This window comes from Micromonospora sp. DT227 (genome assembly GCF_049841835.1).
Taxonomy (GTDB): Bacteria; Actinomycetota; Actinomycetes; order Mycobacteriales; family Micromonosporaceae; genus Micromonospora.
On record NZ_JBNCLA010000005.1, the window covers coordinates 252,540 to 365,860 of the forward strand.

104 protein-coding genes, 1 other RNA gene and 1 pseudogene (2 of these 106 cut by a window edge) are annotated in these 113,321 nt (G+C 73.0%); 61 read left to right on the forward strand and 45 right to left on the reverse strand.

Annotated features, from left to right (window positions below; all coding sequences use genetic code 11):
* The 4 genes in view from ACLQ2W_RS19315 to ACLQ2W_RS19330 are tightly spaced (at most 50 nt apart) and all read left to right on the forward strand, a layout consistent with a single transcriptional unit that may run on beyond the window.
* A protein-coding gene (locus ACLQ2W_RS19315; RefSeq protein WP_425787876.1) for a DUF1501 domain-containing protein crosses the window boundary here: on the forward strand, nt 1-343 show its end. Its footprint begins 1,031 nt before the window's first position; only the last 343 of its 1,374 coding nucleotides appear in the window; the start codon falls outside the window, past its left edge; the stop codon is at nt 341-343.
* The gene (locus ACLQ2W_RS19320) at nt 340-1,755 is read left to right on the forward strand and encodes a ferredoxin reductase family protein (RefSeq protein ID WP_425787627.1); all 1,416 of its coding nucleotides are present in this window, start codon (nt 340-342) and stop codon (nt 1,753-1,755) included. Before ACLQ2W_RS19315 ends, ACLQ2W_RS19320 begins: the two co-directional genes overlap by 4 nt.
* Before the next feature lie 13 nt (nt 1,756-1,768).
* Complete coding sequence (locus ACLQ2W_RS19325) at nt 1,769-2,365, forward strand: FMN-binding protein (protein ID WP_425787628.1); 597 nt, start codon at nt 1,769-1,771, stop codon at nt 2,363-2,365.
* Nucleotides 2,366-2,415: 50 nt separating this feature from the next.
* Nucleotides 2,416-3,141, forward strand: coding sequence for an FAD:protein FMN transferase (locus ACLQ2W_RS19330; RefSeq protein ID WP_425787877.1), 726 nt, complete (start codon nt 2,416-2,418; stop codon nt 3,139-3,141).
* 275 nt (nt 3,142-3,416) lie between these two features.
* On the opposite strand, the gene ACLQ2W_RS19335 is transcribed toward ACLQ2W_RS19330, so the two are convergent.
* A complete protein-coding gene (locus tag ACLQ2W_RS19335) occupies nt 3,417-4,088 on the reverse strand; it encodes a bifunctional DNA primase/polymerase (RefSeq protein WP_425787629.1) in 672 nt (223 codons plus the stop codon).
* Between the two features lie 216 nt (nt 4,089-4,304).
* Between ACLQ2W_RS19335 and ACLQ2W_RS19340 the strand changes: the two genes are divergently transcribed.
* The 7 genes from ACLQ2W_RS19340 (at nt 4,305) to mctP (ending at nt 11,074) form a co-directional block, all read left to right on the forward strand.
* A complete protein-coding gene (locus ACLQ2W_RS19340; protein WP_425787630.1) occupies nt 4,305-5,534 on the forward strand; it encodes a helix-turn-helix domain-containing protein in 1,230 nt (409 codons plus the stop codon).
* 16 nt (nt 5,535-5,550) lie between these two features.
* On the forward strand, nt 5,551-6,126 hold the full coding sequence (locus tag ACLQ2W_RS19345) for a flavoprotein (RefSeq protein WP_425787631.1): 576 nt from the start codon (nt 5,551-5,553) through the stop codon (nt 6,124-6,126).
* A gap of 138 nt (nt 6,127-6,264) precedes the next feature.
* Complete coding sequence (locus tag ACLQ2W_RS19350; RefSeq protein WP_425787878.1) at nt 6,265-7,095, forward strand: Nif3-like dinuclear metal center hexameric protein; 831 nt, start codon at nt 6,265-6,267, stop codon at nt 7,093-7,095.
* Nucleotides 7,092-7,829, forward strand: a complete 738-nt coding sequence (locus tag ACLQ2W_RS19355) for a zinc ribbon domain-containing protein (RefSeq protein ID WP_281936913.1) — start codon at nt 7,092-7,094, stop codon at nt 7,827-7,829. The genes ACLQ2W_RS19350 and ACLQ2W_RS19355 overlap by 4 nt, the downstream gene beginning before the upstream one ends.
* Nucleotides 7,830-7,834: 5 nt before the next feature.
* Nucleotides 7,835-9,046, forward strand: coding sequence for a bifunctional RNase H/acid phosphatase (locus tag ACLQ2W_RS19360; RefSeq protein WP_425787632.1), 1,212 nt, complete (start codon nt 7,835-7,837; stop codon nt 9,044-9,046).
* Between the two features lie 133 nt (nt 9,047-9,179).
* Complete coding sequence (locus ACLQ2W_RS19365) at nt 9,180-9,425, forward strand: DUF3311 domain-containing protein (RefSeq protein ID WP_281936910.1); 246 nt, start codon at nt 9,180-9,182, stop codon at nt 9,423-9,425.
* Nucleotides 9,425-11,074, forward strand: coding sequence for a monocarboxylate uptake permease MctP (mctP, locus tag ACLQ2W_RS19370; protein ID WP_425787633.1), 1,650 nt, complete (start codon nt 9,425-9,427; stop codon nt 11,072-11,074). The genes ACLQ2W_RS19365 and mctP overlap by 1 nt, the downstream gene beginning before the upstream one ends.
* 55 nt (nt 11,075-11,129) lie before the next feature.
* Here mctP and ACLQ2W_RS19375 read toward each other — a convergent pair whose 3' ends face one another.
* Nucleotides 11,130-11,597 (reverse strand): MarR family winged helix-turn-helix transcriptional regulator, encoded by a 468-nt coding sequence (locus ACLQ2W_RS19375; RefSeq protein WP_425787634.1) that lies wholly within the window; start codon nt 11,595-11,597, stop codon nt 11,130-11,132.
* Between the two features lie 56 nt (nt 11,598-11,653).
* Between ACLQ2W_RS19375 and ACLQ2W_RS19380 the strand changes: the two genes are divergently transcribed.
* Nucleotides 11,654-12,877: an MFS transporter gene (locus tag ACLQ2W_RS19380; protein ID WP_425787635.1), complete on the forward strand. Its 1,224-nt coding sequence runs from the start codon at nt 11,654-11,656 to the stop codon at nt 12,875-12,877.
* 7 nt (nt 12,878-12,884) lie between these two features.
* On the opposite strand, the gene ACLQ2W_RS19385 is transcribed toward ACLQ2W_RS19380, so the two are convergent.
* On the reverse strand, nt 12,885-13,646 hold the full coding sequence (locus ACLQ2W_RS19385; protein WP_425787636.1) for a sulfite exporter TauE/SafE family protein: 762 nt from the start codon (nt 13,644-13,646) through the stop codon (nt 12,885-12,887).
* A gap of 113 nt (nt 13,647-13,759) precedes the next feature.
* Between ACLQ2W_RS19385 and ACLQ2W_RS19390 the strand changes: the two genes are divergently transcribed.
* The 5 genes from ACLQ2W_RS19390 to ACLQ2W_RS19410 all read left to right on the forward strand — a co-directional run bounded on the left by ACLQ2W_RS19390 (nt 13,760) and on the right by ACLQ2W_RS19410 (nt 18,402).
* Nucleotides 13,760-14,734, forward strand: coding sequence for a serine hydrolase domain-containing protein (locus ACLQ2W_RS19390; RefSeq protein WP_425787637.1), 975 nt, complete (start codon nt 13,760-13,762; stop codon nt 14,732-14,734).
* Between the two features lie 67 nt (nt 14,735-14,801).
* An RNA gene (gene rnpB, locus ACLQ2W_RS19395) (RNase P RNA component class A) lies at nt 14,802-15,210 on the forward strand.
* Between the two features lie 720 nt (nt 15,211-15,930).
* On the forward strand, nt 15,931-16,605 hold the full coding sequence (locus ACLQ2W_RS19400) for an HAD family hydrolase (protein WP_425787638.1): 675 nt from the start codon (nt 15,931-15,933) through the stop codon (nt 16,603-16,605).
* A gap of 175 nt (nt 16,606-16,780) precedes the next feature.
* Nucleotides 16,781-17,656, forward strand: a complete 876-nt coding sequence (locus ACLQ2W_RS19405) for a GrpB family protein (RefSeq protein ID WP_425787639.1) — start codon at nt 16,781-16,783, stop codon at nt 17,654-17,656.
* A gap of 353 nt (nt 17,657-18,009) precedes the next feature.
* Nucleotides 18,010-18,402: a tautomerase family protein gene (locus ACLQ2W_RS19410; protein ID WP_184689931.1), complete on the forward strand. Its 393-nt coding sequence runs from the start codon at nt 18,010-18,012 to the stop codon at nt 18,400-18,402.
* A 220-nt stretch (nt 18,403-18,622) separates the two neighbouring features.
* Here ACLQ2W_RS19410 and ACLQ2W_RS19415 read toward each other — a convergent pair.
* Nucleotides 18,623-18,857, reverse strand: a pseudogene (locus tag ACLQ2W_RS19415) (GntR family transcriptional regulator); the annotation flags it as partial.
* A gap of 40 nt (nt 18,858-18,897) precedes the next feature.
* Here ACLQ2W_RS19415 and ACLQ2W_RS19420 point away from each other — a divergent pair.
* Both ACLQ2W_RS19420 and ACLQ2W_RS19425 read left to right on the forward strand, forming a co-directional pair.
* Nucleotides 18,898-19,698: a maleylpyruvate isomerase family mycothiol-dependent enzyme gene (locus ACLQ2W_RS19420; protein WP_425787640.1), complete on the forward strand. Its 801-nt coding sequence runs from the start codon at nt 18,898-18,900 to the stop codon at nt 19,696-19,698.
* A gap of 81 nt (nt 19,699-19,779) precedes the next feature.
* The gene (locus tag ACLQ2W_RS19425) at nt 19,780-20,118 is read left to right on the forward strand and encodes an immunity 51 family protein (RefSeq protein WP_425787641.1); all 339 of its coding nucleotides are present in this window, start codon (nt 19,780-19,782) and stop codon (nt 20,116-20,118) included.
* Between the two features lie 10 nt (nt 20,119-20,128).
* Here the strand turns inward: ACLQ2W_RS19425 and ACLQ2W_RS19430 are convergent, their stop codons facing one another.
* The 4 genes from ACLQ2W_RS19430 to ACLQ2W_RS19445 all read right to left on the reverse strand — a co-directional run bounded on the left by ACLQ2W_RS19430 (nt 20,129) and on the right by ACLQ2W_RS19445 (nt 23,077).
* Nucleotides 20,129-20,482, reverse strand: a complete 354-nt coding sequence (locus tag ACLQ2W_RS19430; RefSeq protein WP_425787879.1) for a hypothetical protein — start codon at nt 20,480-20,482, stop codon at nt 20,129-20,131.
* A gap of 129 nt (nt 20,483-20,611) precedes the next feature.
* Complete coding sequence (locus tag ACLQ2W_RS19435; protein WP_425787642.1) at nt 20,612-20,887, reverse strand: hypothetical protein; 276 nt, start codon at nt 20,885-20,887, stop codon at nt 20,612-20,614.
* A gap of 149 nt (nt 20,888-21,036) precedes the next feature.
* Nucleotides 21,037-21,594 (reverse strand): hypothetical protein, encoded by a 558-nt coding sequence (locus tag ACLQ2W_RS19440; RefSeq protein ID WP_405090652.1) that lies wholly within the window; start codon nt 21,592-21,594, stop codon nt 21,037-21,039.
* A gap of 214 nt (nt 21,595-21,808) precedes the next feature.
* The gene (locus tag ACLQ2W_RS19445; protein WP_425787643.1) at nt 21,809-23,077 is read right to left on the reverse strand and encodes a LysR family transcriptional regulator; all 1,269 of its coding nucleotides are present in this window, start codon (nt 23,075-23,077) and stop codon (nt 21,809-21,811) included.
* 184 nt (nt 23,078-23,261) lie between these two features.
* Here ACLQ2W_RS19445 and ACLQ2W_RS19450 point away from each other — a divergent pair, with 184 nt between their 5' ends.
* The gene (locus ACLQ2W_RS19450) at nt 23,262-24,218 is read left to right on the forward strand and encodes a threonine/serine dehydratase (protein WP_425787644.1); all 957 of its coding nucleotides are present in this window, start codon (nt 23,262-23,264) and stop codon (nt 24,216-24,218) included.
* A gap of 11 nt (nt 24,219-24,229) precedes the next feature.
* Here ACLQ2W_RS19450 and ACLQ2W_RS19455 read toward each other — a convergent pair whose 3' ends face one another.
* Nucleotides 24,230-24,691, reverse strand: coding sequence for an Lrp/AsnC family transcriptional regulator (locus tag ACLQ2W_RS19455; protein WP_425787645.1), 462 nt, complete (start codon nt 24,689-24,691; stop codon nt 24,230-24,232).
* Nucleotides 24,692-24,787: 96 nt separating this feature from the next.
* Between ACLQ2W_RS19455 and ACLQ2W_RS19460 the strand changes: the two genes are divergently transcribed.
* Nucleotides 24,788-25,420 (forward strand): LysE family translocator, encoded by a 633-nt coding sequence (locus ACLQ2W_RS19460; RefSeq protein WP_425787646.1) that lies wholly within the window; start codon nt 24,788-24,790, stop codon nt 25,418-25,420.
* Nucleotides 25,421-25,499: 79 nt separating this feature from the next.
* Here ACLQ2W_RS19460 and ACLQ2W_RS19465 read toward each other — a convergent pair whose 3' ends face one another.
* Nucleotides 25,500-25,976, reverse strand: a complete 477-nt coding sequence (locus ACLQ2W_RS19465; RefSeq protein ID WP_233220193.1) for a roadblock/LC7 domain-containing protein — start codon at nt 25,974-25,976, stop codon at nt 25,500-25,502.
* A gap of 5 nt (nt 25,977-25,981) precedes the next feature.
* The gene (locus ACLQ2W_RS19470; RefSeq protein ID WP_107161564.1) at nt 25,982-26,353 is read right to left on the reverse strand and encodes a hypothetical protein; all 372 of its coding nucleotides are present in this window, start codon (nt 26,351-26,353) and stop codon (nt 25,982-25,984) included.
* Between the two features lie 283 nt (nt 26,354-26,636).
* Between ACLQ2W_RS19470 and ACLQ2W_RS19475 the strand changes: the two genes are divergently transcribed.
* The 6 genes from ACLQ2W_RS19475 (at nt 26,637) to npdG (ending at nt 30,927) form a co-directional block, all read left to right on the forward strand.
* Nucleotides 26,637-26,969 carry a PadR family transcriptional regulator gene (locus ACLQ2W_RS19475; protein WP_425787647.1) on the forward strand — a complete coding sequence of 111 codons (333 nt, stop codon included), beginning with the start codon at nt 26,637-26,639 and terminating at the stop codon, nt 26,967-26,969.
* Between the two features lie 237 nt (nt 26,970-27,206).
* The gene (locus ACLQ2W_RS19480) at nt 27,207-27,491 is read left to right on the forward strand and encodes a hypothetical protein (RefSeq protein ID WP_425787648.1); all 285 of its coding nucleotides are present in this window, start codon (nt 27,207-27,209) and stop codon (nt 27,489-27,491) included.
* A 125-nt stretch (nt 27,492-27,616) separates the two neighbouring features.
* Nucleotides 27,617-27,820 carry a hypothetical protein gene (locus ACLQ2W_RS19485; RefSeq protein WP_107161651.1) on the forward strand — a complete coding sequence of 68 codons (204 nt, stop codon included), beginning with the start codon at nt 27,617-27,619 and terminating at the stop codon, nt 27,818-27,820.
* Nucleotides 27,821-27,897: 77 nt separating this feature from the next.
* Nucleotides 27,898-28,599 (forward strand): histone, encoded by a 702-nt coding sequence (locus ACLQ2W_RS19490; RefSeq protein ID WP_425787649.1) that lies wholly within the window; start codon nt 27,898-27,900, stop codon nt 28,597-28,599.
* An 87-nt stretch (nt 28,600-28,686) separates the two neighbouring features.
* On the forward strand, nt 28,687-30,123 hold the full coding sequence (locus ACLQ2W_RS19495; RefSeq protein WP_425787650.1) for an RNB domain-containing ribonuclease: 1,437 nt from the start codon (nt 28,687-28,689) through the stop codon (nt 30,121-30,123).
* A 105-nt stretch (nt 30,124-30,228) separates the two neighbouring features.
* Nucleotides 30,229-30,927, forward strand: coding sequence for an NADPH-dependent F420 reductase (gene npdG, locus ACLQ2W_RS19500; RefSeq protein WP_405090641.1), 699 nt, complete (start codon nt 30,229-30,231; stop codon nt 30,925-30,927).
* 77 nt (nt 30,928-31,004) lie between these two features.
* Here the strand turns inward: npdG and panB are convergent, their stop codons facing one another.
* Both panB and ACLQ2W_RS19510 read right to left on the reverse strand, forming a co-directional pair.
* Nucleotides 31,005-31,850 (reverse strand): 3-methyl-2-oxobutanoate hydroxymethyltransferase, encoded by an 846-nt coding sequence (gene panB / locus ACLQ2W_RS19505; RefSeq protein ID WP_425787651.1) that lies wholly within the window; start codon nt 31,848-31,850, stop codon nt 31,005-31,007.
* 117 nt (nt 31,851-31,967) lie between these two features.
* The gene (locus ACLQ2W_RS19510) at nt 31,968-33,728 is read right to left on the reverse strand and encodes an NAD+ synthase (RefSeq protein ID WP_425787652.1); all 1,761 of its coding nucleotides are present in this window, start codon (nt 33,726-33,728) and stop codon (nt 31,968-31,970) included.
* A 197-nt stretch (nt 33,729-33,925) separates the two neighbouring features.
* Here ACLQ2W_RS19510 and glnA (ACLQ2W_RS19515) point away from each other — a divergent pair, with 197 nt between their 5' ends.
* The 6 genes from glnA (ACLQ2W_RS19515) to ACLQ2W_RS19540 all read left to right on the forward strand — a co-directional run bounded on the left by glnA (ACLQ2W_RS19515) (nt 33,926) and on the right by ACLQ2W_RS19540 (nt 43,534).
* Nucleotides 33,926-35,275 (forward strand): type I glutamate--ammonia ligase, encoded by a 1,350-nt coding sequence (gene glnA, locus ACLQ2W_RS19515; RefSeq protein ID WP_107161577.1) that lies wholly within the window; start codon nt 33,926-33,928, stop codon nt 35,273-35,275.
* An 81-nt stretch (nt 35,276-35,356) separates the two neighbouring features.
* Complete coding sequence (locus ACLQ2W_RS19520) at nt 35,357-35,782, forward strand: DUF350 domain-containing protein (RefSeq protein ID WP_107161579.1); 426 nt, start codon at nt 35,357-35,359, stop codon at nt 35,780-35,782.
* A gap of 34 nt (nt 35,783-35,816) precedes the next feature.
* On the forward strand, nt 35,817-36,509 hold the full coding sequence (locus tag ACLQ2W_RS19525; RefSeq protein ID WP_425787653.1) for a helix-turn-helix transcriptional regulator: 693 nt from the start codon (nt 35,817-35,819) through the stop codon (nt 36,507-36,509).
* A gap of 68 nt (nt 36,510-36,577) precedes the next feature.
* Nucleotides 36,578-39,922, forward strand: a complete 3,345-nt coding sequence (locus ACLQ2W_RS19530; RefSeq protein ID WP_425787654.1) for an NACHT domain-containing protein — start codon at nt 36,578-36,580, stop codon at nt 39,920-39,922.
* A 38-nt stretch (nt 39,923-39,960) separates the two neighbouring features.
* The gene (locus ACLQ2W_RS19535) at nt 39,961-40,332 is read left to right on the forward strand and encodes a VOC family protein (protein WP_281936845.1); all 372 of its coding nucleotides are present in this window, start codon (nt 39,961-39,963) and stop codon (nt 40,330-40,332) included.
* A gap of 181 nt (nt 40,333-40,513) precedes the next feature.
* Nucleotides 40,514-43,534 (forward strand): carbohydrate binding domain-containing protein, encoded by a 3,021-nt coding sequence (locus ACLQ2W_RS19540; RefSeq protein WP_425787655.1) that lies wholly within the window; start codon nt 40,514-40,516, stop codon nt 43,532-43,534.
* Nucleotides 43,535-43,666: 132 nt separating this feature from the next.
* On the opposite strand, the gene ACLQ2W_RS19545 is transcribed toward ACLQ2W_RS19540, so the two are convergent.
* A complete protein-coding gene (locus tag ACLQ2W_RS19545; protein WP_425787656.1) occupies nt 43,667-44,131 on the reverse strand; it encodes a hypothetical protein in 465 nt (154 codons plus the stop codon).
* Between the two features lie 182 nt (nt 44,132-44,313).
* Between ACLQ2W_RS19545 and ACLQ2W_RS19550 the strand changes: the two genes are divergently transcribed.
* Nucleotides 44,314-45,219: a virginiamycin B lyase family protein gene (locus ACLQ2W_RS19550; protein ID WP_425787657.1), complete on the forward strand. Its 906-nt coding sequence runs from the start codon at nt 44,314-44,316 to the stop codon at nt 45,217-45,219.
* Nucleotides 45,220-45,311: 92 nt separating this feature from the next.
* Here ACLQ2W_RS19550 and ACLQ2W_RS19555 read toward each other — a convergent pair whose 3' ends face one another.
* Nucleotides 45,312-46,241: a S66 peptidase family protein gene (locus ACLQ2W_RS19555; RefSeq protein ID WP_425787658.1), complete on the reverse strand. Its 930-nt coding sequence runs from the start codon at nt 46,239-46,241 to the stop codon at nt 45,312-45,314.
* 66 nt (nt 46,242-46,307) lie between these two features.
* Here ACLQ2W_RS19555 and ACLQ2W_RS19560 point away from each other — a divergent pair, with 66 nt between their 5' ends.
* The 3 genes from ACLQ2W_RS19560 to ACLQ2W_RS19570 are packed head-to-tail and all read left to right on the forward strand — an operon-like array spanning nt 46,308 to nt 51,724.
* Nucleotides 46,308-47,075, forward strand: a complete 768-nt coding sequence (locus ACLQ2W_RS19560; RefSeq protein ID WP_425787659.1) for a type 1 glutamine amidotransferase — start codon at nt 46,308-46,310, stop codon at nt 47,073-47,075.
* A gap of 1 nt (nt 47,076) precedes the next feature.
* On the forward strand, nt 47,077-50,103 hold the full coding sequence (locus ACLQ2W_RS19565; protein WP_425787660.1) for a bifunctional [glutamine synthetase] adenylyltransferase/[glutamine synthetase]-adenylyl-L-tyrosine phosphorylase: 3,027 nt from the start codon (nt 47,077-47,079) through the stop codon (nt 50,101-50,103).
* Nucleotides 50,096-51,724: a hypothetical protein gene (locus tag ACLQ2W_RS19570; RefSeq protein WP_425787661.1), complete on the forward strand. Its 1,629-nt coding sequence runs from the start codon at nt 50,096-50,098 to the stop codon at nt 51,722-51,724. Before ACLQ2W_RS19565 ends, ACLQ2W_RS19570 begins: the two co-directional genes overlap by 8 nt.
* Nucleotides 51,725-51,843: 119 nt before the next feature.
* Here ACLQ2W_RS19570 and ACLQ2W_RS19575 read toward each other — a convergent pair whose 3' ends face one another.
* The gene (locus ACLQ2W_RS19575) at nt 51,844-52,203 is read right to left on the reverse strand and encodes a hypothetical protein (RefSeq protein WP_425787662.1); all 360 of its coding nucleotides are present in this window, start codon (nt 52,201-52,203) and stop codon (nt 51,844-51,846) included.
* Nucleotides 52,204-52,433: 230 nt separating this feature from the next.
* Here ACLQ2W_RS19575 and ACLQ2W_RS19580 point away from each other — a divergent pair, with 230 nt between their 5' ends.
* The 3 genes from ACLQ2W_RS19580 to mptB (ACLQ2W_RS19590) all read left to right on the forward strand — a co-directional run bounded on the left by ACLQ2W_RS19580 (nt 52,434) and on the right by mptB (ACLQ2W_RS19590) (nt 55,972).
* A complete protein-coding gene (locus ACLQ2W_RS19580) occupies nt 52,434-53,015 on the forward strand; it encodes a helix-turn-helix domain-containing protein (protein WP_425787663.1) in 582 nt (193 codons plus the stop codon).
* Nucleotides 53,016-53,093: 78 nt separating this feature from the next.
* Nucleotides 53,094-54,497, forward strand: coding sequence for a polyprenol phosphomannose-dependent alpha 1,6 mannosyltransferase MptB (gene mptB / locus ACLQ2W_RS19585; RefSeq protein ID WP_425787664.1), 1,404 nt, complete (start codon nt 53,094-53,096; stop codon nt 54,495-54,497).
* Between the two features lie 11 nt (nt 54,498-54,508).
* On the forward strand, nt 54,509-55,972 hold the full coding sequence (gene mptB, locus ACLQ2W_RS19590) for a polyprenol phosphomannose-dependent alpha 1,6 mannosyltransferase MptB (RefSeq protein ID WP_425787665.1): 1,464 nt from the start codon (nt 54,509-54,511) through the stop codon (nt 55,970-55,972).
* A 78-nt stretch (nt 55,973-56,050) separates the two neighbouring features.
* Here mptB (ACLQ2W_RS19590) and glnA (ACLQ2W_RS19595) read toward each other — a convergent pair whose 3' ends face one another.
* Complete coding sequence (glnA, locus tag ACLQ2W_RS19595) at nt 56,051-57,475, reverse strand: type I glutamate--ammonia ligase (protein WP_107161602.1); 1,425 nt, start codon at nt 57,473-57,475, stop codon at nt 56,051-56,053.
* A 192-nt stretch (nt 57,476-57,667) separates the two neighbouring features.
* Between glnA (ACLQ2W_RS19595) and ACLQ2W_RS19600 the strand changes: the two genes are divergently transcribed.
* Nucleotides 57,668-58,069: an RDD family protein gene (locus ACLQ2W_RS19600; RefSeq protein ID WP_425787666.1), complete on the forward strand. Its 402-nt coding sequence runs from the start codon at nt 57,668-57,670 to the stop codon at nt 58,067-58,069.
* A gap of 62 nt (nt 58,070-58,131) precedes the next feature.
* Here ACLQ2W_RS19600 and ACLQ2W_RS19605 read toward each other — a convergent pair whose 3' ends face one another.
* The 3 genes from ACLQ2W_RS19605 to lipA all read right to left on the reverse strand — a co-directional run bounded on the left by ACLQ2W_RS19605 (nt 58,132) and on the right by lipA (nt 61,748).
* Nucleotides 58,132-58,821, reverse strand: a complete 690-nt coding sequence (locus tag ACLQ2W_RS19605) for a DUF4191 domain-containing protein (protein ID WP_107161604.1) — start codon at nt 58,819-58,821, stop codon at nt 58,132-58,134.
* 89 nt (nt 58,822-58,910) lie between these two features.
* Nucleotides 58,911-60,698, reverse strand: coding sequence for a DUF423 domain-containing protein (locus ACLQ2W_RS19610; protein WP_425787667.1), 1,788 nt, complete (start codon nt 60,696-60,698; stop codon nt 58,911-58,913).
* Between the two features lie 60 nt (nt 60,699-60,758).
* Nucleotides 60,759-61,748, reverse strand: a complete 990-nt coding sequence (gene lipA / locus ACLQ2W_RS19615; protein WP_357302857.1) for a lipoyl synthase — start codon at nt 61,746-61,748, stop codon at nt 60,759-60,761.
* Between the two features lie 471 nt (nt 61,749-62,219).
* Between lipA and aspS the strand changes: the two genes are divergently transcribed.
* Nucleotides 62,220-63,506: an aspartate--tRNA(Asn) ligase gene (aspS, locus tag ACLQ2W_RS19620; RefSeq protein ID WP_425787668.1), complete on the forward strand. Its 1,287-nt coding sequence runs from the start codon at nt 62,220-62,222 to the stop codon at nt 63,504-63,506.
* 58 nt (nt 63,507-63,564) lie between these two features.
* Here aspS and ACLQ2W_RS19625 read toward each other — a convergent pair whose 3' ends face one another.
* From ACLQ2W_RS19625 to ACLQ2W_RS19635, 3 genes are all read right to left on the reverse strand, one after another.
* Nucleotides 63,565-64,170 carry a lytic polysaccharide monooxygenase auxiliary activity family 9 protein gene (locus ACLQ2W_RS19625; protein WP_425787669.1) on the reverse strand — a complete coding sequence of 202 codons (606 nt, stop codon included), beginning with the start codon at nt 64,168-64,170 and terminating at the stop codon, nt 63,565-63,567.
* Nucleotides 64,171-64,357: 187 nt separating this feature from the next.
* Nucleotides 64,358-64,999 (reverse strand): lipoyl(octanoyl) transferase LipB, encoded by a 642-nt coding sequence (gene lipB, locus ACLQ2W_RS19630; RefSeq protein WP_425787670.1) that lies wholly within the window; start codon nt 64,997-64,999, stop codon nt 64,358-64,360.
* Nucleotides 65,000-65,051: 52 nt separating this feature from the next.
* Nucleotides 65,052-66,863, reverse strand: coding sequence for a DUF2079 domain-containing protein (locus ACLQ2W_RS19635; protein ID WP_425787671.1), 1,812 nt, complete (start codon nt 66,861-66,863; stop codon nt 65,052-65,054).
* A 146-nt stretch (nt 66,864-67,009) separates the two neighbouring features.
* Here ACLQ2W_RS19635 and ACLQ2W_RS19640 point away from each other — a divergent pair, with 146 nt between their 5' ends.
* Complete coding sequence (locus ACLQ2W_RS19640; RefSeq protein WP_425787672.1) at nt 67,010-68,254, forward strand: extracellular catalytic domain type 1 short-chain-length polyhydroxyalkanoate depolymerase; 1,245 nt, start codon at nt 67,010-67,012, stop codon at nt 68,252-68,254.
* 34 nt (nt 68,255-68,288) lie between these two features.
* Here ACLQ2W_RS19640 and ACLQ2W_RS19645 read toward each other — a convergent pair whose 3' ends face one another.
* The 7 genes from ACLQ2W_RS19645 to lpdA all read right to left on the reverse strand — a co-directional run bounded on the left by ACLQ2W_RS19645 (nt 68,289) and on the right by lpdA (nt 77,241).
* Nucleotides 68,289-69,188 (reverse strand): TIGR01777 family oxidoreductase, encoded by a 900-nt coding sequence (locus tag ACLQ2W_RS19645; RefSeq protein WP_425787673.1) that lies wholly within the window; start codon nt 69,186-69,188, stop codon nt 68,289-68,291.
* 242 nt (nt 69,189-69,430) lie between these two features.
* Nucleotides 69,431-70,441 (reverse strand): aldo/keto reductase, encoded by a 1,011-nt coding sequence (locus ACLQ2W_RS19650; protein WP_425787674.1) that lies wholly within the window; start codon nt 70,439-70,441, stop codon nt 69,431-69,433.
* Between the two features lie 4 nt (nt 70,442-70,445).
* Complete coding sequence (locus ACLQ2W_RS19655; RefSeq protein ID WP_425787675.1) at nt 70,446-71,399, reverse strand: LLM class flavin-dependent oxidoreductase; 954 nt, start codon at nt 71,397-71,399, stop codon at nt 70,446-70,448.
* 118 nt (nt 71,400-71,517) lie between these two features.
* The gene (locus tag ACLQ2W_RS19660; RefSeq protein ID WP_425787676.1) at nt 71,518-72,396 is read right to left on the reverse strand and encodes an oxidoreductase; all 879 of its coding nucleotides are present in this window, start codon (nt 72,394-72,396) and stop codon (nt 71,518-71,520) included.
* Between the two features lie 73 nt (nt 72,397-72,469).
* Entirely contained in the window at nt 72,470-73,807 is a 1,338-nt protein-coding gene (locus ACLQ2W_RS19665) for a low temperature requirement protein A (protein ID WP_425787677.1), read from the reverse strand.
* 92 nt (nt 73,808-73,899) lie between these two features.
* The gene (gene sucB / locus ACLQ2W_RS19670; RefSeq protein ID WP_425787678.1) at nt 73,900-75,783 is read right to left on the reverse strand and encodes a 2-oxoglutarate dehydrogenase, E2 component, dihydrolipoamide succinyltransferase; all 1,884 of its coding nucleotides are present in this window, start codon (nt 75,781-75,783) and stop codon (nt 73,900-73,902) included.
* 66 nt (nt 75,784-75,849) lie between these two features.
* Nucleotides 75,850-77,241, reverse strand: a complete 1,392-nt coding sequence (gene lpdA, locus ACLQ2W_RS19675) for a dihydrolipoyl dehydrogenase (protein ID WP_396771270.1) — start codon at nt 77,239-77,241, stop codon at nt 75,850-75,852.
* Nucleotides 77,242-77,418: 177 nt separating this feature from the next.
* Here lpdA and ACLQ2W_RS19680 point away from each other — a divergent pair, with 177 nt between their 5' ends.
* Nucleotides 77,419-77,748, forward strand: a complete 330-nt coding sequence (locus ACLQ2W_RS19680) for a hypothetical protein (RefSeq protein ID WP_107161658.1) — start codon at nt 77,419-77,421, stop codon at nt 77,746-77,748.
* Nucleotides 77,749-77,823: 75 nt separating this feature from the next.
* On the opposite strand, the gene ACLQ2W_RS19685 is transcribed toward ACLQ2W_RS19680, so the two are convergent.
* On the reverse strand, nt 77,824-79,392 hold the full coding sequence (locus ACLQ2W_RS19685; protein ID WP_425787679.1) for a leucyl aminopeptidase: 1,569 nt from the start codon (nt 79,390-79,392) through the stop codon (nt 77,824-77,826).
* A 164-nt stretch (nt 79,393-79,556) separates the two neighbouring features.
* Here ACLQ2W_RS19685 and gcvT point away from each other — a divergent pair, with 164 nt between their 5' ends.
* The gene (gene gcvT / locus ACLQ2W_RS19690) at nt 79,557-80,681 is read left to right on the forward strand and encodes a glycine cleavage system aminomethyltransferase GcvT (protein ID WP_425787680.1); all 1,125 of its coding nucleotides are present in this window, start codon (nt 79,557-79,559) and stop codon (nt 80,679-80,681) included.
* 10 nt (nt 80,682-80,691) lie between these two features.
* Here the strand turns inward: gcvT and ACLQ2W_RS19695 are convergent, their stop codons facing one another.
* From ACLQ2W_RS19695 to ACLQ2W_RS19705, 3 genes are all read right to left on the reverse strand, one after another.
* Nucleotides 80,692-81,981 carry a DUF2314 domain-containing protein gene (locus ACLQ2W_RS19695; RefSeq protein ID WP_405090610.1) on the reverse strand — a complete coding sequence of 430 codons (1,290 nt, stop codon included), beginning with the start codon at nt 81,979-81,981 and terminating at the stop codon, nt 80,692-80,694.
* A 62-nt stretch (nt 81,982-82,043) separates the two neighbouring features.
* Nucleotides 82,044-82,817, reverse strand: coding sequence for an adenosylcobinamide-GDP ribazoletransferase (locus tag ACLQ2W_RS19700; protein ID WP_425787681.1), 774 nt, complete (start codon nt 82,815-82,817; stop codon nt 82,044-82,046).
* A complete protein-coding gene (locus ACLQ2W_RS19705) occupies nt 82,807-84,750 on the reverse strand; it encodes a bifunctional adenosylcobinamide kinase/adenosylcobinamide-phosphate guanylyltransferase (protein WP_425787682.1) in 1,944 nt (647 codons plus the stop codon). The genes ACLQ2W_RS19700 and ACLQ2W_RS19705 overlap by 11 nt, the downstream gene beginning before the upstream one ends.
* A gap of 213 nt (nt 84,751-84,963) precedes the next feature.
* Between ACLQ2W_RS19705 and ACLQ2W_RS19710 the strand changes: the two genes are divergently transcribed.
* The gene (locus ACLQ2W_RS19710) at nt 84,964-85,164 is read left to right on the forward strand and encodes a hypothetical protein (RefSeq protein ID WP_107159991.1); all 201 of its coding nucleotides are present in this window, start codon (nt 84,964-84,966) and stop codon (nt 85,162-85,164) included.
* Entirely contained in the window at nt 85,161-85,958 is a 798-nt protein-coding gene (locus ACLQ2W_RS19715; protein ID WP_425787683.1) for a site-2 protease family protein, read from the forward strand. Before ACLQ2W_RS19710 ends, ACLQ2W_RS19715 begins: the two co-directional genes overlap by 4 nt.
* Before the next feature lie 88 nt (nt 85,959-86,046).
* Here the strand turns inward: ACLQ2W_RS19715 and ACLQ2W_RS19720 are convergent, their stop codons facing one another.
* Both ACLQ2W_RS19720 and ACLQ2W_RS19725 read right to left on the reverse strand, forming a co-directional pair.
* Nucleotides 86,047-87,045 carry an aldo/keto reductase family protein gene (locus ACLQ2W_RS19720; RefSeq protein WP_425787684.1) on the reverse strand — a complete coding sequence of 333 codons (999 nt, stop codon included), beginning with the start codon at nt 87,043-87,045 and terminating at the stop codon, nt 86,047-86,049.
* A 37-nt stretch (nt 87,046-87,082) separates the two neighbouring features.
* Nucleotides 87,083-89,767, reverse strand: a complete 2,685-nt coding sequence (locus ACLQ2W_RS19725; protein ID WP_425787685.1) for a WG repeat-containing protein — start codon at nt 89,765-89,767, stop codon at nt 87,083-87,085.
* Nucleotides 89,768-92,541: 2,774 nt separating this feature from the next.
* Between ACLQ2W_RS19725 and ACLQ2W_RS19730 the strand changes: the two genes are divergently transcribed.
* Genes ACLQ2W_RS19730 through ACLQ2W_RS19740 form a run of 3 tightly spaced genes read left to right on the forward strand, consistent with a single transcriptional unit; the run spans nt 92,542 to nt 95,211 of the window.
* Nucleotides 92,542-93,393, forward strand: a complete 852-nt coding sequence (locus tag ACLQ2W_RS19730; RefSeq protein ID WP_405090605.1) for an ABC transporter permease — start codon at nt 92,542-92,544, stop codon at nt 93,391-93,393.
* Nucleotides 93,394-93,412: 19 nt separating this feature from the next.
* Nucleotides 93,413-94,228 carry an ABC transporter permease gene (locus ACLQ2W_RS19735; RefSeq protein WP_425787686.1) on the forward strand — a complete coding sequence of 272 codons (816 nt, stop codon included), beginning with the start codon at nt 93,413-93,415 and terminating at the stop codon, nt 94,226-94,228.
* Entirely contained in the window at nt 94,225-95,211 is a 987-nt protein-coding gene (locus ACLQ2W_RS19740) for an ABC transporter ATP-binding protein (protein ID WP_425787687.1), read from the forward strand. The genes ACLQ2W_RS19735 and ACLQ2W_RS19740 overlap by 4 nt, the downstream gene beginning before the upstream one ends.
* A gap of 25 nt (nt 95,212-95,236) precedes the next feature.
* On the opposite strand, the gene ACLQ2W_RS19745 is transcribed toward ACLQ2W_RS19740, so the two are convergent.
* The 3 genes from ACLQ2W_RS19745 to nadA form a co-directional block, all read right to left on the reverse strand.
* Nucleotides 95,237-95,845, reverse strand: coding sequence for a DUF3043 domain-containing protein (locus tag ACLQ2W_RS19745; RefSeq protein ID WP_425787688.1), 609 nt, complete (start codon nt 95,843-95,845; stop codon nt 95,237-95,239).
* A gap of 69 nt (nt 95,846-95,914) precedes the next feature.
* The gene (murA, locus tag ACLQ2W_RS19750; protein WP_308447822.1) at nt 95,915-97,270 is read right to left on the reverse strand and encodes a UDP-N-acetylglucosamine 1-carboxyvinyltransferase; all 1,356 of its coding nucleotides are present in this window, start codon (nt 97,268-97,270) and stop codon (nt 95,915-95,917) included.
* 214 nt (nt 97,271-97,484) lie between these two features.
* Nucleotides 97,485-98,660, reverse strand: coding sequence for a quinolinate synthase NadA (gene nadA, locus ACLQ2W_RS19755; RefSeq protein WP_425787689.1), 1,176 nt, complete (start codon nt 98,658-98,660; stop codon nt 97,485-97,487).
* Nucleotides 98,661-98,703: 43 nt separating this feature from the next.
* Here nadA and ACLQ2W_RS19760 point away from each other — a divergent pair, with 43 nt between their 5' ends.
* From ACLQ2W_RS19760 to ACLQ2W_RS19775, 4 genes are all read left to right on the forward strand, one after another.
* Nucleotides 98,704-99,864 (forward strand): glycerate kinase, encoded by a 1,161-nt coding sequence (locus ACLQ2W_RS19760; protein ID WP_425787690.1) that lies wholly within the window; start codon nt 98,704-98,706, stop codon nt 99,862-99,864.
* A 136-nt stretch (nt 99,865-100,000) separates the two neighbouring features.
* Nucleotides 100,001-100,372, forward strand: a complete 372-nt coding sequence (gene erpA, locus ACLQ2W_RS19765; RefSeq protein WP_107159973.1) for an iron-sulfur cluster insertion protein ErpA — start codon at nt 100,001-100,003, stop codon at nt 100,370-100,372.
* Between the two features lie 173 nt (nt 100,373-100,545).
* On the forward strand, nt 100,546-101,520 hold the full coding sequence (locus ACLQ2W_RS19770; protein WP_425787691.1) for a carbohydrate kinase family protein: 975 nt from the start codon (nt 100,546-100,548) through the stop codon (nt 101,518-101,520).
* Nucleotides 101,517-102,068, forward strand: coding sequence for an AAA family ATPase (locus ACLQ2W_RS19775; protein ID WP_425787692.1), 552 nt, complete (start codon nt 101,517-101,519; stop codon nt 102,066-102,068). The genes ACLQ2W_RS19770 and ACLQ2W_RS19775 overlap by 4 nt, the downstream gene beginning before the upstream one ends.
* 47 nt (nt 102,069-102,115) lie before the next feature.
* Here the strand turns inward: ACLQ2W_RS19775 and ACLQ2W_RS19780 are convergent, their stop codons facing one another.
* A complete protein-coding gene (locus ACLQ2W_RS19780; protein ID WP_425787693.1) occupies nt 102,116-102,355 on the reverse strand; it encodes a sulfurtransferase TusA family protein in 240 nt (79 codons plus the stop codon).
* Nucleotides 102,352-103,503: a cysteine desulfurase family protein gene (locus ACLQ2W_RS19785; protein WP_425787694.1), complete on the reverse strand. Its 1,152-nt coding sequence runs from the start codon at nt 103,501-103,503 to the stop codon at nt 102,352-102,354. Before ACLQ2W_RS19785 ends, ACLQ2W_RS19780 begins: the two co-directional genes overlap by 4 nt.
* 170 nt (nt 103,504-103,673) lie before the next feature.
* Between ACLQ2W_RS19785 and coxB the strand changes: the two genes are divergently transcribed.
* Complete coding sequence (gene coxB, locus ACLQ2W_RS19790) at nt 103,674-104,645, forward strand: aa3-type cytochrome oxidase subunit II (protein WP_405090595.1); 972 nt, start codon at nt 103,674-103,676, stop codon at nt 104,643-104,645.
* A 10-nt stretch (nt 104,646-104,655) separates the two neighbouring features.
* Nucleotides 104,656-105,084, forward strand: coding sequence for a cytochrome c oxidase subunit 4 (locus tag ACLQ2W_RS19795; RefSeq protein WP_281936746.1), 429 nt, complete (start codon nt 104,656-104,658; stop codon nt 105,082-105,084).
* A gap of 350 nt (nt 105,085-105,434) precedes the next feature.
* On the opposite strand, the gene ACLQ2W_RS19800 is transcribed toward ACLQ2W_RS19795, so the two are convergent.
* The 4 genes from ACLQ2W_RS19800 to ACLQ2W_RS19815 all read right to left on the reverse strand — a co-directional run bounded on the left by ACLQ2W_RS19800 (nt 105,435) and on the right by ACLQ2W_RS19815 (nt 108,318).
* Nucleotides 105,435-105,641, reverse strand: a complete 207-nt coding sequence (locus ACLQ2W_RS19800) for a hypothetical protein (RefSeq protein WP_425787695.1) — start codon at nt 105,639-105,641, stop codon at nt 105,435-105,437.
* A 119-nt stretch (nt 105,642-105,760) separates the two neighbouring features.
* The gene (gene trpD / locus ACLQ2W_RS19805) at nt 105,761-106,807 is read right to left on the reverse strand and encodes an anthranilate phosphoribosyltransferase (protein WP_425787696.1); all 1,047 of its coding nucleotides are present in this window, start codon (nt 106,805-106,807) and stop codon (nt 105,761-105,763) included.
* Between the two features lie 78 nt (nt 106,808-106,885).
* Nucleotides 106,886-107,284 carry a hypothetical protein gene (locus ACLQ2W_RS19810; protein WP_107159954.1) on the reverse strand — a complete coding sequence of 133 codons (399 nt, stop codon included), beginning with the start codon at nt 107,282-107,284 and terminating at the stop codon, nt 106,886-106,888.
* Between the two features lie 47 nt (nt 107,285-107,331).
* Entirely contained in the window at nt 107,332-108,318 is a 987-nt protein-coding gene (locus ACLQ2W_RS19815; RefSeq protein ID WP_425787697.1) for a cytochrome c oxidase assembly protein, read from the reverse strand.
* A 108-nt stretch (nt 108,319-108,426) separates the two neighbouring features.
* Between ACLQ2W_RS19815 and ACLQ2W_RS19820 the strand changes: the two genes are divergently transcribed.
* From ACLQ2W_RS19820 to ACLQ2W_RS19840, 5 genes are all read left to right on the forward strand, one after another.
* Entirely contained in the window at nt 108,427-109,026 is a 600-nt protein-coding gene (locus ACLQ2W_RS19820; protein WP_425787698.1) for a cytochrome c oxidase subunit 3, read from the forward strand.
* Nucleotides 109,027-109,098: 72 nt separating this feature from the next.
* Complete coding sequence (locus ACLQ2W_RS19825) at nt 109,099-109,932, forward strand: cytochrome bc1 complex diheme cytochrome c subunit (RefSeq protein ID WP_107159950.1); 834 nt, start codon at nt 109,099-109,101, stop codon at nt 109,930-109,932.
* A 67-nt stretch (nt 109,933-109,999) separates the two neighbouring features.
* Complete coding sequence (locus ACLQ2W_RS19830; RefSeq protein WP_405090592.1) at nt 110,000-111,088, forward strand: cytochrome bc1 complex Rieske iron-sulfur subunit; 1,089 nt, start codon at nt 110,000-110,002, stop codon at nt 111,086-111,088.
* Nucleotides 111,085-112,716 (forward strand): cytochrome b N-terminal domain-containing protein, encoded by a 1,632-nt coding sequence (locus tag ACLQ2W_RS19835; protein ID WP_425787699.1) that lies wholly within the window; start codon nt 111,085-111,087, stop codon nt 112,714-112,716. The genes ACLQ2W_RS19830 and ACLQ2W_RS19835 overlap by 4 nt, the downstream gene beginning before the upstream one ends.
* Before the next feature lie 168 nt (nt 112,717-112,884).
* Nucleotides 112,885-113,321 carry the 5' portion of a DUF4142 domain-containing protein gene (locus ACLQ2W_RS19840; RefSeq protein ID WP_425787700.1) on the forward strand. The gene runs 238 nt beyond the window's last position, so the window shows 437 of its 675 coding nt (coding positions 1-437); its start codon is at nt 112,885-112,887; its stop codon lies off the right edge, out of view.

Genomic DNA, 113,321 nt, shown 5'->3' on the forward strand with positions numbered 1-113,321 from the left:
GGCCAACGCCATGGCCGCGTTCTTCACCGACCTGGGTGACAAGGCCGCGGACGTGACGGTCATGGTGTCCAGCGAGTTCGGCCGGCGGGTCGCCTCGAACAGCGGCGGAACCGACCACGGGCACGGCGGCGTGGTCACCGTGCTGTCCGGGCGCAAGCTCGCCGGCTCGCTGCTGGGCACCTGGAACGGCCTGGACAAGTTGGACAGCGGCGACGTGCCGGAGTACAACAACATGTTCAACGTCTACGGGTCGGTGGCGCAGGGCCGCTTCGGCCTGACCGCCGCCCAGGTGGACAAGGTCTTCCCCCGGCAGAAGTTCACCCCGATCAAGATGTACGCGTGACGTATCAGCACACCGACGCCGCCGGCCGTCGTACCGGGCACTCCGCCCCGTACGGCGGCCGTCCGGCTGCTCCCGTACCACCGGGCCGGCCGCGTCGCGGGCCCGGCGGCCGGCGGGCGCTCGCGGCGGCGTTCTGGCTCGGTCTGGTCGTCGCGGTCCTGCCGTGGTGGCTGGACACCCCGGCCGGCTCGCTGGCCGACACCGCCGACCTGCTCACCGCCGGTGGCCGGATCACCGGCCTGATCGCCGGTTACCTGCTGCTGGTGCAGGTGCTGGCGATGAGCCGGCTCGGCGTGCTGGAACGGGCGCTGGGCGGCGAGCGGATCTCCCGGCTGCACCGGGACCTCGGCGCGACACTGCTGGTGGCGGTGCTCACGCACATGGCGCTGCTGGTGGTGGGCTACGCCCGGCAGGAGCGCAACTCGGTGTTCGGTGAGGTCGGCGCGCTGCTCACCGACTACGAGGACATGCTCTCCGCGTTCGTGGCCGCCGGGATCATGGTGGTGGTCGGGTTCACCGCGGTCCGCGGCATCCGCCGCCGGCTGCCCTACGAACTCTGGTACGTGCTGCACCTGACCAGCTATCTCACCCTGCTGCTCGGCTACGCGCACCAGTTCAGCAACGGTGCCCAGCTCTACGAGCCGGGGCCGGTGCGCACCGGCTGGATCGCCGCGTACCTGCTGGTGGTGGCCGCGCTGGCGTGGGGCCGGATCATCGCGCCGCTGGTGTTCAACCTCCGGCACCGGCTGCGGGTGGCCGACGTGGTGGCGGAGAGCCCGGACACCGTCTCGGTCTATCTGACCGGGCAGCGGCTCAACCAGATCGACATGCTCGGCGGCCAGTACTTCCGCTGGCGGTTCCTCAACCCCGGCGGCTGGTGGCAGTCGCACCCGTTCTCGGTCTCGGCGGCGGCCAACGGCCGCTGGCTGCGGCTCACCGTGAAGGTGGTCGGCGGGCACACCGCCGACCTGCGTGACCTCACCCCGGGCACCCGGGTGTGGGCGGAGGGCCCGTCCGGCACGTTCACCGCCGCGCACCGCACCCGGGAGCGGGCGCTGCTCATCGCCGGCGGCAGTGGCATCGCGCCGCTGCGGGCCATGCTGGAGGAGCTGCCGCCCGGCGCGGCGCTGATCTACCGCGCGCGTACCCCGGCCGACGTGCTGCTGCACCAGGAGCTGGACTGGCTCGCCCAGGCCCGGCAGACCTCGGTCTGGTACGTCATCGGCCGCCGCGACGACCCCGGGCCCCGCCAGGTGATGAACCCGGAAGGGCTGCGCCGCCTGGTGCCCGACCTGACCCGCCGCGACGTCTACCTGTGCGGGCCGGGCGGCCTGGTCGACGAGACCGTGCGGGCGCTGCGGGCGGCCGGCGTGCCCCGCCGCCAGATCCACCTCACCGCGTTCGAGCTGTAGGAAGGCACCCACCATGCGTCGCGCGCTGATCGCGATCACCGGACTGGCCGCCGGCACCACCGCGCTTGTGGTCCTCAAGGGCGGCCCCGGCGCCGGGCAGGCCACCGCCGGTGACGTGCCGGCCGCGTCGGCCCCGGTCGCGCCGGGCGGCTCACCCGCGCCCGACGCCCCGCCGCCCACCGCGGCCGGCGTGACGCCGTCGGCGGCGCCCAACACCTCGGCGAAGCCGAGCGCGAAGCCCTCCGCCGACCGGACCCCGGCGACCCGGACCAGCACCCGGACCCGGACCGCCCCGGCCGCGCCGAAGACCACCACGAAGGCACCGAAGCCCACCACGCGGACGGTCACCGGGCCGACCGTCACCTACCGGTACGGGTCGCTGCGGGTGCAGATCACGCTGAGCGGCAGCCGCATCGTCGACGCGACCGGGCTGGACATGCCGGTCGGCGGGCAGGAGGGGCAGCGCGCCGACGACGTGCAGGCCCGCTACAGCGGCAGCTCCGGCGAGGTGGTGGCGAAGCAGAGCGCCAACCTGAACACCGTCTCCGGCGCCACGTACACCAGCACCGCGTACAAGCAGTCGTTGCAGTCCGCCCTCGACAAGGCGTGACGCGGTTGGCCGCCGCCGGCCGGCCCGGCCTGCGCCGGGTCGAGCAGATCATGGGTACGGCGATCAGCCTCGACCTGGCCGACGACCTGCCCGCCGCCACGTCGCACGAGCTGGCCGAGCGCACGTTCGACTGGCTGCGCGAGGTGGACGCCCGGTTCAGCACGTACCGGGACGACAGCGAGGTGTGCCGGCTGGACCGGGGCGAGCTGCGGGCGGTCGACGCCTCCGGCGACCTGCGCGCGGTGCTGGCGCGCTGCGCCGACCTGTGGACGGCCACGGACGGCTTCTTCGACGCGTACGCCACCGGGCGGCTGGACCCGTCCGGCTACGTGAAGGGGTGGGCGGCACAGATCGCCTCGGACCGGCTGGCGGCGGCCGGCGCCCCGAACCACTGCGTGAACGCGGGCGGCGACGTCCGGGTCCGGGGGCACAGCCCGACCGGCGAGCCGTGGCGGATCGGGGTGCGGCATCCGTGGGACCCGGCGGCCACCTGTCTGGTGCTGACCGGCACCGACCTGGCGGTCGCCACCTCGGGTGTCTACGAGCGCGGCCACCACGTGGTCGACCCGCGCCGGGGCACGCCGGCGGTCGGCCTGCGTTCGGTCACCGTGGTCGGCCCGGACCTGGGCATGGCGGACGCGTACGCGACGGCGGCGGTGGCCATGGGCGAGCCCGGCATCGCCTGGCTGGACCGGCTTCCCGCGCCCTGGCGGCACGCCGTGGTGACGGACGACGCCCGTCTCCTCCGCTCCCACGCCCTGCCGGTGCTCCCCTGATCCGCCCGGCCGGGGCCGGGTCGGCGGGATCAGCGGAGCGGGCGGTGCAGGATGGCGGGGCGGGAGCCGGTGGGGCGGGGTCGGCCGGGGCGGGCACCGCGCGGGCGGGTGAAGCCCCACGGGTGCGGGCGCCGGCGGTGCCGTGCTGGTTCCGTGCCGCCGGTGTGGCGGGCCGCGTCGTCCCTGGACATCCTCAACCCCCGCTCTGGCGCGTACGCGCTCTCGCCAGGCTCAACGAGCCCGGTGCCGGGGAGTCGCTCTCGGCGACAGTCGGGTCAGCGACCCCGACGGGGCAGCGGGAGGTGACCGGGGAACAGCTCCGGGGTGAGCGTGACGCCGGCTGCCCGCAACGCCGCGATCAGCGCGTTCTGCACCAGGTAGGAGTCGGGGAGCTGCCAGCGGGCCTGTTCCGGGGCGACCGCCCAGCGCACCGCGCCCTCGGGCAGTCGGGTGGGCGGGGCCGGGATCCACGAGCCGGGGCCGTGCCGCACCACGTGGAAGCAGTGTTCCAGCTCCGGTCGCAGCGGGTCGCCGGGGCGGACCAGGAACATCCAGCGGCCGGTCGGGGTGACCAGCACCGGCCCGCGTACGCCGAAGCCGGCCGGGTGGGCGGCGACCGTCTCCAGCACCTGCCGGCCCAGGTGAGCGGCGACCTCCAGCACGTCGAACGCGCGCCCGGTGGGCAGCAGCACCCCGTGTGGGCGGCTGCGCCACCAGGTGGCCACCCGGGCCGGGTCGGCGCTGGCCGCGTCGTCCCACTCCTCCAGCGCGGGGTGGCAGCCCACCGTGGGGCAGCCGGCCCGGCCGCAGACGAAGCGACTGTTGGCGAGGCAGGCGCCGGGCGTGACCGGCCAGCCGTGCAGCGCGTACCGGATCGCGACCCGTCGCAGCCGCACCCGCTCCAGCGGCGACAGGTGAGCGACGCGCGGTCGGACGTTCCCCCACATGTGTGCCATCCCCTCTCGCCCCACCGAATCGTCCACCGCCACGCGTCGAGAACCGTCACTGCCGTAACCCGGGATCGTTGACCTGACGAATGGCCGGTGCAACTTGCACGAAAACTATGAGAACTGGCTGGACGGCTGACGTACAACCTGTGCGACCAGGGCAAATCTGGTGAACGTGCGGTGACCGGCCGGCGCCGACAGGGGGAGGGTGTGGGGATGGACGAACTACCCATAGGCCGGCGGGTGGCGTACTGGCGGAGCCGTCGCAAGATGTCCCAACAGGTCTTCGCCGACCGGCTCGGCAAGTCCAAGAGCTGGGTGGACAAGGTGGAGCGCGGGGTCCGCCGGTTGGACAAGTTCTCCGTGCTCTACGAGATCGCCGACATCCTCCAGATCGACGTGCAACTGCTGCACGGCAAGGACCCGGAGCGCCGCAGCGACGCGCTCAACTGCATCGACCAGGTCGAGGTGGAGGAGATCCGCTCCGCCCTGGAGCGCTACGACTCGATGAGCGCCTACTTCGACGCGGCGCCGTACCCGCCACCGCTCGCCGACATGCGCAAGGCGGTCAACCACGCCTGGCTCACCTACCAGTACGGCCGCTACGGCATGCTCACCCGGGCGCTGCCCAAGCTGCTGCGCGACGCCCAGGCGGCGGACGCCGTCTACGGCGGCGACGACCAGGGTCGGGAGGCCGCCCACCTGCTCGGGCAGGTCTACCAGATCGCCTCCTCGGTGCTGCGCAAGCTGGGCGAGTGCAACCTGGCCTGGCTGGCCGCCGACCGGTCGATGGCGGTGGCCCAGCGGGCCGACGACCCGCTGCTCGCCGGCATCGCCACCACCCGGGTCTGCAACGCGCTCGTCGCGATGGGCCGTCCCCGCCCCGCGCTCGAACTCAACGTGCGGATCGCCAACCGGCTCGCCGCCGGCGGCGACAACGACGCCGACCCCCGGCATCTCTCGGTCTACGGCTCGCTGCTGCTCCAGGGCGCGATGGCCGCCGCCCGCACCGGCGACTCGGCGACCGTGGACGACCTGATCAGCGGCGCCGCCGAGGCGGCCGACCGGCTCGGCGGTGACCACAACCACTACTGGACGTCGTTCGGCCCGACCAACCTGGAGCTGCACCGCGCCGCCGCGGCGGTCGAGCTGGGCGACGGCGGCCGGGCGGTGGAGACCCACAATCGGTTGGACGTCGCCGCGTTCAACGCACTGCTGCCCGAGCGGCGCGCGCACCACCTGCTCGACCTGGCCCGGGGGTACGCCCAGATCGGCGACATCGCCAGCGCCGGCGACATGCTGTTGCAGGGCGACCGACTCGCGCCCTCCGACATCCGGTGCCGGCCGATCGCCCACGAACTGATGTCGAACGTGCTCCGTCGCACACGTGGTGCGCCGCCACCGCCGATTGCCGAGTTGGCTGAGCACATGGGAGTCGGAGTATGAGCGCGGGCCGGGGCCGATGAGCGACCCGCACACCAGCGACGGGCACCGCGGGGTGCTCTACGTCATCGCCTGCGGTTCGCCGCTGGCCCGTCACGTCGGCCGGCTGGTCGACCTCGCCCGGTCCGACGGCTGGACGGTCTGCGTGGTCACCACACCGGACGGCGCGAAGTTCGTCGACCAGGCGGCGTTGGCGCGGCAGACCGGCCACCCGGTCCGTACGCACTACAAGCACCCGGGTGACCCGGACGTGCTGCCCCCGGCGGACGCCATGCTGGTCTGCCCGGCGACGGTCAACACGGTCAACAAGTGGGCGGCGGGCATCACCGACACGCTCGCGCTCGGCCTGCTGATCGAGGCGCAGGGGCTCGGCGTGCCGATCGCGGCGGTCCCGTTCACCAACGTGGCGATGGCCGGGCACCCGGCGTTCCGGGCCAGCCTGAACCGGCTCGCCGAGTGGGGCGTCCGGGTGGTCTTCGGCGACCACGTCGTACGCCTGCACCCGCCCGGGACCGGCGAGCAGCACCTGGACGCGTTCCCCTGGGAGGCCGGCCTGGCCGCCCTGCGCGGCGCGGCCCGCCCGTTGGCCGCCTGAGGTGTAAGCACGGGCCCCTTGTTAACGCATTCGGTGGTGCAGGGGGCCCCGCTTAACGCCGTGGGCGTGGAAACCGCCGGACGGCCGGTAAGCTGGCCGGCCGTGAGCACAACCGGATCGCCGCCCACGGTCGCCGACGTGGTGGCCGCCCTGGACCGCCGCTACCCGCCCGCCTGGGCGGAGGAGTGGGACCGGGTCGGCCTGGTGGTGGGCGAGCCCGACCAGCCGGTCCGCCGGGTCGCCTGCGTGGTCGACGTGGTCCCGGAGACGGTGGACGAGGCGCTCGCCGCCGGCGCCGACATGATCGTCGCGCACCACCCGCTGCTGCTGCGCGGCGTCTCCTCGGTGGCCGCCACCACGTTCAAGGGCCGGATCGTGCACCGGCTGATCAAGGCCGACGTCGCCCTGTACGTGGCGCACACCAACGCCGACGTGGCCGACCCCGGCGTGTCCGACGCGCTCGCCGCCCGGTTCGGGCTGACCGGGTTGCGTCCGCTGCACCGGCCCCGCCCCGGCTCACCGGCCGACGCGCCCGGCCGGGGCATCGGCCGCGTCGGCGAGCTGCCCACGCCGGTCACGCTGGCCGAGCTGACCCGGCTGGCCGCCGACGTGCTTCCGGTCACCGCCTGGGGCGTTCGCGCCGCCGGGGATCCCGGGCGTATGGTTCGTACCCTCGCCGTCAGCGGCGGCTCGGGGGACGCCTTCCTGGCCGAGGCGGCGGCGGCCGGGGTGGACGCGTTCCTCACCGCGGACCTGCGCCACCATCCGGCCGGCGAGCACCTCGCCGCCGGGGGCCCGGCCCTGCTGGACGCCGCCCACTGGGCGACCGAACGGCCCTGGCTGGACGACCTGGCCGCCCACCTGGCCGACGACCTCGGCGTCGAGACCGTGGTGTCCGACCTGGACACCGACCCCTGGACCCTGCACGCCGCCGCGCCCCGACCGGACGACAAGGAGCCCCGACCGTGAAGGCTGACCCGAAGGTGCAGCGTCGCCTGCTCGACCTCCAGGCGATCGACACCACGCTCGCCCAGTTGGCGCACCGTCGCCGCAGCCTGCCGGAACGGGCCGAGCTGGAGGCGCTCGCGCGCGAGCTGTCGGCGCTGGAGGACGAGCGGGTCCGCGCCCAGGTGGCCGTCGACGACCTGGACCGGGACATCGCCCGGCTGGAGAAGGACGTCGACCAGGTACGGGCGCGCAAGAGCAAGGACGAGGCCCGGCTGGCCTCGGGCAGTGGCCCGGCCCGGGAGCTGGAGGCGCTCCAGCACGAGCTGGTCTCGCTGAACCGCCGGCAGAGCGACCTGGAGGACGCCGAGCTGGAGCTGATGGAGCAGCGGGAGACCGCGCAGGGCGTGCTCGACGGCATCGAGAGCCGGATCGCCGAGGCCCGGGAGCGCCGGGCCGCGACCGAGCAGCGCCGCGACGACGCACTCGCCGAGATCGCCAAGGAGGAGGAGTTCAAGCGCACCTCCCGGCAGCCGCTCGCCGGTGACCTGCCGGCGGACCTGGTCACGCTCTACGACAAGATCCGCGAGGACACCGGGATGGGCGCCGCGCTGCTCACCGGCGGTCGCTGCGGCGGCTGCCGGCTGGAGCTGTCCGGCGCCGACCTGGCCCGGATCCGCAAGTCGGACCCGGACGACGTGGTCCGCTGCGAGGAGTGCCGCCGGATCATGGTCCGGACCAACGAGTCGGGGCTGTAGCCGCCGTGGCGGTACGCGCGGTCGTGATCGAGGCCGACGGCGGCTCCCGGGGCAATCCGGGCCCGGCCGGCTACGGCGCGGTGGTCCGGGACCCGGAGACCGGTGAGGTGCTGGCCGAACGCTCGGCGGGAATCGGCACGGCGACGAACAACGTGGCCGAATACCGGGGCCTCATCGCCGGGCTGGAGGCCGCCGCCGAGCTGGGCGCGGCCGAGGTCGAGGCGCGGATGGACTCCAAGCTGGTGGTCGAGCAGATGTGCGGCCGCTGGCAGATCAAGCACCCCGGGCTGCGCCCGCTGGCCGCCCAGGCCGCCGGGCTGGTCGGCCGGTTCACCGCCGTCCGGTTCACCTGGATCCCCCGGGAGCGCAACAAGCACGCCGACGCGCTGGCCAACGCCGCCATGGACGCCGCCGCCGGCCGCGGCCCGACGGCGGCGGCGCCGCGTGCCGCGCAGCCGCCGCGCGAGGTCGCCGGCCCCGACTCGGCGGCCCGGGCCGCCGCCCGCGAGGTGGCCGCCCGCGCCGCCACCGCGAAGGCCACCGGCACCGACCCGGCCACCACGCCGGCCTCCTGGGAGCCGCGCCCGACCGAGGAGGGCACCCGGTTGATCCTGGTGCGGCACGGGGAGACCGACCGCACCGTGCAGAAGCAGTACTCCGGTCGCGGCGACGTGCCGCTGACCGCGCGGGGCCGGGCCCAGGCCCGGGCCACCGCCGCCCGGGTGGCCGCGCTGGCGCCGTCCGTCGCGGCCGTGGTCAGCTCACCGCTGTCCCGGTGTACGGCCACCGCCAGGGCGGTCGCCGCGCTGGTCGGCAACCCGCCGGTACGCACCGACGACGACCTGATCGAGTGCGACTTCGGGGTCTGGGAGGGGCGCACGTTCGCCGAGGTGCGGGACGGCTGGGCGGGCGAGTTGGACGCCTGGCTCGCCTCCACCCGGGTCGCGCCGCCGGAGGGGGAGTCGTTCGCCGCGGTGGCCGAACGCACCGGCCGGGCGGTGGACCGGCTGCGGTCGGCGTACCCGGGGGAGACCGTGGTGGTGGTCTCGCACGTCTCGCCGATCAAGCTGGTGCTGCGCGACGCGCTGGCCGCCGGTGACGCGTTCCTGCACCGGCTCTACCTGGACACCGCCGGCGTCTCGGTGCTCGACCTGTACCCGGACGGCGGCGTCGCGGTCCGCTCGGTCAACGACACCGCCCACCTCACCGACCTCTGACCGGGAGTCGGCCGTTCGGCGCAGCCGGGCGGCCGTTCGGCGCATCGACGTCCGCCTGTCGAATGTGACCGGGTTCACCGGGTCGTAGCCTCCGGCCGTCACCTGGCCCGCTACGACTTCCCGGAGGTTGTCAATGGCCACACCGGAACCGGAGGCGCTGGACACGGCGCGTTCCCGGGCGAAAGACAAGAGCCCCTGGAACTGGCTGCTCTTCATCCCGATCGTGGTGCCGCTGATCCCGGCCTTCTTCAACGCCGACTCGCCCCGGCTGTTCGGGTTCCCGCGCTTCTACTGGCTGCAACTGGCCTGGATCCTGCTGGGCGTCGGCACCACCACGCTGGTCTACCAGATGACCAAGAAGAAGCGGGGTGACCACTGATGTGGCGTGACCACCTCACCGAGATCATCGTCTTCTCCGTGCTGTTCCTGCTGGTCAGCGCCATGGGCTTCGTGGCCGCCCGGTGGCGCCGGCCGCAGGACATGGCCCACCTCGACGAGTGGGGGCTGGGCGGGCGCAGCTTCGGCGGCTGGATCACCTGGTTCCTGGTCGGCGGTGACCTCTACACCGCGTACACGTTCGTGGCGGTGCCGGCGCTGATCTTCGGGGCCGGCGCGGCCGGGTTCTTCGCCGTGCCCTACACGATCGTCATCTATCCGCTGGTGTTCCTGGTGCTGTGCCGGCTCTGGTCGGTCTCGCACCGGCACGGCTTCGTCACCCCGGCCGACTTCGTCCGCAACCGGTTCGGTTCGCCGGTCCTGGCGCTGCTGGTCGCCATCACCGGCATCGTCGCCACCATGCCGTACATCGCGTTGCAGCTCGTCGGCATCGAGGCGGTGCTCAAGACCATGGGCGTCACCGGGGACAGCGCGGTGGCCCGGCACCTGCCGATCATCATCGCGTTCGCGATCCTGGCCGCCTACACCTACCAGTCCGGGCTGCGCGCGCCGGCGCTCATCGCGTTCGTGAAGGACTCGCTGATCTACGTCGTGATCCTGGTGGCGGTGGTCTACCTGCCCTACAAGCTGGGCGGCTGGGGCAGCATCTTCGACGCCGCCGACGCGAAGTTCCAGGCGACGGCCAACAACCCGAACGACGGCATCCTGCTCAACGCCAACAACCAGCTCCAGTACGTGACGCTGGCGTTCGGCTCGGCGCTGGCGCTGTTCCTCTACCCGCACAGCATCACCGGCGTGCTGGCCAGCCGGAACCGGGACGTGATCAAGCGGAACATGTCCGCGCTGCCGGCGTACAGCCTGCTGCTCGGGTTGATCGCGCTGCTCGGCTACATGGCCATCGCGGCGAACGTGAAGCCGCTGCCCGGAGCCAAGGCCGGCAGCGTCGACGGCAACACGGTGGTGCCGCTGCTGTTCGACCAACAGTTCCCGGACTGGTTCGCCGGCGTCGCGTACGCGGCCATCGGCATCGGCGCGCTGGTGCCGGCGGCGATCATGTCGATCGCGGCGGCGAACCTGTTCACCCGCAACATCTACAAGGAGTACCTGAAGCGGGACGCGACGCCGGCGCAGGAGGCGAACGTCTCGAAGATCACCTCGCTGGTGGTGAAGGTCGGCGCGGTGGCCTGCATCGTCTTCCTCGACCCGCAGTTCTCCATCGACCTCCAGCTCATCGGCGGCGTGATCATCCTCCAGACGCTGCCGGCGGTGGCGCTGGGCCTCTACACCCGTTGGTTCCACCGGGGTGCGCTGATCGCCGGCTGGGTGGCCGGCATGGGCCTGGGCATGTGGATGCTCTACCAGATCGGCAACCCGGCGACCGGGAAGAAGCACTTCGCCGGCTCGGCGTTCCCGCTCTCCGAGTTCGGCTTCGACACCAAGAAGACGATCTACGTGGGGATCGTGGCGGTGCTGGTGAACCTGGTGGTGGCCGCGCTGGGCACGCTGGTGCTGCGGGCCGCGAAGGTGGCCGACGGTCCGGACGGCACCACGCCGGACGACTACTTCGCCGACGAGGGCACGCCCCGCGTCTCCGCCGACCGCGCCGACCCCGCCCCCGAACCCGTCGCGTGAAAGGAGGGGGCCCCGCTTAACGCATTCTGCATAAAAAGGGGCCCCTCCTAACACCTCAGCGGCGACGGTTGCGCGCGTCCAGCGCCTCGTTGAGGCGGTGCAGCAGCTCCGCGAGCGTGTCCCGGTCGTCGTCGGACCAGGAGGACAGCATCTCGCCGTAGAGCCGGGTCCGCGCGGCCCGCACGGCCGCCATCCGCTGGAGCCCGGCCGGCGTCGTGGAGATCACCGTGCCGCGCCCGTCGGCCGGGTCGGGAGTACGCGCGATCAGGCCGTCGCGCTGGAGCGCGGAGACCTGCCGGGTGACCGTGGAGCCGTCCAGGTTCAGCCGGGCGGCGAGCGCCGAGACGTTCTGCGGACCGGCCGCGTCGAGGTGCCGCAGGATCACGTACGCCGCGCGGTCGAGCAGCCGGTGCTCCATGGTGCCGGTGCCGCGCCGGGTGGCCTCGCCCAGCCGCATCAGCAGGGCGACCTCGGTCTCGATGCGGCCGAGTGTGACTTCCTTCGCGTGGTCGTCGTCGCTCATAGCTGTATGATACAAGGAAATTATCTGTACGATACAGCTATCTGGGAGGTTGCGGAGTGGATCGGCGATCCGAACCCAACCGCAGTGCCATCTACGCCACCACGCTCGTGGCGTTCCTCGCCATCGCCGGCATCGCGGTGGTGGACCCCATCCTGCCCGCCATCGGCGAAGCCATCGGCGTCACCGCCTGGCAGGTCGAACTGCTCTTCACCGCGTACATCGCGGTGATGGCCGTCGGCATGATCCCGGCCACGCTGGCCAGCGGGAAGTTCGGCTTCAAACCGGTGCTCATCACCGGCGTCTCGGTGGTCGGCCTGGCCGCCATCCTCGCCTCGTTCAGCAACGACATCGTCCAGCTCTCCGTGCTGCGCGGCGTCTGGGGGCTGGGCAACGCGATGTTCTTCGCCACCGCCATGGTGGTGCTGGTCAACCTCGCCAACGACCGGGAATGGGTGGTCGGCCTCTTCGAGACCGCGCTCGGCCTCGGCTTCGCCGTCGGCCCGCTCATCGGCGGCCTGCTCGGCGAGGTGAGCTGGCGGCTGCCGTTCTTCGTCTGCGGCGTGTTCATGGTGCTCGCGCTCGGCGTCGCCGCCCGCAAGCTCCGCGAACCCACGAACAAACAGCCTCCGGTACGCGTCGGCCAGATCTTCGCCACCTACCGCCGGCCGGCGTTCATCACGCTCTGCGTGGTCACCGCCGCGTACAACTTCGTGTTCTTCGTGGTGCTCGGCTACACGCCGCTGTTCCTGCGCCTCGACGTCATCCCGCTGGGCCTCGCGTTCACCGGCTGGGGCCTCGGCCTGGCCGCGGGCATCCTGCTGATCGGCCACCGGCTCGCCCACCGCATCGGCGCGGTGCAGACCGTCGGCGTGGCCATCCTCGGCCTGCTGGTCTGCATGGTGCTGTTCGCCACCTCCACCGGCACCGCCATGTCGCTCGTCGTGCTGGTCATCGCCGGCCTGTTCATGGGCCTGGCCAACGCCAACCTGACCGACCTGGCGCTCGGCCTCGGCTCCGCCGATCGGCGCATTGCCACCGGCGCGTTCAACCTGGTCCGCTGGGGTGCCGCCGCGCCCGCGCCGATCATCTCCGGCAAGCTCGCCGAACACGGCCTGGCGCTGCCGTTCTGGGTCGGCTTCGGGGTGCTCGCCGTCGGCGTGCTGGTCTACCTCGCGTTCGGTCACCTGATGGCCGCCGGCTACGGCGAACGGGTGATCTGGAACCGGGCCGCCCGCGCCGCCGAACACGCCCCGGAGGAGCCGGTGGGGGAGGCGTACTGACCGATCGTCAGGTCAGCGCGCGCCACAGCAGGTAGAGGCCGATCGTGGTGCCGAACAGCACGATGACCGTCTTCAACACCACCGCCGGGAGCCGGCGGGCCAGCCGGGCGCCCGCGTACCCCCCGACGACGGTGGCCGGCGCGACCACCGCGACGGCCACCCACTGCACCGGGCCGAACAACGCGAAGATCACCAGCGTGGTCAGCCCCACCACGGCCGAGAGCAGGTTCTTCACCGCCGTCACCCGGGCCAGCGTGGCGTCCAGCACCAGGGCCAGCCCGGCCACCAGCATCACCCCGAGCGCCGCACCGAAATAGCCGCCGTACACCGTGCCGACCAGGACCATGGTCTGCACGGTGACGGTACGGCGGCGCGGGCTCAACCGCGACGGATGGCCCACCAGCCGGCGCAGCGGATCCTGGAACGCGAGGATCGCGGTCGCGCCGAGCACCAGGAACGGCACCACCACCTCGAACGCGCGCGCCGGCGTGGCCAGCAGCAGCACACAGCCCAACGCCGTGCCGACCGCCGCGGTGGGCAGCAACGACCACAACGCCCGACCGCGCGGCAGATCCGTCCGGCTGCCCGCCACGCTCGCCGCGTACCCCGGGAAGACCGCCACCGAGTTCGACACGTTGGCTGCCACCGGCGGCAGCCCGGTCGCGATCAGCGCCGGGAACGTGATCAGCGAGCCGCCGCCGGCGACCGCGTTCACCGTGCCCGCGGCCAGACCGGCGACCAGCAGCAGCGCGACGTCGGAGAGGTCCATGATCCCCGAGGCTAGTACGCCCGGGTCCGGCTGTCCGGGTACGAGTCGGGGGGACCACTGTGCGGCCCGGATTCCGGTATAACCAGGCGTGACGGGGGCACGGGGAGGCATCGATGCGGGACAGACTGGACCGCGCGCTGCGGGCCGGCCAACTCGACGGCCTGCACGCCGTGGTGGCGGTTCGCGGCGACGAGATCGTGTTGGCACACTACGGCGTCGGCGACGATTTCACCTGGGAGCGTTCGCTGGGCGTCGTGGAGTTCGGGCCCGGGACGCTGCACGACATCCGTTCGGTCACCAAGAGCGTGACCGCGCTGCTGTACGGCATCGCGCTGGGCGACGGGCTGGTCCCGGCACCGGGGGAGCCGCTGCTGCCGCACCTCCCGAGCTATCCCGACCTGGCGGCCGATCCCGTGCGTGCCCGGCTCACCGTCGAGCACGCGCTGACCATGTCGCTCGGGCTGGAATGGCGCGAGGATCTTCCGTACGACAGCCCGGCCAACGCCGAGATCGCGATGGAACTGGCCCCGGACCGGTACCGCTACATCCTGGAACGGCCTGTCGTCGAGCCGCCCGGCACCCGGTGGGCCTACTGCGGCGGCGCCACCGCCCTGCTCGGCCGACTGATCGCCGACGGCACCGGGCAGCCCCTGCCGGAATACGCGCAGGCGAAGCTGTTCGGCCCGCTGGGCATCGACCGTCACGAGTGGCTGGCCGGCCCGGACGGAGTGGCCTCCGCCGCGTCCGGGCTACGGCTCACACCCCGCGACCTGGCCCGGCTGGGCGAGCTGGTGCTGCACGAGGGGGTGTGGGATGGCCGCCCGCTCGTCCCGGCCGACTGGCTCCGCACGATGCTCCAGCCGCGCCTCCAGACCGAATGGGGCGCGCGGTACGGCTACCACTGGTACCTCGACTCCGTCGCGGGCCACGATCTGGTGGCGGCGATGGGCAACGGCGGCCAGCGCCTCTACGTCCTGCCCGACCTGGACCTCAGCGTGGCCGTCACCGCCGGCAACTACGACGACCCTGAGCAGTGGCGGACCCCGCTCGCACTGCTGGAGCAGGTCATCCTCGCCGAGGCCGGGTGACGCGCCGCGAGGCGTCGGGGCGGAAATGGGCGCAGCGGTCGCGTCGTTAGAATGAGGGCGCGACGGACGAGTCGACCGGGCGGTCGCGTCGGCGGGCTACAGCCCGCCGCCGAGGAACGTCCGGACTCCACAGGGCAGGGTGGTTGCTAACGGCAACCCGGGGTGACCCGCGGGACAGTGCCACAGAAAACAGACCGCCGGCCCGTCAAGGGACGGTAAGGGTGAAACGGTGGGGTAAGAGCCCACCAGCACCCCGGGTGACCGGGGTGGCTCGGTAAACCCCACCCGGAGCAAGGCCAAGAAAGGGCCGTCACCGCAAGATGACGACCCGCGCAGACGCTTGAGGGCTGCCCGCCCGATGTCTGCGGGTAGGCCGCTGGAGCCTGCCGGCGACGGCAGGCCTAGATGGATGGCCGCCGCCGGCGCGCCTACGGGCGTGTCGGGCACAGAATCCGGCGTACAGGTCGACTCGTCCGTCGCCCACCAGCTCAGAGACCTGACCATGGCTCTGAGCTGGTTCTATGTCCGGGCGTCGATGGTCGTCGTTGGTCAACTTTGGCCGGCATTTGACGCCCTGACGACGCCCTGACGCCCTGGAGACGCCCTGAGCGGTGGCTCAGTTGGCCTCGTCTCGGGTCGGCCAGGCTGTGCCGTCGGAGGGCCTCTTGGGACGCCGCTCGGTGGTTCCGGAGTCGGGGCCGGCGGCAGCGGGGGAGGGTTGTTCACGTCCTGGCGGTGGAGCTGGCGCCGCGACCCGGTGACTCGGTGGCAAGCCAGTCCCGGGGTTGGACTGGCGCGGCAGTCGGAAGCCCCGACCACTTGGTCAGGTCGCGTCGCCGGCTTCCGTCACGGCCTCGCTGATGGCTGGTTCTTTCACCCGTGGGGGCGGTGTCCCGGCGGCTGTCGGTGGCTCACCGCCGCGGCTTGCCGCCGGCCGGGCTTGCCGCCCCGCACCGCGCGGAGCGCGGTGCCTTGATCTAAGACAGATCAATTCGGCAAGTGGGTGAGCTGGCGCTTTGTCGTGTCACGGCACATGCTTGACACTCGCGTCCCACCAGATGCTTGACATGATCACGAAGCGAAGTTGCTGGCCGCTTCCTCGCGATCATCAAAGTTCTGACATGCGCCGTGTTGGCTCGGCTTCGGCTACTGCGTCGCGGCCCACAGAACTCGTCGTGTTGATCTAGGGTGATGCGATGACCGCCAAGCCCGTGACGACGGTACTGTTCGACTTCGCCTGGACTCTGTTCGCCAGGGACTCGGAGCGCTGGGTGGGCAACGCGGCAGCATCGATCGATCAGACATTGGCTGCCGGCGAGGCGCACCGTATTGCTGGCCACTTCGCGGAACTGTTGCGGGAGACGGCCACGGATCCGGCCCACATCGCCCGAGATCTGGATCCGCGAGTCTGGGATCGGGCGATCATCGCCGTGCTGGAACAGATTCCTGGCGTGGACCAGGCGCTGGCATCGGTCTTGCACGAAACACACGCCGAAGCGATCGAGCCGTACGCCGACACCGTCGCCACCCTGTCCGCATTGCGTGATAGCGGTGTTCGCATCGGCGTCGTCAGCAACGTCGGCTGGGACATCCGCAAATGCTTTGCGCGGCACGGACTCGACGGCTATGTCGATGCGTTCGTACTGTCCTACAAGGTCGGCTTCGTCAAACCGGACCCTCGGATCTGGGGCGCCGCCCTCGAAGCCCTCCATTCCACACCGGGCCAGACCCTGATGGTCGGTGATCATCCCGCCGGCGACGGCGGATCGGTTTCCGCCGGCATACCAGCGCTGATCCTGCCAATGGTGGCTTCGCCCGCGCAGAAACGCGGCTTCGAATACGTGCTCAGGCTTGCCCAGGTTCCGTCCTGACGGGTCTGTCGCTGGCACTCACGTGAAGCTCCTCGCTGTCGAACGTTGAGAGCTGGTTCTATGTCCGGGCGTCGATGGTCGTTCATGGTCAACATTGGCCGGCGTTTGACGCCCTGACGACGCGCTGAGCGCCGGCTCAGTTGACCTCATCTCGGGTCGGGCTGGCTGTGCCGCCGTGGAGGTCGACGCTCGTGGCGTCACGCCCGGCACCGCCGCCGCGGAGCGGACCATCCGGTACGCCTCGTTGTTGCTCGACGCGGGGGAGAGCATCAAGGCCCCGGCGTGGTACCTCGGCCACGCCGACCCCGGCTTCACGCTCCGGGTCTACACGCACCTGATGCCGGCCAGCGAGGAGCGCACCCGTCGTGCAATCGATGATCTTTCCAAGAACCCTCGTCCACAGATTGATTCACGACCCAGAACCGGACGGTCTGGGCATCAGCCGGCGGCGCGACTGGACGGACGGCTCTACCGAGCCGCTACGGTGGCCGACGTGACGGACGCTAAGCCTGTAGTCGAGGTGGTGGCCTACGATCCGGCCTGGTCGGAGCGGTTCAGGGTCGAACAACGGCTGTTGTCTGAGGCGCTGCCTACGGTGCTGAGCGTCGAGCACTTCGGGTCTACCAGCATTCCTGGATTAGCGGCCAAGCCCATCATCGACATCATGGCGGTCGTGCCCAAGGCCGATGCGGTCGTCACTGACCTCCGGTCGCTTGAAAGGCTTGGGTACGTCTATCGTCCGATGGCCTTTCCTGAGGACCATGACCACTTGTTCTTCGCGAAGGACACCGCTGGCGTTCGGAGCCACCACCTGCATATCTTCGGCGTCACGTCGCTGGTGCCCGCGGCGAACCGAGTCCTTCGCGCCTACATCGCGGCCACCCCCGACGCTGCCCGTCGCTACGAGGCGGCAAAGAGGCGTGCGGCCGAGCTGCACCCCTACAGCCGGGCCCAGTACGGGGCCGCGAAGGAAGAAATGATGACGTACTTGTCGGGCGAGGCCCGCCTGTGGAGCCAGTCAGCAAGGCGCCCGTCGGAGAAGGGCTGGTAGACCCCTGACGCCCTGGCGACGCCCTGAGAGGGTGTCAGGAGTGTAAAGTGCCTGCTCAGAGTGCGTGTGCCCTTCACAATCCAGCGTGCAGGTCGACTCGTCCGTCGCCCACCAGCTCAGAGCCGTGATCAAGGCTCTGAGCTGGTTCCGTGTTCGGGCATCGATGGTTGTCGTTGGCTAACTTTGGCCGGCGGCGTTTGACGCCCTGACGCCTTGGAGACGCCTGAGCGCCGGCTCAGTTCGGCGACAGGATGGAAATCGCTTCCGGCATACGGACACGGGCCCTACCCTGCTTGCTCGCAGACGATCCGGTCACCGGCCCGCCGCCGCAATCCGACACCGAGGAGTTGCCGATGCCCCACGTGACGCTTTACGCGCTTGAAGAGGAACTGGTCGGGCATGAACCCCACCTCATCGAGGAACTGACCAATGCGGTCGCCTCCGTGTATGGCGCATGGGCTAGAAGTTCGGTGGATGTCAGGCTGATTGGCGTTCCTACCGGTCGATGGGCCCGCGGCGGAGCGGCGGTCGCTGCAGCCGCCCCCTCGGTCACCTTCGGCATGCGGGAGGAAGTGTTCGCGCGAGAGGACGCAGCCAGAGTCATCGCACAACTTGTCTCCGCCTTCACCGAAGCCGTTACTGCCGTGTTCGGCGAGGATTGTCGCGACGAAGTGCTCGTCGAACTGGTCGGCCAGCCCACGTCCCGGTCCGGGCTCGGCGGGAAGGTCATCAGTGTCGGCAGCTAGTGGGATCTCTTCCCTAGTCGGGCTGGCTATGCCGCTGAGGGCCGGCGTTCGATGGTTCCGGAGCGGAGCCGGCGGCTGTGGGGGAAGGCCGGGCACCTCTTGGCGGTGGAGCTGGTGCCGCGACCGGTGATCCGGTGGCAAGCCAGTCCCGGGGTTGGACCGGCGCGGCAGGCGAAGCCCAGTCCATTCGACCAGAGCGGCCCCGCTGGCTTCCGTCACGGCTCTCTCCGGAAAAGCCGGCGAAGTCGATCGTGACGTTCGAGGCCTCGAACGCTCGCTCGATGTGCGGCCGGAGCCCCACCCGGGCGTTCGGTATTGGCGCGGACAAAGGCGCCGCTGCCCTGACGGGTCACGATCAGCCGCCCGTCTTGCAGCTTCCGCAAGGCGGCCTTGATGGTCTCGCGGGCGATGCTGAACCGTTCGACGAGGGCGTGTTGCGACGGCAACTTCTCACCTCGGCGGTGGCGAAATTCGTTGTCCGGTCTTCGGAGCGTAGTGGTAGAAAACCGCGTGCATAGGACTCTTACGTTCTCTGATCACCTGCGGCTGATCGACGAACGGTCGACCGCCTTCCGTGCTGCGGTCGCTGCGGCACCCGGTCTCGACGTGCAGGTTCCGACCCATCCCGAGCGGACGCTGTTCGATCTCGTGCAACACGTGGGCCTGGCCCGCCGCAAATCGGCTGCCATCGTCGCCGCCGGGCCTGCGGACGCGCCCCCGGAGAAGTCGGTCTGGGACGACGGCACGGGTGCGCCTCGGGAACGCGAGGCACTGCTGGCCTGGTGGACGGAGTCCATCGAGCAACTGACGAGCGCACTGCGTACGGCCGGCCCGGATCGCAGGTGTTGGACGTGGTGGGATGATTCGCCGTCACCGCAGACGTCTGGAGCCTGGGCGCGGCGACAGGTTCCCGAGATCGCGGTGTACACCTACGACGTCCAGCTCACCCTGGGTGCCCCGCAGCCGTTGCCGGACGAGGTCGCCCTCGACGGGTTCGACGACTGTCAGTTCACCCTCTGCGCGACCACGGTCGCCTGGCCACACGACCCCGCCGTCGTCGATTACCACGCCACCGAGGGCCACTCCTGGCGCCTTCGGCTCTCCCGCGACGGGGCACAGGTCGTCCGCCTCACGTCCGCTGCCGGGGAGGATCCCACGACGGTCGACGTCTCCGCCCGGGGCACGGCGAGCGACCTCGTCCTGTTCTTCTACGGCCGGATACCGCTGGATTCGCTGGAGTTCGAAGGCGACCGTCGCGTCTTCGATCAGCTCGCCGCCTGGGACCCGTCCGTGTGACAACCGACGACGTGGGGCGGTGCCCGGCGGCTGACTCTTCCGGATCTTGCGCCGATCCCCGACCGGTGCCAGGCTTCGAAGATGACCTTGCTCAGGCTCATCGAGACGACTCCAGGACAGTATTCGCTGCTGCTGGATGCGGGGACCACGCCGGTTGACGCCCTGGTTGAGGAACTCGGTCACGAGCCCAACGGGTACTTCTGGGAAGGCGTCGCGGAGGTTCTCGTCAGCACCGAGGCCCCGACGCTCGAAGGCCGGTTCGCCTACGACCCGGAGGGTGGCATGTTCTGCGCCTACGGCACCGATCGGGGCGCGCTGCAAGAGCTGGAAGCTCTGATGAACGCGGTCGCGACCAACGGCGAACGCATGCGGCGCCTGGTCACTGACGCCGAAGCGCGCGGGTTCGAGTTCGACGACTGACAGTCAGTGACTAACGGAACTCGTGCACGACCTCGATCGGACCCACGATGTGCGCGTTGAACTCGGCAAGCTCCTCGGCGGGCACCCACAGCTCCAGGATGGTCTGCCCGCCGGCTTGTCGCACCGGGTAGCGCTTCAGGAACTCCGACTCCACGTGGAAGCGGGTCACGTAGCCGACGCCGGAGGCGGGCACGTTCCAGTCCCGGGCGATCCTGACCGCGTAGTCCTCGTTCAGGACCGGGTAGAAGATCGGCTGGTCCGGCAGGCGCGGCGGCCACGCCCGCCAGCCGGACTCACGGACGAGGTCCAGCTCCGCCGGCCCGGTCGGGCGCCACAGCACCGTCGTACCGTCACCGCCGCTCATGTCCACCTCGCCGTCCGCGTTGCTGATCAGCCCGGACGGTACCGGCCCGGCCTTCCCCGGGACCACCGCATTCGGCAGCCGGCGGGGACGGGCCCGGCCGTCCGGCCGGGCCCGTCCCTGTCGCACCGGTCAGTACGGGTAGATGGTGAACCTGTTCAGGTAGGCGCAGTTGGGATCGTTGGCCAGGACCTGGGACACGTACCAGCCGTCCGGCACGTTGCTGGCCGCGCACATGCTCATGCCGGGGTAGATCTCGTTCGTGATCTGCCAACGGTTCAGGTAGCCGCAGCTCGGGTCGTTGGAGCGGCCCAGGGTCGCGACCCACCCGGCGGGAATCGAGCCGACCGCGCAGATGGAGGTCGTCGCGGCCTGGGCCGGGCTGCCGATCGCCAGGGATGCGCCCACCCCGGCCACCGTGACGGTCAGGGCCACCGCGCCGTTCCGGGCCGTCGTCGCCCACGTTCTGAAGTGTCTTCTGTCCATTGTCTGCCGCCTTTCTCGAGTGCGGGATGCGAGCTGTGCGGAATGGAATTACGCCGAAGGTCGAACTGCACTCAGAGTCGTCGGATGACGTACCGGTTGAGGTATGCGCAGTTCGGGTCGTTGGCCAGCACCTGGGTGACCACCCAGCCGCCGGGGACGTCCGACGCCGCGCACATGGAGATGCCGTCGTACAGGCTGGAGGTGATCTGGTAGCGGTTGAGGTTCGCGCAGTTCGGGTCGTTGGACCGGGCGCCGGTGGCGATCCAGCCGCCGGGAATGCCGGTCGCCGCGCAGACGGAGATGCCGTCGTAGAGGCCGGCCCTGATCTGGAAACGGTTGCTGTATCCGCAGGTGGCGTCATTGGCGGCGCCGCCGGTGGCGTACCAGCCCCCGGGGATTCCCCACAGGCTGCAGACGGGGATGCCCTCGTAGAGGTCGTTGGTGATGGCCAGTCGGTGGTAACCGGCGCACTGGTTGATCCCGACGCCGGTGACCACGTAGCCGGCCGGCACCCCGGCGTTGGCGCAGACGACCGTCGAGTCGGCGCGGGCGGGTTCGGTGTTGCCGGCGACGGTGCCGACGACGGTCAGGCCGAGCACGGCCAGGGCGGCGAGTCCGTGCCGCAGCATTGCTCCCATCCGGCGGGGAACGCGTTTCCGCATACGTCTTACCTCCAGTTCGCGGACAACTTCGGAGCGTGGATAATTGCTCGCCGTCACATTGACGACGAACGCTCGATGAGATCGGACGTTAGCAACCAGAGGTGAATCGCGCGAAGCGAGGATCCGGCTTTCCCGCTCCGGAAAAGCCATTCCGCCAATGCTAAGACAATTTAGCCTGCGGCTATGTGTTGTTGGAGATCGACGGTGTCTCGGCGGTCAGTTCCGCATCGCGCGCCGCCTGTGCCCGGTAGAGGTGGTGCAGCAACAGGAACCCCCGTACGGTCGGCTCCGGCCGGCCCTCGGCGGACCGCTCCAGCAGCGCGTCGCCCACCTGGCGCTCCAGCCGGTGGAGGCGTCGCTGCACGGTGCTCGGCGAGCAGCCCAGCCGGGAGGCGGCCTGCGGGGCCGAGCCGGTGCGCAGCACCTCGAAGGCGGCCTGGAGGTCGTTCCAGTCGATGACGTCGCGAGCCGGGTCGGGGTCGCCGGCCTCGTCAACGCCGATCGTCACGGCGCTGATCACCTCGGCGTAATGCGCGTCCAACCAGGACCGGAATGCCGGCACGGACCACGCGCGGGAGAGATACCAGCCGATGAGGACGCCGCAGAACCGGTCGGCGAGTGCGGCGGGAAGACGCTCGGGATTCCAGGCCACCACCAGGTCCAGGCTGGGCAGGCCGATCACCGGGCGGACCACCACCTCGTCGTCGGTGCGGGCGACCGGCACGCAGAGCGTCACCGCGTGCCCGCCCGCCACCAGGTCCCGGATGCTGCGGGTGCGGTCCGTCCGGTACGCGATCCGCGGGTGGAAGCCGTGGCCCCGGCACGCCTCGACCAGGAGTTGCTCGACCGCCGGATCGTTGCTGGTCAGCCAGGGCTCGTGCCGGAGTTCGGCGAGCGTCAGCACCGGGTTCGCGGCGAGCGGATGCCGGGTGCTCATCGCCAGGCGCAGCGGATCGCGGACGGCCACGTGCCGCCGTACCGAGGCGGCGACCGGCGCGTGGTGCAGCGTGTGCACCCCGAGGAAGATGTCGAGGGCGCCCTGCGCCAGGTCGGCCATCGCGAGTTCCGGCCGGAGTTCGGCCCCGTGCCAACGGCTCGCCGGCCAGCGTTGCGAGAACCACCGCACCAGCTCGCCGAGCGAGGTCACATAGGTGGCGAAGGCACACTCGGGCGGGCCGGCGACCGGGGGAGCGGTGGCGGCGCGCAGCGGGCCTGCCATGCGTCGCGCGGCGTCGGCAAGCGCCCGACCGGCGGCGGTGACCTGCACTCCGCTGCCGGTGCGGTCGAACAGGTCGGTGCCGGCGAGTTGTTCGGCGGCGTTCACCCGTCGACTCAGCGCCGGCTGCGAGACCCGCAGCAGCTCGGCGGCCCGGGTCATGCTGGACGTCGTGCTCACCACGCCGATGGTGTGCAGCATCCCCCACGGCAGCGCGGACCCGGGTTCGGTCATCGTGCTCACCGTTCCGTCGGGTGGACGGCGAGCGCGACCGCCCCGCACCGCGCCACCACCGGCCACCGGCAACGACATGCGCGCAGCCTAGGCGACCGACTGACCGACCGGTGCGGGGAGGCCGCCTCGGTCGGCCGGCGGTCCCTCGCGGTCCTGGCGCGAGGGGTTGTGGCACGCTGCGGTGATGATCGCGCTCGCGGACATCGAGGCCGCCGCGGACCGGATCGCCGGTCACGTGGTCCACACGCCCACCGTGCCCAGCCCCGGCCTGTCCGAGCTGTTCGGCGTGCCGGTCACCGCCAAGTTGGAGCTGCTGCAACGTACCGGGTCGTTCAAGGCCCGGGGCGCGGCGGCGAAGCTGCTCGCGCTGGACGACGCCGAGCGGGCGGCCGGCGTGGTGGCGGTCAGCGGCGGCAACCACGGCATCGCGGTCGCGGTGATGGCCGGCGCGCTGGGCGTGGCGGCGACCGTGGTGATGCCGCGGACCGCGCCGGCGCGGGCCGTCGAGGTCTCCCGCGCGGCCGGCGCGGACGTCCGCCTGACCGACGACATGGCCGCCGCGTTCGCGCTCATGTCCCGGTTGCGGGAGGACGGTCGTACGCTGGTGCACCCGTTCGACGACCCGGTGGTGCTCGCCGGTCAGGGCACGGTCGGGCTGGAGTTCGCCGACGACGCCGGTGAGCTGACCGACGTGCTGGTCAGCATCGGTGGCGGGGCGCTGATCTCCGGGGTGACGGCGGCGCTGCGGGCCCGCCGGCCGGGGGTACGCGTCTGGGGCGTGGAGACCGAAGGCGCGCAGGCCATGTCGCAGGCCCTCGCCAAGGGCGGGCCGGTCGAGGTGCCGCTGTCGTCGATCGTCACCACGCTCAGCGCGCCGACCGTCTCGCAGCTCACCTACGACCACGTGACGGCGCTGGTCACCGACGTGCTCGTGGTCTCCGACGCGGAGGCGGTGCGCGGCACGGTGGAACTGGCGGAGCACGCGAAGGTCTGGGCCGAGCCGGCCGCCGGATGTCTGCTGCCGGCGGCCCGTCGGGTCCGCGACCGGGTGGGTGCGGACGCCCGGCTGGGCCTGGTGGTCTGTGGCGGCAACACCACAGTCGCGGACGTGACCGCCTGGACCGCGCGCTTCGGCGGCTGACTGCCCGCGCGCTATCCGAGGTCGGTGGGGTAGGGGCGGTCGAGCACGAAGCTCTTCATCACGAGCGTGGAGTTCAGCCGCTGGACGCCGGGGAGCGCCGACAACACGTCGTCCTCCAGTCGCGCGTACGCGTCCAGGTCGGCCGTCCGCACCCGGAGCAGGTAGTCCGGGTCGCCGAACAGGCGCTGGGCCAGCAGGACGTTCGGGACGGCTGCCACGCCCTCCTCGAAGGCGAGCAGCGTGGCCCGGTCCTCCTGCTTCATGGTGACGAACACCAGGGCCTCGAAGCCCAACCCCAGCTTCTTCGGGTCCACCACCGCCCGGTAGCCCACGATCGCCCCGGACGCTTCCAGGTCACGCACCCGCCGATGCGTCGGAGACACCGTCAACCCGATCCGTGCCGCCAGGTCGGTCAGGCTCAACCGCCCGTCCTGCTGCAACTCAGCAAGGATCTTCCGATCAGACGCATCCATCGTCGAGATTCTTCCACAACCTGCGATTGGGGCTGCAAAAGACGGAAACACATTCTGGCGATTGGTCGATAGGTTTCCTCGCAGGAGGGAGGCACCGTGGAACCCGCTGCCGTGCTCGCGTTCGCCGCCATCGCGTTCACCCTCGTCGTCGTCCCCGGTCCCGACTGGGCGTTCGTGCTCGCGGCCGGCACGCACGACCGCGTCGTGGCGCCCGCCGTGGGTGGCCTCATGGCCGGCTACGCGCTCATCACGCTCCTGGTCGCGGCCGGTGTCGGTCCGCTCGTCGCGGGCCTGCCCCTCGCCCTGACCGGGCTCACCGTGGCCGGGGCCGGTTACCTGATCCACCTCGGCGTCCGGACCCTACGCGGCACCGGGCGGGTCGGCGACGTCGACGCGTACGCCGTGACCGCGTCCTCCCCGGCCCGCTACTTCATCCGGGGGGTCGGCGTGAGCGCCCTGAACCCCAAGGGCCTCCTGATCTTCCTGTCGGTCCTGCCGCAGTTCACCCGGAGCGCCGGCGGATGGCCGCCGCCGGCGCAGCTCGCCACCCTCGGCGGCGTCTTCGTGCTCATCGTCGCGCTCTTCTACCTCCCGCTCGGTTACGCCGCCGATCGCATCCTCGGGGTGCGGCCCTGCGTCGCCCGGATCACCACGTACGTCGCCGGCACGGCGATGGTGCTCGTCGGAGTGGCGTTGCTCGTCGAGCGGCTCGTGGAGGCGGCCCGGTAGAACCGCGGGACGTTCGCCGCCGGCGAGACGACGACCCGGCCGCGCCGGGCCTCGGGGCGGGCGCGACCGGGTCGGTCGGTCAGGGCGTGGCCGGGGTGACGCCGTCGAGCAGGTCGGCGAGCCGGGCCGCGGTGTCCGGGGCGTGCAGGTGCAGACGCGCCACGTTGATGCTGTCCGTGCCGACCACGGCGAGCAACGCCTGCCGGCTGACCGCGTACACGCTGAGGTAGCCGTTCTCGTTGCGCACGGTGGACTGCTGGAAGTCGCCCTGGCCCAGCCGGAAGCCGACCTGCCGGCCCAGCCCGAACATGGTCGCCGCGAGCGCCGCCAGGTCGTCCGGGTTGGCCTCGTTCTGCAGGTTGTGCGTGATCAGCAGACCGTCGACGCCGCCGAGGACGCAGCCGTGCACACCGGGGATCTGTAGCCGCAGGGCGGACAGTTCCCGGCCGATGGCCGGGTACGGCAGCGTCGGGTTGCCCGCCAGCGACGGCGGCAACCTCCGCGCCGGTGGCAGCGTGCCGGCCGCGGCCGGCGTACGGCGGGGGAGATCGTCCACCCGGCTCACAGTTCCAGGCTCTCCTCGATCGCGCGCAGCTGGTGCCGGGCCATCGCCAGGTTGGCCCGGCTCTTGCTCACCATGAGGTACAGGAACAGGCCCTTGCCGGTGCGGTTGCTCAGCGGCCGGATGAGGTGGTACTGGCTGCCGAGCGTGATGAGGATGTCCTCGATCTCGTCGTCGAGCTTCAACATCTCGATGGTGCGCAGCTTGGCGCGGACCACGTCGGTGTTGCCGGCGGCGGCGACCGTCAGGTCGATCTCACCGGTGCCGCCGGCCACGCCGAGTGTCATGCCGCTGGTGTAGTCGACGAGCGCGGCTCCGATCGCGCCGTCGATGCTCATCGCGTTCTTCAACGCGACGTCGAGGTTGCCCACGGTGTTCTCCCCAGGGTGTTGGCCGGGTGGGCCGGTCTCCGCTCGGGGTGTCGTGCGGGCTGACAGCCGGCGCCTCCCGTGAATATGCTTCGTCGAAGGCTTCCACAAGGAGGTCCGGCCTGCACCCGAGTGGCCGGTGATCCACCTGTCCGGTCCGCCCCGGCCGGCCCCTGGTCCCGTATATGGGACTCGCCGGCCGATGGTCGATCGTGGACCCACCTGCTAAGCGCCGTCGAGCCGGCGGGTGCCACCACCCTATGTAGTAGACCGATACAGTGCGGCGGTGCGACTGACCATTCCCGTGGTGAAGGTGCTCTCGGCGTTGCTCACCGCACCCGAGGAGCCGCGCTACGGCCTCGACCTGATGCGCCTCACCGGCCTGCCCAGCGGCACGCTCTACCCGGTGCTGCACCGCCTCCGGGCGGCCGGCTGGCTCGCCGCCGACTGGGAGGACGTCGACCCGGTCGCGGCCGGCCGGCCCGCCCGCCGCTACTACCGCCTCACCGGCGACGGGATCCGCGCCGCCCGGCTGGCCCTGGCCGAGCTGCGCGCACCGGCACCCGGGCACCGTCCGCGCTCCGGCGGCGTCGGGCCGACCGGAGCCCCGGCGTGGTGACCCGGCGTACCGCCGCGCTCCTGCTGCGCGCGGCGGTACGCCGCTGGCCGGCGGCATCCCGCGCCGAGCTGGGCCGGGAGTGGGCCGCCGAGCTGCACGAGCTGGCCCGGTCGGGGCGGCGGTGGGCGATGCTCCGCTTCGCCGCCAGCCTGGCGACCAGCCGGGCGGCCACGTCGCCCGTCGACCGGGCCGTGCCGCGCGGGCGCCTGTGGGCTGCCGATCGCCGCGACGGCGGCGGTGGTCGCCGCGATCCCGGCGACCGCACCCGCCGTCGCCGACCTGCCGCCGGACGCGGTGGACCGGATGTCCGCGCCGCTCTGGCTGTTCACCTGCTGGACCGACTCGTCGTTCGGGCTGCCCCGCCCGACGGCGTGGGAACGGTTCCTCATCACCGACCGGGTGGTGGTCGAGCCCATGTTCTACCTGGCCTGCACGCCCTACGCGGTGGCGTACGCGGTCGCGGCGGCCCGGCCGCCCCGGGCTTCGGCACCCGGTCCGGAGCCCGTCGCGGCACCCGTCTGACGCCCGGCGGAGGTCTTCCGCCGTTCCCCCTCGGAACGGCCCCGATCAGGTCTAATGTGGAGAAGGCGACGACTATTTGTGGCGTTCCGGTGGCGGCCGGGCGGTTCCCGGTGCACAGTGATCGCATGAGCGACGACGGAAGTGGTGGGCACTACTACTGGTGCACGCGACACCACCGGGTCGAGACCGATGCCGACGTGTGCCCCGCGAAGCACGTTCTCGGACCGTATGCCTCAGCCGCCGACGCGGAGAACGCCCTGCAACAGGTGCGGGAGCGGAACGACGCGTGGGACGCCGAGGACGCCCGTTGGGCCGGGGAGGGCCGATAGACGGCGCGGGACGGACCGCGTCGAGGTTATCCGTGCTCCGCGAGGGCGAGAGCACGTCCCCAGGAAAGGGAACCGAGATGGCCGTAGCACAGCAGGCCACCACCCGCCCGGCCGCGAAACGGACGACCGCGAAGAGGACCACCGCGGGCAGGACGACGACGGTCACCAAGGCGTCGCCGAACGCCTCGGGCGCCGGCGCCGGACGGACCCCGGCCAGGAAGGCGGTCGCGAAGAAGGCGGCGGCCAAGAAGGTCGTGTCGGCGGCGCGTAAGGCGCCGGCCACCAGGACCACCGCCAAGAGCGCGCCCGCCAGGAAGGCCACCGCGAAGAAGACGGCGGCGAAGAAGGCCCCCGCGAAGAAGACCACGACGGCAGCGGCGAAGAAGACCACCGCCGCGAAGAAGGCGCCGGCCAGGAAGACCACCACCGCCGCCGCCAAGAAGACCACCGCGGCGAAGAAGACCACGGCGGCGAAGAAGACCACGGCGGCGAAGAAGACGACCGGAGCCCGGAAGGTCACCACGGCGGCCAAGAAGACCACCGCCAGCAGGACCACGGCCGCGAAGAAGACGGCGGCGAAGAAGACCACCGCCTCCACCCGGCCGACGGCCCGGAAGACGGCGGCCAAGAAGGCGCCCGCGCGCAAGACCACCACCGCGCGCAAGACCACCACCGCCGCGAAGAAGACCACGGCGGCCAAGAAGGCGCCGGCCCGCAAGACCACCACCGCGCGCAAGACCACCGCCCGGAAGGCGCCGGCCCGCCGGGCCTCCGCCTGACCACTGCCGCCGCCGGCGGGGAGGGGCCGCCCGCCGACCCGCCGGCCCGGTGAGCGGAACGGGCGGGGCGCTGTCAGGATTGACCGCGTGGTCATCCGACGCGTACTGGCGCCCCGCATCGACTTCGGCGCGCTGCGCCGCGAGCTGGGACTGCCCGACAGCTTCCCGCCCGCGGCGCAGCGCGAGGCCGACGACGCCGCAGCCGCGCCGCTGCCGGCCGTCGCCGACCGGACCGACGTCCCGTTCGTCACCGTCGACCCGGCGACCTCGCGCGACCTCGACCAGGCCATGCACCTCGCCCGCCGCGCCGGCGGCGGCTACCGCGTCCGGTACGCGATAGCCGACGTCCTCACCCACGTCCGCCCCGGCGGTGAGCTGGAGGCGGAGACCTGGCGGCGCGGCCAGACCGTCTACCTGCCGGACGGCAACGTGCCGTTGCACCCGCACACGCTCAGCGAGGGCGCGGCCAGCCTGCTGCCCGACGTCGACCGGGCCGCCGTGCTCTGGACCATCGACCTCGACGCCGACGGCGGCACCGTCGCGGTCACACTCGAACGGGCCCGGGTCCGCAGCCGCGCCAAACTCGACTACGGCGGCGTGCAGCGCGACGCCGACGCCGGCCGGCTGCCCGAGCCGATCGCGCTGCTGCCCGAGATCGGCGCGCTGCTCACCGAGCGTGGGCTGCGCCGCGGCGCGATCAACCTGCCGCTGCCCGAGCAGGACGTCGAGCCCGACGGCGACGGGTGGCGGCTGGTGCTGCGCGGCCCCGGCCCGATGGAGGAGCACAACGCCCAGATCTCGTTGCTGACCGGCATGGCCGCCGCCGACATCATGCTCGCCGGCCGGATCGGGCTGCTGCGGACCATGCCCCGCCCCCGGTCGGAGGCGGTCGACCGGCTGCGGCTGGCCGCCGGCCCGCTCGGCGTGCCCTGGCCGGACGGCACGTCGGTCGGTCGGGTGCTCGCCGGGCTGGACGCGTCGCAGCCCCGGGCCGCCGCGTTCGTCGACCAGGCCGCCGAGCTGATGCGCGGGGCCGCGTACACCGCCTTCGACGGCGCGGTGCCCGAGCAGCCGGAGCACGGCGGGGTGGCCGCCGCGTACGCGCACGTCACGGCGCCGCTGCGCCGGCTCGCCGACCGGTACGCCACCGAGGTCTGCCTCGCCCTGCACGACGGCCGGGAGGTGCCCGCGCACGTCCGTGCCGCGCTGCCGAAGCTGCCCGAGGTGATGGCGGCGACCGACCGGACGGCCGGCGCGGCCACCCGCGGCGCGATCGAGCTGGCCGAGGCGGTGCTGCTGGCGCCCCGGGTGGGGGAGACGTTCGAGGCGGCGGTGCTGGACGTGGACGAGCCGCGACCGGCGGGCAACGGCCGGCCCGGCCGACCGCCGGGCGGCACGGTCGCGCTGGACGAGCCGCCGGTACGGGCCCGCTGCACCGGGGAACTGCCGCTCGGCGAGCGCGTCCGGGTCCGGCTGACCGTGGCCGACCCGGCCGAGCGGAAGGTCGCCTTCGAGCGCGCCTGACCGGGGTCGCCCGCGCGTCCGCCCGGCCGGTGTCGCCCTCGCGCGCGGGCATTGTCACAGCGTCTCGGCGCGCGGTGCGCCGCCGCTCTTTGCGAGGATGGCCGCATGGCTTACGACGCGACCACGCTGCCCGACATCTCCGGGCTCACCGTCGGCATCATCGGGGGCACCGGTGACCAGGGCCGAGGGCTCGCCTACCGGTTCGCGCGGGCCGGGCAGACCGTGCTGATCGGTTCCCGCACGGCCGACCGGGCCGCCGAGGCCGCGGCCGAGATCGCCGCGCTGCCCGGCGTGCCGGGCGACGCCACGGTCACCGGCGCCGGCAACGACGAGGTCGCCCGGCGCAGCGACGTGGTGATCGTCGCGGTGCCGTGGGACGGGCACGCCGCCACCCTGACCGCGCTCGCCGAGCCGCTGGCCGGCAAGATCGTGGTGGACTGCGTCAACCCGCTCGGCTTCGACAAGCAGGGCCCGTACGCGCTCACCGTGGCCGAGGGCAGCGCCGTGCAGCAGGCCGCCGCGCTGCTGCCCGCCTCCCGGGTCTGCGCCGCGTTCAACCACGTCAGCGCGCCGTTGCTGGCCGACCCGGAGGTCGACCGGATCGACCTCGACGTGCTGATCTGCACCGAGGACCGGGACCTGGTCGGCGTGGTCGCCGCGTTGGCCGCCCGGATCCCCGGCATGCGCGGCATCTACGCCGGCCGCCTGCGCAACGCCCACCAGATCGAGGCGTTCACCGCGAACCTGATCGCGATCAACAAGCGCTACAAGGCGCACGCCGGCATCCGCGTGACGGATCTCTGAGCGCGCCGGTGCGCGCTGGTTGAGAAGGGGCCCCTGCTATACGCCAGGCGTCAAGCAGGGGCCCCTCCTTACCTCCGTCAGAAGGTGTGCTCGGCGGCGGGGAACTCGCCGCCGCGTACCTCGTCGGCGAACCGGCGGGTGGCGTCGGTCAACGCGCCGGCCAGGTCGGCGTAGCGCTTGACGAAGCGCGGCGCGCGGCCGGTGCGCAATCCGGCCATGTCCTGCCAGACCAGCACCTGACCGTCGGTGTCCGGGCCGGCCCCGATGCCCACGGTCGGGATGGACAGCTCACCGGTGACCCGCTTGGCCACCTCGCCCGGCACCATCTCCAGCACCACCGCGAACGCGCCCGCCTCGGCCACCGCCCGCGCGTCCGCGAGCACCTCCTCGGCCGTGTCGCCCCGGCCCTGCACCCGGTACCCGCCGAGCGTGTGCTCGCTCTGCGGGGTGAACCCGATGTGCGCCATCACCGGGATGCCGGCGCCGACGATCGCCTCGATCTGCGCCGCGCAGCGCCGGCCGCCCTCCAGCTTCACCGCGTGGCAGCCGCCCTCCTTCATGAACCGCACCGCGGTCCGCAGCGCCTGCGCCGGCCCCTCCTCGTACGAGCCGAACGGCAGGTCGCCGACGATCAGCGAGTGCGTCGTGGCGCGTACCACGGCGCGGACCAGCGGCAGCAGCTCCTCGGCGGTCACCGGCAGGGTGGTCTCGTAGCCGAACACGTTGTTCGCGGCCGAGTCGCCGACCAGCAGCACCGGAATCCCCGCCCGGTCGAAGATCGAGGCGGTGTACTGGTCGTACGAGGTGAGCATGGCCCACCGCTCGCCGCGCTCCTTGGCGGCGATCAGGTCGCGGGTGCGGATCCGCCGGGTGGCCGGCCCGCCGTAGAGGGCGGTCACCTCGGTCGGGGTGGACTCCACCATGACAATCTCCTTCCTCGAGGCCGCGCACGCGGTCCCCGGGTTCCCCGCGATCGTCGCACCGGGCGGCCGGTCGGGGGCAGGCCGGAGTGGAGGAATTCACTCCCGGCGCGGGCGCGCTCAGCCGTCCTCGCGCCAGCGGTTGGTGATCGGCAGCCGCCGGTCCCGCCCGAACGCCTTCATGGAAATCTTGGTGCCGGGCGCGGACTGCCGCCGCTTGTACTCGGCGGTATCCACCATCCGCAGCACCTTGTCGACCACCGCCGGGTCGTGACCGGACTCGACCAGGCCGTCCCGGCCGAGGTCGCCGTCGACGTAGCCGATCAGGATCGGGTCGAGCACGTCGTAGTCGGGCAGCGTGTCGCTGTCGAGTTGGCCGGGGCTCAACTCGGCCGACGGCGGCTTGCCGATCGAGTTCTCCGGGATCGGCGGCGTCTCGCCGCGCCGTTCCGCGTCCGCGTTGCGCCACTTCGCCAGCCGCCAGACCAGCGTCTTCCACACGTCCTTGACCGGGTTGTAGCCGCCCACCGAGTCGCCGTAGAGCGTCGAGTAGCCCACCGCCAGCTCGCTCTTGTTTCCGGTGGTCAGCACCAGGTGGCCCTCCTGGTTCGACAGCGCCATCAGGATCACGCCGCGGACCCGGGCCTGGAGGTTCTCCACCGCCACGCCGGACAGCGACATGTTGGCCAGGAACGTGTCGACCATCGGCTGGATCGGCTCGATCCGGTAGTCCAGGCCGGTGCGCTTGGCCAGCTCCTCGGCATCGGTGCGGGAGTGCTCGGAGGAGTGCTGGCTGGGCATCGAGACGCCGACCACCCGGCGCGGGCCGAGCGCGTCCACCGCGAGCGCCGCGGCCACCGCGGAGTCGATGCCGCCGGAGAGCCCGAGCACCACCGAGGGGAACCGGTTCTTGTCGGCGTAGTCGCGCAGGCCCAGCACCAGCGCCTGCCACACCTCGGCCTCGTCGGCGACCGGCTCGATGATCCCGCCGGTCGCCGCCGGCCCGGTCGGCGCGGCCGGGACCGCCGGCACCTCGTGCCGGACCAGCCGCATCCCGTCGGCCAGGTCGGTGGCGCCACCGCGCGCCGCCGGCGCCGGCGGCAGCTCCACGTCGTGCACCAACAGGTGCTCGACGAACTGCGGCGCCCGGGCCAGCAGCGTGCCGTCGGCGGCCACGATCAGCGAGTCGCCGTCGTAGACCAGCTCGTCCTGGCCGCCGACCATGTTCACGTACGCGATGGCGGCGCCCGCCTCGGCGGCGCGCCGGCGGACCAGCGGCAGCCGCGCGTCGTCCTTGTTCAGCTCGTACGGCGAGCCGTTGATGCTGAGCACCAGCCCGACGCCGGCCTGCCGGGCCACCGCGAACGGCCCGCCGGCCTGCCAGAGGTCCTCGCAGATGGTCAGCGCCACGTCGACGCCGCCCAACCGGACCACGGTCAGCGTGTCGCCGGGCACGAAGTAGCGGTCCTCGTCGAACACCCCGTAGTTGGGCAGGTGGTGCTTGAAGTAGGTGGCCACCACCTCGCCGCGGTGCAGCAGCGCCGCCGCGTTGCGGGCCCCCCGGCCCGGCTCGGCGTCGGCGCTGACCTGCGGCGGCCCGTCCGCGTCCAGGTAGCCGACCAGTACCGGCAGCTCGCCGAGGCCGTCGTCGGCCAGGTCGGCGGCGAGCCGGTGCAGCGCGGCCCGGGACGCGGCGACGAAGGACCGCCGGAAGACCAGGTCCTCGACCGGGTAGCCGGTCAGCATCAGCTCGGGGAAGAGCGCGAGCTGGGCGCCGGAGTCGGCGGCCTTGCGGGTCCACGCGCGGACCCGGTCGGCGTTGCCGGTGAGGTCGCCGACCGTCGGGTTGACCTGGCACAGGGCGAGACGCAGGGTGGGCATGTCCCCCATCTTGCCCCAGCCGTCCGGCCCGGATCCGGCCGGATGCTCCGGACCCGGCCACCGTCTCCCGGGCCGGGACACGATAGGGCGGCGGGCGGGGGAAGGGCGTAACGTCGGCGTAACGGGGTCGGTGGAGACTGAGCGGTCAGCCGGTCCGACCCGATCGGTGGAGAACGTACGTGTCACGAGGGGTGGATGTGGACCGTCAGCAGGAGTTCGTCCTCCGTACGCTGGAGGAGCGGGACATCCGTTTCGTCCGGCTGTGGTTCACCGACGTGCTCGGCACGCTCAAGAGCGTCTCGGTGGCCCCGGCGGAGCTGGAGGCGGCCTTCGAGGAGGGCATCGGCTTCGACGGCTCCGCCATCGAGGGGTTCGCCCGGGTCTTCGAGTCGGACATGGTCGCCATGCCCGACCCGACCACGTTCCAGGTGTTCCCGTTCGAGGGCGGGGTCAGCGGCGAGAGCGCCCGGATGTTCTGCGACATCCTGCTGCCCGACGGCAGCCCCTCCTGGGCCGACCCGCGGCACGTGCTGCGCCGGATGCTGTCCCGGGCGGCCGACAAGGGCTTCACCTTCTACACCCACCCCGAGATCGAGTTCTTCCTGCTGGAGAACGGCCCGCAGGACGGCTCGGTGCCGATCCCGGTGGACACCGGCGGCTACTTCGAGCACACCACGCACGCCGTGGCGCGCGACTTCCGCCGCCAGGCGGTGCTGGCGCTGGAACGGATCGGCATCTCGGTGGAGTTCAGCCACCACGAGGTCGCCCCCGGCCAGCAGGAGATCGACCTGCGGTACGCCGACGCGCTCACCACCGCCGACAACATCATGACGTTCCGGCACGTGGTGAAGGAGGTGGCGCTCTCCACCGGCGTGCAGGCCAGCTTCATGCCGAAGCCGTTCACCGACCAGCCGGGCAACGGCATGCACACCCACCTGTCGCTGTTCGAGGGCGAGCGCAACGCGTTCCACGACGCCGGTGACCCGATGAAGCTGTCCAAGGTCGCCAAGTCGTTCATCGCCGGGCTGCTCACCCACGCCCGGGAGTACACCGCGGTCACCAACCAGTGGGTCAACTCGTACAAGCGGCTGTTCCCGCAGGCGCTGCCGGACCGGATCACCGAGAGCCCGGCGTACGTCTGCTGGGGTCACCTGAACCGGTCCGCGCTGGTCCGCGTGCCGGCGTACGGCAAGCCGAACTCGGCCCGGGTCGAGGTCCGCTCGCTGGACTCCGCGACCAACCCCTACCTGGCCTTCGCGGTCATGCTCGGCGCCGGCCTGAAGGGCATCGAGGAGGGCTACGAGCTGCCCCCGGGCGCCGAGGACGACGTCTGGTCGCTGAGCAGCGCCGAACGCCGCGCCATGGGATACGAGGCGCTGCCGGAGAACCTGTCCGAGGCGATCGACGTGATGGCCGGCTCCGAGCTGGTCGCCGAGGTGCTCGGCGAGCACGTCTTCGACTTCTTCCTGCGCAACAAGCGGGCCGAGTGGGAGCAGTACCGCCGCGAGGTCACCCCCTACGAGCGGCAGCGCTACCTCTCCCTCTAGATCGAGTTTGCGCGGTGCCGCTATCGTCTGCGGCACCGCCCGCGCACCGCGCCCGGGTGGGTGGAGCCGGGGAGGCGTTCGGTGCTGGAAGACCTGCTCAACGGGGCGTGGCAGAGCATCGTGTTCGGGGTGGTGGGGGTGGCGCTGATGGCCGCCGGCTTCCTGCTTGTCGACCTGCTCACCCCGGGCAAGCTGCGCGAGCTGATCTGGACGCGCCGCAACGGCAACGCCGCGCTGCTGCTGGCCGCCAACCAGCTCGGCATCGCCGGCATCGTCTTCACCGCGGTGCTGACCAGCTACAGCTCGTTCGCCAAGGGGCTCGCCTCCACGGTCATCTTCGGGCTGGTCGGCCTGCTGGTGATGGCGCTGGCCTTCCTGGTGCTGGACCTGCTCACGCCGGGCCGCCTCGGCGACGTCATCGCCGCCGACGAGCCGCACCCGGCGGCCCGGGTCAGCGCCGCCACCCACTTCGGCGCCGCGCTGATCGTCTGCGCCTGCATCGCCTGACCGATTGTCGGACCCGGGGCATAGCGTCCGGGACGTGAACCGCACCGACCGTCTCTACGCCCTCGTCGAGGAGCTGCGGGCGGTGTCGCCGCGCCCGCGCAGCGCGCGCTGGCTGGCCCGCCGCTTCGAGGTCAGCACCCGCACCGTCGAGCGCGACATCTCCGCGCTCCAGGGCGCCGGGGTGCCGATCTGGGCCGAGCCGGGCCGCACCGGCGGCTACGTGGTCGACCGCGCCCGCACGCTGCCGCCGGTCAACCTGACCCCGGCCGAGGCGGTGGCGATGGCCGTGGCGCTGCATCGGCTGGGCGGCTCGCCGTTCGCCCCGGCCGCCGGCGCCGCGCTGCGCAAACTGGTCGCGGTGATGCCGCCGGCCGCGGTGGCCGAGGCGCATCGGCTCGCCGGCCGGGTGCACCTGGTGGGCGACGGGCCGGGCACGCCGGTCCCGGCCGCCGTCGCCGACGCGGTCGCCGCCGGGCGGGTGCTGCGCCTGCGGTACGCCGACCGCGACGGCGCGGATTCGGCGCGCGACGTGGAGCCGCTGGCCTACCTGGGCAACGCGACGCACTGGTATGTGGTGGCCTGGTGCCGGCTGCGCGACGGGCTGCGTTGTTTCCGCACCGACCGGATCCGCTCGGTGCGCCCGCTGGCCGAGCCGGTGACCCGGGAGCTGCACCTCGACGATCTCGACCTTCCGGTCGACCGGCTGCGTCCGCTGACCCTGGTCTGAAACCCGACAGCGCGGGTCGTCTGCCTCGGCGATCCTGGTGGGTCTGCCGTCCCTGGGGAGGAACGCCGGTGCCCAACACGCTCAGCTACGCCGACGCCGTACGCCTGCTCGGCGGGGAGAAGAGCAAGGTCGTCGACTGGGTCGACAAGCTGACCGGGGGTGCTCTGCTAGTCGCGTCGGTGCCGGTGCCGGCGTTACTCGGCATCTTCGACGCCAAGGCCGAGTTCGTCCGGCTCGGCCACGAACTGGTGCGCGGCGTGTCCGAGAAGCGCTCCGGGCTGTCCCGGTACGGGCGGACGCAGCGGCTGGAGGCGGCGCACGCGGTGATCGCGGTGACCGCCTTCTTCGAGGCGCTCGACGGCCTGGACCTGCCGTTCGACCTCGGAGAGCTGGCGATCGACCGCGCCGACCAGCTCCGCTGGGCCGGTGCCTGGTCGGTCGCCGACCACCTCACCGACGCGCTGTTCGCCACCGCCGCGCCGGTGCCCGGCCCGCACCTGCCCCAGCCGGCGCTGCGGTTGACGCTGGTCCGCTGGTATGCGCGACTGGCCGCGGGTTTCCTGCAGTTCCTTGAGGGGATGGCGACCGGCGACACGCTCTCCGAGGCGAGCTGGGGGGTCACCGAGCGGGCCCTCGCCGGTATGCCCGACGTCGCCGCCGACCGGTATGTCGCCCTGCTGCACCGGCTCGCCGTGGACTTCCCCGAGGTGTCCTTCTGGATCGGCCTGCACGAGCACGAGGCCACCCGGGTCGAGGTCCGTCGGCTGTCGCTGGGCCTGGCCGACCTGCACCGGGCCCTGGCCGAGCTGTCCACCGGTTCGGCTCCCGACGGGCGGCGGGCCGGCCTCGCCGCCGCGTACGCCGCCGAACTGACCCGACCGATCATCACCTCCGGCGACGTGCCGGCCGGGCTGACCGTGCCGACGCTCGGCGAGGCGTACGTGCCGCCGCTGTGCCGGATCGCCGGCCTGGGCCGGGCCGCGCGGCCCAGCGACGAGAGCTGGTGGGCCGACCGGCCGGACCGCGACGACCTCTGGCAGGCGCTTGTCGTCCACTTCACCTCGCCCGGGGCCGTCCGGGCCCCGCTGCTGGTGCTCGGGCAACCCGGCTCGGGCAAGTCGGTGCTCACCCGGATCATCGCCGCCCGCCTGCCCGCCGCCGACTTCCTGGTGGTCCGGGTGGCGCTCCGCGACGTGTACGCGGCCGGCGACATTCAGGAGCAGATCGAACAGGCGGTGCGGCAGGACACCGGCGAGCGCGTCGAGTGGCCGGCGCTGTCCCGCTCGGCCGGCGACGCGCTGCCGATGGTGCTGCTCGACGGCTTCGACGAGCTGTTGCAGGCCACCGGCGTCAGCCAGACCGATTATCTGCGCCGGGTGGCCGAGTTCCAGCGGCGGGAGGCCGACCAGGGGCGGCCGGTGGCGGTCGTGGTGACCAGCCGCACCAGCGTGGCCGACCGCGCCCAGCCGCCGCCCGGCACGGTCGCGGTGCGGCTGGAACCGTTCGACGAGCCCCGGATCGACGCCTGGGTGCGCACCTGGAACCGGGTCAACGCCACGGCGTTCCGGGTGCCGGGTGCCCGGCCGCTCGACCCGGCCACGGTGCTGTCACACCGGGAACTCGCCGAGCAGCCGCTGTTGCTGTTGATGCTGGCCCTCTACGACGCCGAGGGGCACGACCTGCGCCAGGCCGGCGAGCTGCGCCGTGGCGAGCTGTACGAGCGGCTGCTGCGCCGCTTCGCCCGGCGGGAGGTGGTCAAGCAACGCGCCGGCCTGCCCGAGCCGGAGCTGGACCGGGCGGTCGAGGAGGAGCTGTGCCGCCTGGCGGTGGTCGCCTTTGCGATGTTCAACCGGGGCGTGCAGTGGGTGAGCACCGTCGAGCTGGACGCCGACCTGGCCGCGTTGCCCTTCGGCGGGTCGGCGGCTGGCCGGCGGGACGGGCTGCGCGCCCCGCTGGCGGCGGCTGAGGTCGTGCTGGGCCGGTTCTTCTTCATCCATCGCGCCCGCGTCGAGGATGAGGCACAGCGCCGCGAGACGTACGAGTTCCTGCACGCCACGTTCGGCGAGTACCTGGTGGCCCGGCTAACCGCGCAGGTGGTCGACGACCTGGTCACGCGGCGTGGGGCGGCCAGCCTCACGCTGACCGTCGAACCGGTCGAGGACGACCTCTTGCACGCCCTGCTCTCGTACGCGGTGCTCAGCAGCCGGAGCACGGTGCTCGTCTTCATCGAGGAGAACCTGCGCGGGCGGCAGATTCCCGTCCGGGACGCCTGGGCCGACCTCCTGGTGCGGTTGTTCCGGGCCGCGTTCTTCGCGACCGGTGGCCGCCGCTTCGACGACTACCGTCCCCGTCGCCTGCGGGAGCCCGCTCGATGCGCCGCCTACACCGCCAACCTGCTGCTGCTGATCCTGGTGGCGGTGTGGGAGACGTCCGGACGGACGCTGTTTCCGGAGGATCCGGTGGCCGAGTGGCGGGCCCAGGTGGGGCTGTGGCGTTCCCAGCTCCCAGCGGAGGAGTGGCAGAGCCTCAGCGACGTGCTGACCCTGGATCGGCTCGGGGCGGGACCGGAGCGGGACGTCCGGCTGCGACTGGGTGACCGCCGCGCGGTGCCGCCGAACGCCGACCCCCTGTGGGCGCTCGGTGCGCCGCAGGAGGCGAGCATCGGCCTGTCGGCCGAGATGCTGACCCGGGTCCGCCGCGCCGCCCACCTCGCCTGTGACGTCGACGGGGCGGTGCTGGCGGGCGCGCTGGAGCCGATGTTCGACAAGTTCGCCACGGCGCTGGCCCTGGTCGTCGGGTCGGACTCGGGCGGCTCCTCGTCCGCCGCCCACGCGTTGCTCGAGGCGTGGCTGCTGCCGCTGCGTGCGGCGTCCCCGGAGGAGCGGCGGCGGGTGTACCTGCGGTGTGTGTTCCTGGCTGAGCACGGCGCGGGCGTGGTCCCCGACTGGGACCGGCTCGCCTTCCTCCGCCTGCTGCTCGACCGGGTGGCCGGTGACGACGAGGCCTCCGCCGAGGTGGTGGCCGACGTGGTGGAGGCCGTGTGGCGGCTGAACCTGCTGGCGTCCGTCAACGATCTGTCGGCGATGCTGCGCTGCGTGCAGCGGGTCCTCGGCATGGATCGGGAGGTGGACCAGCGACTCGCCGCACTCGTCGACGCGGTGCTGGAGAAGCACGTGCCGCTGCTCGGTCTGTTCTCCGAAGAGGTCGTGGTCGACGTGATGGTGCGGTTGCACGAGATCGGCGTGATGACCACGCGGATTGCGGCGTCGCTTCTCGACAGAATCGATCGGCAGCACGGCGGGCGGCGGCCCGACCTGGTGCGCCGGCTGGTTCCGCTGGTGGACGATCCGGAGAATCTGTCGCCGAAACACCGACAGGACACTGTCGGGGGCACCCCTGACGCTGGTTCCTGACGACGTCGGCCGGCCGGCCGGTGCGGTGAGGAGGCAGCATGTCCAGCACGCCGGTGACCTGGTTCGAGATCGGCTCCGACCGGCCGGACGAGGCGCAGCGGTTCTACGCCGACCTGTTCGGCTGGAGCTTCGAGGAGCAGGGCGGCCCGGGTAACTCGTACCGGCAGACGGCGGCCGGCGGCGAGCGGGGGATCGGCGGCGCGATCCGGGGCACCGACGCCGCCGCCGACAACTACGCGATCTTCTACGCCCAGGTGACGGATGTGGCGGAGGCGTGCCGGCGGGCGGAGGCGGCCGGCGGCACGGTGCTGGCGGCGCCGGTGACCGCGCCGAGCGGCCTGGTGCACGCGCGGCTGTGCGACCCGTCCGGCAACCTGCTCGGCGTCTTCACCCCGCCCGCCGGAGGCTGAGCGCGGTCCGGGTGCAAGAGGTGGGCGGTCGGTGCAAGGGGTTGCACACATCGTCAACGATGAACGTCTGGTTTCATCTGATCGAAGCTGGTAACTTCCTGGCACCACGCGTCGCAAGTTCTTGCAACGCCTTCATCCCCTTGCGTCCGCTGAGTTGGGCCGGGGTGTCAGGAGAGCCGCCATGAGAGGCAGGACCACCACCCGCCGCCGGTGGGGAGCGCTTGCGCTCGCCGCCGGCGTGCTCGCCGCGCTGCTGCCGTTCACCGCCGCCGCGGCGGCCAACACCGTCACCGTCTACTACCAACCGCCGGCCGCCTGGGGCGCCGCGGTGAACATCCACTACGGCGTGGACGGGCAGGCCTGGACGCCGGTGCCCGGCGTGCCGATGGACACCGCCTGCGCCGGCTGGCGTCGCAAGGTCGTCGACCTGGGCGCGGCCACCGGCGCCCAGGTCGTCTTCACCAACGGCAGCGGCGTCTGGGACAACAACAACGGCGCCAACTACCGTCTCGGCGCCGGCACCGTGACCGTCGCCGCCGGGCGGATCGGCACCGGTGACCCGTGCGCCACGGCCACCCCGTCGCCGTCCGGCACCCCGACGCCGTCGCCGACCAGCAGCAACGGCGGCGGGAACACCGCGGAGGTCTGGTACCACCTCACGCCGCGCGGCTGGACCGCCGCGAACCTGCACTACCGGCCCACCGGCGGCACCTGGACCACCGCGCCGGGCGTCGCCATGGAGACGCGCTGCGCCGGCTGGGCCCGCCGGATCGTCGACCTCGGCGCGGCCACCGGGCTGACCGCCGCGTTCAACAACACCGCCGGCACCTGGGACAACAACGGCGGCGCGGACTACACCCTCGGCGCCGGGCGCAGCACCGTCGACAACGGCCGGGTCACCGCGTCCGCCGCCGACCCCTGCGCGCCGGCCGTCCCGGACACCACCCCGCCGTCCACGCCGGGCGGCCTGACCGCCGTCGCCGACGGACTGGCGGTCACCCTGACCTGGACGGCGGCCACCGACGACCGGGCCGTCACCGGGTACGAGCTGACCCGCACCGGAGGCGCCGGCACCGTCACGGTCACCAGCACCACCACCCGCTACCTGGCGTACGACCTGCGGCCCGGCACGGCGTACACCTGGACGGTGCGGGCGCTCGACGCGGCCGGCAACCGGTCGGCGGCGAGCGCGCCGGCGTCCGCGACCACCGGCAGCGCGCCGGCCGGCGGCGCCCCGCTCGGCGGCGACCCGCGCGAGGACAGCATCTACTTCGTGATGACCGCCCGGTTCGCCGACGGCGACCCGGCCAACAACCGGGGCGGCAGCCAACATGTGGCCTCCGGCAACGCGGCGAACAACGACCCGATGTTCCGGGGCGACTTCAAGGGGCTGGTCGACAAGCTCGACTACGTCAAGGCGCTCGGCTTCTCGGCCATCTGGATCACGCCGGTGGTGCTCAACCGCTCCGACTACGACTTCCACGGCTACCACGGCTGGGACTTCTACCGCGTCGACCCCCGGCTGGAGAGCGCCGGAGCGTCCTACCAGGACCTGATCAACGCGGCGCACGCCAAGGGCATCAAGATCTTCCAGGACGTGGTCTACAACCACAGCTCCCGGTGGGGCGCCAAGGGGCTGTTCACACCCACCGTCTACGGCACCCGCGACGACCAGTGGAAGTGGTACTACGACCAGCAGCAGGCCGGCCGCGAGTACGCCCCGATGGTCGAGGCGACCGGGAACGACCCGGCGCTCACCCCGGCGCAGAACGCCAAGGCCAAGGGCCGGCCGTACAACGGCGACGTGTGGTCGTCCGCCGCGCCGGCCGGCAACCAGTGCCTGAACTGGGGTACGCCGACCGGCGGGCGCAGCGCCGAGGGCTACTCGCTCTACCAGTGCCAGTGGCCCACCCCGACCAGCAAGCTGTTCCCCGCCGACAAGTACCACCAGTGCTGGATCGGCAACTGGGAGGGCGAGGACGCGCGGAGCTGCTGGCTGCACGAGGACCTGGCGGACTTCAACACCGAGAACGCGGCCGTGCAGGAATACCTGATCAACGCGTACAACAGGTACATCGACATGGGCGTGGACGGCTTCCGGATCGACACTGCCGTGCACATCCCCCGGGTCACCTGGAACCGGCGCTTCCTGCCCGCCATCGGGCAGCACGCGGTGTCGAAGTTCGGCGAGAAGGGCAAGGACTTCTACGTCTTCGGCGAGGTCGCCGCGTTCGTCAACGACAAGTGGAACCGTGGCTCGGTCAACCACTCCGCGCAGTTCTTCACCTGGAAGGAGCGCAAGGAGTACAGCCCGGACGACGTGCGGGCCGCGATCGAGCAGTACGACTACGAGCAGCTCCTCGGGCCGTCCGGGCAGCCCACCACCGACAACGCGTTCCTGCGCGGCAACGCGTACCACGCGCCGGACCACTCGAAATTCTCCGGCATGAACGTGATCGACATGCGGATGCACATGAACTTCTCCGACGCCGGCAACGCGTTCGGCAACGGGAAGGACTCCGACGACAGCTACAACGACGCCACCTACAACGTCGTCTACGTCGACAGCCACGACTACGGGCCGAACAAGTCCGGCACCCGCTACACCGGCGGCACCGACGCCTGGGCGGAGAACATGAGCCTGATGTGGACGTTCCGCGGCATCCCGACGCTCTACTACGGCTCGGAGATCGAGTTCCAGAAGGGCGCCCGGATCGACTGCGGGCCGACCTGTCCGCTGGCCACCACCGGCCGCGCCTACTACGGCGACCACCTGGCCGGCAGCGTCACCGCCGCCGACTTCGGGGTGGTCGGGTCGGCCAGCGGGGCGGTGGCCACCACGCTCGCCAAGCCGCTGGTCAAGCACGTGCAGCGGCTCAACCTGATCCGGCGGGCCGTGCCGGCGTTGCAGAAGGGGCAGTACTCGACCGAGGGCGTGAGCGGCGCGATGGCGTACAAGCGGCGGTTCACGCAGGGCGCGGTGGACAGCTTCGCGCTGGTCACGGTGTCCGGCTCGGCCACCTTCAGCGGCGTGCCGAACGGCCGGTACGTGGACGCCGTCACCGGTGACGTGCGGACGGTCACGAACGGCACGCTGACCGCCTCGGTCAGCGGCAAGGGCAACCTGCGGGTGTACGTGCTCGACCTGCCCGGCAACCCGGCGCCCGGCAAGATCGGCGCGGACGGGCCGTACCTGCGCTGAGCGGGAGGTGTTAAGCGGGGCCCCCTCCTATGCGAAATGCGTTAGGAGGGGGCCCCGCCTTTCATCTGGGTGGCCCCGCCGGGGCCGGCCGGGAGGGAGGTGCGGCCGGCGAGGGGTGGCGGGGCCACCGGGTCACTTGCCGCCCTGGCCGTGCCAGCCGCGGTGGTCCATGCCGGGGCCGCCCGGACCGGGGAAGACGCCCGCCTCGGCGGCCTTTAGCACCGCGTCGGCCTGCTCCTGGGTCAGCTTGCCGTCCTTGACGGCCTGGTCCAGCCGCTCCTTCAGGGCGGCCTGGCGGTCCTGCGCCGACGGCGGCGTCGGCCGCTCCGGCCGGTCCGCCTGCCGCTGCTCGCGCAGCTTCTCCAGCGCCGCGGTGACCTTGTCGGCCGGGACACCCAGCTCCTTGGCGAGCGACTCGGCGAACTCGGCCTGCCGGTCGGCGTGCCGCTGCTGGCGGTCGCCGCCCTGGTCGGTGCTCGTGCTGGCGCTCGGCTTGTTGTCGTCGGCGAGCGCCACCGTCGGGGCGGCGATCCCGACGGTGAGCACGCCGGCGGCGGCGAGGCCGACCAGCAGGCGCTTCCTCGTCGTGCGGATCATGCGGTTCTCCTTCTCGGTGGTGGTGCGATGACGTCACCGACAGTGACGGTCGGAGCTGGGGGCAACCCGTGGCGACCCTGTCAGCGAGCTGGGAATCGGGCGAGGATCCGGACAAATGCGGTTGCCATCCCGCCGGGAGGGCCGCGACGCTTGGCGAAAATTCCGACGGAAGGGCATCCCCCATGACACAGTCCGTCATCCGCGAGGTCGCGCTCACCGGGCCGGGCTCCGGCCCGTACGCGATCACGGTCGGGCCGGACGGCGCGCTCTGGCTGACGCTGGCCGGCTCCGGCGGCGTCGCCCGGTTCGGCCCGGACGGCGCGGTGCGGGCCTACCGCAACGACCCGCCGGAGAGCCGGCCGCTGATCATCACCACCGGCCCGGACGGCGCGCTCTGGTACACCCGCTCCGGCGACCACCGGCTCGGCCGGCTCGCCGTCGACGGCGAGGGCGGCTCGGTCGCGCTGCCGCCCGGCTGCGCCCCGTGCGGCCTGGTCACCGGGCCGGACGGCGCGCTCTGGTACGCCGGCATGGGCGACGACACGGTCGGCCGGGTCACCGCCGACGGGGAGGTCAGCACGTTCCCGTTGCCGGTCGCCAAGGGTTTCCCGTCAATGCTGGCCGTCGGGCCGGACGAGGCGCTCTGGCTGACGCTCAACCAGGCGAACGCCGTCGCCCGGGTCGACCTGGACGGGTCGGTGGCGGTGCATCCGCTGCCCACCGACGCGGCCGGGCCGGTCGGCATCACCCGGGGCGGCGACGGCGCGCTCTGGTTCGTCGAGATCCTCGCCGGGCAGCTCGGCCGGATCACGCCGGACGGGCGGATCGACGAGTTCCCGCTGCCGGACCGGGCGGCCCGGCCGCACGCGATCGTCGCCGAACCGGCCGGCGGCTGCTGGTTCACCGAGTGGGCCGCGAACCGCCTCGGCCACGTCGCGCCCGACGGCACGTTCACCCACCACGACCTGCCCACCCCGAACTCCGAGCCGCACGGCCTCACGGTCACCCCCGACGGCTCGGTCTGGGTCGCCCTGGAAACCGGCGCGCTCGCCCACCTCCCCCCGTCCCCTCCGTCCCCGCCCGCCTGACCGCCCGCCTGACCCCGATGATCATGAGGTTGGCGGCAGTCTGGAGATCCACAACTGCCGCCAACCTCATGATCGACGGGGTGGAGGGGCCGTCAGCGGACGGCGGGGGTGATGGTGAGGGTGTTGGTGGTGGTGTCCAGGACGGTGGGGGTGCCGACCGGGACGGTGAGCTGGCCGGGGCCGTGGCCGATCGGGAGGCCGCCGAGGACCGGGACGCCCAGGTCGCCCAGGCGGTCGGTGAGCACGTCGACCACGGTGGTGTCCCAGCCGTCGGCGCACTCGGTGAACTGGCCGACCGCCACGCCGGCGAGCCCGGCCAGGGCGCCGCAGCGGCGCAGGTGGGTCAGCATCCGGTCGATCTTGTACGGCGGCTCCTGCACCTCCTCGACCAGCAGGATCGCACCGGTCAGGTCCGGCATGTCCGGCGTGCCGATCGACGCGGTGAGCAGGCACAGGTTGCCGCCGAGCAGCCGGCCCTCGGCCCGCCCGGGCACCCGCACCGGGTACGTCTCCTCCGCCTCGACCGCCGCCACCGTCACCGGTTCGGTGGTCATCAGCGCGGCGTGCAGCGACTCCGCCGAGCGGATCGGGGTGCGCTCGTCCCGCCAGGCGGCGCCCGGACCGTGCACCCCGGCCAGCCGGGCGCCCCGCCAGAGCGCGAACTGCAACGCGGTGATGTCGGAGAAGCCGGCCACCACCTTCGGGTCGCGGCGTACCGCCACCATGTCGATCAGGTCCACCACCCGCTGCGCGCCGTAGCCGCCCCGGGTGCAGAGCACGCCGCGGATCTCCGGGTCGGCGAACGCGGCGTTCAGGTCCGCGGCCCGCAGCGCGTCGTCGCCCGCCAGGTAACCCCGCCGGGCGTACGCGTTCGGCGCGGGCACCGGCCGCAGCCCCCAGCCGGTGAGCAGCTCGATGCCGCGGGCCACCCGTTCGGGCCGGGTCGGGCCGGACGGCGACACCAGCATCACCGCGTCGCCGGGACGCAGGACCGGTGGGCGCAGGCAGTCGTCGGTGGGCACGACCGCGAGCCTAGTGCGGCCGAGCCGGACCGTCCGGTGTCGGGCGTACCGGCTAGCCTCGACGTCGTGGCGACCGCGCTGGTGATCGAGAACGACCCGACCGACGACCTCCGCCGACTGGGGGAGTGGCTCACCGAGGGGGGTCTGGAGCTGCACGTCCTGCGCCCGCACGCGGGCGACGCGCTCCCCGCCGACCTCGACGGGTACGCCGCCCTGGTGGTGCTCGGCGGCGACCAGCAGGCCTATCCGCTGGCCGACGACAGCCCGGGCGCGCCCTGGTTCCCGGCGCTGGAGGGGCTGCTGCGCAAGGCGGTCCGCCACCGGCTGCCCACGCTGGCGATCTGCCTGGGCGCGCAACTGCTCGCCACCGCGCACGCCGGTCGGGTGGAGCGCAGCCCGTCCGGGCCGGAGGTCGGCCCCACCGTGGTCGGCCGGCGCGACGCCGCCGAGACCGACCCGCTGTTCCGCTTCGTGCCGCTGATGCCCGACGTGCTCCAGTGGCACGCCGACGAGATCACCGAGCTGCCGCACGGCGCGACGCTGCTCGCCGCGTCCACCCGCTACCCGCACCAGGCGTTCCGCCTCGGCGACCGGGCCTGGGGTTTGCAGTTCCACATCGAGTGCGACACCGCGATGATCGCCGAGTGGTCGCGCGACTCGGCCACGCTCGCCGAGCTGGGGTACGACCCGGAGCTGGTGGTGGCCGCGTGCGACCGGGCGATGGCCGACGTCGAGGAGGCCTGGCAGCCGTTCGCGGTCCGGTTCGCCGCGCTCGCGCTCGGCGAACTCGGCGACGACAGCCCGCGCCGCAGCCTGCCGCTGCTCGGGGCGTGAGGTGACCCGGCCGGCCCGCGGGCGCCTGGCCCGCTACGGCTTCGCCGAGAGCGACACCGGCCCACGCGCCGTCGACCTGCTCGGCCCGGACGGGCTCGGCCTGTGGCGGCCGGACACCCAGGAACCCACCGACGACCAGGCCGTCGAGCTGCTCACCGCGCTCTCCCGGGCCGCCGACCCGGACCTGGCGCTGCGCCAGCTCCACCGGCTCGTCGAGGCGGAACGGCAGCACGGCGACGAGGTCGCCGTCCGCGACGCGCTCGCCGCCGACCCCGGCCTGCGCCGCCGGCTGGTCGCCGTGCTCGGCGCGTCGTCGGCGCTCGGCGACCACCTGGTCGCCAACCCCGGGCAGTGGGCGGTGCTGGCCACCGAGCCGGACGGGCTCGCCCCGACCGCCGACGGCCGGCTCGACCTGACCGCCGCCGCCAAGCTGACCACGCTCACCGGCGCGGTCCCGCTGCTGCGGCAGGCGTACCGGTTGGCGCTGCTGCGGATCGCGGCGGCCGACCTGACCGGCGGGCGCGGCCTGGAGCAGACCATGGCCGCGCTGTCCGGCCTGGCCGACGCCACGCTGGCCACCGCCTACGACATCGCGGTCGACGAGCTGCCCGAGGGCACCGCCCCGCCCCGGCTCGCGGTGGTCGCGATGGGCAAGTGCGGCGGCGACGAGCTGAACTACGTCTCCGACGTCGACGTCATCTTCGTCGCCGCCGGTGACGACGACCTGATCGCCGCCACCCAGGTCGCCACCCGGCTGATCGGGATCTGCGGGCTGGTCGCGTGGCCGGTCGACGCCGCGCTGCGCCCGGAGGGCAACCGGGGTCCGCTGGTCCGCACGCTCGCCAGCCACCTGGCCTACTACAAGCGCTGGGCCCGAACCTGGGAGTTCCAGGCGCTGCTCAAGGCCCGCCCGGCGGCCGGTGACGTGGCGCTGGCCCGGGAGTGGATCGCGGCGCTCGCCCCGCTGGTCTGGACCGCTGCGGAGCGGCCGGAGGCGGTCTCCGACGTCCGGTCCATGCGCCGCAAGATCCTCGACAACGTGCCGCCGAAGGAGCTGGAACGCGAGATCAAGCGCGGCCCGGGCGGGCTGCGCGACATCGAGTTCGCCGTCCAACTGCTCCAGCTCGTGCATGGCCGCGGCGACGAGTCGCTGCGCGTGCCGGGCACCCTGCCGGCGCTGCGCGCGCTGGTCGCCGGCGGCTACGTCGGCCGCGCCGACGGTGAGGCGCTGCTGCGCGGCTACCGCTTCCTGCGCGCCGTCGAGCACCGGCTCCAGCTCCAGGGCCTGCGCCGCACGCACACCGTGCCGACCGAGCCGGCCGCGCTGCGCTGGCTCGCCGCCGCGCTCGGCTACGCGGCCACCCCGGGCCGCAGCGCCGTCGAGGAGTTCCGCGCCGAGTGGGTCACCCACGCCACCGAGGTACGCCGACTGCACGCGAAACTGCTCTACCGGCCGCTGCTGGAGTCGGTGGCCCGGGTGCCGGCCGAGGGGCTGCGGCTCACCCCGGAGGCGGCCCGGCACCGGCTGGAGGTGCTCGGCTTCGCCGACCCGGCCGGGGCGCTGCGGCACCTCCAGGCGCTCACCGGCGGCGTCAGCCGCACCGCCGCGATCCAGCGCACGCTGCTGCCGGTGCTGCTCGACGAGTTCGCCGACGCCCCGGAGCCGGACCGCGGCCTGCTCAACTACCGGCAGGTGTCCGACAAGCTCGGCAGCACCCCGTGGTATCTCCGCCTGCTGCGCGACTCCGGTCCGGTCGCGCGCCGGCTGGCCCGGGTGCTCTCCTCCTCCCGGTACGCGGCCGACCTGCTGGCCCGGGAGCCGGAGGCGCTGCGGTTGCTGGCCGAGGACAGCGAGTTGACCCCGCGTCCCCGGGAGACGCTCGTCGAGGGCTTCGTGGCGGCGGCGGCCCGACACGACGACCCGGTCGAGGCCACCCGGGCGGTCCGCGCGCTGCGCCGCCGCGAGCTGGTCCGGATCGCCGCCGCCGACGTGCTCAGCCGGGCCGGGTCGCTCGCCCCGCTCACCCCACGCCCGCCGGGCGGCGGGGCACGCCGTCCCACGGTGGTGGACGTCAGCGCGGTCGGCACCGCGCTCTCCCACGTCACCGACGCCACGCTGGCCGCCGCGCTGCGCGCCGCCCGGGTCGCCCAACCCGGGCCACCGGGCCTGCGCTTCGCCGTGATCGGCATGGGCCGGCTCGGCGGGTACGAGTCCAACTACCTCTCCGACGCCGACGTGCTGTTCGTCTACGACCCGCCGCCCGGGGCGGACGAGAGCGCGGCCGGGGCCGCCAGCGCCGCCGCGCACGCGATCGCCGAGGAACTGCGCCGGCTGCTCTCCGCGCCGGCGCCCGACCCGCCGCTCGGCGTCGACGCCGACCTGCGCCCGGAGGGCCGGCAGGGCCCGCTGGTCCGCAGCCTGGCCGCGTACGCGCAGTACTACGCGCGCTGGTCGAAGGTGTGGGAGGCGCAGGCGCTGCTGCGGGCGCGGTTCGTCTGCGGCGACGCCGACCTGGGCGCCGAGTTCGAGGCGATGGTCGAGCCGGTGCGCTACCCGGCCGACGGGCTGAGCCGCGAGCAGGTGGTGGAGATCCGCCGGATCAAGGCGCGGGTGGAGACCGAGCGGCTGCCCCGCGGCGCCGACCCGGCCACCCACACCAAGCTGGGCCGGGGCGGGCTCGCCGACGTCGAGTGGGCCGTGCAACTGCTCCAGCTCCGGTACGCCGGCCGGCTGCCCGCGCTGCGCGGCACCCGTACCCTCGACGCCCTCGCGGCGGCCCGCGAGGCCGGCCTGCTCGACCCGGACGACGCGGCCGAGCTGGCCGCCGGCTGGACGCTCGCCGCGCAGGTCCGCGACGCGCTGATGCTGGTGCGCGGCCGGGCCGGCGACCAACTGCCCCGGCACGGGGTGGAGTTGGCCGGCGTGGTGCGCCTGCTCGGCCACGAGGACCCGGGCGAGTTCCTCGACGGATATCTCCGCACCGCCCGGCACGCCCGGACCGCGATGGAGCGGGCCCTCGATGTCTGACGAGTTCGACCGCCCGGCGCGGGCCGACCATCGTTTTTTGCCTGGCTGGTTTCCGGCCGTCGCGGCGGCGCTGCTGCTCTCGGTGGCGTTCCTGCTCGCCCCGCCCATGGGCACCGACCTCGCCGCGCAGGAAGCCCGCGCCGGGTTCGTCGCCCGGCACGGCGGCGCGCCGATCGACCTTGGCTGGTACGGCGGGGTGAACCAGTACGGCTACAGCCTGTTCACCGCCCGGCTGGGCGCCTGGCTCGGGGTGCGGCCCTTGGGCGCCCTGGCCGCCGTGCTGGGGGCGGCGGCCCTGGGCTGGCTGCTTGTCCGGCACCGGGCCCGCCGGCCGGCGCTGGCCGGGGTGCTCGGCGGAGTGGTGCTGGTCGGTAACCTGGCCAGCGGCCGGGTCACCTTCGCCGTCGGGCTCACGCTCGGGCTGCTCGCGCTCTGCGCCGCCAGCGCCGAGCGGCCCGCCTGGAGGGCGCGACTGGCCCTGACCGCCCTGCTCGCCGCCTCCGCCACCTGGGCCAGCCCGGTCGCCGGGCTCTTCACCGGGCTGGCCGGCGCGGCGCTGGTGCTGGCCGCGCTGCGCCGGGGCGACGGACCGGGCCGGCCGCTTGTTGGCGGCTGGCGGGCCGACCGCCCGCTGGCCGAGAGCCTGGTGCTCTGTCTCGCACCGGCGATCGCGCTCGGGCCGATGGCCGTGCTGTTCGGCAACGGCGGGACCCAGCCCTACTCGGCCGAGTCGATGCGGGTCAACGTGGCGTTGGCGGTGCTGACATTCGTCGCGGTGCCCCGGCGCCGCGCCCTACGGATCGGCGCGGTACTTGCCGTGCTGCTGCTGGTCGGTGCCTACTACCTGCCCAGCCCGGTCGGGTCCAACGCGCTGCGTCTGCCAATGCTATTCACGCTGCCGCTGATTGCCGGGTTCGCTCCGCTGCCCGGCCGGTGGTTGGCCGGCCTGCTCGCGGCCACTGTCTGGTGGCAGAACCCGATCATGGTCAGCGACGTCACCCGCGCCGGTTCGCCGGAGAGCGCGGCCGAGTTCCACCGCCCGCTCGCCGAGGAGCTGGGCCGGCGGCAGCCGGTAGGTCGGGTCGAGGTGGTGCCGCTGCGCGACCACTGGGAGTCGGCGTATCTGCCGCCGGCGGTACCGCTGGCACGTGGCTGGGAACGGCAGGTCGACACCGATCGCAATGCTCTCTTCTATTCCGACGGTCTCACCCCGGATTCGTACGAGGAGTGGCTGCGCCGCAACGCGGTCCAGTACGTCGCGGTGGCACCGGACGCGCCGCCCGACCGGTGGGGTCGGGACGAGGCCGAACTGGTGCTCGCCAGTCAGTCCTACCTGCGTGAGGTCTGGCGTGACGCGAACTGGCGACTGTACGCGGTGTCCGACCCCACACCGTTGGTGGGTGCACCGGGCTCGTTGGCGGCCTCGGGTCAGGCCCGGCTGCGGTTCACCGTGGACCGCGTCGGTAACGTGCCGATCCGCATACGGTGGTCGCGCTGGCTTTCCCTTGACGGGCCGGGCGGGTGCCTGCGGCCGGGCCCGGACGGCTGGACAGACGTCCAGGTGCGCGTTCCCGGTGCCTTTTCGGTTTCCAGCGATGTCCGGGCGAAAAATCACTGTTGATCAGCGTGGCGCATCCGGCGTGAAATGGGGTTCCTGATATGGTAAAGCGGCGCCCGCCAACAGATTGAATCCGTTGGCGGGCGTATTTTGTGGCAGATGCCTGAATGCGTAGTCGCTGGTTACGCCGTAACCCACTGCGTGCATTCCCGGTCAGTGTTGTTCGGGCCCGCACACACGCGATACGAAGTGATCGAACCGCCACCCAGCGGGGACTCGGAGCCGCAGGAGCCACCCGAGCCGTCGGCGTCGCCGACGTGGTCGGTGACGCCATTGGTGGTCTTGTACCACGTCCGCGCGCCCCAGCCGTCCGCCGCGGAATCACAGACCGAGACGCCGGTATGGCTGGTGGTGACGCAACCGGTTGCGCGGCCGGGGAGTTCCAGACACGTGGCGTGCGCCTGCGCCGCGCCCGGTGCGGCGAGAACGAACGGGACTGTGAGCACCGCGCCCGCCAAGGCGAAGCGACCCTTCTTCGACATGTTGGAACTCCATTCTGGATAGCCTACTTCTGCCTTCGGCGCTTCATGGAAACTGTCTGCTGCCAATTCTTTCCAGATGCTTCCTGGCAGGAGAACCCCGTTTCATCTGCTGACCGATGCATCAGAGTATGGCACTGTGGCTGCCATGCCGCTACACTTGCGGAACGTTCCGGGACATCGAGGGACGCCATGCTTGTTCGTGGCGTGGCAAATGTGGGCGGGGGATTGGGATGCGATGGAAGAGTTTGCCTGCCGGCCTTTCTGTAGCGGCGGAATGCCTGTTCGTCGAGTTGCGGTTGCTCAAAGACAGTGCCTCCCTGAGCCTTACTCGACTTGGTCAACGAACCAGTTACAGCAGGTCATCCTGGGAACGATGGCTGAATGGCAAACAGTTGCCGCCGAGGCAGGCGGTGGAGCGGATGAGTGCCGTGTGTGGCGGGGACGCCGCCCGACTCGTCGCACTCTGGCGGGAGGCGGCCAGGTCGCATGCGGCCAGACCCCGGGCGCGGACTTCGGAGACCGCCGTTTCGAAACACGGACCACGGCGGGGTGGTGCCCTGTCCGGGACCACCTGCCGGCTGGCGATCCGGGTCCATGGTCTGGTGGACAGGTCAGGGCTGGACGCGGTTCGACTGGAAGAGCTCACCGATGTCAGTCGACACACCTGGGAGCGCTGGCTGAACGGTCAGCAGCCGTTGCCGAAACACGCTGTGCTCTACCTGGTGGCTGCGTGTTCCGAAGAGACTTCCGACCTGGTGGCACTGTGGGAGGAGGTCGCGAAGGCCCCCCACCTCGGTCAGCCACAGCACTGAGGCGGGGTTGCCCCGTCGGGGTCGCCTTGGTCGATCCTGATGATGGGTGGACGGGGCGGGGCTGGCAGCATGACGGACGTGTCTCCCCACCTGTCACGCTGGACCGGCCTGGCCGGGGCCCTGTTGCTCGCACTGGCCGCCCTGCTCGGGGGGGCCCTGACCGATTCTTCGTTGCGGACGAACCCGGTAAAGATCTGGCAAGGGCCACACGGCTCGCTGATCGTCCTGGCCTGGTTTGTCGGCACCGCGCTGCTGGCCTGGGCCTGGTGGTCGCTACGCGACCGGGTGCCGTCCGTGCGGTGGGCTCTGGTCACCGCCGCGCTCTGGCTGACGCCGCTCCTGCTCGCACCCCCCTTCGGCAGCCGGGACGTCTACGCGTACGCGTGCCAGGGAGCCAGCTATGCGGCCGGGATCAGCCCGTACGAGCAGGGTGTCTCGGCCCTGCCGTGCCCGTGGTTGGACACCGTCTCCTACATTTGGCGGGACAGCCCGGCCCCCTACGGTCCGCTCTTCGTCGTCATCGCCGGTGCGGTGGTGAAGGCCACCGGCTCGCTCACCGCCAGCATCGTGTCGTTTCGGCTGCTCGCCCTGGTCGGGGTGGTGCTGACGGCGTACGCGGTGCCGGTGCTGGCCCGCCGCTGCGGCGTACCGGCCGAGCGGGCGGTGTGGCTGGTGCTGGCCTGCCCGTTGGTCGCCGTGCACCTGATCGGCGGGCCGCACAACGACGCGCTGATGGTCGGCATGCTGGTCGCCGGACTGGCGGTGGTGGCGTCCCGGCCGGGTCGCCCCGGCCCGTTGCTCGCGGGCGGGGTGCTGCTCGGCATCGCCGTGGCCATCAAGGTGACCGCGCTGGTCGTCGTGCCGTTCGCCGCGCTGGTGGCGATGGTCGGGCCGTACCGGATCCGGACGCTGGTGCGCGACGGCGGGTGGGTGGTCGGCGGCGCGGTGGCCACCGTCGTCGGCGTGACGATTGCCGGTGGCCTGGACTTCGGCTGGGTCGGCGGACTGTCGCAGGGCGGCGTTGCGGTCGCCTGGACCTCACCGCCGACGGCGGTGGGACAGACCGTCGGGTACGTCACGGCACCGTTCGGTGTCCACGTCGACGCGCTCCCGGTGACCCGGGGGATCGCCGTGGCGCTCCTGGCCGTGCTGCTGGTCTGGCTCTGGTGGCGCGCTCGCACCCGTGACCCGCTGTATCACGCAGGTCTGGCTCTGGCCCTGACGGTGGCTCTCTCGCCGGTGGTCCACCCCTGGTACTGGACCTGGCCGCTGGCTGTGCTCGCGGCCACCGCTCCGGGGCGGCAGAAGTGGTACCTCGTGGTCGCCCTGGTGGCGTCGTTCCTCATCCTGCCCGACGGCACGGGCCTGCCGCGCTACACCAAGATGCCGGGTGCGCCGCTGATGACGCTGTTCGTGATAGTGCTGGTCGTGTGGTTGGTACGGTCGGCTCGGAAGGGGCGGCAGCCGGTTCCGGTGGAGTGAGGAGTGTGCCGGTGAGCGAGCCCGACGCGCCGGTGCGGCCGGTGGCCGCCGCGCTCGCCCGGTACGCCGGACTCGTCGGCGCGGTCCTGCTCACCGCCGCCGGCTGGCTGGGCGGGGCGCTGCCCGACGCGCCGCCGCGTACCACGCTCGCCGGTCTCTGGCAGGCCCCGCACGGGCCGGTGACGCTCGCCTGCTGGCTGGTGGGGACCGTGCTGCTGGTCGGCGCCTGGTGGTCGCTGCGCTGGGGTGCCCCGTCGGGCCGGTGGGCGTACCTGACGGCCGGGCTCTGGTCGCTGCCGCTGCTGGCCGCGCCGCCGCTGGGCAGCCGCGACGTCTACTCGTACGCCTGCCAGGGCTGGACCTGGACGCAGGGGGTCAGCCCGTACCGGGTGGGGGTGGCGGCGGCCGGCTGCCCGTGGACCGGTTCGGTGTCGCCGATCTGGCGGGACACGCCCGCGCCGTACGGGCCGTTCTTCGTGTTGCTGGCCGGGCTGGCGGTGCTCGCCGGCGGTGGCCTGGTCGGGGCGATCGTGCTGCTGCGGCTGGTCGCGGTGGCCGGGGTGCTGCTGGTCGCCGCCGCCCTGCCCGGCCTGGCCCGGGCCGCCGGGGTGCCGGCCCGCCGCGCGGCCTGGCTGGTGCTGGCCTGCCCGCTGGTCGGGGTGCACCTGGTGGCCGGCGCGCACAACGACGCGCTCGCGCTCGGGCTGCTCCTGCTCGGGCTGCTGGCGCTCGTCCGCCGGCCGGGCACGCCGCGCGCGCTGCTGGTGGCCGGCGTGTTGTTGGGCCTGGCGGTCGCGGTGAAGGCGGTCGCCGTGGTGGTGCTGCCGTTCGCGGCGCTCGCCGCGGTGTCCGGCCGGCACACCTGGCGGGCGCTGCTGCGCGACGGTGGCCGGCTGGCCGCGGCGGTACTCGGCACGCTGCTGGTCCTCTCGCTCGCCACCGGCCTCGGGTTGGGCTGGGTGGACGGGCTCGGCCGCAGCGGCGACTCGCAGCAGTGGACCTCGCCGCCGACCGCTGTCGGTTTCGTGATCGACTACGCCGGCGAGTGGGTCGGGCGTGACCCGCACGCGGTGCCGGTGACCCGGATGGTCGGGCTGGTGCTGCTGGCCGGCCTGCTGGTGGCGCTCTGGTGGGGGGCGTGGACGGCGCTGCGCCGGTCGGGCGCGGATCGGCAGCGGGTGACGTTGTTCGGGGCCGGGCTGGCGTTGGCCGCCACCGTGCTGCTCGCCCCGGTCTTCCACCCCTGGTACGCGGTCTGGCCGCTGGCCCTGCTCGCGGTGGCGGTGGTGTCGCCGGCCCGGACCGTCTGGTTCGTGGCGCCCTGCGCGGTGGCCTCGGTGCTCACGCTGCCCGACGGCACGAACCTGGCCCGGTTCACCAAGGCGCCCGGCGCGGTGCTGATGACGGTGCTGGTGGTGGTCGTCGTGGTGGCCGGTGTCCGGGCCGGCCTGCGCCGCCGGCACCTGCCGCGCTGACACCGGCCCGCCAGCGGAACGGCCGGGCCGGCCCCGCGGAAGGCGGAGGCGGCCCGGCCGGTGCTGACGAGAGCGTGCTCAGCAGTCGAAGTACATCGCGAACTCGTGCGGGGTCGGGCGCAGGCGCACCGGGTCGACCTCGTTGGCCCGCTTCCAGTCGACCCAGGTGGAGATCAGGTCCGGCGTGAACACGCCGCCGTCGAGCAGGTAGTCGTGGTCGGCCTCCAGCGAGTCGAGCACGGCCGACAGCGAGCCGGGGACCTGCTTGACGTCGCCCCACTCCTCCGGGGGGAGGTCGTAGAGGTCCTTGTCGATGGGGGCCGGGGGTTCGATCTTGCTCTTGATGCCGTCGAGGCCGGCCATCATCATCGCGGAGAAGGCGAGGTAGACGTTGGCCGAGGGGTCGGGGACGCGGAACTCGACGCGCTTGGCCTTGGGGTTGCTGCCGGTGACCGGGATGCGGGTGCAGGCGGAGCGGTTGCGCTGGGAGTAGACCAGGTTGACCGGGGCCTCGAAGCCGGGCACGAGGCGCCGGTAGGAGTTGACGGTCGGGTTGGTGAAGGCCAGCAGCGAGGGGGCGTGGTGCAGCAGGCCGCCGATGTACCAGCGGGCGGTGTCGGACAGGCCGGCGTAGCCGGTCTCGTCGTAGAACAGCGGCTCGCCGTTGAGCCAGAGGCTCTGGTGGGTGTGCATGCCGGAGCCGTTGTCACCGAACAGCGGCTTGGGCATGAACGTGGCGGTCTTGCCGCCGGCCCACGCCTCGTTCTTCACGATGTACTTGAAGAGCTGGAGCTGGTCGGCGGCGTGCAGCAGCGTCGAGAACCGGTAGTTGATCTCGGACTGGCCGGCGGTGCCCACCTCGTGGTGCGAGCGCTCCACGGTGAAGCCGCTGTCCACGAGCCGCCGCACGATCGAGTCGCGCAGGTCGGCGTAGTGGTCGACCGGGGGGACGGGGAAGTAGCCGCCCTTGTAGGCGGTCTTGTAGCCGCGGTTGCCGCCTTCTTCGATCCGGCCGGTGTTCCAGGCGCCCTCGATCGAGTCGATGTAGTAGAACGACTGGTGGGCGGAGGTTTCGTGGCGGATGGAGTCGAAGATGTAGAACTCGGCTTCGGCGCCGAAGTAGGCGGTGTCGGCGATGCCGCTGGCGGCGAGGTAGGCCTCGGCCTTCTTGGCGACGTTGCGGGGGTCGCGGGAGTAGGCCTCGCGGGTGAAGGGGTCGTGGACGAAGAAGTTGAGCGCGAGGGTCTTCTGGGCGCGGAACGGGTCGATGAACGCGGTGGCGACGTCGGGGAGCAGGAGCATGTCCGACTCGTGGATCGACTGGAAGCCGCGGATCGACGAGCCGTCGAACGCGAGGCCGTCGGTGAAGACGCTGTCGTCGAAGGACTCGACCGGCAGGTTGAAGTGCTGCATCACGCCGGGCAGGTCACAGAAACGTACGTCGACGAACTTCACGTCCTCGTTGCTGAGGTATCGCAGGAGTTCCTCGGAATTGGCGAACACACGTCCTCCTGGCAGGTCCACTCCGGTGGCTGACTCTTGGCGACGCTATGGCCGGGGGGTTGCCCGGCCATGTCTCCTCTGTTTCCGCCGTGTTACGTCGCTAGCGGAGCGTCATCGCCCGCGAGGTCTGCCCGACCTTGACTGCCTTGTCGGATTTTTCGGTGGGCGTCGAGGCGGCGCTACCCTGGCCGCGTGACCGATACCGCCGCCGCACCGGTGCCACCCGCCAGCGATCCCGCCTTCACGCCCCCGAGCCTCGGCCGCCGGTTCGGCGCGCTGATCATCGACTGGGTGCTCTGCCTGATGGTCGCCCGGTCCTTCGCCGACCCGGTCCGCGACGGGTGGCCGCCGGTCCTGGTGCTGATCCTGGAGTACGGCTTCTTCCTCGGCCTCTTCGCCCAGACCCCCGGCATGTACCTGACCCGGCTGCGCTGCGTCGCCTGGGCCGACGGCGGCCGGATCGGGCTGGTCCGCGGGCTGCTGCGGGGCCTGCTGCTGTCCCTCGTCGTGCCGGCCCTGATCATGGACCAGCACCGCCGTGGCCTGCACGACCGGCTCACCGGCGCGGTCGTCGCCGACGCGCCGCGTCGCTGACCGCACACGAGAAGGAGCCGACCCCGCGCGGGGCCGGCTCCTTTCTCCGCGTACGCCGGGCGTCAGCGCCCCCGGGTCTGCCGGAACGCGCCGCGCGCCGGCCGCATGTTCTTCGGGATCGCGCCCTTGGGCATCTGCGGCCGGGCGGTCAGCGCCTTGAGCCGCTTGTCGAGCGCGTTGACGTCCTTCGGCGAGAGGGACCGGGGCAGCCGCATCAGCGTCATCCGCAGCTTGCGGACCGGCAGCTCGCCCTCGCCCTGACCGATCACGTAGTCGTGCAGCGGGGCCGAGCCGATCACCTTGGCCAGCCGGCGCTTCTCCTGGCCGAGCAGGCCCCGGACACGCTGCGCGTTCCCCTCGGCCAGCAGGATCACGCCGGGGCGGCCCACCACCAGGTGGACCATGTCCATCTGCGTGGTGGAGCTGACCGCCGGGGTGACCCGCCAGTCGCCGCGCATGCTCTCCATGATCTGCGCCGCCGCGCCGGGCTGCCCCTCGGCGGCGTTCATCATCGCCTTGTTGGAGCGCAGGTTGAGCACGATCAGCACGGCGAGCAGGGTGAGCAGGATGCCGATGGGCAGGAAGAGCCAGCCCCAGGCGAGCACCGCGACCACGGTGAGCGCGAGCGGGATCAGCACCGCCGCCGCGGTCAGCGGCGCGAACCACTTGTCCTGCTTGGCGGTGAACTTGAACACCATCCCGATCTGCTTCAGCCGCTGGCCGAACGAGACCTTCTCCTGGGGCTTTGCCATGCCGCAGAGTCTAGTGGTCGGCGCTCGGCCGGTTGATCCGTGGCCACCCGTTCCGTGCCGGCCGGTCACTCCACGACCGCTCGGCCCGCTCAGCGACGGGGCAGGTAGATCCGCCAGCCGTCGACGGTGACCACGTCGAGCGTGCCCGGTGCGGTGCCGAGCCGCCGGTCGAGCAGTGCGGCAAGTGGCGAGGCGTCCGGGGCCACCCAGCCCGCGTCCGGGTCCGCGGCGACGGCCCGCCGGTACGCCGGCAACCGGTCGAAGCCGGGACGCAGCCGGTCGTCGACCACGGCGCAGACCACGTCCTCGCCGGTGGCGAACGCGATCCGGTTGCAGGTCCAGTAGCCGCCCCGCACGTGCCGGACGCCGAGCGCGCCGAGCATGTCGACGAGCGCCCGGTGCCGGTCGGCCTCGGCGTGCACGGCCGGCACCGCCCGGATCACGTCCACTGTGGCACTCGCCCCGGTGCCGAGCACCCCGGCCAGCACCGCGACCGCCGCCGCCCCGCCGACAGTGGCCGTCGCCGCCGCGGTCTTGATCGACTCCAGGTCGGGGAAGTGGCGGTATCCCGGCCGCCCCGACACCGCCACCTCGCCGAACTGGCGTCGCCCGCCGAGCGGCCCGGCCAGCCGCCCGCCGAGCGGCCGGGCGAGTGGGCGGGCGGCCTGCCACAGCGGCCAGAGCAGGGCGGGAACAGCGATCGCCAGACAGGACAGGTAGCGGCTGCTCTCGATCGGCGTCCGCCCGGCTGCGTTGCTCGCCGTGTACGCCGCCAGCACCGTCGCCGCGCCGGCGAGCAGCGCCAACCGCACGCCAGCCGACACCCGCCGATCCGCCGGTCCGGCGGGATCGTCACCGGATCGTGGACAGGTGGCGTTCGCCGCGGACGGAACGTGTCCAAGACCTGGGCGCGCAACCGCGCCGCGCAGGGTGCGCCATGCGGCCCACGCGGCGATCAGCAGCAGGACCGGGAAGACCGCCGCCCACCAGAGCTGCCACGGCGCGCAGTGACCGGGGGAGCAGAAGCCCATCGCCAGCGACGGGCCGAGGACCAGCCCGCCGTGCAGCCGCTCGGCCCAGCCCGCCGCCACGTCCGAGCCGCTGGCCCGCAGCACCGCGGTGAGCGGGTTGCGACCGTGGCGCAGGCTGTCCAGCACCATCGGCGCGGCGCCCAGTAGCAGCGCGCCGGCGAGCACCGCCCCGGCGCGGCCGGCCAGTTCCCGCCGTCGCCAGGCCAGCAGCAGCGCGCCGAGCGTCGCCACGTACGGCAGGATCAGCGGGTCGACCCAGAGCAGCACCCCGGCGACCAGCCCCCAGGCCGCCCAGCGGGGCAGCCGCGCGCCCGGCCCGCCGACGCACAGCCCGACCGTGAGCAGCGCCAGCGCCGCCCCGGCCGGATTCAGCTCCGGGTAGCCGCCACCGGCGATGAGCTGGTTCTTCACCACCCGGTCCGCGCCGAGCGCGAGCACGGCGACGACCAGCAGGGCGTACCAGCGGTCGCCGCCGAGCCGGCGGGTCAGCCGCCAGGACAGCAGCAGGAACAGCGCGTACAGCGCCAGCGTGGGCAGCCGCAGCACCAGCACGGACGGCCCGGCGACCGCGAGCAGCGGCGCGGCCAGGTACGCCTCCAGCGTGCCCATGTACGCCTGGCCGTAGAACCAGACCGGGAACGCGTCGCCCCGCGCGATGTGCAGGGCGGCCAGCCCCATGGTCGCCTCGTCGCTGTTGGTGGGCGGCGCGTCGGCGAGCAGCAGCGCCAACCGGTAGCCGACGCCGACGCCGCCGATCAGCAGGGCGAGCAGCGTCGGCAGGCGGAGTCGCCGGGGCGTACGCGCCGGGTCGGCCTCGCGTGGCTCCTGGCGTACCCCGGCGGTCATGCCTGCGATCATGGCATCCGGCGGGTGGCCGGCGGTGGGTGACGCGGTCGACGGCCGGCCTCAGCCGGCGACGGCGATCCCCTCGCGGGCGGCGAGCGCCTGCTGGTAGAGGCGACCGGCCCGGTACGACGAGCGGACCAGCGGGCCGCTCATCACGCCGGCGAAGCCGATCTCCTCGGCCTCCTCGCGCAGCTCGACGAACTCCTCCGGCTTGACCCAGCGGGTGACCGGGTGGTGCCGGGGGGTGGGGCGCAGGTACTGCGTGATCGTGATCAGCTCGCAGCCGGCCTCGTGCAGGTCGCGCAGCGCCTGGGAGACCTCGGCGCGCTCCTCGCCCATGCCGAGGATGAGGTTGCTCTTGGTGACCAGGCCGTCGGCCCGGGCCTGCCGGATCACGTCGAGCGAGCGCTCGTAGCGGAACGCCGGGCGGATCCGCTTGAAGATGCGCGGCACGGTCTCCACGTTGTGCGCGAGCACCTCGGGGCGCGAGCCGAAGACCTCGGCGAGCTGCTCGGGCACCGCGTTGAAGTCGGGGATCAGCAGCTCGACGCCGCAACCGGACCGCAGGGCGTGGATCTGCCGGACCGTCTCGGCGTAGAGCCAGGCGCCGCCGTCGGGCAGGTCGTCGCGGGCCACGCCGGTGATGGTCGCGTAGCGCAGACCCATCGCGGCGACCGACTCGGCGACCCGGCGCGGCTCGTCGGCGTCGAACTCGGCCGGCTTGCCGGTGTCGATCTGGCAGAAGTCGCAGCGCCGGGTGCACTGGTCGCCACCGATGAGGAAGGTGGCCTCCCGGTCCTCCCAGCACTCGTAGATGTTGGGGCAGCCGGCCTCCTGGCACACCGTGTGCAGCCCCTCGCGCGAGACGAGCCCGCGCAGCTCGGTGTACTCCGGGCCCATCTTGGCCTTGACCTTGATCCACGGCGGTTTGCGCTCGATCGGCGTCTCGGCGTTGCGCGCCTCGATCCGCAGCATGCGGCGCCCCTCGGGGGCGACGGTCGCGGTGGACGCGGGCTGCTGAGTCGTCGGCGCAGAATGCTCGATCGTCACAAAACCGAGCCTACGCCGGTCGGCGACGGTCGATGAACGTCAGGCGACGGCCGTCACGCCCGAAACGTTGTGACGCCGGACACGGATACCGAAAAAATCCCCGTCACACCGGGCGGTCGCGGTGCTAGCGTGCCGGCAGAGCTGCGACGGAGCCGAGTAGCGGACCGACCGCCAGCCCAGAGAGCCGCCACCTTGCTGCGAGGCGGTCTGGCGCCGGCCCCGCGAAGACCCTCCCGAGCTGCGGGAAGAACGGCTGTGTGTAAGGCGGGGCCCCCTATTAACGCCTCCGGTAGAGGCGGGGCCCCCGTTTAACACCCGCGCCCAGTAGAACCCGCCCGGCTGGCCCCGGTGAAAAGGCGACGAACGAGGCTCCCGCTGCGGCGGGGGCGAAGGTGTGGTGGCACCGCGAGGCTCCCGCTCGCCCACACCTCTTTGGGGATCGCGTTGCGATTGATCGAGGAGGTAACCGCCGTGCAACGCATCCTGTCCACCGAACTCCCCGCCCAGGTCGGCGCGACCGTCCGGCTCGCCGGCTGGGTCCACCGCCGCCGGCTGCTCAAGTCGGTGGCCTTTCTGATCGTCCGCGACGCCACCGGGCTCGCCCAGGTGGTGGTCGCCGCGCCCGCCGTGCGCGCGCAGGTCGAGGCGCTCGGCGAGGAGACCGTCGTCGAGGTGGTCGGCACGGTGGTCGCGAACCCCGCCGCGCCCGCCGGGGTCGAGGTCGTCGAGCCGACGGTACGTCCGCTCGGCCCGCCCGCCGTGCCGCCCCCGTTCGACCTGTACCGGCCGGTGCTGACCGCGAGCCTGCCCACCCAGCTCGACCACGCGTCGACCGCGTTGCGCCACCCGACCCGGTCCGCCGCGCTGCGGATCTCGGCGGCGGCGGTGGCCGGCTTCCGGGCCACGCTCGACCGGCGGCGTTTCGTCGAGGTGCACACGCCCAAGGTGGTCGGCTCGGCCACCGAGAGCGGGGCGAACGTCTTCGCCCTGGACTGGTTCGGCCGGCCCGCCTACCTGGCCCAGTCGCCGCAGTTCTACAAGCAGCTCATGGTCGGCGTCTTCGAGCGGGTGTACGAGGTGGGGCCGGTGTTCCGCGCCGAGCCGCACGACACGGTGCGCCACCTGGCCCAGTACACCTCGCTCGACGTGGAGCTGGGCTTCGTGACCGACCACCGGGACGTGATGGCCGTGCTGCGGGACACCCTCGCCGGGATGCTGGCGGGCGTCGCGGACCGGGCCGGTGGCGCGCTCGACACGCTCGGTGTGACGGTGCCGCAGGTGCCCGCCGAGATCCCCGCGGTGCACTTCACCGACGCGCTGACGATCGCCGGGGCGCCGGCCGACGAGCCGGACCTGGCTCCCGCGCACGAGCGGGCGCTGGGGGAGTGGGCCCGGGCCGAGCACGGCAGCGACTTCCTGTTCGTCACCGGCTACCCGATGGCGAAGCGCCCCTTCTACACCCACCCGGACCCGGCCCGCCCGGCGTACTCGAACGGCTTCGACCTGCTGTTCCGGGGAATCGAGCTGGTCACCGGCGGGCAGCGGCTGCACCGGTACGCCGACTACCGGGCCGCGCTGGCGGCCCGCGGCGAGCCGGTCGAGCCGTACGCCGGTTATCTGGACGCGTTCCGGCACGGCATGCCGCCGCACGGCGGGTTCGCGATCGGTCTGGAGCGGTTCGTCGCCCGGCTCACCGGCGCGGCGAACGTCCGGGAGGTGACCGCCTTCCCGCGCGACCTGCACCGCCTCACCCCGTGAGGCACGGCTCCGGCCCAGGAACACGGGGTCCTGGGCCGGAGCGACGTGCGGTACGCGATCAGGTGAAGTTGACGTCACTGCACCACATGTACGCCTGGTCGAGGTGGGATGCCTGCCAGATGACGAACAGGATGTGGTGTCCGGTGTAGCCGGAGGTCGAGACGTTGAAGCTGATGTTCTGCGACGGCGCGTACCGGCCGGTCTGCGTGATGTAGTCGAGGTTGCCCCAACCGAGCGTCTGGGTGGTCGGGTTGAACCCCTGCTTGCTGACGTAGACCTTGAAGTAGTCCGCCCCGTGGCTCGCCTGGTCGTAGAGCTGCACGGTGAAGTTGCGGCTGATGTTCGTGGTCTTCCACGCCCCGGGCCGGTTCAGGCTGTCGTTGCGGGACAGCGCGTTGCTGCAGAGCTGCCCGTCGGGCGTGCGGGCCTGGAACTGCCCGCCGAGGCCGTCGCGCAGCGCGCTCATCCAGTTCCACATGGTGTCGGCGTTGGCCTGGAACGCCTGCCAGCACATCGGGTCCTGCTGCTGCATGGCCGGGTTGGTGTGCTGGCTGCCCCAGGTCTGCCAGCACTTGTAGGCGCGGGTGGCCGGGCTGACGATCGTGCCGTGGGCCTGGGCGGCACCGGGCACGGCCAGGACGCCGGCGATCAGGGCGAGCGCCATGACGAGCGCGCGGACGGTTGATCGCGGTCGTCCGGATTGGTGGTGGGAACGCACGGTTACGTCCTCCTTCGGCGCATAGGATGGGAGTGGGAGCGCTTCCATGCCCAGCGTCGCATTTATGACTCTAGATATCAATGGTCATCTATATCTTTGTCCGCATTGATGGAGTCTGCGCAGGTGACAGCGGTCAGACCCGGGTCAGCGTGGGGAGGTGCCGCTCCACCACCGGCAGCACGTCGGCGACCGTGACCGGCCGGCCCAGCTCGGCGGCGAGCGAGGTGACCCCGGCGTCGCGGATGCCGCAGGGCACGATCCGGTCGAAGAAGCCCAGGTCGCAGTCGCAGTTGATGGAGAAGCCGTGCAGCGTCACGCCCCGGGCCACCCGGATGCCGATGGCGGCCACCTTGCGGGCCGGGCCCCGGTCGTCCGCCGGCACCCACACGCCGCTGCGCCCCTCGACCCGGCCGGCGGTCAGCCCGACCTCGGCGCAGACGTCGATCAGGAGCTGCTCGGTGCGCCGGACGTACGCCACCACGTCGACCGGGTCGGGCAGACGGACGATCGGATAGCCGACGAGCTGCCCCGGACCGTGCCAGGTGATCTTGCCGCCGCGGTCCACGTCCACCACCGGGGTGCCGTCCATCGGCCGGTCCCACGGCTCGGTGCGCTTGCCGGCGGTGTAGACGCTCGGGTGCTCCAGCAGCAGCACCGTGTCGCCCCGCTCGCCGGCCACCACGGCCTCGTGCAGCCGGCGCTGCTCGTCCCAGGCGGCCTGGTAGTCGAGCCGGCCGGCACGGACGGTGGTCAACCCGGAAGTCGTCACGCTCACCCGTCCAGCCTAGTCCCGCCGGCCCGGCCGCCCACCCGTGACGCTCGTCGCGTCACGCGCCGGGCACCCGCCACAGCCAGACGTCCTCGACCCGTTCCGGCGGGCCGAGCAGCGCGGTGGCGGTGCGACGCAGCGCCTCCTCGTCGACGTCGTACTTGGCGCCGTGCACCCGGTCGGCCAGCACCACCACCCGCACCCCCCAGTACCGCAGGTCGGCCCGGGACTCCTCGATGCTGCCCTCGGTGATGATCGGCACCAGCCCGGTCCGCCCGGCCTGGTCCATCAGCGTGTCGAAGGTGCGCGGCACCGGGCCGATCCGGCCCCGGCCGTCCGGGCCGCCCGGGCCGAGGAAGAAGCCGGCCGGGATGCGGAACTCGCCCTGCCGGTGGGCCAGCGCGTACGCCTGCCAGCGCTGCCCGTCCGGATAGACGTCGACGGTCAACGGCAGCGGCGTGAGCACCCCGTCGGGCGGGACGTAGCGCTGCCAGGCCCCGGTGGTGACGAACGCCGGGACCGGCTCGCGGACGCTGGTCAGCAGCGGGGTGGGCAGCAGCGGCAGCAGCGCGGCGACGAATCCGACGACCCAGGCCGCGCCGGTCACCCGCCGCCGGGGCGGCCGGGCGCGCAGCGTGTCGATCGCGTACGCCAGCAGCAGCCCGATCACCGGCGCGACGACGAGCGCCAGCCGCGACGGCAGCGCCGCGTTGATCACCGGCAGGTTGTCCAGCACCCCGAACGGCAGCAGTTGGTCGGTGCGCCGGCCGTTCCACTTCGCCGTCGGCCCCCAGGAGAGCACCGCGAAGACCACCGCGGTCACACCGAGCGCGAGCAGCGTGGCCCGGAACGCCCGGTCGGCGCGTCGCCAGAGCAGGGCGAAGCAGGCGACCGCGAGCAGCAGCAGCGGCACGCCGAAGAACGAGTTCTCCTCGGTCGGGTTGGGCGCCAGCGATGTGCCGAACCCGGCCCAGCCGGCCAGCGACCGGCGCGGGTACGACAGGTACGCGGCGATGTCCTCGGAGTGGATCAGCGGGTCGAAGCCGGTGCCGTGGAAGCGCTGCGGCCCGGCGAAGTGCAGCCACAGCGGGTACGCCAGCAGCACGCCGGCCACCAGCGCGGTCACCCCCAGCCCGGCCGCCATCCGGGGCAGCGCGGCCCGGGCCTCCGCGCGCCGGGCCGGCTGCAGCGCCCAGACCAGCAGGAACACGGCGAGCGCCAGCGCGGTGAAGAACAGCCCCTCGGCGGCGATCGAGAACGCGGCGGCCACCAGCAGGCCGAGCACGATCCCGCCGGTCACCGCGCGGCCGGGCCGGCGCAGCCGGAACACGCCCCAGATCAGCAGCGGCACCAGCCAGCCGGCGGTCCAGTTCAGGTGCGCGTTGGCGTGCGACACCATCGCCGGGCAGTAGGCGATGAACAACGCCCCCACCCCGGCGGCCAGCCGGCTGCCGACCAGGTGCCGGCTGAGCAGCCAGTACCAGGCCACCGCCGTGGCGGCCAGGTTGAGCGTGAGGATCACCAGGAACGTCGCGGGCGGCCCGACGAGGTACGTCAGCGGCGCGAAGACCGCCGCGTACACGGTGATCGAGGTGTTGACCGCGAGGTTCACCCCGTCCGGGACGTTGATCAGGTGGGTGAAGAGCGGGTTCTGGCCGTGGGTCAGCGCGTGCCCGCCGAACGCCAGCAGCCACTCGAACAGCGCCTGGTCGCTGGAGTTGACGGTGATCGTGCGGGTGTTCGGGTCCCGCCACATGCCGCTGGTGACCCAGAGCGCCAGCGCGACCGCGGCGAGTGTCACCAGCAGGTCGACGCGCCGGTCGCGGGCGGCGGTGGCGGGCGGCGGGTCGGCGACCGGGGAGGACGGCACGCAGCGGACGTTACCAACCGGACCCGGGCACACCGCCCGGACGGTGAATGTGTGACCGACAGCCATTCCCGTCGATGAAACACGGACGTAACGTTCCGGCAACTCGGAGAGTGACCCAGTTCACATTCCATGATCGGGAGGTCCCCGTGTCCCGCTCCTCATCCCTCATCACCCGCCTCGTCGGGGCGGCGGCCGGGGTCGTGCTGGCCGCGGCCGGCGTCCTGACCGCCGCGCTGCCCGCGCAGGCCGCCTCGCTGACCCAGGTCACCGGCTTCGGCTCCAACCCCGGCAACCTGGCCATGTACGCCTACCGGCCGGACGGCCTGCCCGGCAACGCGCCGGCCGTGGTGCTGCTGCACGGCTGCACCCAGAACGCCTCGACCTACTTCACCAACTCCGGCTGGCAGAAGTACGCCGACCAGTGGAAGTTCGCGCTGATCGTGCCGCAGCAGCCCTCCGGCAACAACGCCAACTCCTGCTTCAACTGGTTCGAGACCGGCGACACCGCCCGGGGCCAGGGCGAGGCGTTGTCGGTCAAGCAGATGGTCGACTACGCGAAGACGACCTACGGCACCGACGCCGGCCGCGTCTACGTCAGCGGGCTCTCCGCCGGCGCCGCGATGAGCGCCGTCATGCTGGCCACCTACCCGGACGTGTTCGCCGCCGGTTCGATCATCGCCGGCATCCCGTACCGCTGCGCCACCAGCACCACGAGCGCGTACAGCTGCATGAATCCGGGCGTGGACAAGACCCCGGCGCAGTGGGGCGACCTGGTCCGCAACGCGTACCCGGGCTACGCCGGCAAGCGGCCCCGGGTGGCCGTCTGGCACGGCACCAGCGACTACACGGTCAACGTGGCCAACGCGACCGAGTCGCGGGACCAGTGGACCAACGTGCTCGGCGTGTCCACGACCCCGACCAGCACCTCGTCCCTGCCGGGCGGCACCAGCCTGGAGGTCTACGGCAGCGACCAGGTCCGCGTCTACCGGGTCTCCGGCATGGGCCACGGCACCCCGGTCGACCCGGGCTCGGCGGCGGACCAGTGCGGCACCGCCGGGGCGTACTTCCTGGACACCATCTGCTCGACGTACCGTGACGCGCTCTTCTTCGGTCTGGGCGGCGGCGGCACGCCGAGCCCGACCCCGACGGCGACCGCGACCGCCTCGCCCACCCCGACCGCGTCGCCCACCCCGACCGCCTCGCCGACGCCGACCACCGCGCCGGTCTGCGTCACCGCCAGCAACTACGCGCACGTCACCGCCGGCCGGGCCTACCAGTCCGGCGGGTACGCCTACGCGCTCGGCAGCGGCCAGCGGATGGGCCTCTACAACACGTTCTACACCACCGCGCTGAAGCAGACCGGGCCCGGCTACTGGGTCATCGGCTGCTGACCCGACCGCCCCGCGCCGCGCCGTCCCCGCCGGCTCACCCGGCGAGGGCGGCGCGCAGCGCGCCCGGCAGATCCGGGTGGGTCCAGGTGAAGCCCGCCTTGCCGAGCACGCCCGGCAGCACCCGGGTGCTGGTGAGCGCCTCGTGCGCGAACCCGCCGAGCACGACCTGCAACGCCAGCGCCGGGATCGGCATGATCGCCGGCCGGTGCAACTGGCGGGCCAGCTCCCGGGTGAACTCGGCGTTGGTGACCGGCGCCGGACCGACCACGTTCACCGGGCCGGCCACGTCGTCGCGGGCCAGCAGGAACGCGGTCGCGTCCAGCCAGTCCGGCATCGAGATCCACGGCAGCCACTGCCGGCCGTTGCCCAGCTTGCCGCCGACGCCCAGCCGGAACGGCAGGAGCTGCGGCTTGAGCAGGCCGCCGTCGCGGTGCAGCGGCAGCCCGGTCCGCAACCGCACCACCCGTACGCCGGCGTCCTCGGCCGGCCGGGTCGCCGCCTCCCAGACGCGGCAGACGTCGGCGAGGAACCCCTCGCCGGCCGGCGCGTCCTCCTCCACCGTGCGGTCCCCGGTGTTGCCGTACCAGCCGACCGCGGAGGAGTTCAGCAGCGCCGCCGGCCGGTCCGCGGCGGGCAGGCCGGCGATCGTGATGGCGAGCGTGGAGGTGCTGTCCACCCGGCTGGTCCGGATCAGCTTCTTGTAGTCGTCGTTCCAGCGCTTGTCACCCACCCCCGCGCCGGCCAGGTTCACCACCGCGTCGGCGTCCGCGACCAGTTGCGGGTCGAGCTGCGCGGCGGACGGATTCCACTGCCGCTCGTCCGCGGTGCGCGGCGGGCGGCGGACCAGGCGGATGACCTGGTGCCCGTCGGCGCTGAGCCGGTCGACCAGTCGGGTGCCGAGGAAGCCGGACACGCCGGCCATGAGGATCCGCATACTCACATCTTCGGGTACGCGACGCGATCCGGATGCGTGGAGCGAAATCACTCACGCGTCATGCCTGCCGCGCGGCGCGGCGTCGCACGGGCGTGTCGCGCCCGCAGCCGGGACGCCTCGGCAGCGGTATGCCTCAGCGTCATAATTATGACGCTGAGGCATACCGCATTCGCCGAGACATGCCTCCCGTCCGCGACACGCCCGGCCCCGCAGCGGTCGCGCGCACTCGTCACCTGCCGCACTCACGCGGTCGCCGGGGTGCTGCGCAGGTCGGCGAGGAGGCGCTCCACCTCGGCGAACGCCGCCTCCGGCAGCGGCCCGTGCGCCAGCGCGCCGAGGTTCTCCCCGGCCTGGTCGACGGTCCGGCAGCCGGGGATCGGCAGCGTCTGCGGGCTGCGGGCGAGCAGCCAGCCCAGCGCGCCCTGGGCGAGCGTACGATCGTCGGCGGTGAGCGCCTCCCGGACCCGGGCCACCCGGTCGGCCCACTCGGCGCGCGGGACGCCGTCGCTGAACCAGTCCAGCCACTCGGGCGCCACCCCGCGCACGTCGTCACCGCCGCGGGCGGTCGGCGCGTCCTGGTACTTGGCGGTGAGCAGGCCCATCGCCAGCGGACCGCGATTCAGGCTGGCCAGGTCGAACTCCGCGCAGACCGCGAGCATCGCGGCGTTGTCCCGCAGCACCGACTGGTCGTGCTGGATCGCCGCGCAGTGCGGGCCGGCCTCGGCGAACGCCCGCGCCGAGGCGGGGTCGTCGGTGCTCCAGCCGTACGCCCGGATCTTCCCCTCACCGACCAGCTCCTCCAGCGTCTCGACCAGATCCAGCGCCTGCGGCACCGGCAGGCCGCCCAGGTGCAGCTGGTAGAGGTCGACGTGGTCGGTGCCGAGCCGGCGCAGCGAGCCCTCCAGGCTGCGCCGCGCGTACCCCGGGCTGCCGTCCTCGCCGGTGGCCTGTCGGGTCGCCTCGTCCGTGGGATAGCCGAACTTGGTGGCGATCACCGCCTGGTCCCGGCGGCCGGCGAGCGCCCGGCCGAGCACCCGTTCGCTGTGCCCGGCCCCGTAGTTGCTGGAGGTGTCGAAGAGGGTCGCGCCCAGCTCCAGCGCCCGGTGGATGGTACGGATCGACTCGTCGTCGTCCACCTCGCCCCAGCCCAGGGGCTGGGTGCCCGCCCAGAGCGGGCCGCCGATCGCCCAGCAGCCCATGCCGATCGCGCTGACCTCGATGCCGCTGCGGCCCAACCGTCGTGTCGTCGTCATGGAATCAGTGTCCTGTCTCGAGTGCGCTCGAAGTCGACCCGTTTTCGGTCAGCCGGGGCAGGAGCGGCGCGAGCGCGTCGACGGCGCCGGCGCGTACCACGAAGCGGGTGACGCCCCAGCGGCGGCGGTGCCCGGCCACCGCCGCGACGATCTCGTCGGTGGTGCCGATCAGCACGAACGGGGTGGCCAGCACCTCCGCCGGGGTGAGGCCGGTCTCGGCGGCCGTCCCGGCGGCGACCGCCTCGGCGTCGTCGGTGATCGCGACGTGCTGGACCAGCGCCTCCAGGGCCGGCGGTGCGTCCCGACCGGCGGCGCCGGCCGCCACGTGGGCGAGCTGCGCCTCGAGCTGGTCGGCCCGCCACCGCACCTCGTGCGCGTGCCCGTCCGCCAGCGTGCGCCCGAAGCCGGTCAGGCCGACCACGTCGGCGTGCGCGCCGGCCCACCGCAGCAACGTGGAGTTGGCCGTGCCCAGGGTGAGCGGGATCCGGTCCTGGACCGGCCGCGGATCGTCGAGGCGGGCGGCGTACGCGGCCAGCTCCGGCGTGTCGACGGTGACCTCGTCGCCGGCCAGCAGCGCCCGGACCGCCCCGGCCACCGCCAGGCAGCGGCGGACCCGCCCGGCGACGTCGGGGCGCTCGCGCCCGACCGCCCGCCACTCACCCGGCGTGTGCCCGGCGCCCAGGCCGAGCCGCGCCCGGCCGCCGGAGACCACGTCCAGAGTGGCCACATCGGCCGCGAGCAGCATCGGCTCCCGGACCCCGGCGTTCGACACGTACGAGCCGAGGCCCAGCGTGCCGGTCACCGCCGCGGCGGCGGCCAGCGCCACGAACGGGGCCGGGCCGAAACCCGGATGGTCGGCGGCCAGCAGCGCGTCGAAGCCGGCGGCCTCGACGGTGCGGGCCAGCTCACCCCAGCTCGCCCCGCCCGTGGGCCGGGCCTGTACGGAGAAGATCGCCATCCCCCCAGTCTCCGGCCCTCCGCCGCCCCCCGCCGCCCCCTTCTGCCCAGGGCCGAAGGTGTAAGGAGGGGCCCCTGCTTAACGCATCCGGTAGAGAAGGGGCCCCTTCTTACACACCTCAGACCGCGTCGAGCCGCGCCAGGTCGGCGGCGGAGAGGCGGAGCGCGCCGGCCGCGACGTTCTGCGCCAGGTGCGCCGGGTCGCCGGTGCCCGGGATGGCGAGCACGTTCGGGCCCCGGGCCAGCGTCCAGGCCAGCCGGACCTGGGCGGCGGTGACGCCGTGCTCCCGTGCCACCGCGAGCACCTCCGGGTGCTCCTCGCCGATGGCCCCGGCCTCCCGCCCGCTGGTGGCGAGCGAGAAGAACGGCACGAACGCGGTGCCGTGCGCGGCGCAGTCCCGGATCAGCTCGTCGTGGATCCGGCGGTAGCCGAGGCCGTACGAGTTCTGCACGCAGACCACCGGGGCGATCGTGCGCGCCTCGGCGACCTGGTGCCGGCGTACCGCCGAGACGCCGAGGTGCCGGATCAGCCCCGCGTCGACCAGCTCGGTGAGCGCGCCGAAGTGCTCGGCCAGCGGCTCCGGCCCGTGCACCCGCAGGTTCACCACGTCCAGGTGGTCCCGGCCGAGCTGGCGCAGGTTCTCCTCGACCTGCCCGCGAAGCTGCTCCGGCCGGGCCGCCGGCAGCCACTCGCCGGACGGGTCCTTGCCCGGCCCGACCTTGGTAACGATGACCAGATCCTCCGGGTACGGCGACAGCGCCCGGTTGATCAGCTCGTTGGCCGAGCGCAACGGCGAGAAGTAGAACGCGGCCGTGTCGATGTGGTTGACGCCCAGCTCGACCGCGCGGCGCAGCACGGCGACGGCCCGGTCCCGGTCGCTCGGGCTGCCGTCGGCGTTCGCGGTCAACCGCATCGCGCCGAGGCCGATCCGGTTGACGGTCAGGTCGCCGAGCTGCCAGGTGCCGGCCGCGTCGGCATGGACGGTGTCGATGGTCATGCGGGTCCCCGTTCCTCGTGTCAAGGCCCCATGGTGGGGCCGAGCAGTGACACGCAGGCCGTCCGGGAACGGTTCAACCGCCGGGCCGCTCACCCTCGTCGGGCTGCTCGTGCCAGCGGGCCCGCCAGGCCGCCTCGTGCGCCTCGTGGCTGGTCCGCTCCTCGAAGACGAGCTTCCGCAGCGCCCGCCGGCCCTCGTCGAAGACGATCACCTCGGTCGCCACCATGCCCACCGTGATGACGGTCAGCAGCGCCATCGCGACCAGGCCCGGCACCCGCTGCGCGAGCGGGATGCTCGCGCCGAGCAGCAGCACCGTGACGACCCGGGTCCAGCTCAGCGTCCGCAACGTCCGCGCCTGGAACAGCATGTTGCCGCAGAGATAGCAGGCCACCCCGCCGAAGAGCAGCGGTACGCCCGGCCAGTGCGCGGGCCGGTCCGTCGGCACCTGCGGATCGGCGATGTCGTGCACGATCATCTCGGCGCCGAGCGCGAACAGGATGATGCCCGCGATCATCGGCAGGAACAGGTACGCGTACGCGTCCCGGGCCATCGCCACCCGGGGCCCGTCCCGGGCGGCGTGCAGGGCGATCCGGGCGGCCGGCCCGACCATGTCGTAGTGCGCCCACCAGAGCGCGGCGGTGAAGAAGATGCCGAGCACCGCCGCCGCCACGGCCGGCCAGGTGGGCGGCTGCCCGAGCAGGTTGCTGCCCACGCCGACCGAGATGACCGACTCGCCCAGCGCGATGATCAGGATGAGGTCGTACCGCTCGGCCCAGTGCTCGGCCGAGGCGACGCCCCAGCCCCAGGTGCCGGCCAGTATGCCGGTGCCGTACTGGAGCAGCGCGACCATGATCCACAGCCCGTCGCGGACCACCGACGCCGAGAAGAGGCCGTCGATCTTCGGCGGCACCAGCGCGGCGACCAGCAGCAACAGCGTGCTGCCGACCACCTCCGGGGCGAACCGCATCAACTGCCGGCGCTCGGCCGGGCTGTCCCGAACCACGTGCCGGTAGAGCAGCAGGTGCACCAGGCGCAGCACGGTGTAGCTGACCGCCGCGACGATCGGTCCGGCCGCGTTGCCGCGCGGGTCGCGGAACGCGTTCGGCAGCGACAACGCGAACGTGAACAGCGCCGCCATGCCGACCGTCATGAGCACCGGGACGAAACCCTCGCCGAGCCGGACCCGGGTGGCGACCACGCTGTGCACCACCCACGACCACCACAGCACGGCGAGCACCAGCAGCGCGTGCAGCAGCGCGCCGCCGGTCACCTGGAGCGCGGTGGCCCGGGTGATGATGAAGAACGAGAAGACGAAGACCAGGTCGAAGAAGATCTCGAACCGGTCCACCCGGGCCCCCGGGGCCACCGGTACCGCCGGCCCGAGGCGCCCCCGCCACCCGTACCCGCCCACCGGCCGAGTCTGTCAGCGTGCGGTCCGCGCCGGGGCGGAAACAACGAAGGGGTACGCGGCCGGAGCCGCGTACCCCTTGTGTGCCTGAGGCGTCAGAGACCCAGTTCGGCCTCGAAGTTGCCGCCCTCCAGCCGCTCCTTGACCGCGGTCAGGAAGCGGGCGGCGTCCGCGCCGTCGATGAGCCGGTGGTCGTACGACATGGCCAGGTAGACCATCGACCGGACCGCGATGACCTCGCCCAGCTCCGGGTCGTTGACCACGACCGGGCGCTTCACCACGGCGCCCGTGCCGAGCATCGCCGACTGCGGCGACGGCACGATCGGGGTGTCGAAGAGCGCGCCCCGGCTGCCGGTGTTGGTCAGCGTGAAGGTCGCCCCGGCCATCTCGTCCGGAGTGATCTTGTTGGACCGGGTGCGCTCGGCCAGGTCGGCGATCCGCTTGGCGATGCCGCCCATGTTGAGGTCACCGGCGTTGTGGATGACCGGCACGAGCAGCCCGCGCTCGGTGTCCACGGCGATGCCGAGGTGCTCGGCGGCCGGGTAGGTGATGGTGCCGCCGTCCAGGTCCATGCTGGCCTGGATGATCGGGTAGGTCTGGAGCGCCTCGATGGCGGCGAGCGCGAAGAACGGCAGGAAGGACAGCTTCACGCCGTGCCGGGCCTGGAACGACTCCTTGGCCCGGGCCCGCAGCTTGGCGACCTTGGTGACGTCGACCTCGACGACCGTGGTCAGCTGCGCCGTCTCGTGCAGCGACTGCTGCATCCGCTTGGCGATGGTCGCCCGGATCCGCGGCAGCTTCTCCGTGGTGCCCCGCTTGGCGCTCGGCTGCGGCTTGGCGGCCGGCTGGGCCGGTGCCTTCGCGGCCGGCTGCTGCTCGGCGGCGGCCGGCGCGGCCTTGGCGGCCTTCGCCTTCTCGGCCGCCTCCAGCACGTCCTGCTTGCGGATCCGGCCCCCCACGCCGGTGCCGTTGACCGAGCCCAGGTCGACGCCGTGCTCGGCGGCGAGCTTGCGGACCAGCGGCGTCACGTAGCCGGCGGCCTCCTCGCCGCCGCCCTGGGCCGGGGCGGTCGGGCGCTGCGGCGTGGCGGTCGGCGCGGCCGGCTGGGCGGCCTGCTCCGCCTTGGCCGGCTCGGCGGCCTGCTCCGCCTCGGCGGACGGCTCGTTGTAGGACACGCCCGGGGTGGGCTCCTCGACCTTCGGCTCGGGCTTCGGCTCGGGCTTCGCCTCCGCCTTGGGCTCGGGCTTCGCCTCCGCCTTGGGCTCGGGCTTCGCCTCCGCCTTGGGCTCGGGCTTGGGCTCGGCCTTCGGCTCGGCCGGCGCGGCGCCGGCCGCCCCGACGATCGCGAGCACGCCGCCGACCTCGGCGGTCTCGTCCTCGGCGACCTTGATCTCCAGCACGGTGCCGGCGACCGGCGACGGGATCTCGGTGTCCACCTTGTCGGTGGAGACCTCCAGCAACGGCTCGTCCACCTCGACGGTCTCGCCGACCTGCTTGAGCCAGCGCGTCACCGTACCCTCGGTGACGCTCTCGCCCAGGGCCGGCATGGTCACCGGGGTGCCCTCGCCGGACGACGCGGCGGGCTGGGCCGGCTCCTCGACGGCCGGCTGCTCGGCCTCGGCCCCGGGCTCCGCGGCGGCCTGCGCGGCCTGCTCCGGCTCGGGGCCGGTGCCCTCGGCGGCGGCGGTCGGCTCGGTGGCCGGCTCGACCTCCTCCTTCGGGGCGCTGCCCGCGTCCTCGCCCTCGCCGGCGATGACCGCCAGCTCGCTGCCGACCTCGGCGGTCTCGTCCTCGCCGACGACGATCCGGCTCAGCACGCCCGCCGCGGGGGACGGGATCTCGGTGTCGACCTTGTCGGTCGACACCTCGAGCAGGGGCTCGTCGACCTCGACGGTGTCACCCTCCTGCTTGAGCCAGCGCGTGACGGTGCCCTCGGTGACGCTCTCGCCGAGCCGGGGCATGGTGACCGATACCGGCATGTTCTCCAGACTCCTTCATTCCCCTGGTGGGATCATCGCCCGTCGCCGGACGCCGCGGTTGTCGTGTCAGGCGTGCGCGTGCAGCGGCTTGCCGGCCAGGGCCAGGTGCGCCTCGCCCAGGGCCTCGTTCTGGGTCGGGTGGGCGTGCACCAGCTGCGCCACCTCGGCCGGGTAGGCCTCCCAGTTGTAGATGAGCTGGGCCTCGCCGATCAGCTCGCCGACCCGGGCGCCGACCATGTGCACGCCGACCACCGGGCCGTCGTCCACCCGGACCAGCTTCACGTGGCCGGCAGTCTTGAGGATCTGGCTCTTGCCGTTGCCGCCCAGGTTGTAGTTGTAGGTCTTGACCTTGTCGGCGCCGTACTGCTCCTTGGCCTTCGCCTCGGTCAGGCCGACCGACGCCAGCTCCGGGTCGCAGTAGGTGACGCGCGGGATGCCGGCCTCGTCGATCACGGCGGGGGTCTTCCCGGCGATCTCCTCGGCGACGAAGATGCCCTGCTGGAAACCGCGGTGCGCGAGCTGGAGGCCGGGCACGATGTCGCCGACCGCGTAGACGTTCGGCACGCTGGTGCGCAGCCGCTCGTCGGTCAGGACGTAGCCGCGGTCCATCTTGACGCCCTGCTCCTCGTAGCCGAGGTTGGCGGTGGTCGGGCCACGACCGACGGCGACCAGCAGCAGCTCGGCCTCGACCGTGTCGCCGCCCTGAATGGTCAGCTTGACGCCGTTGTCGGTCTTCTCGACCTTCTCGAACGGCTTGCCGACCTTGAAGTTGATCTTCCGCTTGCGGAACGCGCGCTCCAGCGCCTTCGACGACTCCTCGTCCTCGGCGGCGACCAGCCGGGGCAGCGCCTCGACGATTGTCACGTCCACGCCGAAGGACTTCCAGACGCTGGCGAACTCGACGCCGATCACGCCGCCGCCGAGCACGATCGCCGACGACGGGACGCGGTCCAGGGTGAGCGCGTGGTCGCTGGTGATGATCCGCTCGCCGTCGACCTCCAGGCCGGGCAGGCTCTTCGCGTACGAGCCGGAGGCCAGGATCACGTTGCGGCCGGTGTAGCGCTTGCCGTCCACCTCGACCACGTTCTTGCCGACCAGCTTGCCGGCGCCGGCCACGAAGGTGATCTTCTTGGCGCTGCCCACCAGGCCCTGGAGGCCCTTGTAGAGGCGGGAGATCACGCCGTCCTTGTACGAGTTGACCGCCGCCATGTCGATGCCGACCAGCTCGGCCTTCACGCCGAACTGCTCGGACTCGCGGGTCTGGTCGGCGATCTCGGCGGCGTGCAGCAGCGCCTTGGTGGGGATGCAGCCGTTGTGCAGGCAGGTGCCGCCGAGCTTCCCCTTCTCGATGAGCGCGACGGAGAGATCCAGCTGGGCGGCACGCAGCGCCGCCGCGTAGCCGCCGCTACCACCTCCGAGGATGACGATGTCGAAGGTCGTGTCGTTCGGCTCGCTCACATCCAACTCCCAGGTCGCGTCGCTGCATCGGGGGTTACGGCGGAGTAACAGGCACACCCCACCTCGGTCATCTTGTCACCACCTCGCACCGAGCGCGTACCGAGGTGCCCAACGACACGTCGGCGGCACGTACCCTTGGCATCGTCTTCGATGACGTCCGGGGGAGGAGTGGGTCCGGTGGCGCTGTTCCGACGACGCAAGCGGGTGGCCGCGGTGAGCCGTGACCGTGCCGCCGAGCGCGCCGATCTGGACCATCTCGAGAACTTCGTCCGCACCCGACGGGGCGTCGAGGCGTTCCTGGAGCCACGGACGACGGTCACCGAGACCACCGTCATGCTGATCGCCGACGACGGCGAGTGGACCCGGCGGCGGGTCGGCAGCCCGGAGGACGCCCGGCGTTGGGCGCACCGGACCGCCATCCCGATCTACGACGTGAGGCTGATGGGCTACCCCCAGCGCATGCGCGACTACAACGAGCGCCGCAAGCGCCGTCCCGAGCTGTTCTGAGCGCCTCGGGCCGCAGGTGTTAAAAGGGGCCCCCTGCTATGCGGAATGCGTTAACAGGGGGCCCCTCCTTGCACCTCAGCCGTTGGCGGCCACGTCGTCGACCAGGTGGAGCAGGGTGCGGACCGGCACGCCGGTGCCGCCCTTGGTCCAGTAGCCGGTGGCCTCGCCCGAGTGGTAGCTGGGACCGGCGATGTCGATGTGCGCCCAGGCCACGTCGTCGGTGACGAACTCCCGCAGGAACACGCCGCCCTGGAGCATGTGACCGGCGCGGTCCATCCCGGCGTTGACCTGGGAGATGTCCGCGACGTCGGACTCCATGCCCTTGCGCACGTCGTCCGGCAGCGGCATCGGCCAGGCCGGCTCGCCGGTCGCGTCACCGGCCACCCGGACCCGCTCGCACAGCTCCGGGCTGCCCATCACGCCGGCGATCCGCTTGCCCAGCGCGATCACCTGGCCACCGGTCAGCGTCGAGGTCTCGAACAGGTAGTCGGCGCCGTCGGAGCAGGCCCGGGCCATCGCGTCGGCCAGGATCATCCGGCCCTCGGCGTCGGTGTTGAGCACCTCCACCTTCTTGCCGTTGAACATGCTGATCACGTCGCCCGGCCGGTAGCTGGCGCCCGACGGCATGTTCTCCGCCATCGGCAGGTAGGCGGTGACCGTCACGTTCGGCTTGAGCGCCGCCACCGCCAGCATGGCCGCGCCGACCGCCGCCGCGCCGGCCATGTCCGACTTCATCTCCCACATGCCCTGCGCCGGCTTGATCGAGATGCCGCCGGTGTCGAACGTGATGCCCTTGCCGACCAGCGCGACCCGCTTGCCGTTGCCGCCGCCGGGCGGCGTCCAGGTGAGCTTCACCAGCCGCGGCGGTGCCTCGGAGCCCTGGCCGACGGCGAGGATGCCGCCGTACCCGCCGGCCGCCAGCGCCGCCTCGTCGAGCACCTCGACCTCCAGCCCGGCCTCCCGGGCGGCGGTCGCCACGGCGTCGGCGAACGCCGGCGGGCGCAGCTCGTTCGGGGCGGTGTTGACCCAGTCCCGGCTGGTCCGTACCGCGCCGGCCACCGTCTGCGCGCGCTCGACCTCGGCCAGGGCGGCCGCGTCGGCCGCGTCCGGCACCGCGACCAGCAGCTCGGACACCGGCTCGCGCCGGGCCGGCTGCGGCTTCGTCTTGTAGCCGGCGAACCGGTAGCCGCCGAGCAGCGCGCCCTCGGCGACCGCGCGCAGCGCGGCCGGCGCGTCGGCGTCGTCCGGCAGCGGCAGGGCGAGGGCGACGCGGGCAGCGCCGGCCAGCGCCCGGACCGCCGCGCCGGCGGCCCGGCGCAGGGACTCGGGGGCGGGCGCGGCGCCGGCGGGCTCCGGGCCCAGCCCGACGGCGGCGACCACCGGGGCGGTCACCGTGCCGAGCGTGGCCAGCTTGATCACCTCGCCGGGGCCACCGGTCGCGCCGAGCAGGGCCAGCGTCTCGGTCAGCTTTCCGTCGAACGCGGCGGCGATGCTCTCCGCGCCGCTGGCCAGCAACAGGGCACCGGCGGGTGCGCCGTCGCCCGGTCCGTTCGGCTGGCTGTGCACGCCGATCACGATCGCGTCGACGGGAAGTTCGGCGGGGTCGGTGTCGACCAGGCTGAGGGTGGTGCGGGGCGATGTCACGAAAGCTACTCCGGGCGGGCCGGGCCGGCCGCGTCGTCGCGTACCGGCGATGAAGGTCTCTCCGGCGGCAACCTACCCGCCGGAGGCGTGGCTGTCCCGCCGATGCGTACCGACGGGATCCCGCCGATGCTAACCACCGGGGTCCCGGCCGGTAAGTTGCCACCATGACCGAGGTGACCTCCGACGCTGCCGAGACCCGGCTGCGCCGTTCCCCGCTGTACGAGCGACACACCGCGCTCGGCGCGAAGTTCGCCCCCTTCGGCGGCTGGCAGATGCCGATCGAGTACGCCGGCGGCGGCGTGCTCAGGGAACACACCGCCGTGCGGACCGCTGTGGGCGTCTTCGACGTCTCGCACCTGGGCAAGGTCCGGGTCACCGGGCCCGGCGCGGCCGACTTCGTCAACGCCTGCCTCAGCAACGACCTCGGCCGGATCATGCCCGGCCAGGCGCAGTACACGCTCTGCTGCGACGACGCCACCGGCGGCGTGGTGGACGACATCATCGCCTACCTGCACGCCGACGACCACGTCTTCCTGGTGCCCAACGCGGCGAACACCGCCGAGGTGGCCCGCCGGCTGCGCGCCGCCGCGCCGGCCGACGTGACCGTCACCGACGAGCACGAGGCGTACGCGGTGCTCGCGGTCCAGGGACCGGGCTCGGCGGCGCTGCTCGACGCGCTCGGGCTGCCCACCGCCCACGACTACATGAGCTTCTCCACCGCCACGTCGGCCGGCGTCGAGCTGACCGTCTGCCGCACCGGCTACACCGGTGAGCTGGGCTACGAGCTGGTCGTGCCCGCCGAGCACGCGGTCGCCGTCTGGGACGCGCTGTTCGCCGCGGGCGACGACGTGCGGGCGTGCGGGCTGGCCGCCCGGGACACGCTGCGCACCGAGATGGGGTACCCGCTGCACGGGCAGGACCTGTCCCTGGAGATCACCCCGGTGCAGGGCCGCTCCGGCTGGGCGGTGGGCTGGGACAAGCCGGCCTTCTGGGGCCGGGACGTGCTGCGCGCCGAGAAGGCCGCCGGACCGGCCCGTACGCTGCGCGGGCTCGCCGCGGTCGACCGGGCCATCCCGCGCCCCGGCATGGCCGTCCACGCCGGGGACCGCCGGGTCGGCACCGTCACCAGCGGCACGTTCAGCCCGACGCTCAAGCACGGCATCGCGCTCGCGCTCGTCGACACCGACCCGAAGCTGCCCGACGGCGAGGAGCTGACGGTGGACATCCGTGGCCGGCGGGCCCGGATGCGCCTGACCAGGCCGCCGTTCGTCCAGCCCTCGGTGCGCTGACCGGCCCGGGTCAGCCCTCGCCGCGCTCGCCGGCGTCGAGGACGGCCTGGGTCCAGCCGCCCTCCAGCACACCGGTGCCGTCCAGCACGGCCCAGTCGACCACGTCGGACGCCTCGACCACGACCGGCGAGCCGATCCGCACGCTCGGGTCGGTGGTGGCGTCGGTGGCGCTCGCGCCGACGATCCGTTCCGGGGCGTCCCACGAGGTCACCCCGGCCCAGACGTACTCCGGGCCGTCGTCGCCGGGCAGGCCGTACTTGACCACGAGCTGGCTCTCCGCCGGCAGCCCGCCGGCCAGGAACCGGGCCCGGATGTCGCCGAGCGCGGCCCGGGCGGTCGCCACCGCCCGGCTCATCGCGTCGTCCGTGCGGGTGTAGCGGACGTCGGGCTGGATGCCGTTGAACAGCGTCGCGCAGGCGGCGGCGAAGTAGCGGCCCGGCGGCCCGGGATGCCCCGGCGGCGGGTTCAGGCTGAGGAACGAGTCGGCGTCCGGGTCGGTGGCCGGGTCCAGTTCCAGCCGGAGCAACACCGGCGCGGTCGCGCCGTGCTGCTCCGGATTGCCGTACGCGACCGCGATGTCGTGCCCGGTCACCGTGGCCAGCACCGGGAGCTGCACGAACGCCGGCACCTCCTCGCCGGCCAGCCCGTCGGTCCAGTCCCGCAGCAGCCGCCGGGCCGCGCCGGTCATCACCGCGCCCCAGGCCCGGGTGAGGTGGTCCGGCACGCCCTGGGCCTGCAACTCCAGCAGCCCGAACCGGCGCAGCCCCTTGGTGGTGAACCAGAGCCCGTCGGCGTCGGACGAGTAGGGCACGAGCACCCAGTCGACCAGCCGGATCCGGCCCTGCTCGTCCGGCAGCGAGCGCAGCGCCGCCGCCGGGTCGAGGAACTGGAGACCGAACACGTCGACCACGTCCCCGCCGACCGTCTCGGCGATGGCCGCGGCCACCGCCCGGGCCGCCCACTCGTGCGCCGGCGGCCAGCCGGGCCGGTACTCCGCCTGCACCACCACCAGGTGGGTGGCGGCGGCCAGCCGGGCGAGCTGCTCGTCGGTGGCGCCGAACGCGGCCAGCAGGTCCGGCGGAAGCTCCGGGAACTCGCTTATCGATCGCGTGTCCACGCTCATCAGCGGGCTGTCCAGCATCTGCTTGGCCAGCCCGTGCACCGGCCCGGCCAGCCGGCCGGTCAGCCCCTCGACCGCGGTCTTCGGGCTCACCCGGGGCAGCCCGTCGATCGGCACCAGGTAGGTCGCGTCGAGCGACTCCGGCACCGGTACGGGCAGGAAGTCGTCCGTGATGAGCATGCCGTCTCCCTCGACCACGCCGGTGCACTCACCCGAACGCTACCCGGCCGACCGGGCGGCGATCAGCCGGTCAGCACCAGTCCCAGGTAGGACAGCGTGGTGACGACCTCCACCAGGGCCCCGAGGACGTCGCCGGTGATGCCGCCGAAGCGGCGTACCAGGTGCCGGAGCAGCCCGGCCGCGACGGCGAGCGCGCCGAGCACGGCGAGCGGCCCCTGCCACGGGCGGCCCGGCGCCGCCGGCACGGCCAGCAGCGCGACGGCGAGCGCGCCGAGCGTCACGACGCCCCACCCCACCGTGCCGGCGACCAGCGCGCCCAGCCCGTCCGGCCGGGCCGCCGGCACACCACGGCGGCAGGCCAGGCCGACCGCCAGCCGTCCGGCCGCGGTGGCCGCGACCACCGCGGCGAGCGCCGCGACCGCGTCCCGCCCGACCAGCTCCGCCAGCACCGCGGTCTGGAGCAGGAGGGCGACCACCAACGCGACCACCCCGAACGGGCCGACGTCCGGCTGCTTCATGATCGCCAGCGCGGCCGGCCCGCGCCGGTACGACCCGAGCGCGTCCACGGTGTCGGCCAGCCCGTCCAGGTGCAGACCCCGGGTGAGCAGCGCGCCCAGCCCGACCGTCACCCCGGCGGCGACCAGTGGCGGGGCGAGCGCCCCGGCCAGCAGCAACGCTCCGCCGAGCACCGCGCCGAGCAGCGCGCCGACCGCCGGGGCCAGCGCCATCGCGGTGCCGGCGGTGGCCCGGTCGACCCGGCCGGCGCGCACCGGCGCGGTGGTGAACGTGGTCAGCGCCAGCCGGACGCCGTCGGCGAGCCGGCGCTCAGTCGGCACGTCGGCCGGGCGAGACCGGCTGGTCGTACCCGACAGTCGTCGGACCCGGTCCGGCCGGCTCCGGCTCGGCGAAGTCCGGCTCGTCCGCCGGTCCGGCCGGCGCCTCGGAGTCGGCGCCGCCCAGCGACGGGTGCACCGGCAGCGAGGCGGCGAGCGTCAGCGCCGAGCGCAGCAGCGGCAGCGCGGCCAGCGCGGTCGCCCCCTCGCCCAGGTCGAGGCGCAGATCCAGCAGCGGAGTCAGGCCGAGCACGTCGGCGGCGAGCCGCACCCCGGGCCGGCCGCCGTGGTCGGGCAGCAGGCACCAGTGCCGGGCCTGCCCGGCCAGGTCGCGGCTGACCATGCCGGCGGCGGTGCCGACCGGCCCGTCGAGCAGCACCGGGACGCGCCGGGCGGTGGCCCCGAGCAGCACGCCGGTGGCCGTCGCGATGTCGCCGCCGCCCAGCTCCGCCAGGATGTCCTTGGCCTCCCGGGGGGAGCGTCGGGTGCGGTGCAGCGCGTCCCGGACCGCCGCGCAGCGGACCATCCAGGCGTTGTCGTCGATCTCGCCCTGGTCGTTCACCACCCGACCGAGCACCGCCGGTGGTTCCGCGCCGGCGGTGGCCGCCAGCACCGCCGCGGCGGCCGCCTCGGCGCCGGCCCCGCACGCCGCCAGCACCAGCAGTTGTACGCCCGCGTCGGCGGCCTGCTCGGCCAACCGCCACCCGTAGCGCAGCGCGGCCTCGACCTGCTCGCCGGTGAGCGCCGGGCCGTCCTCGAACGGCGCCGAGGCGGGCGCCTCGACGACCTGGAGGCTGGCGCCGTTCTCGGCGGCCAGCCGGGCCAGCGCGCCCCGGCCGGCGCGCGCCTGTCGGGCGCGCCGCGCCGACTCGCCGGCCACCGCGCCGGCCGACGCGCCGCCTTCGTGGTCGCCGTGCAGCAGCAGCACCCGGACGCTGGCCCAGGGACGGGGGTTCGCGCTGCCCTGGGTGGCGGCGGCGAAGCCGACCACCTGTTCCAGCACGCCCAGACCGGCGCCGGGAACGTCGAGCGTGGCGAGCCGGTCGACCGCCTGCGGGCCGGTGTAGTCGTCCGGCATCGGCAGTTCCATGCCCGGCTGGATGACCAGGCCGGTGGCGATCATCGGCAGCGCCATGGTGGGTGCCGCCCAGTCGCCGGCCCCGGCCGGGCCGGCCGACGCGCCGGCCGGTGCCGGCGTCGCGGCCGGGGTGAGCACCTCGGGCAGGGCCACGTCGTCGACGCCCCGACCGCCGGCCGCGTGCCGTGGCTCGGGCGGCGCGCCGACCGTGGTGTCCGGGTGGGATCCGCCCACGGCGGCGTCGGTTGCCGCCCCGGCCGGGTGGGCGTGGGCCGCCGGCGGGTGCGCCGGCACGGTCGGGAGCGACGCGGCGGGCGGCTTGAGCCAGGCGGTCTGCCCGGCCACCACGAGCGCGACCGCGTCGCAGGCGTCGGCCACCGCCCGGTTGGTGGCGCCCAGCGCGTCGGTGAACGCCCGGCCCAACGGCGTGGTGGGCACCAGGGACAGGCCCACCTCCGGGCTGACCAGCACCAGCCGGGCCTCGCTCGCCCGCACCGCGGCGGCCAGCTCGGCGACGGTGGCGGTGTCGTCGGCCGGCTGGTGGGCCGGGTCGAGCAGCACGGTGACCCAGCCGCCCAGGTCGTCCACGAGCAGCGTGTCGTTCGGGCCGGCGGCGGTGATCACCTCGGCCAGCCGGCCCGGATCCGTCGCGGTCTCCTCGGTGGTCCAGCTTCCCGGCCGCCGGGCGCGGTGCGCCGCGAGGCGGGCCGCCCACTCGGTGTCATCCGGATCCCCGGCGGGGGCGGTGGCCACGTAGCGAACCATGGGCGCGTCGGCGACCAGGGACTCGGCGAACTCGGACTTGCCGGAGCGGATACCGCCGAGCACCAGGAGGGTGTGCCACCCGTCAACGGACATGCCCGTACCTTAGTTCTCCCGCCCCCGTCCCGCCCCACCCCCTCCCAGCGCCGATCTTGCGGTTGCTGCCCGCCGTACGCGGCAAATGCCCCGGTCTGTCGGGGCAGTGATCGCAAGATCGCGGGAGCGGTGAGGGCTGTGGCGCGACGGGCCGACTAGGCTTGCGGGGGTTTCCGGTCCTGCGGGGCGACGGGCGGCGAGGGGAGACGCGGCATGGCGTGGAGCTGGCGGTACGAGGGCGCGAACGGCGACCCGGTCGACGGGCCGGGCGAGTCGTTCCCGAGCCAGGCGGACGCCGAGTCCTGGATCGGCCAGACCTGGCGGGAGCTCGCGACATCCGGCGTCACCTCCGTCGTGCTGGTCGAGGACGACCGGGTGGACTACCGGATGAGCCTGCAACCCCCGGCCGAATGACGGGCTACGACCGCCCGGGCGACCCGCTGATCCTCGGCGTGCCCCGGGCGGCGTTCCGGCCCAGCCCCATCTTCCTGGCCCTGGTCGCGCTCTTCGCGGCCGGCGGGGTGATGACCTGGAACCGGTACGGCAACGTCCGGTTCGACGTGTTCCTCTTCGTGGTCGCCGGCTGGCTGGTCTCGCTCTGCCTGCACGAGTACGCGCACGCCGTGGTCGCGTACCGGGCCGGCGACCGGGACATCGCCCATCGGGGCTACCTGACGCTCAACCCGCTGAAGTACACCAGCCCGCTGCTGTCGATCGTGTTGCCGGTGGTCGTGGTGCTGCTCGGCGGCATCGGCCTGCCCGGCGGCGCGGTCTGGGTGGAGCGGCACGCCATTCCCGGGCGGCTGCGGCACACCCTGGTCAGCCTCGCCGGGCCGGCCACCAACGTGGTGTTCACGCTGGTGCTGGTGGCGGCCGTGACGTGGGGGCCGGCGCTGGGCGGGCCGTTGGAGTTCTGGGCCGGCGTCGGGCTGCTCGCGTTCCTCCAGCTCATGGCCAGCGTGCTCAACCTGCTGCCGGTGCCGGGCCTGGACGGCGGCAACATGATCCAGCCCTGGCTCAGCCCCGCCTACCGGCGGATGTACGACCTGTTCGCCCCGTACGGATTCATCCTGCTCTTCGCGTTGCTGTGGAGCCCGCGCATCGGCGGCGCGTTCTTCGGCGGGGTCTTCGCGGTCGGCGACGCGCTCGGCCTCCCACCGGACCTCTACCGGCTGGGCCTCCACCTGATCCGGTTCTGGCAGGGCTGACGGGCCCGCCGCACGGGCGACCGGCCCGGCGGGATGTGCGCCGGTCGTCCCCGGGCCGACGGCGACGCCGGCCCGGGGACGACTGACGTCACGGACGCCGCGCCGGGCTGTCCGTCTTCGCCGGGTCCCGCTCGACGACCGGCTCGACGACGTCGTCGATCGCCTTGAGCAGGCCGGCGTCGAGCTTCACGCCCGCCGCCTTCACGTTGTCGTGCACCTGCTCGGGCCGGGACGCGCCGATGATGGCCGAGGACACGTTCGGGTTCTGGAGCACCCAGGCGACCGCGAGCTGCGCCATGGTCAGCCCGGCCTGCTCGGCGAGCGGCTTGAGCTGCTGCACCCGGGTGAGCACCTCGTCGGACATCCACCGGGCGATGAAGTTCGCGCCGGACTTCTCGTCGGTGGCGCGGGAACCGGCCGGCGGCGGCTGGCCGGGCAGGTACTTGCCGGAGAGCACGCCCTGCGCCATCGGCGACCAGACGATCTGGCCGATGCCCAGCTCCTCGCTGGCCGGGATCACCTCGGCCTCGATGACCCGCCACAGCATCGAATACTGCGGTTGGCTGGAGACCAGCGGGATGCGCAGCTCACGGGCGAGCGCGTGCGCCTCGCGCAGCTGCGCCGCCGTCCACTCCGAGACGCCGATGTAGTGCGCCTTGCCGGCGTGCACGACGTCGGCGAACGCCTCCATCGTCTCTTCCAGCGGGGTGCTGACGTCGAAGCGGTGGGCCTGGTAGAGGTCGACGTGGTCGGTCTGCAGGCGGCGCAGCGAGCCGTCGATCGACTCCATGATGTGCTTGCGGGACAGGCCACGGTCGTTGCGGCCCGGCCCGGTCGGCCAGTACACCTTGGTGAAGATCTCCAGCCCCTCGCGGCGCTCGCCGGCCAGCGCGCGGCCGAGCACCGACTCGGCGCGGGTGCCGGCGTAGACGTCGGCGGTGTCGAACGTGGTGATGCCGCTGTCGAGGGCGGCCCGCACGCAGGCGACCGCCGCGTCCTCCTCGACCTGCGAGCCGTGGGTGATCCAGTTGCCGTACGAGATCTCGCTGACCATCAGGCCGGAACGGCCCAGGTGTCGGAATTCCATGCTCCGACCCTAGCCCCGACTCCCCTGACCCGCCGGTTCAGAGCACCGGGTTCGCGTCGGCGAGCAGCCGGTCGATCTCGGCGGACACCGCGGCCCGGCCCGGGTGCACCGGGTCGATCAGCGGGTCGCCGTGCCGGTCCAGCGCGCCCCAGCGACCCGCCTCGGTGGCGACCAGGAACGCCACCGGGTGGATCACCAGCGTCGGGTACGCGGGCGCCACCCGGACCCGGCCGTTCCGGTCCACCACGCCCCGCCGGCCGGCCAGCTCGACCACCGCCAGCCCCTCCTCGGTGAAGCCGTCCAGGTCCCGGCCGTCGGCCAGCGCCGTGCCGAGGCCGTGGTAGCGGGTCGGCACCACCACCTCGCCGGCGTGGTCCACCGCCCCCCAGCCGCCGTTCTGCCGCACCGCGGCCAGACCGTTGCGGAACGACCGGACCTCCTCGTAACCGGGCGGAATCTTCACGATGTTCGTCCGGTCGACGGCCATCCACCGGCCCTTGCCGTCCATGCTCACCCACGACAGACCCTCGGCGAACGCGCGCACCGAGCGGTAGCCGTTGTTCGCCTCGATCAGCGCCGCCCCCGACGTGTCGATCAACGCCCAGCGGGACGCCTCCGGCCGCCGGACCCAGGCCAGTCCCTCGTGGAACGGCTGCACCTCGGCGTACCGGTGCCGGATCACCAGCTCACCGTCGGCGTCCGCGTACCCCCAGAGCTCCTGCTCCTCGTCGAACGTCGCCACCGGGTACCGCGGCGTGCCGAGCACCTCCGCCCGCCCACGCGGCGCCGGCCCGAACCCGTCGCGCGCCGCCCGCGCCGCGACCGCGTCCAGCGCGACCACTGTCCGCGCGTTCAGCGCCGCGTCCTCGCCCCGGCGCAGGTCCAGCGCCCGCTCGAAGTGCAGGCACGCCTCGGTCAGCCGACCCTGGTCGTAACAGCAGCGACCGGCGTGCTCGTGCAGCAGCGCACGCAACCGGTCCGGCAGCTCCGCCGAGTTCGCCTCGGCGAAGAGCCGGTCGGCCTCCGCGTACTCGCCCCGCCACCGCAGCACCTCCGCCAGCCGGGCGCGGGCCAGCGCGGTCCGCCGCAACTCACCGGTGGCCTCCGCGTACGTGAGGGCCAGCCGCGCGTCGGCGACCGCGTCGTCGGCGTCACCGAGGACCCGGGACGCCACCGCACGCAGGCTGAGCAGCCGGGCCCGGCTGCGGTTGTCCAGCGCGGTGTCGAGCTTGCCGGTGAGCCCGTCCCGGATCCGCCGCAGCTCCGCCGGATCGGGCGCCTCCTCGCGCAGCGTCTCCGGGTGCAGCCGCCAGCCGACCGCGGCCAGGGCCCGCTCCGGGTCCACCGGTCGCGCCGGCGCCGGTTCGTCGCCCGCCGGCCCCTCTTCCGGGGTACGCGCGTCAGCCGGCCCGTCGGCCTCGTCCACACGTGCCGGTTCGGCGTCGGCACGTGTCGACGCCGAACCGGTCGGCTCAGGTGAGCCCCGCCCTCCGCCGGCCGGGTCGGCGCTGCCGGTGTCGGGGCCGATGTCGCCGGTCCGGGGCGTGCCGGTCGGGCTCGTGGCGGTCGGGGTCGAGCTGTCCGCCAGGGTCGTGCCGGTGGCACGTGAGCCGGTGGTAGCGCCGTCCATCCGGGTCGGGCCGGCAGGCTCCGGGTCGGTCGCGGCGACGCTCCGGGCGGCGTCGGGCGGACTCGCGGACGGCCCAGCCGTATTTTCTTCGGCTGAGGCGGCGCTGGTGGAATTCACGGCGGCCGGCCGCAGCGAGACCGAATCTTCTTCGGCAGCGACTGGACGACGCGGCTCTTCGTCAGCGCGGGTCGCCCCGACGGGTCGCTCCTCGCCGGCCATCGTGACCCGTCGGTCCGGTACCGGTCGGAAGATGTCTCCCGGCTCACTGCCGCGCGCGCCGTCCTCGACCGCCTTGTCGTCGCTCGGGGCGTCGCCGGTCAGGTTGTCATCGGTCGGGACGTCGTCGGTCAAGCTGTGGTCGGTCGCGTTGTCGGCGGCCCGTTCGTCGAGGGTCGGGCCGTCGCCGGCCCGCTCGTCACCGGTCGGGGCGTCCATGATCGGCGCGGAGCCGGGTGCGGCGGCGTCAGCGGGCAGGTCGCCCGGCACCACGTGCCCGCGCCCGTCGCCGTCCGCACCGGTGCTCCCGGACTTCGACGGCGTGGCCGGGTCAGCTGTCGCTCCCGCCGGGCGCGTCATCCCCGCGACCGCCGTGACCTGCGACATGGCATCCGGGTACGCCACGGCGTCGGTTCCGGTACCCGGCTGGACGTGGGCGACCGCGTATGCCGTGGCGTCGGTCTCGGCGCGCGGTTCGTCGGCGACGATCGCGTGTGACGGGGCGCCGGTGCCGGCGTGCGGTGGGTCGTCGGTCACCGCGTCTGACCCGAGGTCGGTGCCCGGGCTCGCGTGCGGCGCGTCGTCGACCACCGTGACCGGCGCGTCGTCGGTGCCCGTGTGCGGCATGTCACCGGCCAGCGCGACCGGCTCATCGTCGGCCGCTGCGTTCGGCGTCTCATCGGTGCCCGTGCCCGTGCCCGTGCCCGTGCCCGTGCCCGTGCCCGTGCCCGTGAGCGGCTCATCGTCGGCCACCGTGACCGGCGCGGCGTCGGCCCCGGTGCGGGCGGCCGCAGCATCGCTGGTCGTGCGGGCGTCCCGGTCGTCGGTGAACGCGTCGCTGCGGGCGGTGGTGCGGGCGTCCTGGTCGTCGGTCAACGCGTCGACCTGGCCGGGCCTGACGGTGTGGTCCGCGGTCGACGCTTCGGCCGGTGCCGGCCGGTCGTGACCGGCGGATGGTACGGAGCCGGTGGCCGGGACAGCCGGCGTGGAGGTTCGAGGGGCGGCGGAGGGGGTGGGCGGTGTCGGCGTCGGGGATTCGGCAGGCATCGACGCCGGGTGCGCGTCGGGAAGCGTCACCTCGGTTGCCGTGGCGGCAACCGGTTCGGCCGGCGGGTCGACATGGTCGACGGAGGTGGAGGCGGGCCCGGTGTCCTCGGCTCGTTCGGTGGTCCGGGACGCGGTGCCGATCCCGGATACGACCGCCGAGTCGTTCACGCTCCCAGGTCGATAGCGGTCGCCTGTCACACCCGTCGGTTCGGCGGGCGCGATCGAAGCGAGCCGCCGCTCCGGTCCGGCCTGCGCGGCAGCCGGGTCCTCGTCCGCCGGCACGACACCCGGGTCCTGATCCGCCGGTGCGGCAGTCCGGGCCGGGCCGGTCGGTACGGCAGTCTGAAGCCGGTCCGTCGGCGTGTGGCCGGTCGGGGAAGTGGCGGTGACCGGCTCTGCGGGCAAGGTCGGCCCGGCGGAAACGGACGGCGCAGCCTGTGCCTCGGCACGGGCCGTGTCGTCGGGCTGGCCGTCACGCCCGCCGGTCGTCGCCGGCTTGTTCGGCCGGAACCATGCCTCCGCACCGGAGTCCCTCGGCTGTGGTGCCGGATTCGCCTCGGGTACCGGCGGGCGGTACCGGGCAGGCTCCCGCCGGTCCTGATCCGGGTCAGCAGCCGTGCCGCCGGCTGTCGCGCCGGCTGTCGGGCGTTCATTCCCGGCCGAAGTGGCGGGCCCGGTGTGTGGCGTTCGAACCTCCGCCGGACCGGAGGGGCCGGATCGGGCCGGGCCACTTCCGGATGTCTGCCCGGACGCGGGGCCGGAATAGGCAGGCGGAGCCGGGCGAGCGGGAGCGGTCGGAGCCGGACGAGCGGGAGCGGTCGGAGCCGGCGCGTCGGCCGCCACCCCGGGCGCGGACGCCCGTGCCGCGGGTGCCGCTGACCGGCCGGTCCCGGGCACGCCGGTTCCGGGCACGCCGGTTCCGGGCACGCCGGAAACCGGAGCGGTGGCGGCTGGTCCGGTGGCGGCCGGTCCGGTGGGGACCCGGCGATCCTGCTCGGCAGCCGGCCGGCGGATCTCGTCGTAGCGACCGGGGGCCGGGGGAGCGGACCGCCGTGGCTCGTCGGGTCGGCTCGGCGGTACCGGCCGCGTCGGGGCGTCACCGGCACGGACCGGTGGGTGCTCGTCGGGGCGTGCCGGCCACTGGGCCGGCTGAGGCCGGTGGTCGGGGCGCACGGCGGGCGGTCGGGCCTCCCGGGACTCGGGGCGGGGGCGGGCCGGGCCGTCCTGCTCCGGACGGTGGCCGTCGCGGCGCCGGTCGTCGGTCGGACCGCCCGGGTACCCGTCCCGCGCCGGCCGCTCCGCGTGCGGGCGGGACCGCTCGTCGGGCTGGTACGCGGCCGGCTCGGTACGCGACCGCCGCTCGATCACCGGCCACTCGCCCTGCGGCGCGTGGGTCCGGTCGAGTGGCGGGCGTTGACCGTCCCACCGCTGGTCGACGGCGGGGCGCGGGGTGCCGTACCGGTCGGTCCCGGTGGGGCCGGCGGCGTCCCGGCGCGGCGTGCCGTCGGCCCACCGTCCACCGGTCGGCTCGCGCCGGTCCGTCGGAGGCGGTCCCGGTTCGCGCCAACCGTCACGACCCGGCTCGCCGCGTGCCGCGGTGCCACGATCGGGCGCGGGACCGACCTGGCCGTGGCGTTCCGTGGGTCGGCCGGGTACGGCATTCCGCCCCGCGTCGGCCGCCGGAGCCCAGCGACCGTCGGGTCCGGCCTCGCGACGGTCGGGTCCGGCCTCGCGACCGTCCACCGGGGCGCGGCGGTCGTCCGGCGGCCGGCGGCGCTCGGACCAGCCCGCGGCGGGTTGCGGGGCCTCGCTCGGCTCCGGCATCCAGCCCGGTGCCGGCGGGGTCGACCGGTGCGACGGCGACCCGGGGTGGGTCCAGCGCTGGTCGAAGCGTTCGGGTGTCGGGGGCGGGCCGGGCGGGGTCCGGTCCGCCGGCCGAGGCGGTCGGCCGTCCGCGCCGGGGCGGTCCGGACGGCCGCGCCACTCGCCCGCCGCACCGACCGGCCGCTGCCCGCGTGGCTCGTCCGGCCCGGCCGGGCTGACCGGGTACGTCCCGCGTGGGCCGGCCGGGCTCACCGGATACGTCTCACGCCGTCCGGCGGGGCTGACCGGATACGTCCCGCGTGGGCCGGCCGGGCTGACCGGGTACGTCTCACGCCGTCCGGCGGGGCTGACCGGGTACGTCCCGCGCGGGTCGGCCGGGCCGGCCGGGTACGCGTCGGTCGGCGCCGGGCTGATCGGATGCGCGTCCTCGGGCGCGGGGCTGACCGGGCGTACCTCGGCGCGTCCGACCACGGCCCGGCGACGCGGCGGGGGCGTCAGGTGTTCGAGGCCGATGTCACCCGGGTAGCGCTGCCCGGGGAACTGTGGCTGCCACTCGTGGGTGGGCTCCAGCGCCCAGGCCGGTTCGGCCGGCTCACGCCAGCTGCCCCAGCCACTCATCGGCAGCCCCTTCCGTGGCTCGCGCGGCGCGGCCCCGGAACCGGCTCGCGTCGCTCGCTCACGGCGGTGTCACCTCGTTGGAAATTGTCGCGCTGGGGCGGCGGACGTGCCGGTAGAGTCGCCCGGCCAGCACGTCTTGGCTGCGGAAGGAGGGTAACGGCGTGGGCTCGGTCACCGCCACTGTGGCGTCACCCACCGATGGACACGTTACCCCATGGTTTCGGACATTCGGCGCGATAGTGGCGGCCGGGTTCCGGCGACACGCCACCTACCGCCAGGCGGCCGTGGCCGGCGTGGTGACCAACACCGTTTTCGGCTTCCTGCGCTGCTACATCTTCCTCGCCGCCACCGACGCGGCCGGCACCGTCGCCGGCTACGACCGGGCGCAGCTCGCCACGTTCGTCTGGGCCGGGCAGGGGCTGCTGGCGGTCATCGCGATCTGGGGCTGGACGGAGCTGGCCGACCGGATCCGCTCCGGCGAGGTGGCCGCCGACCTGCTGCGACCGGTGCACCCGGTGACCAACTATCTCGCCGTCGACGTGGGCCGGGCCGGGTTCGCCGCGCTCGCCCGGCTGGTGCCCCCGCTGGTGGTCGGCCCGTTCTTCTTCGCGGTGTACCTGCCCCGGCACTGGGCCACCGTCCCGCTGTTCCTGCTCTCCGCGCTGCTCGCGGTCGTGGTCTGTTTCGGCTGCCGCTACCTGGTCAACGCCACCGCCTACTGGTTGCAGGACGTCCGGGGCCCGATGATCCTCTGGACGCTCGGCTCGGGCGTGCTGGCCGGGCTCTACTTCCCGCTCGGCTTCCTGCCCGGCTGGCTGGAGGCGACCCTGCGCTACGCCACCCCGTTCCCGAGCCTCCTCCAGGTCCCGCTGGACGTGCTAGTCGAGCGGGAGCCGATGTCGACGGGTCTCGGCCTGGTCGGGCTCCAACTCGGCTGGGCGGTGCTGCTGCTGGCGCTCTGCCGGCTGGTGCAGCGCCGGGCCGAGCGTCGCCTGGTGGTGCAGGGTGGCTGAGCACGGCAGTGCGCCCAGGGTGGCTGAGGTCGGCGGCGGGGCGCTGCGGGCGTACCGGGCGCTGCTCGGGGCGCAGGCGCGTTCGCAGGCGGCCTACCGCACGTCGTTCGTGGTCGACCTGGTCGGCAACCTGGGCGCGACCGTGTTCGACGTGGTCACCGTCCTGGTGATCTTCGGGGTGACGCGCGAGCTGGGCGGCTTCACGCTGCGCGAGGCGCTTGTCGTGGTCGGGTTGTCGTCGTGCGGGTTCGCCGCCGCCGACCTGCTGGTCGGCAACGTCGAACGGCTGCCCCGGTACGTTCGTACCGGCCTCTTCGACGCGGTGCTGGTCCGCCCGCTCGCCGCGCTGCCCCAACTGCTGCTGATGGACCTGCCGCTGCGCAAGGTGTCCCGCGCGGTGTTCGGCCTGGCGGTGCTCGGGTTCGCGCTCGCCTCGGCCGGGATCGACTGGACCCCGGGCCGGGTCGCGCTGGCCCTGGTCGCCCCGCCGGCCGCGGTGGTCTTCTTCGCCTCGGTCTTCGTCACCACCGCCACGGTGTCGTTCTACTGGGTCGACTCCGGCGAGCTGGCCAACTCGGTCACCTACGGCGGGCGCGACTTCACCTCGTACCCGGTCACCGTCTACGGCGGGTGGTTCCGCGCGCTGTTCGCGTACGGGATGGGGTTCGCGTTCGTCAGTTACCACCCGGCGCTGGCGCTGCTCGGCCGCGCCGACCCGCTGGGCCTGCCGGCCTGGGTGGGCTGGGCCGCGCCGGGCGTCGCGCTGGTCGCGGCGGCGGTCGCGGCCGTGGCCTGGCGCGTCGGGGTCCGTCACTACCGGAGTACGGGGTCATGAACGTCATCGAGATGGACGGGCTGCGCAAGGAGTTCACGGTGCGGGTCAGGACCGGGACGCTGCGCCGCGAGAAACGGACGGTGACCGCGGTCGACGGCGTCGACCTGCGGGTGGAGCGCGGCGAGATGCTCGGCTACATCGGGCCGAACGGCGCCGGGAAGTCGACCACGCTGAAGATGCTCACCGGTGTGCTCATGCCGTCGGCGGGCCGGGCCCGGGTCTGCGGGCTGCGGCCGGTGGCCGACCGGACCCGGCTGGCGCTGCGCATCGGGGTGGTGTTCGGGCAGCGGTCGCAGCTCTGGTGGGACCTGCCGCTGCGGGACTCGTTCGACCTGCTGCGGCACGTCTACCGGGTGCCGGCCGGCGCGCACGCGGCCCGGCTGGCCCGCTGCCGGGACCTGCTCGACCTGGACGCGTTCCTGGACACCCCGGTCCGGCAGCTCTCCCTGGGTCAGCGGATGCGCGGCGAGCTGACCGCGGCGCTGCTGCACGGCCCGGAGGTGCTCTTCCTGGACGAGCCGACCATCGGGCTGGACGTGGTCAGCAAGCAGGCGGTCCGCGGCTTCCTGGCCGAGCTGGGCCGGGCCGGCGACACCACGCTGGTGCTCACCACGCACGACCTGGCCGACATCGAACGGCTCTGCCGGCGGCTCGTGGTCATCGACCACGGCCGGGTGGTGCACGACGGGTCGATCGCGGAGCTGCACCACAGGTACGGCTCACGCCGGATGGTGGTCGCCGAGCTGGACACCGCGCTGCCCGAGCCGCCGGTGCTGCCGGGCGCGCCGGTGCAGCGGGTGGAGGCGGACGGGCGGCGGCTGGTGTTCGCGCTGGAGCGGGCGAGCGTCGCCGAGGTGGTGGCCGGGCTGGCCGGCCTGGCGACGCTGCGCGACATCTCGATCGTGGAGCCGGACATCGAGGAGGTCGTCGCCCGCCTCTACCAGAGCGAAAGGACGGGCCCCCTGTTAACGCCTGGCGTATAGCAGGGGGCCCTTCTCAACGCGTTGCTCAGACCTTGTCGCCGATGTTGACCCGGGGGGCCGGGGCGCGCATCTTGCGGAACGTGATCGACCGCATGATCGCGTAGAAGTAGAGCGAGCCCAGCTTCTCGGTGCTCTTCGGGAAGCGCTGGCGGACCAGCTTCTTGATCTTCCGAGAGATCAGCACCGAGTCGATCAGGACGCCCAGCGCCAGCGCGCCCCAGAGCAGGTTGGACGCCAGCCGCACGACCGGCGGCATGGCCTGGTTGGAGCCGACCAGCACGATCAGCGCGCCGCCGAAGAACCAGGTGCCGACCGTACGCCGGGAGTCGACCACGTTGCGGGCCAGCAGCCGCTCCGGCCCGCGGTCCCGCGGACCGCCCTCGCGGCGGAACTCGGCGGTGGCCTCGGCGCGCGTGGCGCGGCGCTGCTCCCGGGCCTCCTCCTTGGTCAGCGGGCGGACCGGCGCGGCGGCCCGGCGACCGGCGGCCGGACGCTTCGGAGTGGTCCGCCCCAACTCCTTCTTGCTGGGCGTGTAGCCCCGGGGGCGGGCGGCGGCGGACTCCTCGTCGGTCGTCACCGTGGTGACGGACTCCTCGACGGGGTCGGCGGACTTGCGGCGAAACAGCGACGGCACGCCGGCAAGGGTAGCCAACCGGTGCGGCCCGGCGCACATCGCGGTGCGCCGGGCCGGTGACCGGGTGGATCAGGGACGCTCGACGTGCGCGCCCAGGTCAGCCAACTTGGCCTCGAAGTCCTCGTAGCCCCGGTTGATCAGGTCGACGCCGTACACCCGGGAGGTGCCCTCGGCGGCGAGCGCCGCGATGAGGTGGCTGAACCCGGCCCGCAGGTCCGGAATGACCAGGTCGGCCGCGTGCAGCTTGCTCGGGCCGGCGATCACCGCCGAGTGCTTGAAGTTGCGCCGGCCGAAACGGCACGGCGTGCCGCCGAGGCAGTCCCGGTAGACCTGGATGTTGGCGCCCATCGTGTTCAGCGCCTCGGTGTAGCCGAGCCGCTGCTCGTAGACCGTCTCGTGGACGATCGACAGGCCCCGGGCCTGGGTGAGCGCGACCACCAGCGGCTGCTGCCAGTCGGTCATGAAGCCGGGGTGCACGTCGGTCTCCAGGGCCACCGCGTTCAGCTCGCCGCCCGGGTGCCAGAACCGGATGCCGCCCTCCTGGCCCGGGTCGCCGAGCTTCGGCGGCCGGCTGTCGGTGACCTCGTACTCGCCGCCGACGGAGCGGAAGATGTTCAGGAACGTCATCATGTCGGCCTGCTGCGCGCCGAGCACCTCGACGTGGCCGCGGGTGGCCAGCGCCGCCGCCGCCCAGCTCGCGGCCTCGATGCGGTCGGGGATCGGCCGGTGCGTGTAGCCGTGCAGCTTCTTGACGCCCTGGATCTCGATCACCCGGTCGGTGTGGACCTTGATGATCGCGCCCATCTTCTGCAGGATGCAGATCAGGTCGATGATCTCCGGCTCGACGGCGGCGTTGCGCAGCTCGGTGACGCCCTCGGCCATCACCGCGGTCAGCAGCACCTGCTCGGTGGCGCCGACGCTCGGGTACGGCAGCGCGAACTTGGTGCCGTGCAGCCCGTTCGGCGCCGACAGGTGCAGACCCTCGGGGGTCTTGTCGACGGTCGCGCCGAACTCGCGCAGCGCCTGCAGGTGGAAGTCGATCGGGCGCGGGCCGATGTGGCAGCCGCCCAGGTCGGGGATGAACGCGTGGCCGAGCCGGTGCAGCAGCGGGCCGCAGAACAGGATCGGGATCCGGCTGGACCCGGCGTGCACGTTGATCTGGTCGGTGCTGGCGCTCTCGACGTTGGACGGGTCGAAGACCAGCTCGCCGTCCTCGGTGCCGTCGGTCACCTTCACCCCGTGCAGGCCGAGCAGCCCGCGGACCACCTCGACGTCACGGATCCGCGGCACGTCGAACAGCCGGCTGGGTGTGTCGCCGAGCAGGGCGGCCACCATCGCCTTCGACACGAGGTTCTTCGCGCCGCGCACGCGGATCCGCCCTTCGAGCGGAGTGCCTCCGTGTACGACCAGGACGTCGTCGGTCAACGCAACCTCCAGCGCGTTGGGTGTTGCCGTGTAGGTGAGGGCTCGCGATTGCTCATCGCTACCCGGATCGCGGCCATGGGAAAACCGGCACGCGTATGTCGTCGCCCCGGCAGCATAGCCCTCCGTGACGAGAATGGAATCGGTCACATCGCCAGCGGGGGCACGAACCGGGGTGTCCGGTACGTTTCCGTGCCAGCGATCTCACCGAGGGTGATCAGGCGCCGGGCAGCGCCAGCATCTGGTCCAGGGCCGCGCGGGCGTGGCCGGCGGTCTCCGGGTCCACCGTGATCTGGTTGACCACGCGGCCGGCGACCAGCTCCTCCAACGCCCACACCAGGTGCGGCAGGTCGATCCGGTTCATCGTCGAGCAGTAGCAGACCGCCCGGTCGAGGAACATGATCTGCTTGTCCGGGTGGGCCAGCGCGAGCCGGCGGACCAGGTTCAGCTCGGTGCCCACCGCCCACGCCGAGCCGGCCGGGGCCGCCTCGATGGCCTTGATGATGAACTCGGTGGAGCCCACCAGGTCGGCGGCGGTGACCACCTCGTGGCGGCACTCCGGGTGCACCAGCACGTTCACGCCGGGCACCCGCGCCCGCACGTCGTGCACGCTGTCGAGGGTGAACCGGCCGTGCACCGAGCAGTGCCCGCGCCACAGGATCATCTTCGCGTCGCGGACCTGCTCGGCGGTGAGCCCGCCGCCCGGCTTGTGCGGGTCGTAGAGCACGCAGTCGTCGAGCGAGAAGCCCATCTCCAGCACCGCCGTGTTGCGGCCCAGGTGCTGGTCGGGCAGGAACAGCACCTTGCGGCCCTGCTCGAACGCCCAGTCCAGCGCCCGCTCGGCGTTCGACGAGGTGCAGACCACGCCGCCGTGCCGGCCGACGAAACCCTTGATGTCGGCCGAGGAGTTCATGTACGTCACCGGGACGGTGTCCGCCGCCACACCCAGGTCGGTCAGCGTGTCCCAGGCGGTCTCGACCTGCGACAACACGGCCATGTCGGCCATCGAGCAACCGGCGGCGAGGTCCGGCAGGATCACCTTCTGCGCGTCCGAGGTCAGGATGTCCGCGCTCTCGGCCATGAAGTGCACGCCGCAGAAGACGATGTACTCCGCGTCCGGGCGGGCCGCCGCCTCCCGGGCCAGCTTGAACGAGTCGCCGGTCACGTCGGCGAACTGGATCACCTCGTCGCGCTGGTAGTGGTGGCCCAGCACGAACACCTTCGTGCCGAGCGCCGCCTTCGCGGCGGTCGCGCGGGCCACCAGGTCGGGATCGCTCGGCGCGGGGAGGTCGCCCGGACACTCCACGCCACGCTCGGTGGCGGGATCGCTGCCGCGGCCGAGGAGCAGCAGCGCAGTGGCCGTGTTGGAGGGCTCAACCCAGGTCGAAGTCACGTCCCCATGGTCCCACAGCCCGGCCGCCGCGCAGCCGCCACGGATGTGGCCTGCCACACTGCTCGGCATGCGCGTGCTGCTCTGCCCGGACAAGTTCGCCGGCACCCTGTCGGCCCCGGAGGTGGCCGCCGCGGTGGCCGAGGGCTGGCGGACCGTCGCCGGAGACGACGACCTGCTGCTCCGACCGCTCGCCGACGGCGGGCCCGGGTTCGTCGAGGTGCTCGCCGGGGTGCTGCCCGGGCGGCGGTTGCCGGTGCCCACGGTCGACCCGCTCGGCCGTCCCGCCGCCGGTGAGATCCTGCTCACCGACGACGGCGTGGCGTACCTGGAGAGCGCGCAGGCGTGCGGCCTGCACCTGCTGTCCGCCGCCGAACGGGACCCGAAGGCCACCACGTCGTACGGGCTGGGACTGCTGGTCGCCGCCGCGGTCGAGGCGGGCGCGCGGACCGTGGTGCTCGGGCTGGGCGGCTCGGCCACCAACGACGGCGGCGCCGGGATGCTCGTCCCGCTCGGCGTCACAGCGCTCGACGCGGGCGGCCGGGCGTTGCCGTACGGCGGAGCGGCGCTGGCCGGGGTCACCGCGCTCGACGGCGTACCCCGGTTGCGGGGCGCGACGCTGGTCGCCGCCACCGACGTGGACAACCCGCTGCTCGGGCTGCACGGCGCGAGCAGCATCTTCGGGCCGCAGAAGGGCGCCGACCGGGCGGACGTGCTGCTGCTGGACGCCGCGCTGGAGCGCTGGGCGGCCGTGCTGGTCGAGACGCTCCCCGGGTGCCCGCCCGACCTCGGCGCGCGGCCCGGCGGCGGCGCGGCCGGCGGCCTCGGCGCGGCGGTGCTGGCCCTCGGCGGCCGGCGCGAGTCGGGCATCGGCCTGGTCACCCGCGCGGTCGGCCTGGACGCCGCGCTGGACGCCGCCGACCTGGTGATCACCGGCGAGGGCTCCTTCGACCACCAGTCGCTGCGCGGCAAGGTGGTGGCCGGCGTGGCCGGGGCGGCCCGCGACCGCGGTGTGCCGTGCGTGGTGCTGGCGGGACGGGTGAGCACCGGGCGGCGGGAGGCCGCCGCGGCCGGCGTGACCGAGGCGCACAGCCTGGTCGAGCACTTCGGCGGCGAGGAGCGTGGGGGAGTGGCGGCGGCGATGGAGCGGCCGGCCGAGGGGCTGCACGCGCTCGGCGCCCGGCTGGCCGGCCAGTGGAGCCGCTGAGGCGTACCGCTGGTCACGCCGCCGGGTGATCACGCCGACAGCGGCGTACGATCGGAGGCGGACCACCGGGAATACTGGCGGACGTGCGGCGTTGGCCAGTACGTCCGGACCTCATACCGCGCAGGGAGACTTCCACGTGACCACGCCAGCGCAGACCGAGTCGACCGAGGCCAAGGAGGCCCCCAGCACCGTCGTCCTCACCGACGTCGCGGCGCAGAAGGTCAAGGCCCTGATCGAGCAGGAAGGCCGCGACGACCTGCGGCTCCGCGTCGCCGTGCAGCCGGGTGGCTGCTCCGGCCTGCGGTACCAGCTCTTCTTCGACGAGCGGTCGCTCGACGGTGACGTCGTCACCGACTTCGGTGGTGTCGAGGTCGTCGTCGACCGGATGAGCGCCCCGTACCTGACCGGCGCCACGATCGACTTCGCCGACCGGATCGACGCCCAGGGCTTCACCATCGACAACCCGAACGCCGGCAGCTCCTGCGCCTGCGGCGACTCGTTCAGCTGAGTCGACGGGCCGAAACGCCTGCCGAACGGCGGAACCATCCCTTCCGGGATGGTTCCGCCGTTTTCGTTACTACGCGAACGTGCGGTGAACGGCCGGTTCACGACCGACATCGACCGGAGCGCCGGGACGCCCGGTAGTCTGACCGCGCCGTGCTCCCGACCACGAGGGTTGACATGAAGATCGCCGTGACCGGCTCGATCGCGACCGACCACCTGATGAGCTTCCCCGGCCGCTTCGCCGACCAGCTCCTCGCGGACCAGCTCGACAAGGTCTCGCTCTCCTTCCTCGTCGACGAGCTGGTGCTCCGGCGCGGCGGCACCGCGGCCAACATCGCGTTCGGCATGGCCCAGCTCGGGCTGCGTCCGGTGCTGCTCGGCGCCGTCGGGGCGGACTTCGCCGACTACCGGTCCTGGCTGGAGCGGCACGGCGTCGACTGCGACTCGGTGCACGTCAGCGACGTGGCGCACACCGCCCGCTTCGTCTGCACCACCGACACCGACATGTGCCAGATCGCGTCCTTCTACGCCGGCGCGATGAGCGAGGCCCGCAACATCGAGCTGGCCCCGGTGGCGCAGCGCCTCGGCGGCCTCGACCTGGTGCTGGTCAGCGCCAACGACCCGGCCGCGATGATCCGGCACTCCGCCGAGTGCCGGGACCGCGGCTACGCCTTCGTCGCCGACCCGTCCCAGCAGCTCGCCCGCATGGACGGCGCGGACGTGCTCGGCCTGGTCGAGGGCGCCGAGTACCTGATGACCAACGAGTACGAGAAGTCGCTGCTGCAGAGCAAGGCCGGCCTGACCGACGAGCAACTGCTGGACCGGGTCAAGGTGCGGGTCACCACGCTGGGCAAGCACGGGGTGGAGATCGCCGGCCGGGAGATCGGCGCCATCCGGGTGCCGATCGCGCGGGAGATCCAGGCGGTCGACCCGACCGGCGTCGGCGACGGCTTCCGGGCCGGCTTCTTCGCCGCGCTCGACTGGGGCGTCGGGCTGGAGCGCGCCGCCCAGGTCGGCTGCCTGCTGGCCACCCTGGTGCTGGAGAACTTCGGCGGCCAGGAGTACGAGGTCCGGCGGGACCTGTTCGTGAAGCGGCTCGCCGAGTCGTACGGGGACGCGGCCGCCGAGGACGTCCGGCCGCACCTGCTGTGAGCGTCCCGACCGGCCCGACCGGCGCGGCGGTCCGCCCCGGCTCGGGCGGGGGGCCGGTGCTTGTCGCCTTCGCCGGGCTGCCCGGCGTGGGCAAGAGCACGCTCGCCGTGCGGGTCGGCGCCGCGCTGCGCGCCCCGGTCCTGCCGGTCGACCCGGTCGAGCGGGCCCTGGGCCGCTACGGACTGGTCGGTGACGTGCCCGGGATGGCCGCGTACGGTGCGGTCGCCGGGCTCGCCGAGGTGCAGCTCGGCCTCGGGCTGAGCGTGGTGATCGACGCGGTGAACCCGGTCGCGTCCGCCCGCGGCCTCTGGCACGACCTGGCCGAACGGGCCGGCGTCCCGCTGCGGGTGATCGAGGTGCACTGCGGTGACGAGGCGGAGCACCGGCGTCGGGTCGAGGCCCGCCCGGCCGCCGGGCAGGCCCCCGCGACCTGGGAGCAGACGCTGGTACGCCGCGCCGAGTACGAGCCGCTGATCGGCCCCCGCCTGGTGGTCGACACCGCCGTGGCGGCCGACCCCCTCCCCGGCATCCTCGCCTACCTCACCTGACCTTCCTCTCCACCCCTCACCCCCCACCCATCCGCCGGGGTGGGGGGTCAGGGGGTGCGGCGGATGTCGTAGGCGGGGCCGGCGTCGGGGTGGGCGGCGAGGAACTCGTGGCCGCGCATCCGGCAGAAGGCCGGGATGTCCACGGCCGCCGCCGGGTCGTCGGCCAGCACCCGGACCACCGCCCCGGCCGGCAGGTCGGGCAGCCGGCGGGCCAGGTTTATCACCGGCAGCGGGCAGCGCTGGCCCCGACAGTCCAGCACCTCGTCCGGCTCGCTTCCGGAGTTCACAGGCCGGTCACCCCCGCCTCGGCGCGCAGGTCGGCGACGATGCCGGGCAGTTCGGCCAGGAACCGCTCCACGTCCGCCTCGGTGGTCTCTCGGTGCAGCGACACCCGCACGTTGCCGTGCGACAGCACCCCCATCGCCTCCAGCACGTGCGACGGGCGCAGCGTCGACGCGGTGCAGGACGAGCCGGAGGAGACCGCGAAGCCGCGCCGGTCCAGCGCGTGCAGCAGCGCCTCGCCGTCCACGTACAGGCAGGAGAACGTCACCAGGTGGGGCAGTCGGTCCACCGGGTCGCCGACCACCTCCACGTCCGGCACCTCCGCCGCCACCCGGGCCCGGATCCGGTCCACCAGGGGCGCCAGCCGGGCCGCCTCGGCCGCCGCGTCGGCCGCCGCCGCGCGCAGGCTCGCCGCCGCGGCCACCACCGCCGGCAGGTTCACCACCCCCGGGGTACGCCCCGACTCCCGCTCGTCGGCCGGGTACGGCGACTCCCACCGGGTGCCCTTGCGCACCACCAGCAGCCCGACGCCGGGTGGTCCGCCCCACTTGTGCGCGCTGGCGGTCAGCACCGACCAGCCCGCCGGCAGCGGCGCCCGGCCGACCAGTTGGGCCGCGTCCACGTACAGCGGGACGCCCGCCTCGGCGCACACCTCGGCCGCCGCCGGCACCGGCTGCACGGTGCCGACCTCGTGACTGGCCCCGATCAGCGCGGCCAGCGCCACACCGGGGGCGGTCACCGCCGTCGCCCAGGCGTCCAGGTCCAACCGGCCGAGCCGGTCCACGGGTACGGAGACCGCGTCGCCCCCGCCGGCGGTGTGTCGATCCGCCGCGTGCAGCACCGCCGAGTGTTCGATCGCCGAGTGCGCCAGAGTCGTACCGGCCCGGCGTCGCCCGGCCAGTCCGCCCAGCACGGCGGCGTGCGCGGCGGCCGTACCGCTGGGGGTGAAGGAGAGTTCGTCGGCGCGGACGCCGAGCGTCTGCGCGGCGGCCTCCCGGGCGGCGTCGAGGAGTTGGCGGGCCCGGCGGGCCGGCGCGTAGAGCCGGGCCGGGTCGGCCCAGCCGTCGTCCAGGGCGGCCAGCAGCGCCTGCCGCGCGACCGGATGGAGCGGGACGGCGGAGGCGGCGTCCAGGTAGACGGGGGAGGCGCTCATGGTCCTGCACGCTATCGCCCGGGCCCGCCCACGATCTCCCCGAAGGGGGCGGACAGTGACCCCAAGACCGCCTGGCCCGCCATGGTCGAGTAATCTGCGACCGTCGGTGACGCCTTTGCCGTCGGTGTCAGGAAAACAACCGCCGCGGCGCGCTAGGGAGGCAGGACCAGGTGGTCGCAAGGAGTTCGGAGGTACGGCCGTCGGCCGTACGGCACAGCGCTTCCCCGGGGGCCGGTGGGCGTCGGCGGCGTGGTGCTGGTCGACTCGCCGGGCTCGGTCTCGGCGGAGCGGCGCTGCTGGTTGCGCTCACCGGCTGTGACGTCGGCAAGACCTTCGGCGGCTTCGGCTGGCCGCAGGGCGGCATCACGCCCGAGTCGCACCGGATGTACGACCTGTGGATCGCGTCCTGCATCGCGGCGCTGGCGGTCGGCGTGTTCGTCTGGGGCCTGATCTTCTGGTGCGTGGTCCGCTACCGCAAGCGCGGCAACGAGCTGCCGGTGCAGACCCGCTACAACCTGCCGATGGAGTTCCTCTACACCATCGCGCCGATCCTCGTGGTCTCCGTGCTCTTCTACTACACCGCGGTCGTGCAGACCGACGTGAACAAGGAGACGAAGAACCCCGACGTCACCGTCGAGGTCGTCGCGTTCAAGTGGAACTGGCAGTTCAACTACCGCGACGGCCAGGGCCGGGACGCGAACACGGTCGCCTCGACGCTGGGCACCAGCGAGGTCATCCCGGTGCTGGTGCTGCCGAGCGGCCGGTCCATCCGGTTCGAGGAGCAGAGCCGCGACGTCATCCACTCGTTCTGGGTGCCGGAGCTGCTGTTCAAGCGCGACGTCATGCCGGGCAACGTCCGTAACACCTTCGAGGTCTCCAGCATCGACCAGGAGGGCGCGTTCGTCGGCCGCTGCGCCGAGCTGTGCGGCAGCTACCACGCGTTCATGAACTTCGAGCTGCGGGTCGTCTCGCCGGAGAAGTTCGACCAGTTCCTGGCCGCCAAGAAGGCCGGCAACTCGACCCAGGACGCGCTCAAGGCGATCGGTGAGCCCGAGTACGCCACCGAGACCAAGCCGTTCGACACGCGGCGCAACACCGCGAACTTCAACCCGTCCGACGCGTCGGCCGGCGCGGGAAGCTGAGGGGTTCGGCATGAAGACCGAGTGGAAGATCTTCCTCACCATCGCCACGTTCCTTCTCGGCGCGACCGTGCTCTACGGCGCTTGGACGTACGGCGACAGCGGCGGTCACGTCGAGTGGGTCGGCACCGTGGCGCTGTTGCTCTCCTTCCTGCTCTGCGCGATGTGCGGTGGCTTCTTCTGGTTCGTCTCCCGGCGGATCGACCTGCGTCCGGAGGACCGGGCCGACGGCGAGATCGCCGACGGCGCCGGTGAGATCGGCTTCTTCAGCCCGGGCAGCTACTGGCCGTTCGGTCTGGCGCTGGCCGCCGCGATCGCCGGCCTGGGGCTCGTGTTCTGGCAGTTCTGGCTGCTGGGCCTGGGCCTGGTGGCGGTGGTCTTCGCCGCCTGCGGGCTGCTCTTCGAGTACTACTCGGGCACCCGCCGCACCGCCGAGCACTGACCCGCACCAGCTCCGCCGCAGGCCCGCGCCCCCTCCGGGGCCGCGGGCCTGCCGCCGTCCCCACCCTCCGCCTCCCCTGCCTAGTCGATCATGAAGTTGGCGGCGTCGACTGTCCGAATTGTCGCCGCCAACCTCATGATCACCGCCCCCGGCCCGCCGGGGTTGGGTGGTGGGTTTCGACGCGGAGTCCTTGGTCACCGGAGTGGTGGGACCGCCGAGATGGGGTGCGGTGGGGTGCCCGGGGCTCGCCGTCTGGACCCGGCGGGTTACGGGCTCCCGGCGTTGCTGCTGATCGGTCCGGGGTGGCGGGTCGACGGGGCCGGACGTCGACCGGGCGATGCGGGGTCAGGTCAGGCGGCGTGGCGGTGGGCGGGGCGCGGCACGCGCCGGCGGGACCGCGTCGCGGGACGGAGCGTGCCGGCGGCGGTCAGCACCGCCGCGCCGCAGCCGGTGCAGGCCAGCTCCGGGCAGTCGGCGCCGTGCCCGTCGCCGCAGTGCGGCGTCTCGAACAGCACGACGCCCTCACAGATGTCGCAGTAGAGCTCGCGGTCCGACACGGGCGTCTCCTTTCGCTCCGGCGCCGGCCGGGGCGGGACGCCACCGACCGACAGAGCTATCGACCGAAAACGGAAAATTACTCCCCTGTAGTTTGGCACGGGGGTCCGACAGCCACGGCTCAGGCGGAGCGCGCGACCTCCAGCCAGCGCTCCAGCGTGCTCGCGGCGGCGCCCGAGTCGACCGCCTCGGCGGCCCGGTCCAGGTTGACCCGCAGCGCCTCGTGCAGGTCGCCGTCGAGCGGGCCCTGGGTGGCCAGCGCGACGGCAGCGTTCACCAGCACGGAGTCGCGTACCGGGCCGGTCTCGCCGGCCAGCAGCCGCCGGACCACGTCGGCGTTGTGGACGGCGTCTCCGCCCCGCAGGTCGGCGAGGGTGGCCCGGGGCACCCCGAGCTCCGCCGCGTCCAGCACCGACTCCCTGACGGTGCCCTGCTGCGCCACCCAGACCCGGGTCGGCGCGGCGGTGCTGAACTCGTCCAGCCCGTCCTCGCCGCGCAGCACGATCGCCGAGTCGCCGCGGGCCGCGAAGACGGCGGCCATCACCGGCGCCATCCGCCGGTCGAAGCAGCCCACCGCGCCCGCGCGGGGCCGGGCCGGGTTGGTCAGCGGGCCGAGGAAGTTGAACGCCGTGGGCACGCCGATCTCGCGCCGGACCGGGCCGGTGTGCCGCATGCCGGGGTGGAAACGGGCGGCGAAGCAGAAGCCGATCCCGGCCTCGGTGACGCAGCGGGCCACCTGCTCCGGAGCCAGGTCGAGCGGTACGCCGAGCTGCTCCAGCACGTCCGCGGTGCCGCAGGAGGAGGAGGCGGCCCGGTTGCCGTGCTTGACCACCCGGACACCCGTGCCGGCGACCACCAGCGCCGCCATGGTGGAGATGTTGACCGTGTGCGCGAGGTCGCCGCCGGTGCCCACCACGTCGAGCGCGGTGGCGCGTACCTCCTCGGGCAGCTCGACCGGCACGGCGCGGGTCAGCATCGTCTCGACCAGGCCGCCCAGCTCGGCCGGGGTCTCACCCTTGGTGCGCAGCGCCACGGCGAAGCCGGCGATCTGCGCCGGCGTGGCCGAGCCGGCCATGATCTCGCCCATCGCCCAGGCGGTGTCGGCGGCGGAGAGCTCCTCGCCGCGCAGCAGCGCGTTGAGCAGAAGCGGCCAGGTCCGTTCGCCCATGGCGGGCCTCCCGAGCGGCGTGAAGTGAAGCGGTTGGGGGCGCGCCACGGCCGCGTCGCCGTGGCGCCGCAGGGTGGATCAGGCCGCGGCGTGGGTGCGGCGCAGCAGCTCCGCCACGGTGCTGCCGGCGATCACCGGGTCCAGCGGGTGGGTCAGCGTGGCGTCGACCTCGGCGTACGCGGCGAGCCAGCGGTCCGCGGCGCGGGCCAGCACCACGCAGGTCGGCGGCGCGTCGTCCCGGTCGTCCTTGATCTGCCGGGCGATGCCGATGCCGCCGCCCGGGCTCGCCTCGCCGTCGAGCAGGAGCAGGTCGATCTCGTAGTCGTCGACCAGCCGGACGCAGCCGGCGTAGTCGGACGCCTCGACGAACTCGATCTCGATGCCGGGCGCCGGCCGGGTGCCGACGGCGAGCCGCATCCGGTCCCGGACCTTCGGGTCGTCGCTGTAGAGCAGGACGGTGCAAAGACGATCGCTCATCGTGACGTGGCTCCCACCTCGTAGCTGCCCGCTGATCGTAGCGGTCGTCACATTCCGCCGGTGGGCCCGGTCCCGGCCCCGGCGTTCGCCTCGGCCGCGCGCTGGCGGGCCTCCTGGCGGTCCAGCTCGCGGTCCAGCCGGCGGGCCTCACGCTCCGACTGTTTGATCCACTGCACGACCAGCACGGCCAGCATGGTGACGCTGACGAACTCCCCGCCGGCCCAGAGGACGCCGCCGGCGACCACCTGGTCGTTGCGCGGGTCGGACCAGGCCAGGTTCAGCGACGGGTACCAGTCGCCGCCGAGCAGCGTGGTGCTCTGCATGATGGTGAGCCCGAGCACGGTGTGGAACGGCACCGAGAGCAGCATGAGCAGCGCGCGGGCCGGGTACGGCCAGCGCCCGGGCAGCGGGTCCAGGCCGAGCAGCGGCCAGAAGAAGACGCAGCCGGTCATGATGAAGTGCGCGTGCACCAGCTCGTGCGCCCACTCGTGGCGCAGCGTGAACCCGTAGAGGTTGGTGAAGTAGAGCACGAACGGGTTCGCCACGAAGATGGCGAACGCCACCAGCGGGAAGGTGTAGACCCGGGCCACCCGGCTGTGCACGACCGCGAGCAGCCGCTTGCGGGGCCGCACCGGCAGCGTGCGCAGCGCCAGCGTCACCGGGGCGCCCAGCGCCAGGAAGATCGGCGCGATCATCGACAGCACCATGTGCTGCACCATGTGCACCGAGAGCAGGGCGGTGTCGTACGCGCCGAGCCCGCTGACCGTGACCGCGGCGATGCCGCCGAGCCCGGGGCCGAGGAACGCGACGGTACGCAGCACCGGCCACCGGTCGCCGCGCAGCCGCAACCGGTGCACCCCGTAGAGGTAGAGCCCGGCGGCGAGCACCAGGCCCAGCGTGAGCCAGCTCTCCAGCCGGGTCTCGGTGAGCACCCGGGCCACGGTGAACGGCGGTGGGGCGGCCTCGCCTCCCGCCGCCAGGGTCGCCGGGGCGGCGGCCGAGGTGACGGCGAGGATCTGATCGACGTGCAGCACGCTTTTCAGGGTAGGTCAGGCGAAGCGGACGACCACGATCGGGCCACTGCGGGCACCGGTTTGCCACCCCGCTGATCGTCGGTCCCGGTCAAGGGCAATAATGACCGCGTGACTGCGGCCCCAGCCATTGACAAGAGCCGGATCCACTCCCTGACGCGGCCGAACATGGTCAGCGTCGGGACGATCGTGTGGCTCTCCAGCGAACTCATGTTCTTCGCGGCGCTGTTCGCGATGTACTTCTCGATCCGCGCGGCGGCGCCGGAGCAGTGGGAGAAGCACACCGAGGTTCTCAACATCCCGTACGCGACCACCTTCACGGTGATCCTCGTGCTCTCCTCGGTGACCTGCCAGCTCGGTGTCTTCGCGGCCGAGAAGGGTGACGTCCACGCCCTGCGTCGGTGGTTCACGATCACCTTCGTGATGGGTCTGATCTTCGTGCTCGGCCAGGCGAACGAGTACCGGACCCTGGTGCACGAGGGCGTCAAGATCAACGGAGACGGTTACGGGTCGATGTTCTACCTGACCACCGGCTTCCACGGTCTGCACGTGACCGGCGGGCTGATCGCCTTCATCATCTTCATGGTCCGCACCACCATGGGTCGGTTCACCCCGGCCCAGGCGACCTCGGCGATCGTGGTGTCCTACTACTGGCACTTCGTCGACGTCGTGTGGATCGCGCTGTACGCCATGATCTACTGGCTTCAGTGATCTTGGCGCGTTCCGAACCGCGCCGCTGCTCCGTCCCCTGAGACAAGGTCCAACCGGTTAAGGACACAGGTCATGACTTCTGACAACGACCGCCGACGCGGTCTGCTCGCGCGGCTGCGCGGGCGGCCCGTGGCGCGCAGCAGGGGCCGCCGCCGGCTGGGTGCCGCGGTCCGGCTGGCCGCCGCGCTGATGCTGGCCGGCGGCGCCTACACCGTCTTCGCCCCGGGCGTGCAGGCGCAGGACAACCCGCCGCTGACCGCCGCCGGTAACGAGGGCAAGGCGCTGTTCGATGTGAGCTGCGTGACCTGTCACGGTCGCAACGCCCAGGGCGTCGAGGGTCGGGGCCCGAGCCTGATCGGCGTCGGGTCGGCCTCGGTCGAGTTCCAGGTCGGCAGCGGCCGCATGCCGATGGCCCGCCAGGAGGCGCAGGCCATGCGCAAGCCTCCGCAGTTCACCGACGAGCAGGTGCGCCAGCTCGGGCAGTACATCCAGGAGCTCGGTGGCGGCCCGCAGGTGCCGTCGGGCAACCTGCGTGACGGCGCCAACATGGCCACCGGTGGCGAGCTGTTCCGGATCAACTGCTCGCAGTGCCACGCGTTCGGCGGCGGCGGTGGGGCGCTCTCCTCCGGCAAGTACGCCCCGAGCCTCAAGCCGGCCAGCGACCGGCAGATCTACGCCGCCATGCTGAGCGGCCCGCAGAACATGCCGGTGTTCGGCGACAACCAGATCACTCCGCAGGAGAAGGCGGACATCATCGCCTACATCCAGGAGACGCTGAAGAGCGACCAGGACCAGGGCGGTTTCAACCTGGGTCGGTACGGCCCGTCGACCGAGGGTCTGGCGATCTTCCTGGTCGGCATCGTCGCGTTGGTCTTCGCGAGCCTGTGGATTGCGGGCAAGTCGTGACCCAGGCGAACATCTGTATCATTGCCCTGGTGCCGGCCACCGGTGCCACGCGTAGCGAGGTGACGGCATGAGCACCCACACCGAGCACCAGGCCCCGCAGGGTCCGGAGCCGGTCGACGTGTACGACCCCCGGCTCTCCCGGTTCGAGATCGTCCAGGAGGGCGCCCGGCGGGACGACATCGAGATCGTCCACTACGAGGAGCAGGTCGTCCCGGGCAGCAAGGCGGAGCGCCGGCTGACCCGTACGGTCGCGCTGATGTTCCTGCTGACCGGCGTCGCCGCCACCGCCTTCCTGGTGATCTACATCTGGTGGCCGTGGCAGTGGGAGGCCGGTCGCGGCGGCGACAAGCTCTACACGCCGCTGCTCGGCCTGACCCTGGGCCTGGCCCTGCTCGGCGTCGGCTTCGGCATCCTGACCTGGGGCAAGAAGCTGCTGCCCAAGGAGGTCTCGATCCAGGACCGGCACGACCAGGGCGGCAACCCGGAGGATCGCAAGATCACCGGCGAGACCATGCTCTACCTGGCCGACGAGCTGGGCGTGAAGCGGCGTCCGCTGCTCGGCATCTCGCTGCTGGCCGGCCTGGCGCCGGTCGGCGCGGTCGCCGCGGCGCCGCTGATCGGTGGTCTGATCGAGCAGCCGCACAAGAACAACCAGATGTTCACCACCGGCTTCGCGCCGGCCGAGGGCGGTGAGAAGATCCGGCTGATCCGCGAGGACGGCCGGCCGATCCGCCCGGCGGACGTCAGCGTCGGCGGCCAGCTCACCGTGTTCCCGGGCATCGAGGGCGGCGTCAGCAACCGGCACGCCGACTCCCCGACCCTGCTGATCCACCTGCGCGAGGACGACGCGCAGAAGTCGCGCGCGGCCAACGAGCGCAAGGGCCGCGGCGACTACATGTGGGGCAACTACGTCGCGTTCTCCAAGATCTGCACGCACGCCGGTTGCCCGGCCAGCCTCTACGAGCAGCAGACCAACCGCCTGCTCTGCCCCTGCCACCAGTCCCAGTTCCTCATCACCGACAACGCCAAGCCGATCTTCGGCCCGGCGAACCGGCCGCTGCCGCAGCTGCCGATCGAGGTGGACGAGGAAGGCTTCTTCGTGGCGAGGTCCGACTACACCGAGACCATCGGTCCCGACTTCTGGGAGCGGCCATGAAGCGCCGAAAGTTCGATGCGGCCGCGCTGCCGGCCAAGACCGCCGGGGCGGTGGACGACCGTTTCCAGGTCGCCACGCCGCTGCGCAAGCTGCTGAACAAGGTCTTCCCCGACCACTGGTCCTTCCTGCTCGGCGAGATCGCGCTGTTCTCGTTCGTGGTGCTGTTGCTGACCGGTGTGTTCCTGACCTTCTTCTACGAGCCGGCGATGACCGAGGTGACCTACGACGGCAGCTACGCGCCGCTGCGGGGCACCCCGATGTCGGCCGCGTACGCCTCCAGCCTGGACATCTCGTTCGACGTCCGGGGCGGTCTGATCATGCGGCAGATGCACCACTGGGCGGCCCTGCTGTTCATGGCCGCGATCGTGGTGCACATGCTCCGGGTCTTCTTCACCGGCGCGTTCCGCAAGCCGCGTGAGACCAACTGGATCATCGGCTCGCTGCTGTTCTGGGTCGGCTTCCTGGCCGGCTTCACCGGCTACTCGCTGCCCGACGACGGCCTCTCCGGCACCGGCCTGCGGATCGCCTCCGGCATCATCCTGTCGATCCCGGTGGTCGGTTCCTGGGTCAGCTCGTCGATCTTCGGCGGCGAGTTCCCCGGCATGATCATCATCAGCCGCTTCTTCATCGCCCACGTGCTGCTCATCCCGGGCCTGCTGGTGGCGCTGATCAGCGTGCACCTGGGCCTGGTGTTCAAGCAGAAGCACACCCAGTGGCCCGGCCCCGGCCGGACCAACGAGAACGTGGTCGGCGAGCGGATGTTCCCGCGCTACGCGCTCAAGCAGGGCGGCTTCTTCATGGTCGTCTTCGGCGTGATCGCGCTGATGGGTGGCCTCTTCCAGATCAACCCGATCTGGTATTTCGGCCCGTACGAGGCGTGGGTGGTCTCGGCGGCCAGCCAGCCCGACTGGTACGTCATGTTCCTCGACGGCTCGACCCGACTCATGCCGGGCTGGGAGATCCACATCCCGATCGGCAACGGGTACGTCATCCCGCCGCTGTTCTGGCCGACGGTCGTGCTCCCCGGCATCCTGGTGGGCCTGTCGACGATGTACCCGTTCCTGGAGGCCCGCCGCCTCAAGGACTACAAGCACCACAACCTGCTCCAGCGGCCCCGGGACGTGCCGGCCCGGACCGCGGTGGGCGCGATGGCGGTCGCCTTCTACGTCGTGCTGACGCTCTCCGGCGGCAACGACGTGATCGCCGACAAGTTCCACATCAGTTTGAACGCGATGACGTGGGCCGGCCGGGTCGGTCTGCTGGTGATCCCGCCGCTGGCCTACTACGTCACCTACCGGATCTGCCTGGGTCTCCAGCAGCACGACCGGGAGGTGCTGGCCCACGGCGTGGAGACCGGCATCATCAAGCGGCTGCCCGACGGCCGGTTCGTCGAGGTCCACCAGCCGCTCACGTCGGCGGACGGGCACGACGGCCACGCGCCGGCGCTGGACTACGTCGGCTGGGTGGTGCCCAAGAAGATGAACCGGCTCGGTGCCCTCGGGCCCGCCATCCGGGGCTTCTTCTACCCGATCGAGAAGCCGGCCGAGGCGCCGGTCTCGCCGGGCCACCCGCCGGTCGAGCCCCGAGGAGAACGGGAGGAGATCGGCAGCGGCGAGAGCCGACGCTGACCCTTCCCGGTACGACTGACCGTGGCGCCCGCCGGATCCTCCGGCGGGCGCCACGTCCGTGTTCCGCCCCGATCGGCGGTTCGGTGCGCCCCGGACGGGTGGAATCGCAGGAATAACCCCGGTCAGCCGGGTATCCGTGCGGTCCGACGTCTCATGGGGGAGGAACGCATGTGGGGAATCAAACGCCTGGGTCTGCTGGCCGCGCTGGTGGTCGTGGGGCTGGCGCCCGCCGCCGCGGCACAGGCCGCGGCGCAGCCGTCGACGCAGGACACCCAGTATCTGCAGGCGGTGCACCAGGTCAACCTGTTCGAGATCACCGCCGGTAACCTGGCCCAGCAGAAGGGCCAGAACCAGCAGGTCAAGGACCTGGGCAAGATGTTCGTCACGGACCACACCCAGCTGGACCAGACGGTCAAGTCGACCGCGCAGCAGCTCAACGTGCAGTTGCCGGCCGACCCGACCGCCGACCAGCAGAAGGTCCTCGACAAGCTGAACGGGCTCAACGGCGCCCAGTTCGACAAGGCGTGGGTGACCGCCCAGCTTGCCGGCCATGTCCAGGCCATCCAGGCCACCCAGACGGAGATCTCACAGGGCTCCGAGCAGTC

Coding starts and splice junctions, on each gene's coding strand:
- ACLQ2W_RS19325 (WP_425787628.1), top strand. CDS start 1,769: ATGCGTCGCGCGCTGATCGCGATCACCGGACTGGCCGCCGGCACCACC.
- ACLQ2W_RS19330 (WP_425787877.1), top strand. CDS start 2,416: ATGGGTACGGCGATCAGCCTCGACCTGGCCGACGACCTGCCCGCCGCC.
- ACLQ2W_RS19335 (WP_425787629.1), bottom strand. CDS start 4,088: ATGTGGGGGAACGTCCGACCGCGCGTCGCTCACCTGTCGCCGCTGGAG.
- ACLQ2W_RS19340 (WP_425787630.1), top strand. CDS start 4,305: ATGGACGAACTACCCATAGGCCGGCGGGTGGCGTACTGGCGGAGCCGT.
- ACLQ2W_RS19345 (WP_425787631.1), top strand. CDS start 5,551: ATGAGCGACCCGCACACCAGCGACGGGCACCGCGGGGTGCTCTACGTC.
- ACLQ2W_RS19365 (WP_281936910.1), top strand. CDS start 9,180: ATGGCCACACCGGAACCGGAGGCGCTGGACACGGCGCGTTCCCGGGCG.
- mctP (WP_425787633.1), top strand. CDS start 9,425: ATGTGGCGTGACCACCTCACCGAGATCATCGTCTTCTCCGTGCTGTTC.
- ACLQ2W_RS19375 (WP_425787634.1), bottom strand. CDS start 11,597: ATGAGCGACGACGACCACGCGAAGGAAGTCACACTCGGCCGCATCGAG.
- ACLQ2W_RS19385 (WP_425787636.1), bottom strand. CDS start 13,646: ATGGACCTCTCCGACGTCGCGCTGCTGCTGGTCGCCGGTCTGGCCGCG.
- ACLQ2W_RS19390 (WP_425787637.1), top strand. CDS start 13,760: ATGCGGGACAGACTGGACCGCGCGCTGCGGGCCGGCCAACTCGACGGC.
- ACLQ2W_RS19400 (WP_425787638.1), top strand. CDS start 15,931: ATGACCGCCAAGCCCGTGACGACGGTACTGTTCGACTTCGCCTGGACT.
- ACLQ2W_RS19410 (WP_184689931.1), top strand. CDS start 18,010: ATGCCCCACGTGACGCTTTACGCGCTTGAAGAGGAACTGGTCGGGCAT.
- ACLQ2W_RS19425 (WP_425787641.1), top strand. CDS start 19,780: ATGACCTTGCTCAGGCTCATCGAGACGACTCCAGGACAGTATTCGCTG.
- ACLQ2W_RS19430 (WP_425787879.1), bottom strand. CDS start 20,482: ATGAGCGGCGGTGACGGTACGACGGTGCTGTGGCGCCCGACCGGGCCG.
- ACLQ2W_RS19440 (WP_405090652.1), bottom strand. CDS start 21,594: ATGCTGCGGCACGGACTCGCCGCCCTGGCCGTGCTCGGCCTGACCGTC.
- ACLQ2W_RS19445 (WP_425787643.1), bottom strand. CDS start 23,077: ATGACCGAACCCGGGTCCGCGCTGCCGTGGGGGATGCTGCACACCATC.
- ACLQ2W_RS19450 (WP_425787644.1), top strand. CDS start 23,262: ATGATCGCGCTCGCGGACATCGAGGCCGCCGCGGACCGGATCGCCGGT.
- ACLQ2W_RS19455 (WP_425787645.1), bottom strand. CDS start 24,691: ATGGATGCGTCTGATCGGAAGATCCTTGCTGAGTTGCAGCAGGACGGG.
- ACLQ2W_RS19485 (WP_107161651.1), top strand. CDS start 27,617: ATGAGCGACGACGGAAGTGGTGGGCACTACTACTGGTGCACGCGACAC.
- ACLQ2W_RS19490 (WP_425787649.1), top strand. CDS start 27,898: ATGGCCGTAGCACAGCAGGCCACCACCCGCCCGGCCGCGAAACGGACG.
- npdG (WP_405090641.1), top strand. CDS start 30,229: ATGGCTTACGACGCGACCACGCTGCCCGACATCTCCGGGCTCACCGTC.
- panB (WP_425787651.1), bottom strand. CDS start 31,850: ATGGTGGAGTCCACCCCGACCGAGGTGACCGCCCTCTACGGCGGGCCG.
- ACLQ2W_RS19510 (WP_425787652.1), bottom strand. CDS start 33,728: ATGCCCACCCTGCGTCTCGCCCTGTGCCAGGTCAACCCGACGGTCGGC.
- ACLQ2W_RS19535 (WP_281936845.1), top strand. CDS start 39,961: ATGTCCAGCACGCCGGTGACCTGGTTCGAGATCGGCTCCGACCGGCCG.
- ACLQ2W_RS19540 (WP_425787655.1), top strand. CDS start 40,514: ATGAGAGGCAGGACCACCACCCGCCGCCGGTGGGGAGCGCTTGCGCTC.
- ACLQ2W_RS19545 (WP_425787656.1), bottom strand. CDS start 44,131: ATGATCCGCACGACGAGGAAGCGCCTGCTGGTCGGCCTCGCCGCCGCC.
- ACLQ2W_RS19550 (WP_425787657.1), top strand. CDS start 44,314: ATGACACAGTCCGTCATCCGCGAGGTCGCGCTCACCGGGCCGGGCTCC.
- ACLQ2W_RS19570 (WP_425787661.1), top strand. CDS start 50,096: ATGTCTGACGAGTTCGACCGCCCGGCGCGGGCCGACCATCGTTTTTTG.
- ACLQ2W_RS19575 (WP_425787662.1), bottom strand. CDS start 52,203: ATGTCGAAGAAGGGTCGCTTCGCCTTGGCGGGCGCGGTGCTCACAGTC.
- ACLQ2W_RS19580 (WP_425787663.1), top strand. CDS start 52,434: ATGCGATGGAAGAGTTTGCCTGCCGGCCTTTCTGTAGCGGCGGAATGC.
- ACLQ2W_RS19605 (WP_107161604.1), bottom strand. CDS start 58,821: ATGGCAAAGCCCCAGGAGAAGGTCTCGTTCGGCCAGCGGCTGAAGCAG.
- ACLQ2W_RS19610 (WP_425787667.1), bottom strand. CDS start 60,698: ATGACCGCCGGGGTACGCCAGGAGCCACGCGAGGCCGACCCGGCGCGT.
- ACLQ2W_RS19625 (WP_425787669.1), bottom strand. CDS start 64,170: ATGGCGCTCGCCCTGATCGCCGGCGTCCTGGCCGTGCCCGGTGCCGCC.
- ACLQ2W_RS19645 (WP_425787673.1), bottom strand. CDS start 69,188: ATGCGGATCCTCATGGCCGGCGTGTCCGGCTTCCTCGGCACCCGACTG.
- ACLQ2W_RS19650 (WP_425787674.1), bottom strand. CDS start 70,441: ATGACGACGACACGACGGTTGGGCCGCAGCGGCATCGAGGTCAGCGCG.
- ACLQ2W_RS19655 (WP_425787675.1), bottom strand. CDS start 71,399: ATGGCGATCTTCTCCGTACAGGCCCGGCCCACGGGCGGGGCGAGCTGG.
- ACLQ2W_RS19660 (WP_425787676.1), bottom strand. CDS start 72,396: ATGACCATCGACACCGTCCATGCCGACGCGGCCGGCACCTGGCAGCTC.
- sucB (WP_425787678.1), bottom strand. CDS start 75,783: ATGCCGGTATCGGTCACCATGCCCCGGCTCGGCGAGAGCGTCACCGAG.
- gcvT (WP_425787680.1), top strand. CDS start 79,557: ATGACCGAGGTGACCTCCGACGCTGCCGAGACCCGGCTGCGCCGTTCC.
- ACLQ2W_RS19695 (WP_405090610.1), bottom strand. CDS start 81,981: ATGCTCATCACGGACGACTTCCTGCCCGTACCGGTGCCGGAGTCGCTC.
- ACLQ2W_RS19705 (WP_425787682.1), bottom strand. CDS start 84,750: ATGTCCGTTGACGGGTGGCACACCCTCCTGGTGCTCGGCGGTATCCGC.
- ACLQ2W_RS19710 (WP_107159991.1), top strand. CDS start 84,964: ATGGCGTGGAGCTGGCGGTACGAGGGCGCGAACGGCGACCCGGTCGAC.
- ACLQ2W_RS19715 (WP_425787683.1), top strand. CDS start 85,161: ATGACGGGCTACGACCGCCCGGGCGACCCGCTGATCCTCGGCGTGCCC.
- ACLQ2W_RS19720 (WP_425787684.1), bottom strand. CDS start 87,045: ATGGAATTCCGACACCTGGGCCGTTCCGGCCTGATGGTCAGCGAGATC.
- ACLQ2W_RS19740 (WP_425787687.1), top strand. CDS start 94,225: ATGAACGTCATCGAGATGGACGGGCTGCGCAAGGAGTTCACGGTGCGG.
- ACLQ2W_RS19760 (WP_425787690.1), top strand. CDS start 98,704: ATGTGGCCTGCCACACTGCTCGGCATGCGCGTGCTGCTCTGCCCGGAC.
- ACLQ2W_RS19770 (WP_425787691.1), top strand. CDS start 100,546: ATGAAGATCGCCGTGACCGGCTCGATCGCGACCGACCACCTGATGAGC.
- ACLQ2W_RS19785 (WP_425787694.1), bottom strand. CDS start 103,503: ATGAGCGCCTCCCCCGTCTACCTGGACGCCGCCTCCGCCGTCCCGCTC.
- ACLQ2W_RS19795 (WP_281936746.1), top strand. CDS start 104,656: ATGAAGACCGAGTGGAAGATCTTCCTCACCATCGCCACGTTCCTTCTC.
- trpD (WP_425787696.1), bottom strand. CDS start 106,807: ATGGGCGAACGGACCTGGCCGCTTCTGCTCAACGCGCTGCTGCGCGGC.
- ACLQ2W_RS19810 (WP_107159954.1), bottom strand. CDS start 107,284: ATGAGCGATCGTCTTTGCACCGTCCTGCTCTACAGCGACGACCCGAAG.
- ACLQ2W_RS19825 (WP_107159950.1), top strand. CDS start 109,099: ATGACTTCTGACAACGACCGCCGACGCGGTCTGCTCGCGCGGCTGCGC.
- ACLQ2W_RS19830 (WP_405090592.1), top strand. CDS start 110,000: ATGAGCACCCACACCGAGCACCAGGCCCCGCAGGGTCCGGAGCCGGTC.
- ACLQ2W_RS19835 (WP_425787699.1), top strand. CDS start 111,085: ATGAAGCGCCGAAAGTTCGATGCGGCCGCGCTGCCGGCCAAGACCGCC.